The sequence below is a fragment of the Enterobacter sp. QK-SA4 genome, from assembly GCF_056856775.1.
In genome coordinates this window covers 4,669,790-4,779,485 of the sequence record NZ_JBXFXH010000007.1, presented here as the reverse complement: position 1 = coordinate 4,779,485, position 109,696 = coordinate 4,669,790, and the positions used below count along the sequence as shown (strand labels likewise).

106 protein-coding genes and 1 other annotated feature (1 of these 107 only partly in view) are annotated in these 109,696 nt (G+C 56.7%); of the genes, 62 read left to right on the top strand and 44 right to left on the bottom strand.

Translation table 11 applies throughout. From position 1 onward, the window contains the following. The first annotated feature begins 164 nt into the window (after positions 1-164). A complete protein-coding gene (locus AC1VYI_RS24585; protein WP_023309775.1) occupies positions 165-872 on the top strand; it encodes a FadR/GntR family transcriptional regulator in 708 nt (235 codons plus the stop codon). Then, complete coding sequence (mdtD, locus tag AC1VYI_RS24580) at positions 869-2,302, top strand: multidrug transporter subunit MdtD (protein ID WP_039263279.1); 1,434 nt, start codon at positions 869-871, stop codon at positions 2,300-2,302. Before AC1VYI_RS24585 ends, mdtD begins: the two co-directional genes overlap by 4 nt. Here mdtD and rbsR read toward each other — a convergent pair. The 7 genes from rbsR to kup form a co-directional block, all read right to left on the bottom strand. Next, positions 2,268-3,260: a ribose operon transcriptional repressor RbsR gene (gene rbsR, locus AC1VYI_RS24575; protein WP_072263119.1), complete on the bottom strand. Its 993-nt coding sequence runs from the start codon at positions 3,258-3,260 to the stop codon at positions 2,268-2,270. The two genes, mdtD and rbsR, sit on opposite strands and share 35 nt — an antisense overlap. Positions 3,261-3,263: 3 nt before the next feature. Further along, positions 3,264-4,193 (bottom strand): ribokinase, encoded by a 930-nt coding sequence (gene rbsK, locus AC1VYI_RS24570; protein ID WP_032662107.1) that lies wholly within the window; start codon positions 4,191-4,193, stop codon positions 3,264-3,266. A gap of 106 nt (positions 4,194-4,299) precedes the next feature. Then, positions 4,300-5,190 (bottom strand): ribose ABC transporter substrate-binding protein RbsB, encoded by an 891-nt coding sequence (gene rbsB, locus AC1VYI_RS24565; RefSeq protein WP_010426610.1) that lies wholly within the window; start codon positions 5,188-5,190, stop codon positions 4,300-4,302. 27 nt (positions 5,191-5,217) lie between these two features. After that, a complete protein-coding gene (rbsC, locus tag AC1VYI_RS24560; protein ID WP_006808742.1) occupies positions 5,218-6,183 on the bottom strand; it encodes a ribose ABC transporter permease in 966 nt (321 codons plus the stop codon). A gap of 4 nt (positions 6,184-6,187) precedes the next feature. Beyond that, positions 6,188-7,693, bottom strand: a complete 1,506-nt coding sequence (rbsA, locus tag AC1VYI_RS24555; RefSeq protein ID WP_023309779.1) for a ribose ABC transporter ATP-binding protein RbsA — start codon at positions 7,691-7,693, stop codon at positions 6,188-6,190. Positions 7,694-7,700: 7 nt separating this feature from the next. Beyond that, a complete protein-coding gene (rbsD, locus tag AC1VYI_RS24550) occupies positions 7,701-8,120 on the bottom strand; it encodes a D-ribose pyranase (protein WP_003862392.1) in 420 nt (139 codons plus the stop codon). Positions 8,121-8,317: 197 nt separating this feature from the next. Further along, positions 8,318-10,186, bottom strand: a complete 1,869-nt coding sequence (gene kup, locus AC1VYI_RS24545; protein ID WP_023309781.1) for a low affinity potassium transporter Kup — start codon at positions 10,184-10,186, stop codon at positions 8,318-8,320. Positions 10,187-10,408: 222 nt separating this feature from the next. On the opposite strand from kup, the gene ravA reads away from it, so the two are divergent. Together ravA and viaA are read left to right on the top strand one after the other, a co-directional pair. Next, positions 10,409-11,905, top strand: a complete 1,497-nt coding sequence (gene ravA, locus AC1VYI_RS24540; RefSeq protein WP_226484440.1) for an ATPase RavA — start codon at positions 10,409-10,411, stop codon at positions 11,903-11,905. Continuing rightward, complete coding sequence (gene viaA / locus AC1VYI_RS24535) at positions 11,899-13,350, top strand: ATPase RavA stimulator ViaA (RefSeq protein ID WP_045400472.1); 1,452 nt, start codon at positions 11,899-11,901, stop codon at positions 13,348-13,350. The genes ravA and viaA overlap by 7 nt, the downstream gene beginning before the upstream one ends. On the opposite strand, the gene asnA is transcribed toward viaA, so the two are convergent. Then, positions 13,351-14,343, bottom strand: coding sequence for an aspartate--ammonia ligase (asnA, locus tag AC1VYI_RS24530; protein ID WP_134866994.1), 993 nt, complete (start codon positions 14,341-14,343; stop codon positions 13,351-13,353). Positions 14,344-14,494: 151 nt separating this feature from the next. On the opposite strand from asnA, the gene asnC reads away from it, so the two are divergent. The 20 genes from asnC (at position 14,495) to phoU (ending at position 34,478) form a co-directional block, all read left to right on the top strand. Further along, on the top strand, positions 14,495-14,953 hold the full coding sequence (asnC, locus tag AC1VYI_RS24525; RefSeq protein WP_023333916.1) for a transcriptional regulator AsnC: 459 nt from the start codon (positions 14,495-14,497) through the stop codon (positions 14,951-14,953). Between the two features lie 90 nt (positions 14,954-15,043). Continuing rightward, a complete protein-coding gene (gene mioC / locus AC1VYI_RS24520) occupies positions 15,044-15,493 on the top strand; it encodes an FMN-binding protein MioC (RefSeq protein WP_023309786.1) in 450 nt (149 codons plus the stop codon). A 374-nt stretch (positions 15,494-15,867) separates the two neighbouring features. Then, a complete protein-coding gene (gene mnmG / locus AC1VYI_RS24515; RefSeq protein ID WP_014072433.1) occupies positions 15,868-17,757 on the top strand; it encodes a tRNA uridine-5-carboxymethylaminomethyl(34) synthesis enzyme MnmG in 1,890 nt (629 codons plus the stop codon). A 107-nt stretch (positions 17,758-17,864) separates the two neighbouring features. Beyond that, the gene (rsmG, locus tag AC1VYI_RS24510; RefSeq protein ID WP_023309787.1) at positions 17,865-18,488 is read left to right on the top strand and encodes a 16S rRNA (guanine(527)-N(7))-methyltransferase RsmG; all 624 of its coding nucleotides are present in this window, start codon (positions 17,865-17,867) and stop codon (positions 18,486-18,488) included. A 616-nt stretch (positions 18,489-19,104) separates the two neighbouring features. Beyond that, positions 19,105-19,485 (top strand): F0F1 ATP synthase subunit I, encoded by a 381-nt coding sequence (gene atpI / locus AC1VYI_RS24505; RefSeq protein ID WP_134866993.1) that lies wholly within the window; start codon positions 19,105-19,107, stop codon positions 19,483-19,485. A gap of 8 nt (positions 19,486-19,493) precedes the next feature. Then, a complete protein-coding gene (gene atpB, locus AC1VYI_RS24500) occupies positions 19,494-20,309 on the top strand; it encodes a F0F1 ATP synthase subunit A (RefSeq protein WP_023309789.1) in 816 nt (271 codons plus the stop codon). A 49-nt stretch (positions 20,310-20,358) separates the two neighbouring features. Beyond that, positions 20,359-20,598, top strand: a complete 240-nt coding sequence (gene atpE / locus AC1VYI_RS24495) for a F0F1 ATP synthase subunit C (RefSeq protein ID WP_000429386.1) — start codon at positions 20,359-20,361, stop codon at positions 20,596-20,598. A gap of 48 nt (positions 20,599-20,646) precedes the next feature. Next, positions 20,647-21,117 carry a F0F1 ATP synthase subunit B gene (gene atpF / locus AC1VYI_RS24490; RefSeq protein ID WP_014072436.1) on the top strand — a complete coding sequence of 157 codons (471 nt, stop codon included), beginning with the start codon at positions 20,647-20,649 and terminating at the stop codon, positions 21,115-21,117. Between the two features lie 14 nt (positions 21,118-21,131). After that, the gene (atpH, locus tag AC1VYI_RS24485) at positions 21,132-21,665 is read left to right on the top strand and encodes a F0F1 ATP synthase subunit delta (RefSeq protein WP_023309790.1); all 534 of its coding nucleotides are present in this window, start codon (positions 21,132-21,134) and stop codon (positions 21,663-21,665) included. 12 nt (positions 21,666-21,677) lie between these two features. Then, on the top strand, positions 21,678-23,219 hold the full coding sequence (gene atpA / locus AC1VYI_RS24480) for a F0F1 ATP synthase subunit alpha (RefSeq protein WP_006808751.1): 1,542 nt from the start codon (positions 21,678-21,680) through the stop codon (positions 23,217-23,219). A 51-nt stretch (positions 23,220-23,270) separates the two neighbouring features. Then, entirely contained in the window at positions 23,271-24,134 is an 864-nt protein-coding gene (atpG, locus tag AC1VYI_RS24475; protein WP_008500191.1) for a F0F1 ATP synthase subunit gamma, read from the top strand. A 31-nt stretch (positions 24,135-24,165) separates the two neighbouring features. Beyond that, positions 24,166-25,548 carry a F0F1 ATP synthase subunit beta gene (gene atpD / locus AC1VYI_RS24470; RefSeq protein ID WP_003862362.1) on the top strand — a complete coding sequence of 461 codons (1,383 nt, stop codon included), beginning with the start codon at positions 24,166-24,168 and terminating at the stop codon, positions 25,546-25,548. 20 nt (positions 25,549-25,568) lie between these two features. Continuing rightward, the gene (locus tag AC1VYI_RS24465) at positions 25,569-25,988 is read left to right on the top strand and encodes a F0F1 ATP synthase subunit epsilon (RefSeq protein WP_006177560.1); all 420 of its coding nucleotides are present in this window, start codon (positions 25,569-25,571) and stop codon (positions 25,986-25,988) included. Positions 25,989-26,126: 138 nt separating this feature from the next. Continuing rightward, the gene (glmU, locus tag AC1VYI_RS24460; protein ID WP_045400470.1) at positions 26,127-27,497 is read left to right on the top strand and encodes a bifunctional UDP-N-acetylglucosamine diphosphorylase/glucosamine-1-phosphate N-acetyltransferase GlmU; all 1,371 of its coding nucleotides are present in this window, start codon (positions 26,127-26,129) and stop codon (positions 27,495-27,497) included. A gap of 238 nt (positions 27,498-27,735) precedes the next feature. After that, positions 27,736-29,565, top strand: a complete 1,830-nt coding sequence (gene glmS, locus AC1VYI_RS24455) for a glutamine--fructose-6-phosphate transaminase (isomerizing) (RefSeq protein WP_134866992.1) — start codon at positions 27,736-27,738, stop codon at positions 29,563-29,565. A gap of 321 nt (positions 29,566-29,886) precedes the next feature. After that, positions 29,887-30,927, top strand: a complete 1,041-nt coding sequence (pstS, locus tag AC1VYI_RS24450) for a phosphate ABC transporter substrate-binding protein PstS (protein WP_008500186.1) — start codon at positions 29,887-29,889, stop codon at positions 30,925-30,927. A 128-nt stretch (positions 30,928-31,055) separates the two neighbouring features. After that, positions 31,056-32,015, top strand: a complete 960-nt coding sequence (gene pstC, locus AC1VYI_RS24445; RefSeq protein ID WP_023309793.1) for a phosphate ABC transporter permease PstC — start codon at positions 31,056-31,058, stop codon at positions 32,013-32,015. Then, on the top strand, positions 32,015-32,905 hold the full coding sequence (gene pstA / locus AC1VYI_RS24440) for a phosphate ABC transporter permease PstA (RefSeq protein WP_023309794.1): 891 nt from the start codon (positions 32,015-32,017) through the stop codon (positions 32,903-32,905). Before pstC ends, pstA begins: the two co-directional genes overlap by 1 nt. A 47-nt stretch (positions 32,906-32,952) precedes the next feature. Beyond that, entirely contained in the window at positions 32,953-33,726 is a 774-nt protein-coding gene (gene pstB / locus AC1VYI_RS24435; protein ID WP_010426574.1) for a phosphate ABC transporter ATP-binding protein PstB, read from the top strand. A gap of 26 nt (positions 33,727-33,752) precedes the next feature. Then, positions 33,753-34,478: a phosphate signaling complex protein PhoU gene (phoU, locus tag AC1VYI_RS24430; RefSeq protein ID WP_008500182.1), complete on the top strand. Its 726-nt coding sequence runs from the start codon at positions 33,753-33,755 to the stop codon at positions 34,476-34,478. Positions 34,479-34,522: 44 nt separating this feature from the next. Here the strand turns inward: phoU and yieH are convergent, their stop codons facing one another. Beyond that, positions 34,523-35,188: a 6-phosphogluconate phosphatase gene (gene yieH / locus AC1VYI_RS24425; RefSeq protein ID WP_226484444.1), complete on the bottom strand. Its 666-nt coding sequence runs from the start codon at positions 35,186-35,188 to the stop codon at positions 34,523-34,525. Between the two features lie 163 nt (positions 35,189-35,351). Between yieH and adeP the strand changes: the two genes are divergently transcribed. Further along, a complete protein-coding gene (adeP, locus tag AC1VYI_RS24420) occupies positions 35,352-36,689 on the top strand; it encodes an adenine permease AdeP (protein WP_148660542.1) in 1,338 nt (445 codons plus the stop codon). 91 nt (positions 36,690-36,780) lie between these two features. Here adeP and AC1VYI_RS24415 read toward each other — a convergent pair whose 3' ends face one another. The 9 genes from AC1VYI_RS24415 to rpmH form a co-directional block, all read right to left on the bottom strand. Next, the gene (locus AC1VYI_RS24415) at positions 36,781-37,347 is read right to left on the bottom strand and encodes an NADPH-dependent FMN reductase (RefSeq protein WP_134866990.1); all 567 of its coding nucleotides are present in this window, start codon (positions 37,345-37,347) and stop codon (positions 36,781-36,783) included. 36 nt (positions 37,348-37,383) lie between these two features. Next, positions 37,384-38,130, bottom strand: coding sequence for a 4'-phosphopantetheinyl transferase family protein (locus tag AC1VYI_RS24410; RefSeq protein ID WP_226484446.1), 747 nt, complete (start codon positions 38,128-38,130; stop codon positions 37,384-37,386). A gap of 122 nt (positions 38,131-38,252) precedes the next feature. After that, positions 38,253-39,224: an HTH-type transcriptional regulator YidZ gene (gene yidZ / locus AC1VYI_RS24405; protein ID WP_482883236.1), complete on the bottom strand. Its 972-nt coding sequence runs from the start codon at positions 39,222-39,224 to the stop codon at positions 38,253-38,255. Then, on the bottom strand, positions 39,193-40,368 hold the full coding sequence (locus AC1VYI_RS24400) for an MFS transporter (protein WP_134866989.1): 1,176 nt from the start codon (positions 40,366-40,368) through the stop codon (positions 39,193-39,195). Before AC1VYI_RS24400 ends, yidZ begins: the two co-directional genes overlap by 32 nt. A gap of 111 nt (positions 40,369-40,479) precedes the next feature. Beyond that, on the bottom strand, positions 40,480-41,844 hold the full coding sequence (mnmE, locus tag AC1VYI_RS24395; RefSeq protein ID WP_021242672.1) for a tRNA uridine-5-carboxymethylaminomethyl(34) synthesis GTPase MnmE: 1,365 nt from the start codon (positions 41,842-41,844) through the stop codon (positions 40,480-40,482). 72 nt (positions 41,845-41,916) lie between these two features. After that, the gene (gene yidC, locus AC1VYI_RS24390) at positions 41,917-43,560 is read right to left on the bottom strand and encodes a membrane protein insertase YidC (RefSeq protein WP_134866988.1); all 1,644 of its coding nucleotides are present in this window, start codon (positions 43,558-43,560) and stop codon (positions 41,917-41,919) included. 2 nt (positions 43,561-43,562) lie between these two features. Then, positions 43,563-43,820, bottom strand: a complete 258-nt coding sequence (gene yidD, locus AC1VYI_RS24385; protein WP_001307474.1) for a membrane protein insertion efficiency factor YidD — start codon at positions 43,818-43,820, stop codon at positions 43,563-43,565. Further along, positions 43,784-44,143 (bottom strand): ribonuclease P protein component, encoded by a 360-nt coding sequence (gene rnpA, locus AC1VYI_RS24380; protein ID WP_032640303.1) that lies wholly within the window; start codon positions 44,141-44,143, stop codon positions 43,784-43,786. The genes yidD and rnpA overlap by 37 nt, the downstream gene beginning before the upstream one ends. A gap of 16 nt (positions 44,144-44,159) precedes the next feature. After that, complete coding sequence (gene rpmH / locus AC1VYI_RS24375) at positions 44,160-44,300, bottom strand: 50S ribosomal protein L34 (RefSeq protein WP_000831330.1); 141 nt, start codon at positions 44,298-44,300, stop codon at positions 44,160-44,162. Between the two features lie 599 nt (positions 44,301-44,899). On the opposite strand from rpmH, the gene dnaA reads away from it, so the two are divergent. From dnaA to gyrB, 4 genes are read left to right on the top strand one after another with little or no spacing between them, the layout of a single operon-like run. Beyond that, a complete protein-coding gene (dnaA, locus tag AC1VYI_RS24370; RefSeq protein WP_127851067.1) occupies positions 44,900-46,294 on the top strand; it encodes a chromosomal replication initiator protein DnaA in 1,395 nt (464 codons plus the stop codon). Between the two features lie 4 nt (positions 46,295-46,298). Further along, positions 46,299-47,399, top strand: a complete 1,101-nt coding sequence (dnaN, locus tag AC1VYI_RS24365) for a DNA polymerase III subunit beta (RefSeq protein ID WP_023309804.1) — start codon at positions 46,299-46,301, stop codon at positions 47,397-47,399. Continuing rightward, a complete protein-coding gene (gene recF, locus AC1VYI_RS24360) occupies positions 47,399-48,472 on the top strand; it encodes a DNA replication/repair protein RecF (RefSeq protein WP_023309805.1) in 1,074 nt (357 codons plus the stop codon). Before dnaN ends, recF begins: the two co-directional genes overlap by 1 nt. 28 nt (positions 48,473-48,500) lie before the next feature. Next, on the top strand, positions 48,501-50,912 hold the full coding sequence (gyrB, locus tag AC1VYI_RS24355) for a DNA topoisomerase (ATP-hydrolyzing) subunit B (protein ID WP_134866987.1): 2,412 nt from the start codon (positions 48,501-48,503) through the stop codon (positions 50,910-50,912). A 34-nt stretch (positions 50,913-50,946) separates the two neighbouring features. Here the strand turns inward: gyrB and AC1VYI_RS24350 are convergent, their stop codons facing one another. Beyond that, entirely contained in the window at positions 50,947-51,882 is a 936-nt protein-coding gene (locus AC1VYI_RS24350) for a LysR family transcriptional regulator (RefSeq protein WP_134866986.1), read from the bottom strand. A 110-nt stretch (positions 51,883-51,992) separates the two neighbouring features. Between AC1VYI_RS24350 and AC1VYI_RS24345 the strand changes: the two genes are divergently transcribed. From AC1VYI_RS24345 to AC1VYI_RS24310, 8 genes are all read left to right on the top strand, one after another. Then, positions 51,993-53,018, top strand: a complete 1,026-nt coding sequence (locus tag AC1VYI_RS24345) for a zinc-dependent alcohol dehydrogenase family protein (protein WP_134866985.1) — start codon at positions 51,993-51,995, stop codon at positions 53,016-53,018. Positions 53,019-53,133: 115 nt separating this feature from the next. Next, entirely contained in the window at positions 53,134-53,946 is an 813-nt protein-coding gene (gene yidA / locus AC1VYI_RS24340; protein WP_023309809.1) for a sugar-phosphatase, read from the top strand. Positions 53,947-54,172: 226 nt separating this feature from the next. Beyond that, complete coding sequence (gene dgoR, locus AC1VYI_RS24335) at positions 54,173-54,862, top strand: D-galactonate utilization transcriptional regulator DgoR (RefSeq protein WP_134866984.1); 690 nt, start codon at positions 54,173-54,175, stop codon at positions 54,860-54,862. Then, positions 54,859-55,737, top strand: coding sequence for a 2-dehydro-3-deoxygalactonokinase (locus AC1VYI_RS24330; RefSeq protein WP_134866983.1), 879 nt, complete (start codon positions 54,859-54,861; stop codon positions 55,735-55,737). The genes dgoR and AC1VYI_RS24330 overlap by 4 nt, the downstream gene beginning before the upstream one ends. Further along, the gene (locus AC1VYI_RS24325; RefSeq protein ID WP_134866982.1) at positions 55,721-56,338 is read left to right on the top strand and encodes a 2-dehydro-3-deoxy-6-phosphogalactonate aldolase; all 618 of its coding nucleotides are present in this window, start codon (positions 55,721-55,723) and stop codon (positions 56,336-56,338) included. The genes AC1VYI_RS24330 and AC1VYI_RS24325 overlap by 17 nt, the downstream gene beginning before the upstream one ends. Beyond that, complete coding sequence (gene dgoD / locus AC1VYI_RS24320) at positions 56,335-57,483, top strand: galactonate dehydratase (RefSeq protein WP_134866981.1); 1,149 nt, start codon at positions 56,335-56,337, stop codon at positions 57,481-57,483. The genes AC1VYI_RS24325 and dgoD overlap by 4 nt, the downstream gene beginning before the upstream one ends. Positions 57,484-57,663: 180 nt before the next feature. Further along, positions 57,664-59,001 carry an MFS transporter gene (locus AC1VYI_RS24315; protein WP_080298643.1) on the top strand — a complete coding sequence of 446 codons (1,338 nt, stop codon included), beginning with the start codon at positions 57,664-57,666 and terminating at the stop codon, positions 58,999-59,001. A 51-nt stretch (positions 59,002-59,052) separates the two neighbouring features. Then, a complete protein-coding gene (locus AC1VYI_RS24310; RefSeq protein ID WP_226483378.1) occupies positions 59,053-60,282 on the top strand; it encodes a YidR family protein in 1,230 nt (409 codons plus the stop codon). On the opposite strand, the gene AC1VYI_RS24305 is transcribed toward AC1VYI_RS24310, so the two are convergent. After that, entirely contained in the window at positions 60,279-60,611 is a 333-nt protein-coding gene (locus tag AC1VYI_RS24305; RefSeq protein ID WP_024907391.1) for a YceK/YidQ family lipoprotein, read from the bottom strand. The two genes, AC1VYI_RS24310 and AC1VYI_RS24305, sit on opposite strands and share 4 nt — an antisense overlap. A 248-nt stretch (positions 60,612-60,859) precedes the next feature. Continuing rightward, positions 60,860-60,931: a sequence feature (ROSE (Repression Of Heat Shock gene Expression) occurs in the 5'-region of heat shock genes and acts as an RNA thermometer to modulate expression.), on the top strand. Here AC1VYI_RS24305 and ibpA point away from each other — a divergent pair. The 3 genes from ibpA (at position 60,925) to AC1VYI_RS24290 (ending at position 63,727) form a co-directional block, all read left to right on the top strand. Then, a complete protein-coding gene (ibpA, locus tag AC1VYI_RS24300) occupies positions 60,925-61,335 on the top strand; it encodes a small heat shock chaperone IbpA (RefSeq protein ID WP_008500162.1) in 411 nt (136 codons plus the stop codon). (Overlaps the previous feature by 7 nt.) 136 nt (positions 61,336-61,471) lie before the next feature. Next, entirely contained in the window at positions 61,472-61,900 is a 429-nt protein-coding gene (ibpB, locus tag AC1VYI_RS24295) for a small heat shock chaperone IbpB (protein ID WP_023309816.1), read from the top strand. Between the two features lie 165 nt (positions 61,901-62,065). Further along, positions 62,066-63,727, top strand: a complete 1,662-nt coding sequence (locus tag AC1VYI_RS24290) for a putative transporter (protein WP_023309817.1) — start codon at positions 62,066-62,068, stop codon at positions 63,725-63,727. Here AC1VYI_RS24290 and AC1VYI_RS24285 read toward each other — a convergent pair. Continuing rightward, positions 63,695-64,441, bottom strand: a complete 747-nt coding sequence (locus AC1VYI_RS24285) for a GntR family transcriptional regulator (RefSeq protein WP_023309818.1) — start codon at positions 64,439-64,441, stop codon at positions 63,695-63,697. The genes AC1VYI_RS24290 and AC1VYI_RS24285 overlap by 33 nt on opposite strands. 221 nt (positions 64,442-64,662) lie before the next feature. Between AC1VYI_RS24285 and AC1VYI_RS24280 the strand changes: the two genes are divergently transcribed. The 4 genes from AC1VYI_RS24280 (at position 64,663) to AC1VYI_RS24265 (ending at position 68,381) form a co-directional block, all read left to right on the top strand. Beyond that, positions 64,663-66,285: an alpha-glucoside-specific PTS transporter subunit IIBC gene (locus tag AC1VYI_RS24280; RefSeq protein WP_134866979.1), complete on the top strand. Its 1,623-nt coding sequence runs from the start codon at positions 64,663-64,665 to the stop codon at positions 66,283-66,285. Then, the gene (locus AC1VYI_RS24275) at positions 66,282-67,604 is read left to right on the top strand and encodes a 6-phospho-alpha-glucosidase (protein ID WP_226483379.1); all 1,323 of its coding nucleotides are present in this window, start codon (positions 66,282-66,284) and stop codon (positions 67,602-67,604) included. Before AC1VYI_RS24280 ends, AC1VYI_RS24275 begins: the two co-directional genes overlap by 4 nt. A 92-nt stretch (positions 67,605-67,696) precedes the next feature. After that, positions 67,697-68,044, top strand: coding sequence for a YidH family protein (locus AC1VYI_RS24270; RefSeq protein ID WP_023309821.1), 348 nt, complete (start codon positions 67,697-67,699; stop codon positions 68,042-68,044). Beyond that, positions 68,034-68,381: a DUF202 domain-containing protein gene (locus tag AC1VYI_RS24265; RefSeq protein ID WP_023309822.1), complete on the top strand. Its 348-nt coding sequence runs from the start codon at positions 68,034-68,036 to the stop codon at positions 68,379-68,381. The genes AC1VYI_RS24270 and AC1VYI_RS24265 overlap by 11 nt, the downstream gene beginning before the upstream one ends. A gap of 82 nt (positions 68,382-68,463) precedes the next feature. Here the strand turns inward: AC1VYI_RS24265 and dsdA are convergent, their stop codons facing one another. After that, positions 68,464-69,750 (bottom strand): D-serine ammonia-lyase, encoded by a 1,287-nt coding sequence (gene dsdA, locus AC1VYI_RS24260; RefSeq protein WP_045354657.1) that lies wholly within the window; start codon positions 69,748-69,750, stop codon positions 68,464-68,466. Between the two features lie 17 nt (positions 69,751-69,767). Beyond that, positions 69,768-71,105, bottom strand: coding sequence for a D-serine transporter DsdX (gene dsdX / locus AC1VYI_RS24255; protein WP_023309824.1), 1,338 nt, complete (start codon positions 71,103-71,105; stop codon positions 69,768-69,770). Positions 71,106-71,309: 204 nt separating this feature from the next. On the opposite strand from dsdX, the gene dsdC reads away from it, so the two are divergent. Both dsdC and AC1VYI_RS24245 read left to right on the top strand, forming a co-directional pair. After that, on the top strand, positions 71,310-72,236 hold the full coding sequence (dsdC, locus tag AC1VYI_RS24250) for a DNA-binding transcriptional regulator DsdC (RefSeq protein ID WP_134867407.1): 927 nt from the start codon (positions 71,310-71,312) through the stop codon (positions 72,234-72,236). 84 nt (positions 72,237-72,320) lie between these two features. Beyond that, the gene (locus tag AC1VYI_RS24245; protein ID WP_109845934.1) at positions 72,321-73,409 is read left to right on the top strand and encodes a cellulase family glycosylhydrolase; all 1,089 of its coding nucleotides are present in this window, start codon (positions 72,321-72,323) and stop codon (positions 73,407-73,409) included. Here the strand turns inward: AC1VYI_RS24245 and emrD are convergent. The 4 genes from emrD to tisB all read right to left on the bottom strand — a co-directional run bounded on the left by emrD (position 73,312) and on the right by tisB (position 76,168). Continuing rightward, positions 73,312-74,496, bottom strand: a complete 1,185-nt coding sequence (gene emrD / locus AC1VYI_RS24240; RefSeq protein WP_134866978.1) for a multidrug efflux MFS transporter EmrD — start codon at positions 74,494-74,496, stop codon at positions 73,312-73,314. The genes AC1VYI_RS24245 and emrD overlap by 98 nt on opposite strands. Before the next feature lie 175 nt (positions 74,497-74,671). Beyond that, a complete protein-coding gene (locus AC1VYI_RS24235) occupies positions 74,672-75,505 on the bottom strand; it encodes an EamA family transporter (protein WP_023309828.1) in 834 nt (277 codons plus the stop codon). A gap of 62 nt (positions 75,506-75,567) precedes the next feature. Next, a complete protein-coding gene (locus tag AC1VYI_RS24230; protein ID WP_045400431.1) occupies positions 75,568-76,014 on the bottom strand; it encodes a GNAT family N-acetyltransferase in 447 nt (148 codons plus the stop codon). Between the two features lie 64 nt (positions 76,015-76,078). Continuing rightward, positions 76,079-76,168 carry a type I toxin-antitoxin system toxin TisB gene (gene tisB, locus AC1VYI_RS24225; protein ID WP_023309830.1) on the bottom strand — a complete coding sequence of 30 codons (90 nt, stop codon included), beginning with the start codon at positions 76,166-76,168 and terminating at the stop codon, positions 76,079-76,081. Positions 76,169-76,689: 521 nt separating this feature from the next. Between tisB and ivbL the strand changes: the two genes are divergently transcribed. From ivbL to nepI, 9 genes are all read left to right on the top strand, one after another. Beyond that, entirely contained in the window at positions 76,690-76,788 is a 99-nt protein-coding gene (gene ivbL, locus AC1VYI_RS24220) for an ilvB operon leader peptide IvbL (RefSeq protein ID WP_057979964.1), read from the top strand. A gap of 106 nt (positions 76,789-76,894) precedes the next feature. Beyond that, entirely contained in the window at positions 76,895-78,583 is a 1,689-nt protein-coding gene (gene ilvB, locus AC1VYI_RS24215) for an acetolactate synthase large subunit (RefSeq protein WP_226483380.1), read from the top strand. Between the two features lie 3 nt (positions 78,584-78,586). Continuing rightward, a complete protein-coding gene (ilvN, locus tag AC1VYI_RS24210; protein ID WP_010426528.1) occupies positions 78,587-78,874 on the top strand; it encodes an acetolactate synthase small subunit in 288 nt (95 codons plus the stop codon). 77 nt (positions 78,875-78,951) lie between these two features. Continuing rightward, a complete protein-coding gene (gene uhpA, locus AC1VYI_RS24205; RefSeq protein ID WP_047173150.1) occupies positions 78,952-79,545 on the top strand; it encodes a response regulator transcription factor UhpA in 594 nt (197 codons plus the stop codon). After that, positions 79,542-81,047, top strand: coding sequence for a signal transduction histidine-protein kinase/phosphatase UhpB (uhpB, locus tag AC1VYI_RS24200; protein ID WP_226483381.1), 1,506 nt, complete (start codon positions 79,542-79,544; stop codon positions 81,045-81,047). The genes uhpA and uhpB overlap by 4 nt, the downstream gene beginning before the upstream one ends. Continuing rightward, positions 81,040-82,359 (top strand): MFS transporter, encoded by a 1,320-nt coding sequence (gene uhpC, locus AC1VYI_RS24195; protein WP_045354672.1) that lies wholly within the window; start codon positions 81,040-81,042, stop codon positions 82,357-82,359. The genes uhpB and uhpC overlap by 8 nt, the downstream gene beginning before the upstream one ends. A 132-nt stretch (positions 82,360-82,491) precedes the next feature. Further along, positions 82,492-83,883 carry a hexose-6-phosphate:phosphate antiporter gene (gene uhpT / locus AC1VYI_RS24190; protein WP_134866976.1) on the top strand — a complete coding sequence of 464 codons (1,392 nt, stop codon included), beginning with the start codon at positions 82,492-82,494 and terminating at the stop codon, positions 83,881-83,883. A gap of 178 nt (positions 83,884-84,061) precedes the next feature. Continuing rightward, positions 84,062-84,514, top strand: a complete 453-nt coding sequence (locus AC1VYI_RS24185; RefSeq protein ID WP_023309835.1) for a DUF1198 domain-containing protein — start codon at positions 84,062-84,064, stop codon at positions 84,512-84,514. Positions 84,515-84,616: 102 nt separating this feature from the next. Beyond that, entirely contained in the window at positions 84,617-85,807 is a 1,191-nt protein-coding gene (gene nepI / locus AC1VYI_RS24180) for a purine ribonucleoside efflux pump NepI (protein ID WP_134866975.1), read from the top strand. 99 nt (positions 85,808-85,906) lie between these two features. On the opposite strand, the gene AC1VYI_RS24175 is transcribed toward nepI, so the two are convergent. The 6 genes from AC1VYI_RS24175 to AC1VYI_RS24150 all read right to left on the bottom strand — a co-directional run bounded on the left by AC1VYI_RS24175 (position 85,907) and on the right by AC1VYI_RS24150 (position 91,830). Further along, a complete protein-coding gene (locus tag AC1VYI_RS24175; protein ID WP_134866974.1) occupies positions 85,907-86,812 on the bottom strand; it encodes a DMT family transporter in 906 nt (301 codons plus the stop codon). Positions 86,813-86,960: 148 nt separating this feature from the next. Next, a complete protein-coding gene (locus AC1VYI_RS24170; RefSeq protein WP_033144328.1) occupies positions 86,961-88,340 on the bottom strand; it encodes a carbohydrate porin in 1,380 nt (459 codons plus the stop codon). 136 nt (positions 88,341-88,476) lie between these two features. After that, on the bottom strand, positions 88,477-88,779 hold the full coding sequence (locus AC1VYI_RS24165; RefSeq protein WP_029741865.1) for a PTS lactose/cellobiose transporter subunit IIA: 303 nt from the start codon (positions 88,777-88,779) through the stop codon (positions 88,477-88,479). A 5-nt stretch (positions 88,780-88,784) separates the two neighbouring features. Beyond that, entirely contained in the window at positions 88,785-90,161 is a 1,377-nt protein-coding gene (locus AC1VYI_RS24160; RefSeq protein ID WP_045354673.1) for a glycoside hydrolase family 1 protein, read from the bottom strand. Between the two features lie 17 nt (positions 90,162-90,178). Then, complete coding sequence (locus tag AC1VYI_RS24155; RefSeq protein ID WP_023309840.1) at positions 90,179-91,504, bottom strand: PTS sugar transporter subunit IIC; 1,326 nt, start codon at positions 91,502-91,504, stop codon at positions 90,179-90,181. An 11-nt stretch (positions 91,505-91,515) separates the two neighbouring features. Beyond that, positions 91,516-91,830 carry a PTS sugar transporter subunit IIB gene (locus tag AC1VYI_RS24150; protein ID WP_126786519.1) on the bottom strand — a complete coding sequence of 105 codons (315 nt, stop codon included), beginning with the start codon at positions 91,828-91,830 and terminating at the stop codon, positions 91,516-91,518. Between the two features lie 293 nt (positions 91,831-92,123). Here AC1VYI_RS24150 and AC1VYI_RS24145 point away from each other — a divergent pair, with 293 nt between their 5' ends. After that, positions 92,124-93,074, top strand: a complete 951-nt coding sequence (locus tag AC1VYI_RS24145) for a LacI family DNA-binding transcriptional regulator (RefSeq protein WP_134866973.1) — start codon at positions 92,124-92,126, stop codon at positions 93,072-93,074. 26 nt (positions 93,075-93,100) lie between these two features. Here the strand turns inward: AC1VYI_RS24145 and AC1VYI_RS24140 are convergent, their stop codons facing one another. From AC1VYI_RS24140 to AC1VYI_RS24120, 5 genes are all read right to left on the bottom strand, one after another. Next, complete coding sequence (locus AC1VYI_RS24140) at positions 93,101-93,397, bottom strand: YicS family protein (RefSeq protein WP_023309843.1); 297 nt, start codon at positions 93,395-93,397, stop codon at positions 93,101-93,103. A gap of 122 nt (positions 93,398-93,519) precedes the next feature. Next, positions 93,520-94,884, bottom strand: a complete 1,365-nt coding sequence (locus AC1VYI_RS24135; protein WP_045354679.1) for an efflux transporter outer membrane subunit — start codon at positions 94,882-94,884, stop codon at positions 93,520-93,522. Continuing rightward, positions 94,884-97,994 carry an efflux RND transporter permease subunit gene (locus AC1VYI_RS24130; protein ID WP_226483383.1) on the bottom strand — a complete coding sequence of 1,037 codons (3,111 nt, stop codon included), beginning with the start codon at positions 97,992-97,994 and terminating at the stop codon, positions 94,884-94,886. Before AC1VYI_RS24130 ends, AC1VYI_RS24135 begins: the two co-directional genes overlap by 1 nt. Beyond that, positions 97,994-99,115, bottom strand: coding sequence for an efflux RND transporter periplasmic adaptor subunit (locus AC1VYI_RS24125; RefSeq protein WP_134866972.1), 1,122 nt, complete (start codon positions 99,113-99,115; stop codon positions 97,994-97,996). Before AC1VYI_RS24125 ends, AC1VYI_RS24130 begins: the two co-directional genes overlap by 1 nt. Before the next feature lie 148 nt (positions 99,116-99,263). Further along, positions 99,264-99,833, bottom strand: a complete 570-nt coding sequence (locus AC1VYI_RS24120) for a TetR/AcrR family transcriptional regulator (RefSeq protein WP_134866971.1) — start codon at positions 99,831-99,833, stop codon at positions 99,264-99,266. Between the two features lie 186 nt (positions 99,834-100,019). Between AC1VYI_RS24120 and AC1VYI_RS24115 the strand changes: the two genes are divergently transcribed. The 5 genes from AC1VYI_RS24115 (at position 100,020) to AC1VYI_RS24095 (ending at position 103,847) form a co-directional block, all read left to right on the top strand. Then, the gene (locus tag AC1VYI_RS24115) at positions 100,020-100,439 is read left to right on the top strand and encodes a GNAT family N-acetyltransferase (RefSeq protein WP_134866970.1); all 420 of its coding nucleotides are present in this window, start codon (positions 100,020-100,022) and stop codon (positions 100,437-100,439) included. A 147-nt stretch (positions 100,440-100,586) separates the two neighbouring features. Beyond that, complete coding sequence (gene nlpA / locus AC1VYI_RS24110) at positions 100,587-101,387, top strand: lipoprotein NlpA (protein ID WP_023309849.1); 801 nt, start codon at positions 100,587-100,589, stop codon at positions 101,385-101,387. A gap of 122 nt (positions 101,388-101,509) precedes the next feature. Beyond that, a complete protein-coding gene (locus AC1VYI_RS24105) occupies positions 101,510-102,289 on the top strand; it encodes an MBL fold metallo-hydrolase (RefSeq protein WP_047743238.1) in 780 nt (259 codons plus the stop codon). A 26-nt stretch (positions 102,290-102,315) separates the two neighbouring features. Beyond that, positions 102,316-103,302, top strand: coding sequence for a GlxA family transcriptional regulator (locus tag AC1VYI_RS24100; RefSeq protein WP_045354685.1), 987 nt, complete (start codon positions 102,316-102,318; stop codon positions 103,300-103,302). A 215-nt stretch (positions 103,303-103,517) separates the two neighbouring features. Continuing rightward, complete coding sequence (locus AC1VYI_RS24095; protein ID WP_023309852.1) at positions 103,518-103,847, top strand: hypothetical protein; 330 nt, start codon at positions 103,518-103,520, stop codon at positions 103,845-103,847. Here the strand turns inward: AC1VYI_RS24095 and AC1VYI_RS24090 are convergent. From AC1VYI_RS24090 to AC1VYI_RS24070, 5 genes are all read right to left on the bottom strand, one after another. Continuing rightward, entirely contained in the window at positions 103,825-104,628 is an 804-nt protein-coding gene (locus AC1VYI_RS24090; RefSeq protein ID WP_023309853.1) for a DUF4225 domain-containing protein, read from the bottom strand. The genes AC1VYI_RS24095 and AC1VYI_RS24090 overlap by 23 nt on opposite strands. Before the next feature lie 186 nt (positions 104,629-104,814). Continuing rightward, positions 104,815-105,903, bottom strand: a complete 1,089-nt coding sequence (locus tag AC1VYI_RS24085) for an AAA family ATPase (RefSeq protein ID WP_134866969.1) — start codon at positions 105,901-105,903, stop codon at positions 104,815-104,817. Between the two features lie 145 nt (positions 105,904-106,048). Further along, on the bottom strand, positions 106,049-107,008 hold the full coding sequence (locus tag AC1VYI_RS24080) for a YbgA family protein (RefSeq protein WP_023309855.1): 960 nt from the start codon (positions 107,006-107,008) through the stop codon (positions 106,049-106,051). A 102-nt stretch (positions 107,009-107,110) separates the two neighbouring features. Beyond that, entirely contained in the window at positions 107,111-107,521 is a 411-nt protein-coding gene (gene uraH, locus AC1VYI_RS24075; protein ID WP_023309856.1) for a hydroxyisourate hydrolase, read from the bottom strand. Between the two features lie 99 nt (positions 107,522-107,620). Then, on the bottom strand, positions 107,621-108,346 hold the full coding sequence (locus AC1VYI_RS24070) for a MerR family transcriptional regulator (protein WP_029740778.1): 726 nt from the start codon (positions 108,344-108,346) through the stop codon (positions 107,621-107,623). Positions 108,347-108,463: 117 nt separating this feature from the next. Here AC1VYI_RS24070 and AC1VYI_RS24065 point away from each other — a divergent pair, with 117 nt between their 5' ends. After that, the gene (locus AC1VYI_RS24065) at positions 108,464-108,988 is read left to right on the top strand and encodes a lipocalin family protein (RefSeq protein ID WP_134866968.1); all 525 of its coding nucleotides are present in this window, start codon (positions 108,464-108,466) and stop codon (positions 108,986-108,988) included. Between the two features lie 3 nt (positions 108,989-108,991). Here AC1VYI_RS24065 and AC1VYI_RS24060 read toward each other — a convergent pair whose 3' ends face one another. Further along, on the bottom strand, positions 108,992-109,696 hold the 3' portion of the coding sequence (locus AC1VYI_RS24060; protein ID WP_226484448.1) for a fimbrial protein. It continues 306 nt past the right edge of the window; the window shows 705 of its 1,011 coding nt (coding positions 307-1,011); the start codon falls outside the window, past its right edge; it ends in the stop codon at positions 108,992-108,994.

Below are 109,696 nucleotides of genomic sequence, written 5' to 3'. Positions count from 1 at the left end.
ATTCCGACGTGACAAGAGGAAATTAAAAAAAAGTTTCCATCCGCGTTTTTTTTCACCAACAGAGGTGAAAACGAGCTACAAATTGTTCTATTTGATGTATCTGCAACCACAATCACATTCGAGGTGGCATAATTATCAGCATGAATCTTTAAGGAATAAAAGCGATGCCATTAAGCGCACAACAGCTGGCCGCCCAAAAAAACCTGTCGTACGTGCTGGCAGAAAAGCTGGCTCAGCGGATTTTAGCGGGTAAATATGCCCCGGGCAGCATCCTGCCGGGTGAGATGGAGCTGGGTGAGCAGTTTGGGGTGAGCCGTACCGCCGTTCGCGAAGCGGTGAAAACCCTGACGGCAAAAGGCATGGTGCTTCCACGCCCTCGCATTGGCACACGCGTGATGCCACAGAGTAACTGGAATTTTCTCGATCAGGAGCTGCTCTCCTGGTGGATGACGGAAGATAACTTTCACCAGGTCGTCGATCACTTTCTGGTGATGCGCAGCAGCCTTGAACCTCAGGCATGTCTGCTTGCCGCCACGCTAGGAACTGCAGAGCAGAAAGCACAGCTTAACGCGCTGATGGAAGAGATGGTGTTCCTGAAAAAGCACTTCAACCGCGAACGCTGGGTTGAGGTTGATATGGCCTGGCATGAACACATCTATATGATGAGCGCCAATCCGTTTCTCACCTCTTTTGCCTCTTTATTTCATTCGGTGTATCACACCTACTTTACCTCTATTACACAAAACGAAGTGGTAAAACTGGATTTGCACCAGGCGATAGTAGATGCCATCCAGGAAAGCGACGGGCAGCGAGCCCTGAGTGCGTGCCAGGCACTGCTGGCCGCGCCAACCCACCAGCAGGTAAATAAATGACAACGAAAAAAGCGCGCAGCATGGCCGGATTGCCGTGGATTGCAGCCATGGCATTTTTTATGCAGGCACTGGATGCCACCATCCTCAACACAGCGCTTCCCGCTATTGCGCAAAGCCTTAACCGCTCCCCGCTGGCGATGCAGTCCGCCATCATCAGCTACACCCTGACGGTCGCAATGTTAATTCCGGTCAGCGGCTGGCTGGCCGACCGCTTTGGCACCCGCAGAGTTTTCATGCTGGCCGTAACGCTCTTTACGCTCGGTTCACTGGCCTGTGCGCTCTCCTCATCCTTAACGGAGCTGGTTATCTTCCGCGTATTGCAGGGCATTGGCGGCGCGATGATGATGCCGGTGGCGCGTCTTGCCTTGCTGCGAGCCTACCCCAGGAGCGAACTGCTTCCCGTGCTCAACTTCGTCACCATGCCGGGCCTGGTCGGCCCGATTCTTGGCCCGGTACTCGGTGGCGTGTTTGTCACCTGGGCAAGCTGGCACTGGATCTTCCTGATTAATATTCCAATTGGCGTTGCGGGGCTGCTGTATGCCCGCAAATATATGCCGAACTTCACCACGCCAAGGCGCAGCTTCGACATGGGAGGCTTTTTCCTGTTTGGCCTGAGCCTGGTGTTATTCTCCAGCGGAATGGAGCTGTTTGGCGAGAAAATCGTCGCGACGTGGTTAGCGCTCTCCGTTATCCTCTGCGGTATTCTGTTATTCCTTCTTTATATACGTCACGCGCGCCGTCACCCGACGCCGTTAATTTCCCTGGGGCTCTTTAACACCCGAACGTTTTCAGTTGGGATTGCAGGAAACATTGCGTCTCGTCTGGGGACGGGTTGCGTACCGTTCCTGATGCCATTGATGCTGCAGGTGGGTTTCGGCTACCCGGCCCTGATTGCTGGCTGCATGATGGCGCCCACGGCAATGGGCTCAATTCTGGCAAAATCAACCGTGACACAGGTGCTGCGCTGGTTTGGCTATCGTAAGACGCTGGTTGGCGTGACGGTCTTTATCGGTCTGATGATTGCGCAGTTCTCGCTGCAATCCGCCGCGTTACCCGTCTGGATGCTGATCCTGCCGCTGTTTGTGTTGGGCATGGCGATGTCGACGCAGTTCACGTCGATGAACACCATCACCCTCGCCGACCTGACTGACGAGAACGCCAGCAGCGGCAACAGCGTGCTGGCGGTAACGCAACAGCTGTCGATCAGTTTAGGGGTTGCCGTGAGTGCAGCGGTGCTGCGGTTTTATGAAGGTTTTGACAGCGCAAATACCGTTGAGCAGTTCCACTATACCTTTATCACCATGGGCGCACTTACTGTGGTATCGGCGCTGGTCTTTATGCTGTTAAAACCGAAAGATGGCCGAAACCTGATTAAAGAGCGTCACAAAGAGAAAGCTAAACCGAACCGCGTTCCATCAGAACAGGAGTAAGCTGCAGGCGTTGCTGTTGCAGCGTGGGCTGCGCCATACGGTGAATCAACACATCGATGGCCAGCTCGCCCAGTTCATCTTTTGGCTGATGGATCGTGGTCAACGGCGGCGTCATGTAGCTGGCCAGTTCGATATCGTCATAGCCAATGACCGCCATATCATCAGGCACGCGTAGCCCCGCCTGATACAACGCCTGGTAGGCACCAAACGCCATCGCGTCGTTACCAATAAACACCGCCTGCGGACGCGGCTTTAGCGCCAGCAGTTTCTGCATCGCCTCGAAACCGCCGTTAAATTCAAAATCACCGGTGATTCGATAGCCATCAGGAATGGCAAGCCCCGCTCGTTCCATGGCGGAGAGATACCCTTCCAGACGCAAACGCGCCGGAGTTTTATCCAGCGGCCCCGTAATACAGGCAATGCGAGTGTGTCCTTTATCAATCAGGTGCTGAGTCGCCATATCACCGCCCAGCAGGGAGTTATCCTGAATGAGATCGCTGGTTCCGTCGAACGGCGCCCAGTCCATCATCACGGTGGGAATCGAAGGATAGCGCTGGATGATCTCTTTCGAGGGCTGGTGCGTTTCGGTGCAGAGCAGCAATAGTCCGTCGACGCGTTTTTGCATCAGCGTTTCCAGGTTACGATTCATGCGCTGCTCGTCGCCCTCGGTATTGCACAGCACCAGGCTGTAGCCACGCTCGAAGCAGCTGCGCTCCACGCCGCGAACCAGTTCTGAATAAAAGGGGTTGGTACTGGCGGTGATCAGCATACCGATAGTGCGCGTCTGGTTGAGCTTAAGGCTGCGCGCCAGCGCAGACGGCGCATAGTTGAGTTCTTTTACCGCAGCTTCAACTTTCCCCCGAATCGCCTCGCTGACGAAGCGATCGTTGTTTATAACGTGGGAGACCGTCGAGGTAGAAACGCCCGCCATGCGGGCGACATCTTTCATTGTGGCCAAGCGTTACCCCTGCTGACTTAAGAATTCATCGATCTCTTTACGCCACGGAACGGAAGGCTGGGCGCCTTTGCGCGTCACCGCAATCGCGGCAGCAGCGTGTGCGAAGCGAATAGCGTCATCCATTCTCTTGCCTTCCAGCAGCGCGGTGACAAGTGCACCGTTAAAGGTATCTCCCGCTGCGATGGTATCAATCGCTTTGACCTTAAAGCCCGGCACGCGACGGCCTTCGCCATTGACGCTTGCCCACACTCCACGGCTACCAAGGGTGATAATCACGGTGCCGATGCCCTTATCATGCAGTGCACGCGCGGCTCGCGCGGCATCGTCATCATTTTCTACGCGAATACCCGTCAGCTTTTCGGCTTCGGTTTCGTTCGGCGTAATGATATCCACCAGTGCCAGCAGCTCGTCTGATAATACACGGGCTGGGGCCGGGTTAAGTACGACAGTGGTATGATTTTCATGCGCAATTTTCGCGGCGGCCAGCACGCTTTCAACCGGTGACTCCAGCTGCATGAGCAGGGCTTCCGCTCCGGCGATGATGGCACGTTGCGCTTCTACGCGCTCCGTCGTCAGCGCAGCGTTAGCACCCGCATGAATACCGATGACATTCTCACCTTCAGCATTGACGAAAATCAGCGCCACGCCGGTCGATTCCCCTGCAACCACGCTGACCGGTGCGATATCAATGTTGTCGCTCGCCAGCTGTTTGCGTACTCGCTCACCGGTATCGTCATCACCCGTGCAGGCGATAAACGCAATATTCGCCCCGCTGCGACCGGCAGCGACGGCCTGGTTGGCGCCTTTACCGCCAAATGCCACCTGATACTGGTTACCCGTGACGGTTTCGCCCGGTGCAGGGAACGATTCAAGGTTAAGAATGTGATCGGCATTGATACTGCCAAGGACGACGAGGTTGCCTGCGGTTTTCATGGTTGGGTTGTCCATCTGAGAGCGCCACCGGTGTTACCCGGTGGCGTATGCCACACTTTTCTTTATTGGTGTCCCTCAGGCAGCCAGCGACTGCCTGATTCGCCTTTTACTGCTTGATGACCAGCTTCAGGTCAACTGGGTATTTAGCCTGAACTTTTTCGCCCTTCAGCACTTTGTCGGCAGTTTCAACGCCAGTGGCGCCAATCTGCTCAGGCAACTGAGCGATGGTCGCAGCCAGTTTGCCATCGTTTACTGCTTTTTCACCATCCGGCGTGCCGTCAAATCCGACAACCATCACATCAGATTTACCTGCGGTCTGCAGGGCACGCAGCGCGCCGAGCGCCATTTCGTCGTTCTGTGCGAACACGGCCTGCACGTCAGGATGCGCGGTCAGCAGGTTCTGCATAACGTTCAGACCTTTAGTACGGTCGAAGTCTGCCGGCTGGCTGGCCAGCACGTTGAATTTGTGTGCAGCCACTGCCTGCTGGAAGCCTTCACCACGCTCGCGGGCTGCAGACGTACCGGCAATCCCCTGCAGTTCGATAACTTTCGCGCCTTCGCCGGCTTTCTTCGCGATGTAATCACCGGCGATTTTACCGCCCAGCACGTTATCAGACGCAATGTGGCTAACAACTTCGCCTTTCGTTGCCTGGCGGTCCAGAGTGATCACCGGAATTTTCGCCTGGTTTGCCATTTTAACGGCGTTACCGACGGCATCAGAATCGGTTGGGTTGATCAGCAGAATTTTGGTGCCGCGAACGGTTAAGTCCTGAACGTTAGCCAGCTCTTTCGCCGGGTTGTTCTGTGAATCCAGCACCACCAGGTTGTAGCCCAGTTTGTCCGCTTCTTTCTGCGCACCGTCCTTCAGGGAGACGAAGAACGGGTTGTTCAGGGTAGAGACAACCAGCGCGATGGTGTCTTTCGCCATGGCGTTAGCACTTACGGTTGCGCTCAGCGCGACAGCAGAAACCAGGGTAGCCAGTTTTTTCATGTTCATATCTAAGATGTCCTGTAGTGTCGTCAGTTACTGTTTTTTGTTGTCTACCAGTACCGCCAGCAAAATCACCACTGCCTTAACGATCATCTGGTAATAGGAGGAAACACCTAACAAATTCAAACCATTATTCAGGAAACCAAGAATCAGTGCGCCGATCAATGTCCCAACAATGCGACCTTTACCGCCCGCAAGACTCGTACCGCCCAGAACCACTGCCGCGATAGCATCCAGCTCATAACCCGTCCCTGCCGTTGGCTGCGCGGAGGAGAGGCGCGCCACTTCGATGATACCTGCCAGCGATGCCAGCAGACCGCACAGGGAGTAAACGATAATTTTGACTTTATTAACGCTGATACCGGACAGGCGCGTTGCCGCTTCGTTACCGCCCAGCGCGTAGATATAACGACCCAGACGGGTGTGGTGCAGCATGTACCACGCCGCCAGGAAGACGATAGCCATGATCCAGACCGGGGTCGGAACACCCAGCGGGCGACCAATACCGAACCAGCCAAACAGATCGGCGTTATCGGTAAAGCCGGTATTGACCGGGCTGCCGTTGGTGTACACCATGGTCACACCGCGCAGCAGCAGCATCATCACCAGCGTAGCGATAAACGCCTGAACGCGGCCTTTTGCTACAATCACGCCGGTTACGGCACCAATCGCCGCGCCTGCCGCCAGGGCCGCGGCCACGGCCACCAGCGCGTTGACTTCAATGCCGACAATCGAAGCGGCGATCGCGCCGGTGAGCGCCAGCAGGGAACCGACGGACAGATCGATCCCTGAGGTCAAAATCACCAGCGTCATGCCGACCGCCATAATGGCGTTCACCGATGTTTGCTGCAGAATGTTGAACAGGTTATTAACGGTGAAAAAGTTTGGGCTCATGGTCGATACAATCGCGATCAGCACCAGCAGGGCAATCAGCGATTTTTGTTCCATCAGCCATGCCTTTGTGAAATAGCGGCGACCAGAAACAGCCTGGGTAGTCATCTTCTTACTCCTGATTCACGCGATTAAGCTTGCCCACAGCGGCAGCCATCAGAACTTCCTGGGTGGCCTGCTCGCGAGTGAATTCACCGCCGAGATGCCCTTCATGCATGACGATAATGCGATCGCTCATGCCTAATACTTCTGGCATCTCGGAAGAGACCAGAATGATGCTCAGACCGTCGGCCTTGAACTGGTTAATCAGCTGATAGATCTCTTTCTTCGCGCCCACGTCCACGCCGCGGGTTGGCTCGTCGAGGATCAACACTTTCGGGCGCGTCATCAGCCCGCGCGCAATCGCCACTTTTTGCTGATTACCGCCGGACAACAGGCCAATCGCCTGCTCCATCGACGGGGTTTTAACGTTAAAGAGGCGGATAAAATCACTCACCGCCTGCTGCTCATCTTTATGCTTCAGGCTACCGCCGCTATGGCTGAAATAGCGCAGCGCGGTCAGGGACATGTTCTCTTTAACCGACATCCCCAGCACCAGGCCGTCGCGTTTGCGGTCTTCGGAGATATAAACGATGCCGTTCGCCAGGCCATCCTGCGGAGAGCGGGTGACCACTTCATGACCGTCGAGGGTGACATAACCGCTGGTGCGCGGCAGTGCGCCGTACAACACTTTCATCAGCTCGGTACGCCCGGCCCCCATCAGGCCCGCCACGCCCAGGATCTCGCCCTGGCGCAGGGTAAAGGTCACGTCGTTCACACCCGGACCGCAGAGGTTGTCCACCTTCAGGCGGATCTCACCCGGCGCTTTCTCCAGATGCGGATACTGATCTTCGAGCTTGCGTCCCACCATCATTTCGATGAGCGTATCTTCGGTCAGCGTGGCGACTTCGCGCTCGGCAATAAACTGCCCGTCGCGGAAGACGGTGACGTCATCGCAGATTTCGAAGATCTCTTTCATGCGGTGAGAGATATAGACAATCCCGCGCCCCTGCGATTTCAGCTCGCGGATCACGCGGAACAAGGATTCGGTTTCGGTGTCGGTCAGAGCGTCGGTGGGTTCATCCATAATGATGACCTTCGACTCAAAGCTCAGCACCTTCGCAATTTCCACCATCTGCTGATCGCCAATGGACAGATCGCCTACCAGTCGGTCGCTCTTAAAGCGCAGGTTCAGCTTCGCCAGCAGCTTGTCCGCTTCGGCATACATGGTTTTCCAGTCGATTTTGCCGAACCGGTTAACAAACTCGCGGCCGAGGAAGATGTTTTCCGCAATGGTGAGCTGCGGGATCAGGTTCAGCTCCTGGTGAATAATACCGATGCCCGCTTCCTGAGAGGATTTTGGGCCATTGAAGGTGGTCTCTTTCCCCAGCCAGACGAGTGAACCGGCATCGCGTTGATAGATACCGGTCAGCACTTTCATCATGGTGGATTTGCCGGCACCGTTTTCGCCCACCAGCGCCATCACGCGCCCGGGGTAGACGTTCAGCGCCGCGCCGGAGAGGGCTTTTACGCCCGGGAACGACTTATCGATCCCTTTGAGTTGCAGTAATGCGTCCATGATGGCCTCAGAAGGTGACGCCAGCACAGAGAATGATATTCGCATACGGGGAACACTCCCCGCTGCGAATCACCGCCTGACTGTCAGCGGTTTGTTGTTTGAACTGTTCGTGCGTCGTGTAACGAATTTCTATGGTGTTTCCCTGGTGTTGTTGCAGTTGCTCAATATGGCTGAGCAACGTTTCGTGGAGTTGCGGATTATGTTGTTTAATTTCCGCCGCGAGAATGGCTGCCTCAACCTGCATCTCCGCCGTCACAACTTCCAGTACCTGCATAAACGAGGGTACACCCTGCGTTAACGCCATATCGATACGGGTTGTGCTGCGCGGAACCGGTAAGCCTGCATCGCAAACCACCAGCGTATCGGTATGCCCAAGACGGGAAATAACCGATGAGATTTCTGAGTTGAGTACCGTGCCTTTCTTCATTTTCTTGCTCCACTAGCGAAACGTTTCGCTGACGTCAGTTTAATCTCAAGAATGTTCAGAAAACCATCATGACGTAACAGATTTGTGATCGCCGTCGAAACGTTTCGCTAAGTGAAATGCAGAGACAATTATTGTGGGTTGGCGAGGGGTTTGGTAGGCCGGGTAAGCGAAGCGCCACCCGGCATTTTCAGAAGGGATTAGATCTCGACCTGCGTTCCCAGCTCAATCACGCGGTTAGGCGGGATCTCAAACTGGTCAGGCGCGCGCAGGGCGTTACGCTGCAGGATGAGGTACAGCTTTCCGCGCAGACGCAGATACCACGGTCGCTTGCCGATGATCAGCGACTCGTGCGACATAAAGAACGACGTCTCCATCATCCGGCAGCTCAGCCCTTCCAGACCGCAGCGGTGGAACACCTCTTCCACGTTTGGCGTTTCGCGCCAGCCGTAGCTCGCAACAACGCGCCAGAATGTCGGCGAAAGCTGCTCGATCTGAACACGACGCACGTTGTGAACATAAGGCGCATCTTCGGTGCGCAGCGTCAGCAAGATCACGCGCTCGTGCAGCACTTTGTTGTGCTTGAGATTATGCATCAGCGCGAACGGGATGACGTTCAGCGCGCGAGACATATACACCGCCGTGCCCGGCACGCGGACCGGCGGGGATTTCTCCAGCGAAGCGATCATCGCCTCCAGGGAGTTACCGTGCTCATGCATGCGGCGCAGCAGGCGGAAACGCTCGCTTTTCCAGGTGGTCATGACAATGAACATCACCAGACCCAGCGTCAGCGGCAGCCAGCCACCGGAGACAATCTTGTCGAGGTTCGCGGAGAACAGAGGCACGTCAATGCACAGGAAGCCCACCAGAATCATCGCCACGAGGAATTTATTCCAGTGCCAGTTTCGGTACGCTACCGTGGTGGAGAGCAGTGATGTCAGCACCATCGTACCGGTTACGGCAATACCGTACGCCGCCGCCAGGTTACTGGAGTGCTCGAAGCTGACGATAACAATAACAACAGCGAAATAGAGGAGCCAGTTAACGAACGGGATGTAGATCTGGCCCGACTCCATCTCTGAGGTATGGATGATGCGCATTGGCGAGAGATACCCCAGACGCACGGCCTGGCGCGTCAGAGAAAACACGCCGGAAATCACCGCCTGGGAGGCAATGACGGTCGCCAGCGTCGCCAGGATAAGCATCGGCACCAGCGCCCAGTCGGGCGCCAGCAGGAAGAACGGGTTCTTGATCGCTTCCGGGTTTTTAAGCAACAGCGCGCCCTGACCGAAGTAGTTCAGCACCAGCGACGGCAGCACCACAATAAACCATGCCACGCGGATAGGCAGTTTCCCGAAGTGGCCCATGTCAGCATACAGCGCTTCCACACCGGTGATGGAGAGCACGACGGCCCCCAGCGCCACGAAGGAAACCACTTTGTATTCGAGGAAGAAATGCACCGCCCAGTAAGGGTTCAGCGCATGCAGCACTTCCGGGTTCGCGATAATGCTGCGTAAACCAAGCGCCGCCAGGATCAGGAACCAGGCCAGCATAATCGGCGCGAACAATTTACCCACCAGCCCTGTACCGTGCTTCTGGATCATGAACAGCAGCGTCAGGACAATAATGGCCAGCGGAACCACCCATGAATCAAGCTGCGGAGCGATAATCTCCAGCCCCTCAATCGCCGACAGCACCGAGATAGCCGGCGTTATCACCACTTCCCCGTAGAAGAAACTGCCGCCAATCAGGCCGATAATGACCAGCACAGAGGTCATCCTGGCCGAGGTATTACGCCCGGCAAGAGACATCAGGGTCAGGATCCCACCTTCACCTGCGTTATCAGCACGCATAACGAAGGAGAGATATTTAACGGAAACCACCAGGATCAGCAGCCAGAAAATGAGGGACAGGAAGCCAAACACGGCATCGCGTTCAACACCAAAACCAAACTGGCCGGACAGACATTCACGAAGCGTATAAAGCGGGCTGGTGCCGATATCACCGTAGACAACCCCGATCGCCGCAAGCGTTATTGCGGGTAATGATTGCTTATTATCAGTGCTCATAGACTAGTCTTTTCGTTTAAATAACAAATGTGTTCCCGGTCCCTTGGCCCACAAAAAGCGCACAGTATGCACGATTCATTGCAAAATCGTACCCCTAAATGCAACCGCATTAATGTAGCGCAAAGAAAATTGCGCCGCACTTCAGTCTATTACCAGCCCTGACTGAAACGTCTATACTCGCTTCAATTGGCCGCCACGACGGCGAAAGGATGCAAAACTATTATGGCTCACTCACATTTATTAGCAGAAAGAATTTCCCGCCTCAGCAGCGCGCTGGAGAAAGGCCTTTTCGAGCGTAGCCACGCCATTCGCCTCTGTTTACTGGCGGCGCTGAGCGGTGAGAGCGTATTTTTGCTGGGACCGCCGGGCATTGCCAAAAGCCTGATTGCCCGCAGGCTGAAATTTGCTTTTCAGAACGCCCGCGCCTTCGAATATCTCATGACCCGGTTTTCCACCCCAGAAGAAGTTTTTGGTCCGCTCTCCATTCAGGCATTGAAAGACGAGGGGCGCTATCAGCGTCTGACTGAAGGGTATCTTCCGGAGGCTGAGATTGTTTTTCTCGATGAGATCTGGAAAGCGGGGCCGGCTATTCTTAACACCCTCCTCACGGCGATAAACGAACGTCGATTCCGTAACGGCGCCAGTGAAGAGAAAATCCCGATGCGCCTGCTGGTGGCCGCCTCTAACGAACTGCCTGAAGCCGACAGCAGTCTGGAAGCGCTGTATGACCGTATGCTTATCCGTCTGTGGCTGGACAAAGTGCAGGATAAGTCCAACTTCCGCTCCATGCTGGTCAGCCAGCAGGATGAAAGTGAAAACCCGGTATCCGCTTCGCTGCAGGTGACGGATGAGGAGTATCACCAGTGGCAGCAGGATATCGGCAAAATCAAACTGCCAGACGCCGTCTTCGAGCTGATCTATCTGCTGCGCCAGCAGCTTGATCTCATCCCTTCAGCGCCCTATGTCTCCGATCGCCGGTGGAAAAAAGCGATCCACCTGCTGCAGGCGAGCGCCCTGTTCAGCGGGCGTGATGCCGTCGCGCCAATCGATCTGATCCTGCTGAAAGACTGCCTCTGGCACGACGCAGAAGGCATGAATCTGATGCAGCAGCAGCTTGACGTTTTGATGACCGGACACGCCTGGGGACAGCAGGCAATGCTCAACCAGCTGGGGGCGATTGCCCAGCGGCGCATCCAGCTCCAGCAGCAGCAAAGTGATAAAACCGCGCTGAAAGTGAATCGCCTTGGGGGCATGTTCGCCCGCAAACCGCACTACGAGCTTCCCGCGGATCTGACCGGCGCAACGCTAACGCTGCTGCTCCAGCAGCCGCTTAAACTGCATGATATGCAGGTGGTGCACATTACGATTGAGCGCGAGGCGCTGGCGCAGTGGCTGGATAAGGGCGGAGAGATCCGAGGAAAACTCAACGGCATTGGTTTCGCGCAGCCGCTGAATATGGAAGTGGACAGTAGCCAGCACCTGGTGATCCGTGACGTCAGCCTCCAGGGATCGCGTCTTGCGCTGCCGGGAACCGCTTCGGATAGCGTGCCGGAAGAGATCAAGCAGCAGCTGGAAGCGCTGGATACCGAATGGCATCAGCAGCACACCCGCTTTAGCGAGCAGCAAAAATGCCTCTTTATTCATAGCGACTGGTTAGGTCGCATCGAAGCCAGCCTGCAGGACGTCAGCGCGCAGATCAAACAGGCGCGTCAATGCTAACGCTCGATACGCTTAACGTCATGCTGGCCGTCAGCGAGGAGGGGTTGATCGAAGAAGTGGTCATTACCCTTCTGGCGTCGCCGCAGCTGGCGGCGTTTTTTGAAAAATTTCCGAAGCTAAAAAAGGCGATGACGGACGATCTGCCCCGCTGGCGGGAAAATTTGCGTCAGCGGTTCAGGGAGACCGAAGTTCCGCCTGAGTTAACGGAAGAGGTGGCCTGCTATCAGCAGTGCCAGCGGCTCTCCACGTCGCAGTTTATCGTCCAGCTCCCGCAAACCCTGACGTTGCTCGATAACGTCCACTCTCCGTTTGCCAGCCAGGCCCGGGCGCTGGTCACGGATAACGCCACCTTTACACCCGCACTGCATACCCTCTTCTTACAGCGCTGGCGCCTCAGCCTGGTGGTTCAGGCCACAACGCTGAACCAGCAGCTGCTGGATGAAGAGCGTGAACAGCTGCTCAGCGAAGTTCAGGAACGTATGACGCTGAGCGGCCAGCTTGAAGAGGTGCTGGTAGAAAATGAAAACGCCGCCGGACGTCTGTGGGACATGAGCGCCGGGCAGCTGAAGCGCGGTGACTACCAGCTGATCGTGAAGTACGGCGACTTTCTAACGCAGCAGCCCGAGCTGATGAAGCTTGCAGAACAGCTGGGGCGCTCAAGGGAGGCAAAGTCGGTCCCAAAGAAAGATGCCCCGATGGAAACCTTCCGCACCCTGGTGCGCGAACCGGCTACCGTGCCTGAGCAGGTCGACGGGCTCCAGCAGAGCGACGACATCTTACGCCTGCTGCCGACCGAGCTAAGCACGCTGGGGATGACCGAGCTGGAGTATGAGTTTTATCGTCGGCTGGTTGAAAAACAGCTTCTCACCTACCGACTGCACGGTGAAGCCTGGCGCGAGAAAGTCAGCCAACGGCCGGTCGTCCATCAGGATTTTGATGAACAGCCGCGCGGGCCATTCATTGTTTGCGTGGATACGTCCGGTTCGATGGGCGGGTTTAACGAGCAGTGCGCGAAGGCGTTCTGTCTGGCACTGATGCGCGTGGCGCTGGCCGATCGCCGTCGCTGCTTCATCATGCTCTTCTCCAGCGAGGTGGTGGGCTATGAGCTGACGAACCAGCAGGGGATCGAGCAGGCAATCCGCTTTCTGAGCCAGCGCTTTCGCGGCGGCACGGATCTGGCCAGCTGCTTCCGCAGTATTGTGGAGCGTATGCAGGGCGGCGACTGGTACGACGCTGACGCGGTGGTGATTTCCGATTTTATTGCCCAGCGGCTGCCGGATGACGTGGTGAATAAGGTGAAGGAATTACAGCGGGTGCACCAGCACCGTTTTCATGCGGTGGCGATGTCCGCTCATGGAAAACCCGGCATCATGCGCATCTTCGATCATATCTGGCGCTTTGATACCGGGCTGCGTAGCCGCCTGCTCAGACGCTGGCAGCGTTAATTACAGAAGAGAACCGACGCTTTCACGTACCTGCTGCGGCCAGACGCCACACTGAACCTGACCGATATGGGGTAATTGCAGCAGCAGCATGGTTAAACGGGACTGGCCGATACCGCCGCCGATCGTCTGAGGCATTTCACCGCGCAGCAGCGCCTGGTGCCACTCGAGTTTGAGACGATCTTCATCACCGGTGACCGCCAGCTGGCGCTTCAGCGCGTCGGCATCCACGCGGATCCCCATAGATGAAATCTCGAATGCGTCTTCCAGTACCGGGTTCCACACCAGAATATCGCCGTTCAGCCCGGCAAATTCGCCCTCACCTACAGTGCTCCAGTCATCATAATCCGGCGCGCGAACGTCGTGGCGTTTGCCATCAGACAGTTTGCCGCCGATACCGATCAGGAATACTGCACCTAATTCTTTAGCGATCGCTCGCTCGCGACCTTTAGCATCGAGATCCGGGAAGCGGCTCAGCAGCTCCTGGCTGTGGACAAAGTGGATCGTATCCGGCAGGAACGGTGCCAGACCAAACTCTTTGCTCACGGCCGCTTCGGTTGCTTTGATCCCGGCGTAGATCGCCTCAACGGTGGATTTCAGCGTACCGACGTGGCGTTCACCATCACCCATTACGCGCTCCCAGTCCCACTGGTCAACGTAAACGGAATGAATCGGAGAAAGGCGGTCTTCATCGGGACGAAGGGCTTTCATGTGCGTGTAGAGCCCTTCGCCCGCGCTGAAGTCGTGTTGTCCCAGAGTTTGACGCTTCCACTTCGCCAGGGAATGAACCACTTCGAACTGAGCGTCTGGCAGCGTTTTCACTTTTACCTGTACCGCTTTTTCGCATCCAGAGAGGTTATCCTGCGTCCCGTCACCCACGCGGCTCAGAATCGGCGCCTGAACTTCAATAAGGCCAAGCTTCTCTTCCAGCTGGCGGGAAAAATGGGATTTTACGAAACTGATCTGGCGATGTTTTGCGATGTAAGCGGTTTTCATTATTTATACTCCTGCGTCCTGTTGATATTGATTAAGCAACAGAAATGGCATCAGATTCAATAACTCATCAACAAAAAGCCACCTTCACTTTTGATTCGATAAAATTAAAAGCTAGAATAGGGTGATTCATTAATCCTCATAAGAAAAAACTATGGAAAATTATCAGATCGACAATCTCGACCGCGGCATTCTGGAGGCGTTAATGGCCAATGCCCGCACCGCCTACGCCGAGCTGGCAAAACAGTTTGGCGTCAGCCCGGGAACCATTCACGTCCGCGTAGAGAAGATGAAGCAGGCGGGGATCATTACCGGCGCACGCATTGACGTCAGTCCTAAACATCTGGGTTACGACGTCTGCTGCTTCATCGGCATCATTCTTAAAAGCGCCAAAGACTACCCTTCCGCCCTGGCGAAGCTGAACGCGCTGGATGAAGTCACCGAGGCGTATTACACCACCGGGCATTACAGCATCTTTATTAAAGTCATGTGTCGATCCATCGACGCCCTCCAGCAGGTACTTATCAACAAGATCCAAACAATCGATGAAATTCAGTCCACCGAGACGCTGATCTCCCTGCAAAACCCGATCATGCGTACCATCCGCCCGTGATCGGGCAAATTCATTCCCACATTTTCCACAGGTAGATCCCAGCTCGTTCACAGCGTACAATGACCGTCTCTTTATCTGGGCGAGCGATCAATGGCGGACATTACCCTTATCAGCGGCAGCACCCTTGGTGGTGCGGAATACGTAGCGGAACACCTGGCTGAAAAGCTGGAAGATGCGGGCTTTTCCACGGAAACCCTGCACGGTCCGTTGCTTGAAGATCTCCCGACTGACGGGGTCTGGCTGCTGATCACCTCCACGCACGGCGCGGGCGATCTGCCGGATAACCTGCAACCTTTATATGACGAACTGCTGGAACAGCAGCCCGACCTGTCAAACGTCCGTTTTGGCGCGGTGGGGATCGGCAGTCGTGAATATGACACCTTTTGCGGGGCAATAGAGAAAGTTGAAGCCGCTGTAACCTCTTGTGGAGCAAAACAGCTGGGTGAAACGCTCAAGATCAACATCCTCGATCATGACATTCCGGAGGATCCAGCCGAGATCTGGCTCGCGGAATGGAAAAATTTACTCAAAAACGATTAAAGATCGCGCGAACAGATGTGGATAACTCTGGTTAAAAGCTCGTATTAACCCGTAGTTATCCAAAGAACAACTGTTGTATCGTTTTTGACCTGTGTATAAAGTCGTGATCTGATCCCAGCTTATACTGTCCAGGATCACCGATCATTCACAGCAAACGATCCTTTCTAACTGCATGATCTTCTTTGTGAGATCGGACTTATCCACACAGGTTCGCGATCCTAATAAGAGATCACAATAGAACAGATCTCTAAATAAAAAGATCTTCTTTTTAATAGCCCAGGATCCCAATGCTTTCTCGAAAGACTAAAGTTGAGTAGAATCCACGGCCCGGGCTTCAATCCATTTTCATACCGCTTTACGCGAGGCAGACCACCATGTTTTATCAGGATCCTTTTGACGTCATCATCATTGGCGGGGGTCATGCAGGCACTGAGGCCGCAATGGCCGCAGCGCGTATGGGTCAGCAGACCCTGCTTTTGACACACAATATCGACACGCTGGGACAAATGTCCTGTAATCCGGCGATTGGCGGCATTGGGAAAGGACACCTGGTAAAAGAAGTGGATGCACTTGGCGGCCTGATGGCGAAAGCGATCGATCATGCTGGCATCCAGTTTAGGATACTAAACGCGAGTAAAGGTCCCGCCGTGCGTGCGACCCGAGCTCAGGCAGACCGCGTACTTTACCGTCAGGCTGTGCGTACCGCCCTGGAGAACCAGCCGAACCTGATGATCTTCCAGCAGGCGGTTGAAGATCTTATCGTTGAGAACGATCGCGTCGTAGGTGCCGTGACCCAGATGGGTCTCAAATTCCGTGCGAAAGCCGTGGTGCTGACCGTGGGCACATTCCTGGACGGTAAAATTCATATCGGTCTGGATAACTACAGCGGTGGCCGTGCCGGCGATCCGCCGTCTATTCCCCTGTCTCGCCGTCTGCGTGAACTGCCGCTGCGCGTCAGCCGCCTGAAAACCGGTACGCCGCCGCGTATTGATGCGCGCACCATTGATTTCAGCGTGCTGGCGCAACAGCACGGTGATAATCCGATGCCGGTGTTCTCGTTCATGGGCAATGCGGCTCAGCATCCGCAGCAGGTACCGTGCTACATCACGCATACCAACGAGAAAACCCATGACGTGATCCGCAATAACCTCGATCGTAGCCCCATGTATGCCGGCGTGATCGAAGGGATCGGCCCACGCTACTGTCCGTCGATCGAAGACAAAGTGATGCGCTTCGCCGATCGTAACCAGCACCAGATCTTCCTGGAGCCGGAAGGGCTGACCTCTAATGAAATTTATCCGAACGGCATCTCCACCAGCCTGCCGTTCGATGTACAGATGCAAATTGTTCGCTCAATGCAGGGGATGGAGAATGCGAAAATCGTTCGTCCCGGCTACGCTATTGAGTACGATTTCTTCGATCCGCGCGACCTGAAGCCAACCCTGGAAAGCAAATTCATCCACGGTCTGTTCTTCGCGGGGCAGATTAACGGCACTACCGGCTACGAAGAAGCGGCTGCGCAGGGCCTGCTTGCCGGTTTGAACGCCGCGCGCTTCTCCGCTGAGAAAGAGGGCTGGGCACCAGGCCGTTCTCAGGCGTATCTGGGCGTGCTGGTTGACGATCTCTGCACGCTGGGTACCAAAGAGCCGTATCGTATGTTTACCTCTCGCGCTGAATATCGCCTGATGCTGCGTGAAGATAACGCCGACCTGCGTCTGACCGAAATGGGCCGCGAGCTGGGTCTGGTCGATGACGAACGCTGGGCGCGGTTCAACGAAAAGCTGGAGCGCATTGAACAGGAACGTCAGCGCCTGAAAACCACCTGGGTGAATCCGCAGGCGGAAACCGCCGCCGAAGTAAACGCTCACTTAACCGCGCCGCTGTCGCGTGAAGCCAGCGGGGAAGATCTGCTGCGCCGTCCTGAAGTCACCTACGAGAACCTGGTCAAACTGACCGCCTTCGCGCCGGGGCTGGAAGACGCTGAAGCGGCAGAGCAGGTTGAGATCCAGGTGAAGTACGAAGGTTACATCGCGCGTCAGCAGGATGAGATCGAAAAACAGCAGCGTAACGAAAACACGCTGCTGCCGGAAATGCTGGACTACCGCCAGGTAACGGGCCTTTCCAACGAAGTGATCGCCAAGCTGAACGATCACAAACCGGTATCGATCGGCCAGGCATCCCGTATCTCCGGCGTCACGCCTGCAGCGATTTCGATCCTGCTGGTCTGGCTGAAAAAGCAGGGCATGCTGCGCCGCAGCGCGTAATGCCCAGAACATTGCCCGGTGGCGCTGCGCTTACCGGGCCTGATGAACCCGTAGGGCGGGTAAGCGAAGCGCCACCCGCCACCTAAGTTTTCCAACAGGTATTCACCGTGCTCAACAAACTCTCTCGTCTGCTGGATCAGGCAGGTATTTCGCTCACCGATCACCAGAAAAATCAGCTGGTGGCCTATGTCGATATGCTGAACAAATGGAACAAAGCGTACAACCTGACTTCAGTACGTGACCCCAACGAGATGCTGGTACGCCATATTCTCGATAGCATCGTGGTTGCCCCGTGGCTGAAAGGTGAGCGTTTTATCGACGTGGGTACGGGACCTGGTTTACCGGGCGTTCCGCTGTCGATTGTTCGCCCTGAGAGCCACTTCACGCTGCTGGACAGCCTTGGCAAGCGCGTGCGCTTTTTACGTCAGGTACAGCATGAGCTGAAGCTTGAAAACATCACGCCCGTGCAGAGCAGGGTAGAGGAGTTCCCGGCAGAGCCGCCGTTTGACGGTGTTATCAGCCGCGCGTTTGCTTCGCTCAATGATATGGTGAGCTGGTGTAAGCACTTGCCGGCAGAGAATGGCCGCTTTTATGCGCTGAAAGGGCAGTTGCCAGGCGATGAGATTGAACAGCTCCCGGACGGTTTTGCTGTTGAATCCATCGAGAAATTACACATTCCTCAGCTCGATGGGGAGCGTCATCTGGTGATAATTAAGCCAAACAATTTTTAAAAAATTAATAAAAAATGTGGAATTTGTGCTGTTCTTCGCATGTTAAAAAACAGCACAACTACCGGGGATTTACCGGTGAGCTTTTAACCTCTTTTTCACTAAGGTTTTTCTTCAGGTTAACCTGGCCACTTTTATTCACCGAGAAGATAGTCATCTGTGAAAATATAAGTCTGCTAAAAGTGGGGGGCAGTAACCAGAACGCAATGTTAATTGTTTATTAAGAATGTCAATAAAACGTTTTTATTGTGTACTGGGCTGTTTTGAAAATAGTTACGACGTTTTGCTTTTAATTTCATAAAGTTAAATTTATGCGATTTGCGCCTTTGATAAATACAACCTTATCGCAAATGTGTGTTTTGTGATCTCGTGCACGCTTTATCGCCAACGTTTTCGCGCTGTTTGCAGTTTTGGTCGAAGGTTGACGCTTTCAGCGAAAGTTAAAAAATAGCGGTGGGGAAAAATATTTAAACATTTATTCACCTTTTCGCTACTTAATGTTTGAAATCACGGGTGCGCACCGTATAATTTGTCCGCTTTTTGATGCTTGACTCTGAGCCTTAAAGGACGTTTTATACGACACGCGGCATACCTCGAAGGGAGCAGGAGTAAAAACGTGATGTCTATGTCGCTCTTGAGTAGAAACGTTGCTCGTAAGCTTCTGTTCATTCAGTTTCTGGCTGTGATAGCAAGTGGACTGCTGTTTAGCCTCAAAGACCCCTTCTGGGGCATCTCCGCCGTGTGCGGGGGTTTGGCGGTTGTGCTGCCAAACGTGTTGTTTATGATTTTTGCCTGGCGTCATCAGGCGCATACACCCGCCAAAGGCCGCGTGGCCTGGTCCTTCGCCCTCGGCGAAGTGTGTAAGGTGTTGCTGACCTTTGCTCTACTGGTGATGGCGCTGGCGGTTTTGAAAGTGGTCTTCATGCCGCTGATAGCAACGTGGGTTTTGGTGCTGGTGGTACAAGTTCTGGCTCCAGCTGTAATCAATAACAAAGGGTAAAAGGCATCATGGCTTCAGAAAATATGACGCCGCAGGATTACATAGGTCACCATCTGAATAACCTTCAGCTGGACCTGCGTACATTCTCGCTGGTGGATCCACATAACCCCCCGGCCACCTTCTGGACGATCAACATCGACTCCATGTTCTTCTCGGTGGTTTTGGGTCTTCTGTTCCTGGCCATGTTCCGCGGTGTTGCTAAACGAGCGACCAGCGGTGTACCAGGGAAATTCCAGACCTTCATCGAAATGATCATCGGCTTCGTCCATGGCAGCGTCAAAGACATGTACCATGGTAAGAGCAAGCTGATTGCTCCGCTGGCCCTGACCGTGTTCGTTTGGGTCTTCCTGATGAACCTGATGGACCTGCTGCCAATCGATCTGCTGCCGTTTATCGGCGAGCATATCTTCGGCCTGCCTGCGCTGCGTGTTGTACCGTCTGCGGACGTGAACATCACCCTGTCGATGGCGCTGGGCGTGTTTATCCTGATTCTTTTCTACAGCATCAAAATGAAAGGCGTAAGCGGCTTTGTGAAAGAGCTTACCTTGCAGCCGTTCAACCACTGGGCGTTTATTCCGGTCAACCTGATCCTGGAAGGCGTTAGCCTGCTGTCCAAACCTGTTTCACTGGGTCTGCGACTGTTTGGCAACATGTATGCGGGTGAGCTGATTTTCATTCTGATCGCGGGTCTTCTGCCGTGGTGGTCACAGTGGATTCTGAATGTGCCATGGGCCATTTTCCACATCCTGATCATTACGCTGCAAGCCTTTATCTTCATGGTTCTGACGATCGTCTATCTGTCGATGGCGTCTGAAGAGCACTGATTTTTTACCAACACTACTACGTTTTAATTGAAACAAACTGGAGACTGTCATGGAAAACCTGAATATGGATCTGCTGTACATGGCTGCCGCTGTGATGATGGGTCTGGCGGCTATCGGTGCTGCGATCGGTATCGGCATCCTCGGGGGCAAATTCCTGGAAGGCGCAGCGCGTCAACCTGATCTGATTCCTCTGCTGCGTACTCAGTTCTTTATCGTTATGGGTCTGGTGGATGCTATCCCAATGATCGCTGTAGGTCTGGGTCTGTACGTGATGTTTGCTGTCGCGTAGTAGTAGTTTTAAAACCCTAAGCCACAGAAATTAAAGAGGTATTGTGCTGTGAACATGAACGCAACAATCCTCGGCCAGGCCATCGCGTTTATTCTCTTTGTCTGGTTCTGCATGAAGTATGTATGGCCGCCTTTAATGGCTGCCATCGAAAAACGTCAGAAAGAAATTGCTGACGGTCTGGCTTCTGCAGAACGCGCTAAGAAAGATTTGGACCTTGCACAGGCCAACGCGACAGACCAGCTGAAAAAAGCGAAAGCTGAAGCTCAGGTAATCATTGAACAGGCTAACAAACGCCGTTCTCAGATCCTGGACGAAGCCAAAGCTGAAGCAGAACAGGAACGTACTAAGATCGTGACACAGGCTCAGGCAGAAATTGATGCTGAGCGTAAACGTGCTCGTGAAGAACTGCGTAAGCAGGTTGCGATTCTGGCTGTTGCTGGCGCCGAGAAGATCATCGAACGTTCCGTGGATGAAGCTGCTAACAGCGACATCGTGGACAAACTTGTCGCTGAACTGTAAGGAGGGAGGGGCTGATGTCTGAATTTGTTACGGTAGCTCGCCCCTACGCCAAAGCAGCTTTTGACTTTGCTGTCGAACACCAAAATGTCGATCGCTGGCAGGATATGCTGGCGTTTGCCGCTGAGGTGACGAAAAACGAACAAATGGCTGAGTTGCTTTCCGGTGCGTTAGCACCTGAAACTCTCGCCGCGTCGTTTATCGCCGTGTGCGGAGAGCAACTGGATGCCAACGGCCAGAACCTGATTAAGGTGATGGCAGAAAATGGTCGTCTCCGTGTGCTCCCGGATGTTCTCGAGCAGTTTGAGCACTTACGTGCCCTTAGTGAAGCAACCGCTGAAGTCGAAGTGACTTCTGCGACTGAACTGAGTAATGAACAGCTTGCGAAAATCACCGCCGCGATGGAAAAACGTCTGTCACGCAAAGTTAAGCTGAATTGCAAAATCGATAAGTCTGTAATGGCAGGCGTAATCATCCGTTCGGGTGATATGGTCATTGATGGCAGCGTACGCGGCCGTCTTGAACGCCTTGCAGACGTCTTGCAGTCTTAAGGGGACTGGAGCATGCAACTGAATTCCACCGAAATCAGCGAACTGATCAAGCAGCGCATTGCTCAGTTCAGTGTTGTGAGTGAAGCTCACAACGAAGGTACTATTGTTTCTGTAAGTGACGGTGTTATCCGCATCCACGGCCTGGCCGATTGTATGCAGGGTGAGATGATTTCCCTGCCGGGTAACCGTTACGCTATCGCACTGAACCTGGAGCGCGACTCCGTAGGTGCAGTTGTGATGGGTCCATACGCTGACCTCGCCGAAGGCATGAAGGTTAAGTGTACTGGCCGTATTCTGGAAGTGCCGGTTGGCCGTGGCCTGCTGGGTCGCGTTGTTAACACCCTGGGTGCGCCAATCGACGGTAAAGGTCCGGTTGAGCACGATGGCTTCTCCCCAATCGAAGTTATCGCACCAGGCGTTATCGACCGTCAGTCCGTAGATCAGCCTGTTCAGACAGGTTATAAGTCCGTTGATGCCATGATCCCAATCGGTCGTGGTCAGCGTGAACTGATCATCGGTGACCGTCAGACCGGTAAAACCGCGATGGCTATCGACGCCATCATCAACCAGCGTGACTCCGGCATCAAATGCGTGTACGTGGCCATCGGCCAGAAAGCGTCCACCATTTCTAACGTGGTTCGTAAACTGGAAGAGCACGGCGCACTGTCTAACACCATCGTTGTGGTAGCAACCGCGTCTGAATCTGCTGCACTGCAATACCTGGCACCATACGCCGGTTGCGCAATGGGCGAATACTTCCGTGACCGCGGTGAAGATGCGCTGATCGTATACGATGACCTGTCTAAACAGGCTGTTGCTTATCGTCAGGTTTCCCTGCTGCTCCGTCGTCCACCTGGACGTGAAGCGTTCCCTGGCGACGTATTCTACCTCCACTCTCGTCTGCTGGAGCGTGCTTCCCGCGTTAACGCGGAATACGTCGAGAACTTCACCAAAGGTGAAGTGAAGGGTAAAACGGGCTCTCTGACCGCTCTGCCGATCATTGAAACCCAGGCGGGTGACGTTTCTGCGTTCGTTCCGACCAACGTAATCTCCATTACCGATGGTCAGATCTTCCTGGAAACCAACCTGTTTAACTCCGGTATTCGTCCGGCGGTTAACCCGGGTATCTCCGTATCCCGTGTTGGTGGTGCTGCTCAGACCAAGATCATCAAGAAACTGTCCGGTGGTATCCGTACCGCGCTGGCACAGTATCGTGAACTGGCTGCGTTCTCTCAGTTCGCATCCGATCTGGACGAAGCAACCCGTAAACAGCTGAGCCACGGTCAGAAAGTGACCGAGCTGCTGAAGCAGAAACAGTACGCTCCAATGTCTGTTGCTCAGCAGGGCCTGGTACTGTTCGCGGCTGAACGCGGTTACCTCGAAGATGTGGAACTGGCGAAAATCGGTAGCTTCGAAGCCGCTCTGCTGGCTTACGTCGACCGTGATCACGCTCCGCTGATGCAAGAGATCAACCAGACCGGTGGCTATAACGACGAAATCGAAGGCAAGCTGAAAGCTATCCTCGATTCCTTCAAAGCAACCCAATCCTGGTAATCGTCCGGCGGCTGGTCTCAGGACAAGCCGCCTGGCATTGAGGAGAAGCTCATGGCCGGCGCAAAAGAGATACGTAGTAAGATCGCAAGCGTCCAGAACACGCAAAAGATCACTAAAGCGATGGAGATGGTCGCCGCTTCCAAAATGCGTAAATCGCAGGATCGCATGGCGGCCAGCCGTCCTTATGCAGAAACCATGCGCAAAGTGATTGGTCACCTTGCAAACGGTAATCTGGAATATAAGCACCCTTACCTGGAAGAACGCGACGTTAAGCGCGTGGGCTACCTGGTGGTGTCGACCGACCGTGGTCTGTGTGGCGGCTTGAACATTAACCTGTTCAAAAAACTGCTGGCGGATATGAAAGCATGGTCTGAAAAAGGCGTTCAGTGCGATATCGCAATGATCGGCTCTAAAGGCGTCTCTTTCTTTAACTCCGTTGGTGGCAACATTGTCGCTCAGGTGACCGGTATGGGTGATAACCCGTCCCTGTCCGAACTGATCGGCCCGGTTAAAGTGATGTTGCAGGCCTATGATGAAGGCCGTCTGGACAGACTGTACGTTGTCAGCAACAAATTCATTAACACCATGTCTCAGGTTCCAACGCTCACTCAGATGCTGCCGTTACCGGCATCAGAAGATGACGAGCTGAAGCAAAAAGCCTGGGATTACCTGTATGAACCCGATCCGAAACCGCTGCTGGATACCCTGCTGCGTCGTTACGTTGAATCTCAGGTTTATCAGGGCGTTGTAGAAAACCTGGCCAGCGAGCAGGCCGCACGAATGGTGGCGATGAAAGCCGCGACCGATAATGGCGGCAGCCTGATTAAAGAGCTGCAGTTGGTTTACAACAAAGCTCGTCAGGCCAGCATTACTCAGGAACTCACCGAGATCGTCTCGGGGGCCGCCGCGGTTTAACCAGGTTTACGAATTACGTAGAGGATTCAAGATGGCTACTGGAAAGATTGTCCAGGTAATCGGCGCCGTGGTGGACGTCGAGTTCCCTCAGGACGCCGTACCACGCGTGTACGACGCGCTTGAGGTACAGAATGGTAACGAGAGCCTGGTGCTGGAAGTTCAGCAGCAGCTCGGCGGCGGTATCGTGCGTACCATCGCGATGGGTTCTTCCGACGGTCTGCGTCGTGGTCTGGAAGTCAAAGACCTTGAGCACCCGATCGAAGTCCCGGTAGGTAAAGCAACACTGGGTCGTATCATGAACGTATTGGGTCAGCCAATCGACATGAAAGGCGACATCGGTGAAGAAGAGCGTTGGGCTATCCACCGCGCAGCACCTTCCTACGAAGAGCTGTCAAGCTCTCAGGAACTGCTGGAAACCGGTATCAAAGTTATCGACCTGATGTGTCCGTTCGCGAAGGGCGGTAAAGTCGGTCTGTTCGGTGGTGCAGGTGTTGGTAAAACCGTAAACATGATGGAGCTGATCCGTAACATCGCGATCGAGCACTCCGGTTACTCCGTGTTTGCGGGCGTAGGTGAACGTACTCGTGAGGGTAACGACTTCTACCACGAAATGACCGACTCCAACGTTCTGGACAAAGTATCCCTGGTTTACGGCCAGATGAACGAGCCACCAGGAAACCGTCTGCGCGTTGCGCTGACCGGTCTGACGATGGCTGAGAAGTTCCGTGATGAAGGCCGTGACGTTCTGCTGTTCGTTGATAACATCTATCGTTACACCCTGGCCGGTACGGAAGTATCTGCACTGCTGGGTCGTATGCCTTCAGCGGTAGGTTATCAGCCTACGCTGGCGGAAGAGATGGGTGTTCTTCAGGAACGTATCACCTCTACCAAAACCGGTTCTATCACCTCCGTTCAGGCGGTATACGTACCTGCGGATGACTTGACTGACCCATCTCCAGCAACCACCTTTGCTCACTTAGATGCAACCGTGGTACTGAGCCGTCAGATCGCGTCTCTGGGTATCTACCCGGCCGTTGACCCGCTGGACTCCACCAGCCGTCAGCTGGATCCACTGGTTGTGGGTCAGGAACACTACGACACCGCGCGTGGCGTACAGTCCCTGCTGCAGCGTTACCAGGAACTGAAAGACATCATCGCCATCCTGGGTATGGATGAACTGTCTGAAGAAGACAAACTGGTGGTAGCACGTGCGCGTAAGATCCAGCGCTTCCTGTCCCAGCCGTTCTTCGTTGCGGAAGTATTCACCGGTTCTCCGGGTAAATACGTTTCCCTGAAAGACACCATCCGTGGCTTTAAAGGCATTATGGAAGGCGAATACGACCACCTGCCAGAGCAGGCGTTCTACATGGTTGGTTCCATCGAAGAAGCCGTGGAAAAAGCCAAAAAACTTTAACGCCTTAATCGGAGGGTGATATGGCAATGACTTACCACCTGGACGTCGTCAGCGCAGAGCAACAAATGTTCTCTGGTCTGGTCGAGAAAATCCAGGTAACGGGTAGTGAAGGTGAACTGGGTATTTTCCCGGGTCACGCACCGCTGCTCACCGCCATTAAGCCTGGTATGATCCGCATCGTTAAACAGTTCGGTCACGAAGAGTTTATCTATCTGTCCGGCGGCATTCTTGAAGTGCAGCCTGGCAGTGTGACCGTTCTGGCCGATACCGCTATCCGTGGCCAGGATCTCGACGAAGCGCGAGCCCTGGAATCGAAGCGTAAGGCTGAAGAGCACATTAGCAGCTCTCATGGTGACGTGGATTACGCTCAGGCGTCTGCGGAGCTGGCCAAAGCGATCGCGAAACTGCGCGTTATCGAGTTGACCAAAAAAGCGATGTAACACCGGCTTGAAAAGCACAAAAGCCAGTCTGGATACCAGGCTGGCTTTTTTTTTCGGCCTTAATTCATGATGAAAAAGATGTAGAATTTTAAGCATCAAACGTTTTTACTTCACACTCAAACTACCGTCAGGATGCGTATGTCAAACAGTGCGATGAGCGTGGTGATCCTTGCCGCTGGCAAAGGGACCCGCATGTATTCCGATCTGCCTAAGGTGCTCCACACGCTTGCAGGAAAGCCAATGGTGCAGCATGTCATTGATGCAGCCAACGAACTGGGTGCCAGTCAGGTCCACCTGGTCTACGGCCACGGCGGCGATTTGCTTAAAAAGACGCTGAGCGATGACAAGCTCAACTGGGTGCTTCAGGCCGAACAGCTGGGCACAGGCCATGCGATGCAGCAGGCTGCGCCTTTCTTTGCGGATGACGAAGACATTTTGATGCTCTACGGCGATGTCCCGCTGATCTCCGTTGAAACCCTGACTCGCCTGCGTGAAGCCAAACCGCAGGGCGGCATCGGTTTGTTGACCGTCGTGCTGGACGATCCAAGCGGTTATGGTCGCATCACCCGTGAAAACGGCAACGTCACGGGTATTGTTGAGCACAAAGATGCCAGCGACGAACAGCGCCAGATTCAGGAGATCAACACCGGTATCCTGATTGCCAACGGCGCGGATATGAAGCGCTGGCTGTCCAGACTCGACAACAACAACGCGCAGGGTGAATACTACATCACCGACATCATTGCGATGGCGTACCACGAAGGGCGTGAAATTGCCGCCGTTCATCCGGCGCGCATCAGCGAAACGGACGGCGTGAACAACCGCCTGCAGCTCTCCCGTCTTGAGCGTATTTATCAGTCCGAGCAGGCCGAAAAACTGCTGCTGGCGGGCGTGATGCTGCGCGATCCGGCGCGTTTCGATCTGCGTGGTTCGTTATCTCACGGGCGTGACGTTGAAATTGATACGAACGTTATCCTCGAAGGTCACGTCACGCTGGGCAATCGCGTCAAAATTGGCGCCGGCTGCGTGATTAAAAACAGCGTCATCGGTGACGACTGCGAAATTAGCCCGTACAGCGTGGTGGAAGATGCCCGTCTGGACGCGGCATGCACCATCGGCCCGTTTGCGCGTCTGCGCCCGGGCGCTGAGCTGCTGGAAGGCGCTCACGTGGGTAACTTCGTGGAAATGAAAAAAGCGCGTCTGGGTAAAGGCTCGAAAGCCGGTCATCTGACCTATCTGGGCGACGCGGAAATTGGCAATAACGTGAATATTGGTGCAGGGACTATTACCTGTAACTATGACGGCGCGAATAAGTTTAAAACCATCATCGGTGACGACGTGTTTGTTGGCTCCGATACGCAGCTGGTGGCGCCTGTTACCGTGGGTAACGGGGTGACCATTGCCGCGGGAACAACCGTTACGCGCGATGTGGCCGAGAACGAGCTGGTGTTAAGCCGCGTTCCGCAGGTCAGCAAGCAGGGCTGGAAACGCCCGGTGAAGAAGAAGTAACGGATTTACCCCTCACCCTAACCCTCTCCCCACAGGGGAGAGGGGATCGTTCGGTGCGGTGTTTTTCTCCCTCGCCCCTTTGGGGAGAGGGCCGGGGTGAGGGGATAATATAATCCTCCCCCCACAAGCAGTACCCATAAAAATAACCCCACTCTCTACAAGGCTCGGGGCGCCCGGAAAGGGTAAATACAGGTCAGCGACAACGCAGGCATAATGCCTAAATTCGGAATCTAAAATTATGTGTGGAATTGTTGGCGCAGTTGCGCAGCGTGATATTGCTGAAATCCTTCTCGAAGGTTTACGTCGTCTGGAATACCGTGGTTACGACTCAGCCGGTCTGGCTGTCGTCGATGCAGAAGGTCATATGACCCGTCTGCGTCGTCTCGGTAAAGTGCAGATGCTGGCCCAGGCCGCGGAAGAACATCCGCTACACGGTGGGACCGGTATTGCTCACACCCGCTGGGCGACGCACGGCGAACCGTCTGAAGGTAACGCGCACCCGCATGTGTCTGAACACATTGTGGTCGTGCACAACGGCATTATCGAAAACCACGAACCGCTGCGCGAAGAACTGAAAGCGCGCGGCTACACCTTCGTCTCTGAAACTGACACCGAAGTGATTGCTCACCTGGTGCACTGGGAGCTGGAGCAGGGCGGCACGCTGCGTGATGCGGTGCTGCGTGCTATCCCTCAGCTGCGCGGTGCGTACGGTACGGTGATCATGGATTCCCGCGATCCGTCCACATTGCTGGCAGCGCGTTCCGGTAGCCCGATGGTTATCGGTCTGGGCATGGGCGAAAACTTCATCGCTTCTGACCAGCTGGCGCTCCTGCCGGTTACCCGTCGCTTTATCTTCCTCGAAGAGGGTGATATCGCGGAAGTGACCCGTCGCAGCGTGACCGTCTTTGATACCAAAGGCGAGCAGGTGAAACGTCAGGAGATTGAATCGAATCTGCAGTACGACGCGGGCGACAAAGGCGCTTACCGTCACTACATGCAGAAAGAGATTTACGAGCAGCCAAACGCCATCAAAAACACCCTGACCGGGCGCATCAGCCACGGTGAAGTGGATCTGAGCGAGCTGGGCGCAAACGCGAACGAACTGCTCGGCAAGGTCGAGCATATTCAGATCGTGGCCTGCGGCACCTCATACAACTCCGGTATGGTCTCTCGCTACTGGTTTGAATCCCTGGCAGGCGTGCCGTGCGATGTGGAAATCGCGTCTGAATTCCGCTATCGCAAATCCGCGGTGCGTCGTAACAGCCTGATGATCACCCTTTCCCAGTCTGGTGAAACGGCGGATACGCTGGCAGCGCTGCGTCTGTCTAAAGAGCTGGGTTACCTGGGCTCTTTGGCTATCTGTAACGTTCCTGGCTCATCGCTGGTGCGTGAGTCCGATCTGGCGCTGATGACCAAAGCGGGCACCGAAATCGGTGTGGCCTCTACCAAAGCGTTTACCACTCAGCTGACCGTTCTGCTGATGCTGGTGGCGAAGCTGGCGCGTCTGAAAGGTGAAGATGCGTCCGTTGAGCACGACATCGTTCACGGCCTGCAGGCGCTGCCGAGCCGTATTGAGCAGATGCTGTCTCAGGACAAACGCATTGAAGCGCTGGCGGAAGATTTCTCCGACAAACATCACGCCCTGTTCCTGGGTCGTGGCGATCAGTATCCGATTGCGCTGGAAGGCGCGCTGAAGCTGAAAGAGATCTCCTACATTCACGCTGAAGCCTATGCGGCTGGCGAGCTGAAGCACGGCCCGCTGGCGCTGATTGACGCGGATATGCCGGTCATCGTTGTGGCACCAAACAACGAACTGCTGGAAAAACTGAAGTCTAACATCGAAGAAGTGCGCGCCCGCGGCGGTGTTCTGTACGTCTTCGCCGACAAAGATGCCGGTTTTGTCAGCAACGACAACATGCATATCATCGAGATGCCGCATGTGGAAGAGGTGATTGCAGCAATCTTCTACACCGTTCCGCTGCAGCTGTTGGCCTATCACGTTGCGCTGATCAAAGGTACCGACGTTGACCAGCCGCGTAACCTGGCGAAATCGGTTACCGTAGAATAATCCCTTCAGGCTCCACCTTCGGGTGGAGCTTTTTTATCCTGCCCGGCTTGTTCTTCATCAATCCTTTCTCGTTTTTAATAATGACAATTTGTCATCTTCAGCTACTTTTTTCAGTGTCACATAAAGAAAATATTTCTGAAAACGCCTTGTCATAAAAGCGGCTAACGCGATGAAAAATAAGCTTTCTTTTGCTTATTTTTAAGTGAAATTTACGTTGTCATAAAACTGTCATAATTCGTACATTTATCTGTCACCTGTTTGTCCTATTTTGCTCATCGTAGCCACTAAACAACGATTTACGAAAATCTTGCAGGAGACATTATGAAAGTTATGCGTACCACTGTCGCAACTGTTGTCGCCGCGACCTTATCTCTGAGCGCGTTCTCTGTATTTGCAGAAGCAAGCCTGACTGGCGCTGGTGCAACCTTCCCTGCGCCGGTGTATGCCAAATGGGCGGATACCTACCAGAAAGAAACCGGTAACAAGGTTAACTATCAGGGTATCGGCTCCTCCGGTGGCGTTAAACAAATTACCGCGAACACGGTTGATTTCGGCGCATCAGACGCTCCGCTGTCTGATGACAAACTGGCTCAGGAAGGCCTGTTCCAGTTCCCTACCGTGATCGGTGGCGTGGTCCTGGCCATCAACCTGCCGGGCGTGAAGTCGGGTGAACTGGTGCTGGACGGCAAAACGCTGGGTGACATCTACCTGGGCAAAATCAAAAAATGGGATGACGAAGCGATCGCTAAACTCAACCCAGGTCTGAAGCTGCCTTCTCAGAACATCGCCGTGGTTCGCCGCGCGGATGGTTCCGGTACCTCTTTCGTGTTCACCAGCTACCTGGCAAAAGTGAACGAAGAGTGGAAATCTAAAGTCGGCTCCGGCTCTACCGTTAACTGGCCAACCGGTCTGGGCGGTAAAGGTAACGACGGTATCGCCGCGTTCGTACAGCGTCTGCCTGGCTCCATCGGCTACGTAGAGTATGCGTACGCGAAGCAGAACAACCTGTCCTACACCAAACTGGTTTCAGCCGACGGCAAACCGGTTAGCCCAACCGAAGAGAACTTTGCTAACGCCGCGAAAGGCGCTGACTGGAGCAAATCCTTCGCGCAGGATCTGACTAACCAGAAAGGCGAAGGTGCGTGGCCAATCACCTCTACCACCTTCATCCTGGTTCACAAAGAGCAGAAGAAACCTGAGCAGGGCGCCGAAGTGCTGAAGTTCTTCGACTGGGCGTACAAAAACGGCGGCAAACAGGCTAACGCCCTGGATTACGCTACCCTGCCGGACAACGTGGTTGAGCAGATTCGCGCTGCATGGAAAACCAACGTGAAAGACAGCAGCGGTAAAGCGCTGTACTAACAGGATATATTTAACGAAGATGGCGGGTGGCGCTGCGCTTACCCGCCCTACGGTTTAAGCTGTAGGCCCGGTAAGCGTCAGCGCCACCGGGCATATTCGTAAAAACGTCTCAAACAGAAGAGTAATTTATGGCTGCAACCAAGCCTGCATTTAACCCTCCGGGTAAAAAAGGTGACATGATTTTCAGCGCGCTGGTGAAACTGGCTGCGCTGATTGTGCTATTGCTGCTGGGCGGCATTATCGTGTCTCTGATTTTCTCCTCATGGCCGAGCATCCAGAAATTCGGTTTTTCCTTCCTGTGGACTAAAGAGTGGGACGCGCCGAACGATATCTACGGTGCCCTGGTGCCGATTTACGGCACGCTGGTGACCTCGTTCATCGCCCTGCTGATTGCGGTTCCGGTGAGCTTTGGTATTGCCCTGTTCCTGACGGAGCTGGCGCCGGGCTGGCTGCGACGCCCGCTGGGTATTGCCATCGAACTGCTTGCGGCTATTCCAAGTATCGTTTACGGCATGTGGGGCTTGTTCATCTTTGCTCCGCTGTTCGCCACGTATTTCCAGGAACCGGTCGGTAACGTGCTTTCCGCCATTCCGTTTGTGGGTGCACTGTTCTCTGGCCCGGCTTTCGGTATCGGTATTCTGGCGGCAGGTGTGATCCTCGCCATCATGATTATTCCGTACATTGCGGCGGTTATGCGAGATGTCTTCGAACAAACGCCGGTGATGATGAAAGAGTCGGCCTACGGCATCGGCTGCACCACCTGGGAAGTTATCTGGCGCATTGTCCTTCCGTTCACCAAAAATGGGGTGATCGGGGGCGTGATGCTGGGCCTGGGTCGTGCGCTGGGTGAAACCATGGCGGTCACCTTTATCATCGGTAACACCTACCAGCTCGACAGCGCGTCGCTCTACATGCCGGGTAACAGTATTACCTCGGCGCTGGCGAATGAATTTGCGGAAGCGGAATCGGGGCTGCACGTGGCGGCGCTGATGGAGCTGGGTCTGATTCTGTTCGTTATCACCTTCATTGTTCTGGCGATTTCCAAGCTGATGATTATGCGCCTCGCTAAAAATGAGGGAGCACGCTAATGGCAACTCTCGAAATGCAAGCTACCGCTGAACTGGCGGAATCCCGCCGCAAAATGCAGGCCAGACGCCGCATGAAAAACCGTATTGCCCTGTCGCTCTCTATGGCGACGATGGCATTCGGCCTGTTCTGGCTGGTCTGGATCCTCTTCTCGACGGTCGTTCGCGGGATTGACGGGATGTCACTGTCGTTGTTCACCGAAATGACGCCGCCGCCGAACACGGCGGGTGGTGGCCTGGCGAATGCCCTGGCGGGCAGCGGCTTGCTGATCCTCTGGGCGACGGTCTTCGGCACGCCGCTGGGCATTATGGCGGGCATCTACCTGGCAGAATACGGTCGTAAATCCTGGCTGGCCGAAGTCATTCGCTTCATCAACGACATTTTGCTGTCTGCACCTTCTATCGTCGTGGGTCTGTTTGTTTACACGGTGGTGGTGGCACAGATGGAACACTTCTCCGGTTGGGCGGGTGTGATTGCACTGGCGCTGCTGCAGGTGCCGATTGTTATTCGTACCACCGAGAACATGCTGAAACTGGTGCCGGACAGCCTGCGTGAAGCGGCTTATGCGCTGGGTACGCCGAAATGGAAGATGATTTCTGCGATTACGCTGAAGGCGTCCGTCTCCGGGATCATGACCGGTATCCTGCTGGCGGTAGCGCGTATTGCGGGTGAAACGGCGCCGCTGCTGTTTACGTCTCTCTCCAACCAGTTCTGGAGCACGGATATGATGCAGCCGATCGCCAACCTGCCGGTGACGATCTTTAAATTTGCGATGAGCCCATTCGCGGAATGGCAGCAGCTGGCCTGGGCCGGGGTGCTGATCATTACCCTTTGCGTACTGTTGCTGAACATTCTGGCGCGCGTCATTTTCGCGAAGAAGAAACACGGTTAATTTTTTACGGCGCGGCAGCTCGCGGCGCCGAATGAGGAAATGAGTCAATGAGTATGGTTGATACTGCCCCGGGTAAGATTCAGGTTCGTGATTTGAACTTCTACTACGGCAAATTCCATGCCCTGAAGAACATCAACCTGGATATCGCGAAGAACCAGGTCACGGCATTTATCGGTCCGTCAGGTTGTGGGAAGTCCACGCTGCTGCGTACCTTTAACAAAATGTATTCGCTCTATCCGGAGCAGCGCGCTGAAGGCGAAATTATCCTGGACGGCGAAAACATTCTGACCCAGGCGCAGGATATCGCCCTGCTGCGCGCCAAAGTGGGGATGGTGTTCCAGAAACCAACGCCTTTCCCGATGTCAATTTACGATAACATCGCGTTTGGAGTGCGTCTGTTTGAAAAACTCTCCCGTGCCGATATGGACGAGCGCGTGCAGTGGGCTTTGACCAAGGCCGCATTATGGAACGAAACCAAAGATAAGTTGCACCAGAGCGGTTACTCTCTCTCCGGTGGTCAGCAGCAGCGTCTGTGCATTGCGCGCGGTATTGCTATTCGCCCGGAAGTGTTGCTGCTGGATGAGCCGTGTTCAGCGCTGGACCCGATCTCAACCGGCCGTATTGAAGAGCTGATCACCGAGCTGAAGCAGGATTACACCGTGGTTATCGTGACCCATAACATGCAGCAGGCTGCACGTTGTTCCGATCACACGGCGTTTATGTACCTGGGCGAGTTGATTGAGTTCAGCGATACGGACGCGCTGTTCACCAGGCCCGCGAAGAAACAAACCGAAGATTATATTACTGGCCGCTACGGTTGATTTGCCTTAGTGCATGTGGAGAAACCATGGACAACCTCAATCTTAATAAACACATTTCCGGCCAGTTCAACGCAGAGCTGGAAAGCATTCGCACCCAGGTAATGACCATGGGCGGCATGGTCGAGCAGCAGCTTTCTGATGCGATTACGGCAATGCACAACCAGGACAGCGAGCTGGCGAAGCGCGTCATTGAAGGCGACAAAAACGTCAACATGATGGAAGTCGCTATCGACGAGGCCTGCGTGCGCATTATCGCGAAACGCCAGCCGACGGCGAGCGACCTGCGTCTGGTGATGGCAATCATCAAGACCATCGCCGAGCTGGAGCGTATTGGTGACGTTGCGGATAAAATCTGCCGCACCGCGCTGGAGAAATTCTCTCAGCAGCACCAGCCCCTGCTGGTGAGCCTGGAGTCGCTGGGCCGCCACACCGTGCAGATGCTGCACGACGTGCTGGATGCCTTTGCGCGTATGGATCTGGACGAAGCGGTGCGTATCTACCGTGAAGACAAGAAGGTCGACCAGGAGTATGAAGGCATCGTGCGTCAGCTGATGACCTACATGATGGAAGATTCACGTACCATCCCAAGCGTACTGACCGCCCTGTTCTGCGCGCGCTCTATTGAGCGTATCGGCGACCGCTGCCAGAATATTTGCGAATACATCTTCTACTTCGTGAAAGGTCAGGACTTCCGTCACGTGGGCGGCGACGAGCTGGACAAGCTGCTCGCGGGTAAAGACCCGAAAGAGTGATGTTTGTGGCGGGTAGCGCTCGCGCTTACCCGCCCTACGTTAGCTTAACGCGTAATATCCCACCCGCGCGCCTTCCACAGCGCTGGCAGCTGCGCCAGATCGGTAAAGGTCGTCACGTTCGGATGATCGATCGGCTTGTTGTGCGGGTCGGCGCAGAAGTAAAACACCTCCATCCCCGCATCAATCCCCGACTGCGCGCCCGCAGACGAGTCATCCACCAGAATGCAGTTCTCTACGTTGACGTTCATCGCTTTTGCCGCATGGAACATCAGCGCCGGATCCGGCTTCCAGCGCTGTATATCGTATCCGCTGAACAGTTTTTCCGGAAAATGGTGCAGCATCTCAAGCTTGCCCAGCGAATGCTGCATTTTGCTGACCGGGCCGTTAGAGACGACGCAGACAGGCACCGTCATCGCATCCAGCAGCGCGTTTGCGCCCGGAATGACCTCCAGCTCCGAATCAAACAGGCGTGCGACCTCGGCGCGGTACACCGGTTCCAGATCGGCTTTCGCCAGATCCACACCGTGTTCTTCGTTAATGATGTCGATGATCTCGTAGAGCTTCACGCCCTTAAAGCGTTTAAACACCTCTTCGAGCTCCAGCGTAATGCCAAATTCCTTGAACATAGTGACATACGCGCGGGAACAAATGACCTCACTGTCGACCAGCGTACCGTCGCAGTCGAAAAATACCGCTTCAATTCCGGACATGCCTTTCCCTTTTAACAAGTTTAACGTTTACGTACGGCAGTTCGCCGGGACGCAATCGTTGCCGTATAAGCAAATCAATGAAAAAAGTATCACGTAACCGCCACTATTGTCGCATTTTGGTATAGGATAGCGACGAATTTTCCCTCCTTGTTCGGAATTGATGATGAGTCAACAACACACTACCCAGACGTCTGGTCAGGGTCTGCTTGAGCGCGTTTTTAAACTGCGCGAGCACGGCACAACGGCACGCACCGAAGTGATCGCTGGTTTCACCACCTTCCTGACGATGGTCTATATCGTTTTTGTGAACCCTCAAATTCTGGGCGTTGCTGGCATGGATACCAGCGCCGTCTTTGTAACCACCTGCCTGATTGCGGCCCTTGGCAGCATTCTGATGGGTGTGTTCGCTAACCTGCCGGTTGCGCTGGCACCGGCGATGGGCCTGAATGCGTTCTTCGCGTTCGTGGTAGTTCAGGCGATGGGTCTCCCGTGGCAGGTTGGCATGGGCGCCATCTTCTGGGGCGCGGTTGGCCTGCTGCTGCTGACCATTTTCCGCGTGCGTTACTGGATGATTGCAAACATTCCCGTGAGTCTGCGCGTGGGCATCACCAGCGGTATCGGTCTGTTCATCGGTATGATGGGGCTGAAAAACGCTGGAGTTATCGTGGCTAACCCGGATACGCTGGTGAGCATCGGTCACCTGACCTCTCATAACGTGCTGCTGGGCGTGCTGGGCTTCTTTATCATCGCGATCCTGGCTTCCCGCAATATTCACGCGGCGGTGCTGGTCTCCATCGTGGTCACCACCCTGCTGGGCTGGATGCTGGGCGACGTTCACTATAACGGTATTGTCTCCGCGCCACCGAGCGTCTCTACCGTGATTGGTCACGTCGATCTGGCGGGTTCCCTGAACCTGGGCCTGGCGGGCGTGATTTTCTCCTTCATGCTGGTCAACCTGTTTGACTCCTCCGGCACGCTGATTGGCGTGACCGACAAAGCGGGCCTGGCGGATGAGAAAGGCAAATTCCCGCGCATGAAGCAGGCGCTGTTTGTGGACAGCGTCTCCTCTGTGACCGGCGCTTTTATCGGAACCTCGTCCGTTACCGCGTACATTGAATCGTCTTCCGGCGTGTCCGTGGGCGGCCGTACCGGCCTGACCGCGGTGATTGTGGGTATTCTGTTCCTGCTGGTGATCTTCCTCTCTCCGCTGGCGGGTATGGTTCCTCCGTATGCGGCAGCCGGCGCGCTAATCTATGTGGGGGTGCTGATGACCTCCAGCCTGTCACGCGTGAAGTGGGATGATTTAACCGAAGCGGTGCCGGCGTTTATTACCGCCGTGATGATGCCGTTCAGCTTCTCGATTACCGAAGGTATCGCGCTGGGCTTTATCTCTTACTGCGTAATGAAGATTGGTACCGGCCGCTTCCGCGACCTCAGCCCGTGCGTCATCGTTGTGGCGCTGCTGTTTGTGCTGAAGATTGTGTTTATTGATGCCAAATAAACAGCAAGCCCTTTTCGAAGAAAAGGGCTTTAGTGTTTGCACCCTCTCCCGTGGGAGAGGGCTGGGGTGAGGGCATCAGGCCGCAATAAGCTTACGCCTTCACCCGCTTAATATAATCCCCAAACGCCGTCAGCTGGCCAGACAGATGATCGCGCGTGCTCTGATCCACCACTTCACCCGTTTGTGGGTCGACCTTGTTCTGAATCACACCACCCATAAATTCCGGCTTGTTCATGACCATCGCATCCAGGAATACCAGGATCTGGCGTAGATGATACTGGCAGCGCGCGCCGCCAATCGCGCCCATTGAGCTGCTCTGGATCAGCACCGGCTTACCTGCCAGCGGCTGCTCAGGTAAACGGGACAGCCAGTCGATGGCATTCTTCAGGCCACCCGGAACCGAATAGTTGTACTCCGGCGTGACGATGACCACGCCGTCGGCTTGGCGGATCTGCTCCGCCAGCGCCTCAACGCTCTGCGGAAAACCCTCTTCCTGCTGTACGTCAGCGTCATACAGCGGAATATCGCCAATAGACGGCAGGGCGCTAATTTCCATTCCTGCCGGTGCCAGCTGTGGCAGCGTGCGGGCAACCATCCCGTTAAATGAACCTTTGCGCAGGCTTCCCAGTAACGTAACGACTTTCAACGTATCAGACATGATTACTCCTGTTTCATCATGATGACCCTGATCGGATCAGCTAAGGGTGAATGTTTTTTCTGCCGGTAAACTGGTTAAACGCATCAGGCGTGCGGCGGGCTCGTTGGCGCGCTCGGGCACATCAGGAAGGCTACGCCATCCCTGTTGGCTGTCAAATTCCCAGATTTTCATGCGTTCGATGGCGGGGGTAACCGCAATGGACCAAATGAGCACATCCTCTGCGTCGCTGAGCGCCTCTACCAGCGTGGCCTGAGTGGCGCGCAGACGTCCGGAGCCTGGAAGCAGTTGCAGCATGCTGGCGTCGTCTGAGGCGCATCCACAGAGCTTGCGAATGCTCTGGCGCAGGGTAATGAGCTGGGCTCGGGCTTCGACAGGATCGTTCTGATTGCGTACCCACAGCTTCTCATTGCTGGAGAGCGGATAGTCTTCATGCGCATTACCGCCATGGAAGCTGCGCGTCGCGCGCTGAAGTTCCATATCCAGCCCACAATACCCTTCGGTGGTCAGCGCGACGCCAATGATATTGCCCGCGTAGGCAATCGAAAAACGAGGGAGATCCGGGTCGGCAAAGACCGGGCGGCCTTCGGGTTGGGTAATGATATTAGGCAGCTCGCTAGTGCCGTACAGCATAAACAGCAGTTCTGCGAGAAGCGCTCTGGACGCTAAATACCGCGTTCTGCGGTGTTCCGGGAGAGTGAGTGCTTCACTGTGACAGGCTGAAGAAATTCTTGCCGATACGAGACGTCCTTCCGTAAGTATCCCTCTTGCAAAGTGCGTAGCCATTTTTCGCTCCTTGATAATGGTCGTAATCGGTTAAACGGTTACATGATTATCGCTTAACTTGACTCCTGTTTTAATCAGTAAATGGGAGTAAGAGAAGCCTCAGGACCGAACTTTACATTTTCTTAGGCAAAAATTGGATCGCTGGCACCGTACAGCGCCTTGATGGTTTCCCGCAGCCAGAGGATTTTCGGATTATGGCTGTTCCGTTTATGCCAGATCAGCGTGAAGGGAACGGTAAGCTTTTCAGCCTGCGCTTCGTCAATGGGAATGGGCAGCGCGATCAGCTTCCGCTGGTGGAGTTGATTGTAGTGATGACAGTAGTGCGGAGCCGTGGCGATATAGTTGTGACCGGGCTGCGCTGCCATAAACATCGACTGCTCAAAGCCCGGCACGCTCATGGCAATGTTTCTCTCCCGACCCATCTCCTTTAGCACTTCGTCCAGTGCCCAGGTGTCGCTGCGTTCCCAGAAGATGCTGATGTGCGGGTAGCGCAGGAAGGTCTCAAGATTCCATTCGTCCTGTAGCGCGGGGTGATCCTCACGCAGATACACGCACGGACGGTCGCTGAACAGGATCTCATAGTCGATGAACCACGGCATTAGCTTCAGCAATTCACGCGATCGCGGGTGCGTTTCGCGTCCGGTGAATCCCAGATCCACCTCTCCGCGCGTAATGGCGTCCAGCGAGTCATAATCCCAGTGACGCATCTTCACCGTAGCCTGCGGATAGCGCTGGTTCACCTGCTCCAGCAGGGCGTTAAAGCGGATCAGCATCAACGGCGTTTCGGCGGCCAGCACAAACGTTAGCCCGCCCGGGGAATCATGGTGGAATTTATCGAGGATCTGGTTGCCGATTTGCATCCAGTCAGCCAAATCCTGCTCGAGGCTTACCGTCAGCGGGGTCGGCAGCAGCCCCAGCGGCGTTTTGACAAACTGCGGGTCGTCAAACCAGTCACGCAGCTTGGCCAGCGATTTACTCACCGCAGACGGCGTCACGTTCATCCGCTTCGCCGCTTTGGTGACGCTGCGCTCCTGCAGCAAAAGCTGCAGGCACAGCAACAGGTTAAGATCGAGACTGCTGATGGGCTTCTTCATAATGCGCCGCGGGCTGGATGACCATAAGTAAGGTAATGCACAGTATGCTACAGCCAATCAGAACCCCGATCAGCATATTCAGCGCGTTAAGCCCGATGACCGCCGCCAGCCAAATCCACAGCGACGAGCCGCAGACCTGCGCAATTCCCAGCACCGAGCTTGCCACGCCTGCCCGCAGCGAGAAGGGGCCAAGCGCCTGGCTCATCGCCACGCCAAAGCCAACCGAGAACCCGGCACAAATAAGGGTAATACCCGCCAGCATCACCGCATGCGAGCTGATGGTTGCCAGGATCGCGCCAGCCGTGAGGAATAAAACCTGTGAGGTCAGCATCAGCGTGCGCTGGCTGAAAACATTTAGTGCAAACGGGGTGGAGAACGAGACTGCCATACTGACCATGGCGGTTAATGCCATCACCGTTGAATACTCACCCCGATCGAAGCCCATGGTTTCCATCAGTAAAACCGGGGAAACGTTTACATAGGTCAGGATCACCGCCACGCTTAACGTGGTCACGGTCAGACGACTGAGGAAAAAGCGGTTAAGCAGCTTCTCGGCTGGGTGAATGGTTGCGGTATGACCGGTATTCTGCGAGCCCGGGTGGGTCTCTTTCAGCACGGCGATAGACAGGATAAACACCAGCGCGCCCATCGCCGCCATGGTCCAGAACAGGCTCTGCCACGGGAATTTCAGCATGATCAGATATCCCACGACCGGGGCCAGCACCGGGATAATGCAGGTAATACCGTTCAGCATCGAAAGCACCTTAGCGCGACGCTGGGCGCTTAAGGTGTCGCGCAAAATGGCAAACGCGACGACGTAGCAGCCACCGGCGCCAATGCCCTGGATAAACCGTCCGGCCAGGAACAAGGTGCTGCTTTGGGCCTGTGAGCAGAGAAGAGAGGCCAGGGAAAAAATGATGGCGCCGCTTATCGCGACGGGTTGACGGCCTGCCTTATCCGCGATCTTCCCGGCAAAGACCATAGACGACGCCATCCCCGCGAGGTAGGCCGAAAACGCGATGTGCAGCTGCGCTTCGCTGGCGCCCAGATCGCGGGCGATGTGCGGCAATCCCACCAGATACATATCAATGCCGGACGGATAAAGCAGAACTAAAGCGAAGCTACAAAACAGAAAACGCGCCATAAACCCCCCATAGATGCAGGCATGCAGGATAGGGGGTGAAAAGGGATTAGGCGAGTTGCCATTTGGACAATGGTGATTTCCCTGGAGGAAATCACCATCAGCGATCGGGCCTTACTTACCGATACAGAAGCTCGAGAAAATCCGTCCCAGCAGATCGTCCGACGTAAACTCCCCGGTGATCTCGCTCAGATTCTGCTGCGCCAGACGCAGCTCTTCCGCCAGCAGTTCACCCGCCCACGCGCCGATCAGCTGCGCTTTACCCTGAACAAGGTGGTTTGCCGCCTCTTCCAGCGCCTGCAGGTGACGACGACGCGCCAGGAAGCCGCCTTCCATGCTGGTATCAAAGCCCATGCTCTGCTTGAGATGGTTACGCAGGTCGTCAACGCCTTCACCGGTACGCGCCGACAGGCGAATCAGTGAGTGACCATTCACATCGCTGATGCCCAGCGTTTCGCCGGTGACGTCCGCTTTGTTACGCACCACGGTGATCGGCAGTTTAGCCGGCAGACGGGCGATAAAGTCTGGCCAGATCTCAGCCGGGTCAACGGCGTCGGTCGTGGTGCCGTCCACCATAAACAGCACACGGTCAGCCTGTTCGATCTCCTGCCAGGCGCGTTCGATACCGATGCGCTCAACCTCGTCGCTGGCATCGCGCAGGCCGGCGGTGTCGATGATGTGCAGCGGCATGCCGTCGATGTGGATGTGCTCGCGCAGCACGTCGCGAGTGGTGCCGGCAATGTCGGTTACGATTGCCGCTTCACGGCCCGCCAGGGCGTTCAGCAGGCTTGATTTCCCGGCGTTAGGGCGTCCGGCAATCACCACCTTCATCCCTTCGCGCAGCAGGCTGCCCTGGCGCGCTTCGGCGCGAACGGCGTCGAGATCGGCCATCACCTGGTTGAGCTGCGCTTCGATTTTACCGTCAGAGAGGAAGTCAATCTCCTCGTCCGGGAAGTCGATAGCCGCTTCCACGTAGATCCGCAGGTGAGTGAGTGCTTCCACAAGGTGATTTACGCGGGCGGAGAATGCCCCCTGCAGCGAGTTCAGGGCGGAGCGGGCCGCCTGTTCAGAACTGGCGTCGATCAGGTCTGCAATCGCTTCTGCCTGCGCCAGGTCGAGCTTGTCGTTGAGGAAGGCACGCTCGGAGAACTCGCCCGGCTTCGCAATGCGCAGGCCCGGCAGGGTCAGGATACGTTTTAACAGCAGGTCGAGGATAACCGGGCCGCCGTGGCCCTGCAGCTCCAGCACGTCTTCGCCGGTGAAAGAGTTCGGGCCGGGGAACCACAGCGCAATGCCCTGGTCCAGCGGCGTGCCGTCGGTATCTTTAAACGGCAGGTAATCAGCGTAGCGCGGCTTTGGCAGTTTACCCAGCACCGCTTCGGCCACCTCGCGCGCCTTCAGGCCGGAGATACGCAGAATGCCTACACCACCGCGTCCCGGTGGGGTTGCCTGGGCGACGATAGTGTCGTTATGGCTCATGGTTGGTCTCGTTCAATACAAATAAAAAAGGCGGTCAATCGACCGCCCTTATTTTAGCGTTAACTTACCGAATCAGGACTTTTTCTTTTCGCGGCTATGCAGGCCACGTTTTTCCAGACCACGGTAAATCAGCTGCTGCTGGATGATGGTCACCAGGTTGCTGACGATATAGTACAGCACCAGACCTGACGGGAACCACAGGAAGAACACGGTGAAGATGACCGGCATAAAGGTCATGATCTTCTGCTGCATCGGGTCGGTCACGGTGGTCGGCGACATCTTCTGGATGAAGAACATCGTCACGCCCATCAGGATCGGCAGGATGTAGTACGGGTCCTGTGCGGACAGGTCATGGATCCACAGTGCGAACGGCGCGTGGCGCAGCTCAACGGAACCCATCAGCATGTAGTACAGCGCAAGGAAGATTGGCATCTGAATCAGCAGCGGGAAGCAACCACCCAGTGGGTTTACTTTCTCTGCTTTGTACAGGGCCATCATTTCCTGGCTCTGACGCTGTTTGTCATCCCCCAGACGCTCACGCATAGCCTGAATCTTCGGCTGCAGCATACGCATCTTCGCCATGGAGGTGTACTGCGCTTTAGTCAGCGGGTACATGATGCCACGAACGATGAAGGTAATAACGATGATGGAGAAGCCCCAGTTACCCAGGAAGCTGTGGATGAACTTCAGCAGCTTAAACAGCGGCTGAGAGATGAACCACAACCAACCGTAATCAACGGTCAGATCCAGGTGCGGCGCAACAGCGGCCATTTTGTCCTGAATTTCCGGGCCGACCCACAGGGTGCTTGCCATCTTACCGGTTTGACCCGGCTGAACCAGAACCGGCTGAGATTTGTAGCCGATGGCTGCAAGACCGTTGCCCAGGTTCGCGGTATAGAAGTTATTCGTACCGTCGTTGTTTGGGATCCAGGCCGTAGCGAAATACTGTTGCAGCATCGCAACCCAACCGCCTTTGGAACTAACGTTCAGGTTTTCGTTATCCGCAATGGTGTCGAATTTGTATTTCTCATACTTCGCGTCTGGCGTGGAGTACGCCGCGCCACGGAAGGTATGCAGCGCAAAGTTGCTGCTTCCGGTGTCACGGTGAGACGGCAGATTGATGGACTGCTTCAGCTGGCCAAAGGTAGACAGTTCCAGCGGTTTCGCACTGGCGTTCTGTACGCTGTAGCCCACGTTCACCGCATACTCACCGCGTTTCAGGGTGAAGGTTTTGGTGAAGGTGTTGCCTGCGGCGTCGGTATACGTCATCGGGATCGCGAGTTCGTTCTGACCATCAGCCAGCACAAAGGTGTCGCTCTCGACGTTATACAGTGGACGCGCACCGTTAGCCGGGTTATCCGGGCCATCACGACCGGTCAGGCCACTCTGCGCCTGGTAGATAAATTCAGGCGTGGTTTCCAGTAACTGGAACGGTTCGTTAGACTTCAGCTCTTTCGGGTAGGTCAACAGCAGCGCCTGCTCAACATCACCACCACGGGTGTTGATTGTCAGCTCAAGCACATCGGTCTTAACCGTAATCTGTTTCCCCTGGCCACTGGCCGGTACGCCCTGGTCGGCGGCGCTACCCGCTGCGGTGGTCGTAGTCTGCGTGGTCTGCTGCTGGGGTTGAGGATTTTTATCCTGCTCCCATGCCTGCCAGATCATGAAAGACACGAACAACAAAGCGATGATAAGAAGATTGCGTTGCGAATCCATCGTTAGTGTTCTCTGGTATCAAAGGGTCCTGGAGGGACGGGGTCGTCTCCACCGGGGTGTAAAGGGTGGCATTTTAATACGCGTTTCACCGTCAACCAACTGCCTTTTATCACTCCAAACCTGCGCAATGCCTCAATTCCGTAGCTTGAGCATGTTGGTGTGAAACGGCAGTGCGGCCCGAGTAGCGGACTAATCAGGCGTTGATAGACCCGAATGAGGGCTATCAGGACCCGTGAGCCAGGCGACAGTGGCGGCGCCATAATTTTTCCAACGCTTCCGAGAGAGCACGGTTATCGAGGTCGGCAACCCCTTTCTTCGCCACCACCACGAAATCCATTGAAGGCAGTTCGTGCTGACGTAAACGGAAGCTTTCACGCGTCAGACGTTTAATCCGATTGCGTTCATGCGCACGCTTAACATTTTTCTTGGCGACTGTGAGACCGATGCGGGGATGCCCCAGCGAATTTTGGCGGCCGAGGATGGTGATTTGCGGCGTGCCAGCCCGTAGTGGCTGCTGGAAGACGAAAGTGAAATGAGCGGGAGTTAACAAACGTAACTCCCTGGGAAATGCTAGCTTAACCACTCAGGGGTTAGCTTTATTACTTGGAAACGGTCAGACGAGCGCGGCCTTTAGCACGACGACGTGCCAGAACCTGACGACCATTTTTAGTAGCCATACGAGCACGGAAGCCGTGAGAACGGTTGCGCTTCAGTACAGACGGTTGAAAAGTGCGTTTCATGGCGATTTCTACCTAAACTTGAATAAATTCACTGACTTTTGCGTATACCCGAACGAGTTACGAACGACTAACGCCTCAGCGTGGGTGATTAAAGAGGCCGGATTGTAATAATTGTACACTCCGGAGTCAATTCTCTTTCCTTATTTCCCGCGTATTTCCGCACGTTTTCGCGTGGAAAATGAGCAACGGACGACGCAGGAAGATGAGCATCACGCGCCGGGTCGAGGATTATACGGCCTCGCCAACAAAGCGCAAGGATCGTCCCGGATCTTCGTTAGATCATTTAAGCAATAAATTGTCTGTGCTCATTAATTTTTCCAATATGCGGACTAAATCGTGGGGCACTGGCGCCAGGATCGTTTACACTTATCCGGTTCCGGATCTTCCTGTGGATAAATCGGGAAGAATCTGTGAGAAACAGAAGATCTCTGGCTCAGTTTAGGCTATGATCCGCGGTCCCGATCGGGATCCCAGGATCCTGGTCAGGATAAATTGCAGATAGCAATTCGCACGTCCCCCTTTACACAGGGTCATGTCGATGTGCGCCAACAATCATGAATATTCAATAGTTTTCTTTTATTGTTCGAGTGGAGTCCGCCGTGTCACTTTCGCTTTGGCAGCAGTGTCTTGCCCGATTGCAGGATGAGTTACCAGCCACAGAATTCAGTATGTGGATCCGCCCGTTGCAGGCGGAACTGAGCGATAACACGCTGGCTTTGTATGCGCCAAACCGTTTTGTGCTCGATTGGGTAAGGGACAAGTACCTTAATAACATCAATGGACTGCTGAACGATTTCTGCGGGTCTGATGCCCCGCAGCTGCGCTTTGAAGTGGGTACAAAGCCGGTCACCCAAACCGTTCGTGAAACCGTGAACGTAGCAGCACCTGCTCAGGCCGCGCCTGCTCCGGCCCCTCGCGTCGCACCCGCTCGTCAGGGCTGGGATAATGTCCCCGCACCGGCTGAGCCAACCTACCGCTCTAACGTTAACGTGAAACACACGTTCGATAACTTCGTTGAAGGTAAGTCGAACCAGCTGGCGCGCGCGGCGGCTCGTCAGGTTGCTGATAACCCTGGTGGGGCCTACAACCCGCTGTTCCTTTATGGCGGTACGGGTCTGGGTAAAACGCACCTGCTGCATGCGGTGGGTAACGGCATTATGGCGCGCAAGCCCAATGCCAAAGTGGTGTATATGCACTCCGAACGCTTCGTTCAGGACATGGTAAAAGCCCTGCAAAACAATGCGATCGAAGAGTTTAAACGCTACTATCGTTCTGTTGACGCGCTGCTCATCGATGACATCCAGTTCTTTGCCAATAAAGAACGATCGCAGGAAGAGTTTTTCCACACCTTTAATGCCCTGCTGGAAGGCAATCAGCAGATCATTTTGACCTCGGATCGTTACCCAAAAGAGATCAACGGCGTTGAAGATCGTCTGAAATCCCGCTTCGGCTGGGGCCTGACGGTGGCGATCGAGCCACCAGAGCTGGAAACCCGCGTCGCGATCCTGATGAAGAAAGCCGATGAAAACGACATTCGCCTGCCGGGCGAAGTGGCGTTCTTCATTGCCAAGCGTCTGCGCTCCAACGTGCGTGAGCTGGAAGGGGCGCTGAACCGCGTTATCGCCAATGCCAACTTCACCGGTCGTGCGATCACCATCGATTTTGTGCGTGAAGCGCTGCGAGATTTGCTGGCATTGCAGGAAAAACTGGTCACTATCGACAATATTCAAAAGACGGTGGCTGAGTACTACAAGATCAAAGTGGCAGATTTACTGTCTAAACGTCGTTCCCGCTCGGTGGCGCGTCCGCGTCAGATGGCGATGGCGCTGGCTAAGGAGTTAACCAACCACAGTCTGCCGGAAATCGGGGATGCGTTTGGTGGCCGTGACCATACGACCGTGCTGCACGCTTGTCGCAAGATTGAGCAGTTACGCGAAGAAAGCCACGACATAAAAGAAGATTTTTCCAATCTAATCAGAATATTATCATCGTGACGCTATGAAATTTACCGTTGAACGTGAACATTTATTAAAACCGCTGCAACAGGTGAGTGGCCCATTAGGTGGCCGCCCAACGCTGCCTATTCTCGGAAACCTGCTGCTTCAGGTCGCGGACGGTACGCTGTCGCTGACCGGTACAGATCTGGAAATGGAAATGATCGCGCGCGTTACGCTGACGCAGCCGCACGACGCGGGCGCGACCACGGTTCCGGCACGTAAATTCTTTGATATCTGCCGCGGGCTGCCGGAAGGCGCTGAAATCGCCGTGCAGCTGGAAGGCGACCGTATGCTGGTGCGCTCTGGCCGCAGCCGTTTCTCGCTCTCCACGCTGCCTGCTGCGGACTTCCCGAACCTGGACGACTGGCAGAGCGAAGTTGAATTCACCCTGCCGCAGGCGACGATGAAGCGTCTGATTGAAGCCACGCAGTTCTCCATGGCACATCAGGACGTCCGTTACTACTTAAACGGCATGCTGTTCGAAACCGAAGGTGAAGAGCTGCGTACCGTAGCCACCGACGGCCACCGTCTGGCGGTCTGTTCTATGCCGATTGGCGACGCGCTGCCAAACCATTCGGTGATCGTGCCGCGTAAAGGGGTGATTGAGCTGATGCGTATGCTCGACGGCGGCGACACGCCGCTGCGCGTGCAGATCGGCAGCAACAATATCCGCGCACACGTGGGCGATTTTGTCTTCACTTCGAAGCTGGTTGACGGTCGTTTCCCTGATTATCGCCGCGTATTGCCGAAGAATCCGGACAAAACGCTGGAAGCAGGCTGCGACAGCCTCAAGCAGGCCTTTGCCCGTGCGGCCATTCTCTCAAACGAGAAATTCCGCGGCGTGCGCCTGTACGTGAGTGAAAACCAGATCAAAATCACCGCTAACAACCCGGAGCAGGAAGAGGCAGAAGAAATTCTGGACGTCACCTACGCCGGAACCGAGATGGAAATCGGCTTTAACGTCAGCTACGTGCTGGATGTGCTGAATGCGCTGAAGTGCGAGAACGTGCGCATTCTGCTGACCGACTCCGTTTCAAGCGTACAGATTGAAGATGCCGCATCACAGTCGGCTGCTTATGTTGTCATGCCAATGAGACTGTAATGTCGCTCACCCGTCTGTTGATCCGCGACTTTCGCAATATCGAAAGCGCGGATCTCGCTTTATCCCCTGGCTTTAACTTCCTGGTTGGCGCAAACGGCAGCGGCAAAACCAGCGTGCTTGAGGCCATCTATACGCTCGGCCACGGTCGGGCGTTTCGCAGTTTGCAGATTGGTCGCGTCATTCGCCACGAGCAGGAATCCTTTGTCCTGCACGGGCGTTTGCAGGGGGCGGAGCGGGAAACCGCCATCGGCCTGACCAAAGACAAGCAGGGCGACAGTAAGGTGCGCATCGACGGCACCGACGGCCATAAAGTGGCGGAGCTGGCGCTGCTGATGCCAATGCAGCTGATTACGCCGGAGGGGTTTACTTTACTCAACGGCGGCCCCAAATACAGAAGAGCATTCCTCGACTGGGGATGCTTTCACAACGAAGCCGGTTTCTTTAACGCCTGGAGCAACCTGAAGCGTCTGCTCAAGCAGCGTAACGCTGCACTGCGCCAGGTTACCCGTTACGCCCAGCTGCGTCCGTGGGACATGGAGTTAATCCCTCTCGCGGAACAAATCAGCAACTGGCGTGCCGAATACAGCGCAGGTATCGCCGAAGACATGGCCGACACCTGCAAACAGTTTTTACCCGAGTTCTCTCTCACCTTCTCCTTCCAGCGCGGCTGGGAGAAAGAGACGGATTATGCTGAGGTGTTAGAGAGAAGCTTCGAGCGCGATCGCATGTTGACCTACACCGCGCACGGCCCGCACAAGGCGGATTTCCGCATTCGTGCCGACGGTGCACCGGTGGAAGACACGCTGTCGCGCGGGCAGCTCAAGCTCCTGATGTGTGCGCTGCGCCTGGCACAGGGAGAGTTTCTCACCCGTGAGAGCGGAAGACGCTGCCTGTACCTGATAGATGATTTTGCCTCGGAACTTGACGACGCGCGGCGCGGGCTGCTTGCCAGCCGCTTAAAAGCCACGCAGTCGCAGGTTTTCGTCAGCGCCATTAGCGCTGAACACGTTATAGACATGTCGGACGAAAATTCGAAGATGTTTACCGTGGAAAAGGGTAAAATAACGGATTAACCCAAGTTGAAATGAGCGAGAAACGTTGATGTCGAATTCTTATGACTCCTCCAGTATCAAAGTCCTGAAAGGGCTGGATGCGGTGCGTAAGCGCCCGGGTATGTATATCGGCGACACGGATGACGGCACCGGTCTGCACCACATGGTATTCGAGGTGGTAGATAACGCTATCGACGAAGCGCTCGCGGGTCACTGTAAAGACATCGTGGTCACCATCCATGCGGATAACTCCGTCTCCGTCACCGATGATGGTCGTGGCATCCCAACCGGTATTCACCCGGAAGAGGGCGTCTCTGCCGCGGAAGTGATCATGACCGTGCTGCACGCAGGCGGTAAGTTCGACGATAACTCCTATAAAGTTTCCGGCGGCCTGCACGGCGTAGGCGTCTCCGTGGTTAACGCCCTGTCGCAGAAGCTGGAGCTGGTTATCCAGCGCGAAGGCAAGATCCACCGTCAGCTCTATACGCACGGCGTGCCGCAGGCACCGCTGGCCGTTACTGGCGATACCGACAAAACCGGTACCATGGTGCGTTTCTGGCCGAGCCTCGAAACCTTCACCAACGTCACCGAATTCGAGTATGACATCCTGGCGAAACGCCTGCGTGAACTGTCGTTCCTGAACTCCGGCGTCTCTATTCGCCTGCGCGACAAGCGTGACGGCAAAGAAGACCACTTCCACTACGAAGGCGGTATCAAGGCGTTCGTTGAGTATCTGAACAAGAACAAAACGCCTATTCACCCGAATATCTTCTATTTCTCCACCGAAAAAGACGGTATCGGCGTGGAAGTGGCGCTGCAGTGGAACGACGGTTTCCAGGAAAACATTTACTGCTTCACCAACAACATTCCACAGCGTGACGGCGGTACGCACCTTGCAGGCTTCCGTGCGGCGATGACCCGTACCCTGAACGCCTACATGGACAAAGAAGGCTACAGCAAAAAAGCAAAAGTCAGTGCCACCGGTGATGACGCCCGTGAAGGCCTGATTGCCGTTGTCTCCGTGAAGGTGCCGGATCCGAAGTTCTCCTCACAGACCAAAGACAAGCTGGTCTCTTCCGAGGTGAAATCGGCGGTTGAACAGCAGATGAACGAACTGCTGAGCGAATACCTGCTGGAAAACCCGTCCGACGCGAAAATCGTGGTGGGTAAAATTATTGATGCGGCGCGTGCCCGTGAAGCGGCGCGTAAAGCCCGTGAAATGACCCGTCGTAAAGGCGCGCTGGACTTAGCAGGCCTGCCGGGCAAACTGGCTGACTGCCAGGAACGCGACCCGGCGCTGTCCGAACTGTACCTCGTGGAAGGGGACTCCGCGGGCGGTTCTGCGAAGCAGGGCCGTAACCGTAAGAACCAGGCTATCCTGCCGCTGAAGGGTAAAATCCTTAACGTTGAGAAGGCGCGCTTCGACAAGATGCTCTCTTCTCAGGAAGTGGCGACGCTCATTACCGCGCTGGGCTGCGGCATCGGCCGTGATGAGTACAACCCGGACAAACTGCGCTACCACAGCATCATCATCATGACCGATGCGGACGTCGACGGCTCGCACATTCGTACGCTGCTGTTGACCTTCTTCTATCGTCAGATGCCTGAAATCGTTGAGCGTGGCCACGTCTACATTGCACAGCCGCCGCTGTACAAGGTGAAGAAAGGCAAGCAGGAACAGTACATTAAAGACGACGAAGCGATGGATCAGTACCAAACCGCAATCGCCCTTGATGGCGCAACCCTGCACGCGAACTCGCACGCCCCTGCACTGGCCGGCGAGCCGCTGGAGCGTCTGGTGTCCGAGTTCAACGCGACGCAGAAAATGATCACGCGTATGGAACGCCGCTATCCGAAAACGCTGCTGAAGGAGCTGGTTTATCAGCCAACCCTGACCGAAGCCGATCTGAGCGACGAGCAGACCGTGACCCGCTGGGTGAACGCCCTGGTGACCGATCTCAACGAGAAAGAGCAGCACGGCAGCATGTGGAAATGCGATATCCAGCAGAACGCCGATAAGCAGTTCGAGCCTATTATTCGCGTGCGTACCCACGGCGTTGATACCGACTACCCGCTGGAACACGAGTTTGTGACCGGTCCGGAATACCGCCGTATCTGCACGCTCGGCGAGACGCTGCGTGGCCTGATCGAAGACGATGCGTTCATCGAACGTGGCGAACGTCGTCAGCCGGTAGCCAGCTTCGAGCAGGCGCTGGACTGGCTGGTGAAAGAGTCTCGTCGTGGTCTTGCGATCCAGCGCTATAAAGGTCTGGGTGAAATGAACCCGGAGCAGCTGTGGGAAACTACCATGGATCCGGAAAGCCGCCGCATGTTGCGCGTCACCGTTAAAGACGCGATTGCTGCGGACCAGCTGTTCACGACCCTGATGGGCGATGCGGTTGAACCACGTCGTGCCTTCATCGAAGAGAACGCCCTGAAAGCGGCAAATATCGATATTTAATCGTCGTTATACCGCACGATAACTGGCCGCGCTTTTAGCGCGGCTTTTTTGTGGGCGCAGGCATATCCAGCGACATCACGGACGGTAAACGGCTCGCCAGCGTATCTATCGCTATTCTTACCCTCAGCGGCAGATGCGGCGTCTGCTGCCACACGGCATGAACGTTGAAATGCACATCCGGTGCCTGCTTTAAGAGCGGGACGAGTTTACCCTGGTGAATATCTTTGACGACCATCCAGCAGGGCAGCCATGCAATGCCGTGTCCGGCCAGCGCAGCGTCGCAGATCGCCTGCAAATCATCCATATTGAGCGACGATCGGGGCGTAAAGGTGTGCGACGTTCCTTCGTTATCCATCAGCTGCCAGGACAACACTCTGCCTGCGCTCAAATAGTTAATGGCCGTATGCTGGGATAAATCATTAACGCTTTGTGGCTGGCCTTTCTTCAGCAGATACTCCGGCGCGGCGCACAGCACCATGCGGTGTTCTCCCAGCTTTCTGGCGACCAGCACGCTGCTGTCGTGAAGCGTGCCGTTACGCACCGCCATATCAAACCCTTCCTCGACCAGATCCACCACGCGGTCGCTGAATGACATTTCCAGCTCAAGCCCGGGGTGTTCCTGAGCCAGCGCTATCAGCAGCGGGGCGACACACTGGCGGCCAAACAGCACCGGCATGGAAATGCGCAGGCGACCGCTGACCTGCTGTTTCCCCGTCTCAAGCAGCGATTCCGCACTCCGAATCTCCTCCAGCGCGCGCAGGCAGCGTTCATAAAAAAGGGCGCCGTTATCGGTCAGACTCTGGCTGCGGGTGGTGCGCTGAAAAAGACGTACCCCCAGCCGTTGTTCAAGGCGAGCGATGCTTTTTCCGACCGCCGAGCGTGACAAATGCAGACGAATGGCGGCCTGCGCAAAACTTCCCGCCTCAACGGCGGCCACAAAAACAGGAATATCCTTCAGCGTATCGGTCATCGATTGTATCTGTTATGGCGTCAATAAAGAGAAAACTTATCGCCACTGGCGACCTTTAGTCAACGGTAGACTGTCAGGACTAAAGCTCATCTGATGGCAGGAGAAATTAAATGACAGAGACAATGCAACGCTGGTCCATGGATGCCCTCGGGCGCGAGAACCTCAAGCTGACTCAGGCGCCCGTCCCACAGCCGGGCCCGGGTGAAGTGCGCGTGCGGGTGAATGCCGTTGCGCTTAACTATCGCGATAAAATGGTTGTTGAAGGCACAATGCCGATTCCGCTTTCCTTCCCGTTTACCCCGGCATCTGACATGGCGGGCGTGGTGGACAGCATTGGTGAAGGCGTTACGCGCTTCCAGCCCGGCGCGCGCGTCATCTCAACCTTCTTCCCGGAGTGGATCGACGGTAAGCCGCAGGCGGACGCGCGCAATCTGCCCTATAAAACGTCCGGCGGATACTTTCAGGGCATGCTGTCCGAGTATGTGATTGTGAATGAAGGCGCGCTGGTGGCCTCCCCGGAGACTCTGGATGACGCCGAGGCCAGCACCTTACCCTGCGCAGGGCTTACCGCCTGGTTTGCGCTGGTGGAACGTGGCCAGCTGCGCGCCGGTCAATCGGTGCTGGTGCAGGGCACGGGCGGCGTGGCGATATTCGCCCTGCAAATCGCAAAAGCGCACGGGGCGGAGGTTTTTGTCACCTCGGGGAGTGATGAAAAACTGGCGCTGGCCAAAAAGCTGGGAGCCAGCCAGGGCATCAACCGTCTGAAAGGCGACTGGGCGGAAAATACGCTGGCGCTCACGCAGGATCGCGGCATCGACCATATTATTGAAACCGTAGGCGGAGAGAACCTGAAGCATTCCCTGAGCGCCGTTGCCGTTCACGGACGTATCTCCGTCATTGGCGTGCTGGCCGGGACGGAGATTACGCTCTCTGCTGGCGAACTGCTGCTGAAATCACCCGTCATTCAGGGGATTGGCGTGGGGCACCGCCGGGCGCTGGAAGATTTTGTCCGCGCAGTTGACGTCACGGGGCTGAAGCCGGTGATAGAGCATCGCTACCGTTTTAACGAGCTTGAACAGGCGTTTGAACACCTCGATCGCGGCGCGTTCGGTAAAATAGTTCTCACCCGCGAGTAAGCCTTCGTTCCCCGGAATCAGCGTAAAAGGGGCATTCCTGTTGCGCAATATAGCTCTATTTTTGTGTGCTTAATCGCGTTAGCATGAGGCAGCACTCATTTATTCCGGGGAACTCATGGCTATCAAACTCATTGCAATCGACATGGACGGCACGCTGCTGCTGCCAGACCACACCATTTCTCCAGCCGTTAAAAACGCGATCGCCGCGGCGCGCGCAAAGGGCGTGAATGTGGTCCTGACCACGGGGCGTCCGTATGCGGGCGTACACAGCTATCTGAAAGAGCTGCACATGAATCAGCCGGGCGACTACTGCATCACCTATAACGGCGCGCTGGTGCAGAAAGCCGCTGACGGCAGTACGGTTGCGCAAACCGCGCTGAGCTACGATGACTATCTGTTCCTGGAAAAACTGTCCCGTGAAGTGGGTTCCCACTTCCACGCGCTCGATCGCAATACGCTCTATACCGCCAACCGCGATATCAGCTACTACACGGTACATGAATCCTACGTTGCGACCATTCCGCTGGTGTTCTGTGAAGCGGAGAAAATGGACCCGGCGACGCAGTTCCTGAAAGTAATGATGATCGACGAGCCAGAGATCCTGGATAAAGCGATTGCGCGCATTCCGGCGGAGGTAAAAGAGAAGTACACCGTGCTGAAAAGTGCGCCGTACTTCCTCGAAATCCTCGATAAACGCGTCAATAAAGGCACCGGTGTCAAATCACTGGCCGATGCGCTGGGTATTAAACAGGAAGAGATCATGGCGCTGGGCGACCAGGAAAATGACATCGCGATGATCGAATTCGCCGGTATGGGCGTGGCGATGGATAACGCCATTCCATCCGTGAAAGAAGTGGCCAACTTCGTGACAAAATCCAACCTGGAAGACGGCGTTGCTTACGCGATCGAGAAGTTTGTGCTGCAGTAACGCTTATTTTTAATCATCAGCCTCGGTTATCAACCGGGGCTTTTTTTTGCGCTGAATTTATTGAATTGTTCTTTTTGTGATCTTGATTGTAGTACAACATTAAATGATTGTACTACATTAAAGCCATGGCAAAGACGAACTCCCTCACGTTTGTACTGCAAAAGTGAGGTGAAATTCAGCGGTCGCGGTAAAGTAGTGATGGACATACAGAGCACAAGGACTCTCCATGACACTCAATAAAACCGATCGCATCGTCATCACGCTGGGCACCCAGATTGTGGGTGGCAAATACGTTCCCGGTTCGCCGCTGCCGGCAGAGGCCGAACTGTGTGAGGAGTTTGAAACCTCGCGCAACATCATCCGGGAAGTATTCCGCTCGCTGATGGCGAAGCGGCTGATTGAAATGAAGCGCTATCGCGGCGCGTTTGTTGCCCCGCGTAACCATTGGAACTACCTCGATACCGACGTGCTGCAGTGGGTGCTGGAAAATGACTACGACCCGCGGCTTATCGGCGCGATGAGCGAAGTCCGAAACCTGGTTGAACCGGCCATCGCCCGCTGGGCGGCGGAACGCGCAACTTCCGGCGATTTGGCCCAGATCGAGTCGGCTTTAAACGACATGATCGCCAATAACCAGAACCGGGAGGCGTTTAACGAGGCAGATATTCGCTACCACGAGGCGGTGCTGCAGTCGGTGCATAACCCGGTATTACAGCAGCTTAGCGTAGCGATCAGCTCGCTACAGCGAGCAGTATTTGAACGTACCTGGATGGGCGATGAGGCCAACATGCCGAAAACGCTCCAGGAACATAAAGCGCTGTTCGATGCGATAAGGCATCAGGACGGCGATGCGGCAGAGCAGGCGGCACTTACCATGATTGCCAGCTCGACACGAAGGCTGAAGGAAATCACATGACATCTCGCTACATCGCAATTGACTGGGGATCGACCAATCTGCGCGCCTGGCTGTATCAGGGCGAGCAGTGCCTGGAAAGCAGGCAATCAGAAGCAGGCGTGACGCGCCTGAACGGTAAATCCCCCGAGGCGGTGTTAGCAGAGGTCACACAACGCTGGCGCGACAGCACCACGCCGGTAGTGATGGCGGGTATGGTAGGCAGCAACGTAGGGTGGAAAATCGCCCCTTATTTGCCGGTTCCCGCCCATTTCTCCGCGATTGGCGAGCAGTTAACGTCCGTTGGCGACAATATCTGGATTATTCCCGGCTTGTGCGTTTCTCGCGACGACAACCACAACGTGATGCGCGGCGAAGAGACGCAGCTGCTTGGCGCGCGCGCGCTTTCTCCTTCTTCTGTCTACGTCATGCCCGGAACGCACTGCAAGTGGGTCCAGGCTGACGCTGAGCAAATCCACGACTTTCGCACCGTGATGACCGGCGAGCTGCACTATTTGCTGCTCAACCATTCGCTGGTTGGGGCCGGTTTACCTGAGCAGGAAGCCTCGGCAGAGGCGTTTGCTGCCGGGCTTGAACGTGGGATCGCTTCTCCTGATGTCTTGCCGCACCTTTTTGAGGTTCGCGCCTCGCACGTGCTGGGAAATCTCCCGCGCGAGCAGGTCAGCGAGTTTCTTTCCGGCCTGCTGATTGGCGCTGAGGTTGCCAGCATGCGTGATTTCATCGCGCACGAGCAGGCCATCACCATTGTCGCAGGCGCATCGCTGACGTCGCGCTACGAGCAGGCGTTTCGCGCCGTGGGGCGCGATGTTTTAACGATATCCGGCGACACGGCATTTCAGGCAGGAATAAGGAGCATCGCTCATGCAGTGGCAAACTGATCTTCCCCTTATCGCGATTTTGCGCGGCATCACGCCCGATGAGGCGTTAGCCCACGTCGGCGCGGTTATTGACGCCGGGTTCGACGCGGTGGAAATCCCGCTTAACTCTCCGGAGTGGGAAAAAAGCATTCCGGCCGTGGTGAAGGCCTTCGGCGATAAGGCGCTGATTGGCGCAGGCACCGTGTTACAGCCTGAGCAGGTGGATCGGCTGGCGAAAATGGGCTGCAGGCTAATCGTCACGCCCAATATTCAGCCAGAGGTGATCCGCCGCGCGGTGGGGCACGGCATGACCGTCTGTCCGGGCTGCGCCACCGCCACGGAGGCCTTTACTGCTCTCGAAGCAGGCGCACAGTCGCTCAAAATTTTCCCGTCATCGGCTTTTGGTCCGGACTACATCAAAGCGCTGAAAGCGGTATTGCCCGCCAGCGTGCCGGTCTTTGCCGTGGGCGGCGTAACGCCAGAAAACCTGGGCCAGTGGATGAGCGCTGGCTGTGTGGGCGCGGGGCTGGGCAGCGATCTTTATCGTGCCGGACAGTCCGTGGAGCGTACCGCACAGCAGGCGGCAGCATTTGTGAAAGCGTATCGAGAGGCAGTGAAATGAAAATAACCAAACTCACCACGTACCGTTTACCCCCGCGCTGGATGTTCCTGAAAATCGAAACCGATGAAGGGGTTGTGGGCTGGGGCGAACCGGTGATTGAAGGGCGGGCGCGTACCGTAGAAGCGGCGGTGCACGAGCTGGGTGAATACCTGATTGGTCAGGATCCGGCGCGCATTAACGACCTTTGGCAGGTGATGTACCGCGCGGGCTTCTACCGCGGGGGGCCGATCCTGATGAGCGCCATCGCCGGCATCGACCAGGCGCTGTGGGATATCAAAGGCAAAGTGCTGAACGCGCCGGTCTGGCAATTGATGGGCGGGCTGGTGCGCGACAAAATCAAAGCCTACAGCTGGGTCGGCGGTGACCGTCCTGCGGAAGTGATTGATGGCATCACGCAGCTGCGCAACATCGGCTTCGACACTTTCAAGCTCAACGGCTGCGAAGAGATGGGCATTATCGACAACTCGCGCTCGGTAGACCGGGCGGTGAATACCGTGGCGCAAATCCGTGAAGCCTTCGGCAACGAGATTGAGTTTGGCCTGGATTTCCACGGCCGCGTCAGCGCGCCGATGGCCAAAGTGCTAATCAAAGAGCTGGAGCCGTATCGTCCGCTGTTTATCGAAGAGCCGGTGTTGGCCGAGCAGGCCGAGTACTACCCGAAACTGGCTGAACAGACCCACATCCCTATCGCGGCGGGTGAACGTATGTTCTCGCGCTTCGAGTTTAAACGCGTGCTCGAAGCGGGCGGCATTGCCATTCTGCAGCCGGACCTCTCTCACGCGGGCGGCATCACCGAATGCTACAAAATTGCCGGGATGGCCGAAGCTTACGATGTGGCGCTGGCACCGCACTGCCCGCTCGGGCCGATCGCGCTGGCTGCCTGTTTGCACGTCGACTTTGTCTCCCGCAATGCGGTGTTCCAGGAACAGAGCATGGGGATTCACTATAACAAGGGCGCGGAACTGCTCGATTTTGTGAAAAATAAAGAAGACTTCTGCATGGAAGGCGGTTTCTTTAAACCGTTAACGAAGCCGGGCCTTGGCGTGGAAATTGACGAAGCCAAAGTCATTGAGCTGAGTAAAAATGCGCCAGACTGGCGTAACCCGCTGTGGCGTCATGAGGATGGCAGCGTAGCCGAATGGTAAATGCGCGTCATACTTCGCGCTGGTGATGCGTTGGCTGCGTTTTCTTACCCCGGTCACATACTTTTGTATGCTCCCGGGGATGCGAAAACTTGCCGCCTTCCCCCAGCACGAATTATTTAGCGCATTCTGTTTACGTTTTTAATTAAAAAAACCAAATACACCCTCTGTAAATTACAGGGCATGGTGAGCGGCTTCGCTATGCCCAAAATCTGGAGACAGATTGCGATGGATATTCCAGTTACCGCTACAAAAACCGGGCGTCGCCGCTACCTGACGCTGATTATGATCTTTATTACCGTGGTCATTTGCTATGTAGACCGCGCCAACCTTGCCGTGGCATCGGCCCATATCCAGGAAGAGTTTGGCATCACCAAAGCGGAAATGGGCTACGTCTTTTCGGCGTTTGCCTGGCTGTATACTTTATGTCAGATTCCGGGCGGCTGGTTCCTTGACCGCGTGGGTTCACGTCTGACCTATTTCATTGCCATTTTCGGCTGGTCAGTGGCGACCCTGTTCCAGGGCTTCGCGACCGGGCTGATGTCGCTGATTGGCCTGCGCGCCATCACCGGGGTGTTCGAAGCGCCCGCGTTTCCGACCAACAACCGTATGGTGACCAGCTGGTTCCCGGAACACGAGCGCGCTTCCGCCGTTGGCTTTTACACCTCCGGGCAGTTTGTCGGCCTGGCGTTCCTGACGCCGCTGCTGATCTGGATCCAGGAGCTGCTGAGCTGGCACTGGGTATTCATCGTCACGGGTGGGATTGGCATTATCTGGTCGCTGATCTGGTTCAAGGTTTACCAGCCGCCGCGTCTGACCAAAAGCATCACCAAAGCCGAGCTGGACTACATCCGCGACGGCGGTGGCCTGGTGGACGGCGATGCGCCGGTGAAAAAAGAGGCGCGCCAGCCGCTGACCAAAGCGGACTGGAAGCTGGTCTTCCATCGTAAGCTGGTGGGTGTTTATCTGGGCCAGTTCGCGGTGACCTCCACGCTGTGGTTCTTCCTCACCTGGTTCCCGAACTACCTGACCCAGGAGAAGGGGATCGCGGCGCTGCAGGCGGGCTTTATGACCACCGTGCCGTTTCTCGCGGCATTCTTCGGCGTGCTGCTCTCCGGCTGGCTGGCCGATAAGCTGGTAAAAAAAGGCTACTCGCTGGGCGTGGCGCGTAAAACGCCGATCATCTGCGGCTTGCTGATCTCAACCTGCATCATGGGTGCCAACTACACCAACGATCCGGTGTGGATTATGACCCTGATGGCGGTGGCGTTCTTCGGTAACGGTTTCGCCTCTATCACCTGGTCGCTGGTGTCGTCCCTTGCGCCGATGCGGCTGATTGGCCTGACCGGCGGCGTGTTCAACTTTGTCGGCGGGCTGGGTGGGATCACCGTACCGCTGGTCATCGGCTACCTGGCGCAGGACTACGGCTTCGGCCCGGCGCTGGTCTATATTTCTGCCGTGGCGCTGATCGGGGCACTCTCCTACATCCTGCTGGTGGGCGACGTGAAACGAGTAGGCTAATCTTTGCGGATGTTTTACCCTGATGCATTCACCGTGCATCAGGGTATCCTCATGAAACAAATCACCTTCGCTTCCCGCAACCACCAACTGACCAACATCAATACCTGGACGCCGGACAGCCAGTGGCTGGTCTACGACGTGCGCCCGTCCGGTGCGTCGTTCACCGGTGAAACCATCGAGCGGGTCAATGTCGCTACGGGTGAGGTAGAGGTGGTATATCGCGCCACTGACGGCGCGCATGTCGGCGTGGTGACCGTTCATCCTGCAGAAGAGAAATATGTCTTTATCCACGGCCCGAAAAACCCCGATGCGGACTGGCATTACGATTTTCATCATCGTCAGGGAGTGGTTGCGCAAAACGGTCAGGTGAGCAACCTGGACGCGATGGATATCACAGCGCCTTACACCGCAGGCGCGCTGCGCGGCGGCAGCCACGTCCATGTCTTCAGCCCAAACGGGCAGCTCGTCAGCTTTACCTATAACGACCATGTTCTGCACGAACGCGATCCTAAACTTGATTTACGCAACGTCGGCGTGGCTGCGCCTTACGGCCCGGTGAACCCGCGCGGGAACCATCCGCGCGAATATTCAGGTACATTCTGGAGCGTGCTGGTCAGCCGCACGACGCCCAACCCGCAGCCGGGCAGCGACGAGATTAACCGCGCCTACGAAGAGGGCTGGGTGGGCAACGACAGGCTGGCGTTCATCGGCGACACCCTGTCTGAGCAGGGTGAAAAAGTCCCGGAACTGTTTATCGTAAATCTGCCGGAAGACGAGCAGGGCTGGAAGCATGCGGGCGATGCGCCGCTACAGGGCACGACGGAGACCCTTCCAGCGCCGCCTGCGGGTGTGAAGCAGCGTCGTTTGACCTTTACGCATCAGAGGGCGTACCCGGGCCTGGTGAACGTGCCGCGTCACTGGGTTCGCTGTAACCCGCAGGGGACACGGATTGCGTTTCTGATGCGGGATGATAACGGCATTGTGCAGCTGTGGCTGATCTCTCCTGAGGGCGGCGAGCCGCGCCAGTTGACGCGTACCGGGAGCGATATTCAGTCTGCATTTAACTGGCATCCTTCCGGCGATCGTCTGGGGTTTGTGCTCGAAAATCGGATCGCCTACTGCGACGCACAGACCGGAGAGGTGACGTTTTTGACGTCCGATCACGGCAACCCGCCGTCTGCTGATGCGGTCGTGTTTTCCCCGGACGGGCGCGTTATTGCGTGGATGGAGGAGACAGCCGGTTTCCGTCAGCTTTGGGTGACGGAAACCGCGCAGTACTAGCGTGGAGGCATTTCAGCGGGCGGGATGACGGCGTTTGTCGCCAGATTTTCCTGCTCGCTTTTCTCTACACGCGAGCGTACGGAGTTGTCCTTACGAAACATATCCCACGGCAGCAGAAGCGTATCCGCCACGGCCGTAAACGGCATATCCAGGATAACCAGGGATTTGGTGCCCCAGTTTGTATCGTCATCGGAGATCATCGCCGCGCTGGCGCGCGTCCCCGGATATGTTCCTTCTTTACCGCCGGTGTGAGACATCACGCTCGAACACCCGCAAAGTAAAACTACCCCGCTGAACGTCGTCAGCTTTATCAGAACATTTTTCATCATCACTCAGTCATCGTTAATGGCACTGCATAGACCTGCAACTCAGGGTTATAGCGAGCCTTATCCAAAATGGATAGCCCTATAACCCCGCACTGTGGCAGCCATCGCAATTTAACCCTTTGTGCTGTTGTCCCAGTCTAAGCGAGATGCAGGAAAGTGCAAAAAAAAGTGCAGCTGTCGTTCTTGAAAAGCCCGATTGCAGACCCATTTTAAGAATGTGGCCCGATAAAGAACTCGCCTGATGGGTGTTCGGGGGCGCAAAGGCCTGTCCATGGTGGAAGGCAACAATTTCTCGCTGATTTCAGGAGTTTTATTTATGCGTAACTTCGATCTTTCTCCGCTATACCGTTCTGCAATTGGTTTTGACCGCCTGTTTAACCATTTAGAAAATAACCAAAGCCAGAGCAACGGCTACCCTCCATACAATGTTGAGCTGGTTGACGAAAACCACTACCGCATCGCCATTGCCGTCGCCGGTTTTGCAGAAAACGAACTGGAGATCACCGCGCAGGACAACCTGCTGGTGGTGAAAGGTTCCCATACGGCCGAGCAGAAAGAACGTACCTACCTTTATCAGGGCATCGCCGAGCGCAACTTTGAACGCAAATTCCAGTTAGCCGAGAACATTCACGTTAAAGGCGCGAACCTGGTTAACGGTCTGCTGTTTATCGAACTGGAACGTGTGATTCCGGAAGAGAAAAAACCGCGCCGTATCGAAATTAACTAATTACGCGGGTCGCGTGAGCGGCCCACCCGAACTTGCTTGCCGTAACGGGAGCATATGCGAATCCATCAGGATTTGCAGGAATAACTGTGCACAAAATTACACTGTGCCGAACTCGCTTCTCAGAAGGAGATTTAGTATGCGTAACTATGATTTATCCCCCCTGCTGCGTCAGTGGATTGGTTTTGACAAACTGGCTAACGCCCTGCAAAGCACCACCGAGCAACAGACGTTTCCGCCGTACAACATCGAAAAAAGCGACGATAACCACTATCGCATTACCCTTGCGCTGGCCGGTTTCCGCCAGGACGATCTGGACATCCAGCTTGAAGGCACTCGCCTGACCGTGAAGGGGTCGCCGGAAAAACAAGAGACCGAGACCAAATGGCTGCATCAGGGGTTGGTTAATCAGCCGTTTAGCCTGAGCTTTACCCTGGCAGACCATATGGAAGTGTCCGGCGCAACGTTTACCAACGGTCTGCTGCATATCGACCTGATCCGCAACGTGCCGGAAGCCATCGCGCCGCAGCGTATCGCCATTAGCGAGCGGCCGGCGTTGAACAGTTAGCACTGTGCGGGCTGATGCCCTCACCCTGGCCCTCTCCCTGTGGGAGAGGGTGAAAAGATAAAGCCCTGCCCCGGCAGGGCTTTTTTGTGCGCCATCACCCATACAACCGCCCCCGGCTCTGAGAGAATCCTTAGCATAACTAAGGTTATGCTAAGGGAGTGGGTCATGAGTGATATCGCGTTAACCGTCAGCGTGTTGGCCCTGGTCGCTGTTGTTGGCCTGTGGATAGGTAATATCAAAATCCGCGGCGTCGGGTTTGGGATAGGCGGGGTACTGTTTGGCGGCATTTTTGTCGGGCACTTCGCCGACAAGCTCGGGCTGGTCCTCAGCGCCGAAATGCTCCACTTTACCCAGGAGTTCGGCCTGATCCTCTTCGTTTATACCATCGGTATTCAGGTGGGACCGGGCTTTTTCGCCTCACTTCGGGTCTCCGGATTACGGCTCAACCTGTTTGCCCTCGGCATTGTGGTAATGGGCGGGCTGGTCACCGCAATTCTGCACAAAATCTTCGATATCCCGCTCCCCGTGGTGCTGGGCATTTTCTCCGGGGCGGTTACCAACACGCCTGCGCTCGGTGCCGGGCAGCAAATCCTGCGCGATTTGGGTATTGAACCCGGCATTGTCGACCAGATGGGGATGAGCTACGCCATGGCCTATCCGTTTGGGATTTGCGGCATTCTGCTTTCCATGTGGCTGGTGCGCGTCCTGTTTCGCATTAACGTCGACAAAGAGGCGAAGGACCATGAAACCACGCTCACCAACGGCCATATGCCGATCAAAACCATCAACATTCGGGTCGATAACCCCAACCTGAACAATATGGCGATTCAGGACGTGCCGATTCTGAACAGCGCCAATATCATATGCTCCCGCCTCAAGCGTGACGATATGCTGATGGTGCCTGCCCCCGGCACCGTCATTCAGCAGGGCGATCTGCTGCACCTGGTCGGCCAGCCCGGAGATTTAAACAACGCGCGGCTGGTGATTGGCCAGGAAGTGGATACTTCGCTCTCAACCCGCGGCACCGATATGCGCGTGGAACGCGTTGTGGTGACTAACGAACACGTTCTTGGCAAGAAAATACGCGATCTGCAGGTAAAAGAGCGCTATGACGTGGTGATCTCTCGCCTTAACCGTGCGGGTGTTGAACTGGTCGCCAGCCCGGAGGCCAGCCTGCAGTTCGGGGATATCCTCAACCTGGTCGGGCGCCCGTCGTCCATCGACGCCGTGGCGGATATGGTGGGTAACGCCCAGCAAAAGCTGCAGCAGGTGCAGATGCTGCCGGTGTTTATCGGTATCGGGCTCGGCGTGCTGCTCGGTTCTATTCCTGTGTACGTGCCGGGCTTCCCGGTGGCGCTCAAGCTGGGCCTGGCGGGTGGACCGCTGATTATGGCGCTGATCCTCGGGCGTATCGGCTGTATCGGGAAGCTTTACTGGTTTATGCCACCGAGCGCCAACCTGGCGCTGCGCGAGCTGGGTATCGTGCTGTTCCTGGCGGTGGTCGGCCTGAAGTCCGGCGGGGATTTTGTCGATACCCTGGTCAAGGGCGAAGGGATGAGCTGGGTAGGCTACGGTATCTTTATCACGGCGATCCCGCTGCTGACGGTGGGAATACTGGCGCGGATGTTCGCCAAAATGAACTACCTGACGCTGTGCGGGATGCTGGCGGGCTCCATGACCGATCCGCCCGCGCTGGCTTTTGCCAACAACCTGCACGCCACCAGCGGTGCGGCTGCGCTCTCCTATGCCACCGTCTATCCGCTGGTGATGTTCCTGCGCATCATCACCCCGCAGCTACTGGCGGTGCTGTTCTGGGGAATGGGCTAGCAGGTCGTCCGGGTGGATGCGCCGCAGATGGTAGTCCACCTGGTAATCACTGGTATTTCGGAACATTACGGAATAATTGAGGAACTCGCCGCTGTCGCTGTAGGAGAGAGAAGTAATTCGCAGCAGCGGCGTCTGTTCCGGCAGGTTCATATAACCGGCCAGCGTTTTATCTGCCAGCACCGGCGTCAGGCTCTCGTAGTTGCCGCTGATGGTGATCCCGCACTCCTTCTCGATGTAATCAAACTTTGACCCCTCAAGATGCGCCAGCGACAGATTGCGGAACAGCTTCACCGGCATAAAGCTGTCCTCCAGCATCAGCGGCTTCCCGTCCACGTAGCGCACCCGCCGGGAAAAGTAGATCCGCTCATCCACCTGAATCCGCAGCTGGCTGGCGATAGCGGGCGGGGCGGGCATCACTTCAAACTGTAAGACCTTACTCTGCACCTCTTTTCCCTGCTGCCGCAGCACCTCCACCAGCCCGGTCAGGTTGGTGGTTTCGTGGTGAACGTCTTTGCGCGAGACAAAGGTTCCGCTGCCGTGCCGCCGCTCAACCAGCCCCCAGCTCACCAGCAGATCGAGCGCCTTGCGGATGGTCATTCGCGCCACGCCGAACTCCTGCGCCAGCGCCTTTTCGCCGGGCAGCGGGCTGCCGATGTTGTAGTCCGACGAATTCAGCCGCAGCCGCAATCTGTCGGCGATAGATTTGTAGATCACCAGTAGACCTCTCTGCCCTTATCAGGTCGTGGATTGTGTCCTGACATGTCCATATTTACGCCAAAAAGTAGACCTGATTGGTCAAAATAAAACCATGAATGCGATCACGAATCGCAGCGGCACGCCATGTTCGCGCATCAGTAAGTTCTTATGCTCACCTCAGGCCAGCAAAAAACCATAAAGGCCTCTACCCCTACAGGTTGTTTCATGAGGATTTAAAAATGCTCAGTCAAATACAACGTTTTGGCGGTGCCATGTTTACCCCGGTGTTGCTGTTTCCGTTCGCCGGGATCGTGGTGGGAATCGCCATCATGCTTCGCAACCCGCTGTTTGTCGGCGAAGCGCTAACGGCCCCCGATCATCTTTTCGCGCAGATTGTTCACATCATTGAAGAGGGCGGATGGGCGGTGTTTCGCAATATGCCGCTGATTTTTGCCGTTGGCTTACCGATTGGCCTGGCGAAGCAGGCGCAGGGCCGCGCCTGTCTGGCGGTGCTGATAAGCTTTCTGACCTGGAACTACTTCATCAACGCGATGGGGATGACCTGGGGCCACTTCTTCGGCGTCGACTTCTCCGCCGAGCCGACGGCGGGAAGCGGGCTGGCGATGATTGCCGGCATCAAAACGCTCGATACCAGCATCATCGGCGCCATTGTGATTTCAGGCATCGTCACCGCCATCCACAACCGCTACTTCGACAAGCCGCTGCCGGTCTTTCTGGGGATTTTCCAGGGCAGCTCGTTTGTCGTTATCCTCGCGTTCTTCGTCATGATCCCCTGCGCCTGGCTGACGCTGCTGGGCTGGCCGAAAGTGCAGATGGGCATTGAGTCCCTGCAGGCGTTCCTGCGCTCCGCCGGTGCGCTGGGCGTGTGGGTGTATACCTTCCTGGAACGCATTCTGATCCCAACCGGATTGCACCACTTCGTCTACGGTCCGTTCATCTTCGGTCCGGCGGCGGTGGAAGGCGGGATTCAGGTCTACTGGGCACAGCACCTGCAGGAGTTCAGCCAGAGCACCCTGCCGCTGAAAACCCTCTTCCCGGAAGGCGGGTTCGCGCTGCACGGCAACTCTAAAGTGTTTGGCTCGGTCGGGATTGCGTTCGCTATCTGGTACACCGCGTCGCCGGAAAACCGCGTCAAGGTGGCGGGGCTGCTGGTGCCGGCCACGCTCACCGCCGTGCTGGTGGGCATCACGGAACCTCTTGAGTTCACCTTCCTGTTTATCTCGCCGCTGCTGTTTGCCGTCCATGCGGTGCTGGCGGCGACTATGGCAACGGTGATGTACGCCTTTGGCGTGGTCGGGAACATGGGCGGCGGCCTGCTGGACCAGTTCCTGCCGCAAAACTGGATCCCAATGTTTCATAACCACGCCTCGACGGTATTCACCCAGATCGGCATCGGCGTCTGCTTCACCGGCATCTACTTCGCGGTCTTCAAAACGCTGATCGAACGTCTGAACCTGAAAACGCCGGGCCGGGAAGAGAGCGAAATCAAACTCTACAGCAAGGCCGACTATAAGGCGGCGCGCGGGCAAACCACCGTCCCGGCCGCGGCCAGCCAGCAGGTAGGGCAGGCCGCCGGATTCCTGCAGGCGCTCGGCGGCGCGGCCAACATCGAAAGCATCAACAACTGCGCCACCCGCTTGCGCATTGCGCTGGTGGATATGGCGAAAACCCAAAGCGATGACGTCTTCAAAGCCCTCGGCGCCCACGGCGTGGTGCGACGCGGCAACGGCATTCAGGTGATTGTCGGCCTGCACGTTCCTCAGGTGCGCGACCAGCTGGAATCGTTGATGAAAACTCCTTTAACAAATGAACAAACCACCCTGACAGAGGCTATATCATGAAAAAATTCTCAGTTGTCATTGCAGGCGGCGGCAGCACCTTTACGCCTGGTATCGTCCTGATGCTGTTAGCCAACCGTGACCGTTTCCCGCTGCGCGCGCTGAAGTTCTATGACAACGACGGCGCACGTCAGGAAACCATCGCCGAAGCGTGCAAAATCATCCTCAGGGAGCAGGCGCCGGAGATTGAATTCAGCTACACCACCGATCCTAAAGCGGCGTTTAGCGATGTGGATTTCGTGATGGCGCATATCCGCGTGGGCAAATACCCGATGCGCGAAAAAGATGAAAAAATCCCGCTGCGCCACGGCGTGCTGGGCCAGGAAACCTGCGGACCGGGCGGCATCTCCTACGGCATGCGCTCGATCGGCGGCGTGCTGGAGCTGGTGGATTATATGCAGCAGTACTCCCCGAACGCGTGGATGCTGAACTACTCCAACCCGGCGGCGATTGTCGCGGAAGCCACGCGTCGCCTGCGTCCGAACGCCAAAATCCTCAACATCTGCGATATGCCGATCGGCATTGAAGGGCGCATGGCGCAGATTGTCGGCCTGAAAAACCGCAAAGAGATGCGCGTGCGCTACTACGGTCTGAACCACTTCGGCTGGTGGACGTCGATTGAAGATCTCAACGGCAACGATCTGATGCCGAAACTGCGCGAATACGTGGCGAAAAACGGCTATGTGCCGCCTTCGGAAGATGCGCATACCGAAGCGAGCTGGAACGATACCTTTGCCAAAGCCAGAGACGTGCAGGCGCTGGATCCGGACACCATGCCGAACACCTACCTGAAGTATTACCTGTTCCCGGACTACGTGGTCGCGCACTCTAACCCGGAACGTACCCGCGCCAATGAGGTCATGGATCACCGTGAGAAGCACGTGTTCAGCGCCTGCCGGGCGATTATCGAAGCCGGTCACTCCGCCGCCGGTGATCTGGAAATCGACGAACATGCGTCGTACATCGTCGATCTGGCGACGGCGATTGCCTTCAACACCCAGGAGCGGATGCTGCTGATTGTGCCTAACAACGGGGCCATCCATAACTTTGATGCCGACGCGATGGTGGAGATCCCGTGCATGGTAGGCCATAACGGGCCGGAGCCGCTCACGGTGGGCGATATTCCGCACTTCCAGAAAGGGCTGATGAGCCAGCAGGTGGCGGTGGAAAAACTGGTGGTGGATGCCTGGGAGCAGCGCTCGTACCAGAAACTCTGGCAGGCGATCACCCTGTCGAAAACCGTGCCGAGCGCGTCCGTCGCGAAAGCGATTCTGGATGACCTGATCGCGGCCAATAAGGACTACTGGCCAGAGCTGCACTAATCGTCCTGACCGGCATCGCCCGATGCCGGTCTCCTTGTCCTTGTCGATTTACGCTATGCTGAAGCCTGCCTGGAGCACGACAAGGAACCCTCATGAAAATTTCCCGCCTCGGCGAAGCGCCGGACTACCGCTTCTCTCTGGCTAATGAACGCACTTTTTTAGCGTGGATCCGCACCGCGCTGGGCTTTCTTGCCGCAGGGGTGGGTCTCGATCAGCTCGCGCCCGATTTCGCCACGCCGCTGATTCGCGAAGTGCTGGCGCTACTGCTGTGCCTGTTTGCGGGCGTGCTGGCGATTTACGGCTACCTGCGCTGGCTGCGCAATGAGAAGGCGATGCGTCTGAAGCAGGATCTGCCCTATACGCGCGGGCTGCTGATTATCAGCACGATTCTGCTGACGGTGGCGGGCGTGGTGATGGTGCTGGTGTTCTATGGCGGATAGCCGCAAAGCGCGGCGCGAAGCGGACCCCGGCCTGCAGCCGGAGCGGACGTCGCTCGCCTGGCTGCGCACGCTGCTGGGGTATGGCGCGCTGATTGCCCTGGCGATCAAGCACAACTGGCACCGCACAGGGGTGCCATTCTGGATTTCCATTATTGTGCTGGCGCTGGTGGCCATTATTTTATGGCGCTATACCCGCAGCCGTAACCTGATGGACGTGGCGCAGAACGATTTTGTACAGCCGAAAGCGGTGCGGGATAAGTTCCTGATCGCGCTCGCTGTTCTCTCGCTGTCGCTGCTGTTTGCGGTAACCCATATTCAGCAAATTTTGAGCCTGTAAGCCCGGTGGCGGCTACGCCTTACCGGGCCTGCAACTGCCGCGAACCGTAGGCTGGGTAAGGCGCAGCCGCCACCCGGCATAATTACTTCCCTTTCGCCAGATACTTCGCCATCTCGTCTTCCGGCACCATCCCGCCGCCGGTCGCCCACACCAGGTGGGTAACGTTGGTATGCGAATGAACGCGCACTGGACCGGCCATCCCCGCCAGCGCCGACGGCTCCAGGCGAATGCCTTCCTCCTGCGCCAGCCAGCCGAGCATGTCGTACATGCTCTGATCGGAGAGCGTATAGAACCCGTCGAGCAGGCGCTCCATCGCGCGGCCCACGAAGCCAGAGGCGCGCCCTACCGCCAGACCGTCCGCCGCCGTCACGTTATCAATGCCCAGATCCTGCACCGCGATCTCATCGTGCAGGCCGGTGTAGACGCCGAGCAGCATGCACGGGGAGTGCGTTGGCTCCGCGAAGAAGCAGTGGACGTTATCGCCAAAGGCCAGCTTCAGGCCAAACGCCACGCCGCCGGGGCCGCCGCCGACGCCGCACGGCAGGTAGACGTACAGGGGATGATCGGCATCCACCACGCGGCCCTGTTCGGCAAACTGCGCCTTCAGCCGCTCGCCTGCAACGGCGTAGCCCAGGAAAAGGGTGCGGGAGTTTTCATCGTCAATGAAGAAACAGTTCGGATCGCTTTCCGCCGCTTTTCGTCCCTGCTCCACCGCCACGCCGTAATCCTGCTCATATTCCACGACGATGACGCCGTGGCTGCGCAGTTTGGCTTTCTTCCACTCGCGGGCGTCGGCAGACATATGCACCGTCACCTTAAAGCCGATGCGGGCGCTCATAATGCCGATGGACATCCCAAGGTTGCCGGTTGAGCCTACCGCAATGCTGTACTGGCTGAAAAAGTCCTTAAAGCGCGGTTCCAGCAGAACGCTGTAGTCGTCTTCAACGCTCAGCAACCCGGCTTCCAGCGCCAGTTTTTCCGCATGGGTCAGCACCTCATAGATGCCGCCGCGCGCTTTAATCGAGCCGGAAATCGGCAGATGGCTGTCTTTTTTCAGCAGCAGCGTGCCGGGAATAGACTTCGCAGATTCTTTCTCCAGCCGCTTTTGCATCGCCGGGATGGCAACCAGTTCGGATTCGATAATCCCGCCCGTTGCCGCCGTTTCCGGGAAGGCTTTCGCAAGGTACGGCGCGAAGCGGTTGAGGCGCGCGTGCGCGTCGTCCACGTCGGCTTTGGTCAGCCCGACGTACGGCAACCCTTCTGCAAGCGTCGTGGTGCGCGGGTTAAGCCAGGTGGTTTCTTTCAGAGCAATCAGATCCTCAACCAGAGGAAACTGTGCGGTTAAAGTAGTGATAGTTGCGTTTTCCATAATACGTCTCTTCGCGCTCAGATAATGAAGGAAAGCAGGAATGTGCCGCCAAGTGCAAGCACCGAGGCGATAAACGTCGCCGTCGTATAGTATTTGAAGGTCTCGTTCAGGGTAGCGCCGCAGTATTGCTTCACCAGCCAGAAGAGAGAATCGGTCACGATCGTGCAGCCAATGGCACCGGAACCGATGGCAATGGTGATGATCTCCGGGCTCACGTTCGGGTAGAGCGGCAGCATCGGCGCGACTATCGCCGTGGCGCCCATCATCGCCACCGTCGCGGAGCCGACGGCGGCATGCAGCACCAGCGCCACCAGCCAGGCGAGCAGGATAGGGTGCATGTGCAGGTTCGAGAGAATATGCGCCAGCGAGTCCGCCAGTCCGCTGGTTTTCAGGATGGCGTTAAACGCGCCGCCCGCGCCGATAATCAGCAAAATGTTGGCGATAGAGCCGAAGCCGTGCTCGGTATGCGTCAGCATCGTGCCCATGCCCATATGCTGGCGTATCCCCAGCAGGTAGTAGGCGACAAACACGGCGATAAACATCGCGGTGATCGGGTTGCCGATAAACTCCAGCAGCGTATACAGCGTGCCTTCTTTCGCCATATTCAGCTCGGCGATGGTTTTCACCAGCATCAGGGCAATCGGCAGCAGCACCGTGAACAGCGTGGCGCCCAGCGACGGTAGGGTGTGCTCTTCCCGCACCTTCAGGTCTGAAAATTCCGCCGGAACCGGTTTAAACGGCAGACGATTGCCGAGCAGTTTCAGGAACAGCGGGCCGCCGACCAGCGAGGCCATCAGGCCCACCATCAAACCGTAGACAATGACCGTTCCGACGTCCGCGCCTAATTTATTGGTCACAAACAGCGCGGCCGGATGCGGCGGCACTACGCAATGCACCGCCATCAGCGCGGTACAGAGCGGAATGGCCAGCTTGAGCAGCGACGTGTTGGTCTTTTTGGCGATGGAAAACGCCAGCGGGATCAGCAGTACCACGCCCACTTCCACAAACAGCGTAATGCCGCAGATAAGGCCTACCAGCACCATAATCACGTCCGCCGACAGCCAGCGGCAGCGCTGCAGTGCGATCCCGATGCGCTCTGCCGCGCCGGAGACTTCCATCATCTTGCCGAGAATGGTGCCCAGACCAATCACCGCCGCCAGGAAGCCCAGCGTACCGCCAATTCCGCTCTCGATGGCGTTCACCATATCCAGCGGGCTCATCCCCATCATCGCGCCGACGAAAAAGCTCGCCAGCAGCAGCGCAAGGAACGGGTGAAACTTCAGTTTTACGATGGTTAAAACAATCAACACAATGCTGACCAGCAGCGTTGCCACAACCCAGACCTGAGATCCCATATCTCACCTCACCCTTATGTCATCTGTGGGTATTGGACGAAAAAACGGCGTGGGCTGACAAACGATATAAATTGGCGTTCAGGTGAGCCAGATTGGATCAACTGAGTGACTGCGTTCTAAAAAGCGCACTTAAATCGTATTAGGTTCACATAAATTCACCCTTGAGCGGTATGCTGAGCGCAGAAAACCCGCGTGAGAATTGTGATGACCGATGCGAATGAAGCCAGAAACCGCCTGTTAAACGGCTGGCAGCTGTCGAAAATGTATACCTTTGAAGTGGCCGCCCGGCATGAGTCCTTCGCCCTGGCGGCGGAGGAGCTGTCGCTCAGCCCCAGCGCGGTGAGCCACCGCATCAACCTGCTGGAAGAGGAGCTGGGCATTCAGCTGTTCGTCCGCTCGCACCGTAAAGTTGAGCTGACGCAGGAGGGAAAGCGCGTTTACTGGACGCTGAAATCGTCCCTCGACACCCTGAATCAGGAGATCCTGGACATCAAAAACCAGGCGCTGTCCGGCACGCTGACGGTTTACTCCCGCCCGTCGATCGCCCAGTGCTGGCTGGTGCCCATGCTGGGAGACTTTACCCGCCGCTATCCGTCGATTTCACTCACCATCCTGACCGGCAATGATTACGTCAATATGCAGCGAACGGGCATCGATCTGGCGCTCTATTTCGACGATACGCCGCCAAACCATCTCTCTCATCACTTCCTGATGGACGAGGAGATTTTGCCCGTCTGCTCACCGCAGTATGCCCGCGAGCATGAACTGCTGAAAAACCCCGATAACCTCAGCCACTGCACGCTGCTGCACGACCGTCAGGCCTGGAGCAACGATTCCGGGACGGATGAGTGGCTGAGCTGGGCGCAACACTTTGCGGTGAATATGCCGCCATCGTCGGGCATTGGTTTCGATCGTTCCGATTTAGCGATTATTGCGGCCATCAACCACGTTGGCGTTGCGATGGGCAGAAAGCGGCTGGTGCAGAAGAGGCTCGAACGGGGCGAGCTGATCGCCCCGTTTGGTGACAAGACCCTGAAATGCCATCAGCACTACTATGTCTCGACGCTTTCCGGTCGTCAGTGGCCGAAAATAGACGCCTTTATCGGCTGGCTGAAAGAACTGGCAGGTTGAAGAATTATTACGCTTTCGCTCTACACCAAATGTGAAAAAGCGTGCTAAATACAGGTAATGCTTTCGATTTATCCAGGGTAAACCGTGTTAAAGCCTTTTATTGCCTCTGCATTACTGATCTCTTCCGGCTGGGCGATTGCCGCTGAGCCGCCGCTGACGGCTGCCCACTATGCGCAGCAGCTGGGCGTCGGGATGGATGTGGACTGGGCGCGCACCGAGCGCGGCATACGCGAATTCGACCCGCTGGTGGTACGCGATTTTCGTGCAAAAGGCATTACCCACGTGCGCATTCGCGTCGCCGATGAGCCGACGGAAGCGCGGCTAATTCACCTGCGCAAGCTGGTAGAAGCCTGCGAGCAGTATGGCGTGATCCCGATTATCGCTTATCAGGCTGATGAATATAAAAACGACCCGAAAGCCGATAACGAGAAAGAGACGATCAACTGGTGGATTGCCGTGGCGCACTATTTCGGTCAGAGCTATCCGCTGCTGGGTTTTGATCTCATCTATGAGCCGGCCGACAAGCTTAACCACAACCTCGCGTCGCTAAACCGCGTGTATGAAAAAACCATTAAAGCGATCCACGACATGGACCCGCAGCGCATGATCTTTGTTGCGCCACGCCTGCGCGCCGCCCCGGAGGATTTATCCAGCCTGAAGCTGCCCGCGCACAGTCAAAACTACCTGCTGGCGGAGTGGCATATTTTCCCGTGGGGGCCGCTGAAAAATAGCGGTAAATACCCGTGGACGTCCGGCACGGCGGCGGAGAAAGCGGCTATCCATAATCGCATCAATACCGCGCTGCGCTGGCAGCAAAAAACCGGGCACGTTAGCTGGGTCGGGGGCTGGGGCGTGGGAGAGTCAAACCACCTCACGCCAACCGCTTCGCAAATGGCGTTCTCCACCTTTATGGCCTGCGAGCTGCAAAAGGCGAAAATCCCGTATGCGCTGAACGCGGATTTCCAGTTTTACGACGGGGAAGAGGGGGCCTGGCGGCCCGCGCCGGAGCCGTTGTTGCAGGCGATGATTGCGCCCGTCTGTGAAAAGCCCGGCGAGAAGCCGGGCCATCATGCGGTTAAACCGGCTGCTCGTGATGCGGAACACGCGACGCCAGCGGCAGCCAGCACAGTAAAATCAGCAGCCCCATCAGCGTCATCAGCAGGCCCAAACTAGCCTGCCCGGTCTGCGGCATCATCGCCGAGAGCCAGGCCAGCGCGCCGGAGCCGATATTCTGCAAACCGCCCACCAGCGCGCCAGCCGTGCCTGCGAGGAACGGGAACGGCTCCATCGCGCCGCTGATCGCCAGCGGGAACAGCATCCCCGCGCCGAAGAAGAACAGCGCTGCCGGGATGAGCAGCGTCCAGACCGTCATCACGCCAAATAGCCCCGGTATCCACATCATCAGACCCGCCAGCAGACAGCTGATCACCGACTGCCACATCAGGGTGGAGAAGCGTTTGTTCGGGCGTCCGGCAAACCACGCGCCGAAGAACGCCGCCGGGATCGGCAGAATAAACAGAATACTCACGACCATGCTGCTCAGGCCCAGACCCGCGCCCAGCAGCACGCCGGAACAGGCTTCAAACACCGCAATGCCCGCCAGGCCGCCGATCAGCATCAGCAGGTAGCAGGTAAACGACCCGTTGCCAAACAGCGTTTTATAGCTGGTGATGAGCTTCGTGCGCGGCGCGTCCTGCGGGCGCGTTTCCGGCATCCAGCGCGCCATGCTGAAGGTGACAATCACGCACAGCACCAGCAGGAAGGCGTAGCAGGCGCGCCAGGACCACATCGTGTCCAGCAGGCCGCCAATCAGCGGGGCGAGAAGCGGGCTGACCAGAATTCCCATATTCAACAAGCTGTTGGCATGACGGAGCTGGGTGCCCTGATACATATCGCGCGGTAAGGTTCGCGCCATCACCCCACCGACGCCGGTCCCGACGCCCTGCAGGGCGCTGGCGGCAATCAGTACGGTCAGGCTGTGCGTGGTAATGGCAATCACCGTCGCCACCATGAAAATGCTCATGCCCACCAGGATCACCGGGCGACGCCCGACGCGGTCAGACAGCGGGCCGTAAAAGAGCTGCGAAACGCCATAGGTCAGCAGGTAGGCTGCCATCACGCTCTGCACCGCGCCCTCGCGGACGTTCAATTCCTTTGCCATGTCGGCAATCGCCGGAATGTAGATGGTTTGCGCCATCTGACCGACGGCCACCAGTAACACCAGCATCAACAATAAGTTAACGTTCCTTTGTTTTTTCATGTCGCTGAATACTTTTGCCAAAAGAGAAAAATGAAGAATAAGTGACTGCGCATTCCCATAAATGCGCGAGGAATCTACCACAGAGAGATGACAATTTAAGCATTGTCGTGGTGAATGAAAAAACCGGGAAAGGCAGGATTTGTAAACAAGATCGGCAACTAATGTTGCCAGTGATTTACGCCATGCGCAGCAGAATAGCGCCGCCGGCAATACCCAGCGCCGCCGCGATACGCAGGCCCGCAACCTTCTCTTTTAAAAGGACAAACGCGATCAGTGCCCCAAAGAGTATGGAGGTTTCACGCAGCGCCGCGACCACCGCCAGCGGCGCCTGCGTCATTGCCCAAAGCGCCAGACCGTAAGATCCCATGGTTCCCACCCCGCCGAGCAGCCCCTTTTTCCAGTGCAGGCGCAGGTAGCTGGACGCCTCGCGCCGGCGCGCCACCATTGCCCAACTCAACAGGCAGAAGCCGTTCATAAAGAAGGTCCACAGCGTATAGCCCAGCGCGGTGTTCGACAGACGCACGCCGGTGCCATCCACCAGCGTATACCCGGCAATAAAGCAGGCGTTCAGCAGCGCCAGCCCGATCCCTTTGCGTGACCGTATGCGGCCATGCATCGCCATCGCCAGAATCGACAGGCAAATTACTCCGATACCGGACCAGGCTAGCCACGAGAGACGATCGCCGAGCGCCAGCACGCCGATCAGCGCCACCAGCAGCGGGGCGGTGCCGCGCATCAGCGGATAGGTCTGGCTCATATCGGAGACCTGATAGGTTTTCGCTACCAGCACGGTGTACACAACCTGTAAGGCGCAGGAGACGATCAAAAACGGCCAGCTTGCAGCAGATGGCTGTGGGGAAAACGGCAGTAAGACCAGAGCGATAACCGTGGCGGATCCGCTGACGCTTATGGCGGAATAGAGCTTGTCCGTTCCGGCCTTAACGATGGCGTTCCAGCTGGCATGCAGCAGCGCGGCGAAGAGCAAAATGCAAAAAACGGTGATGGTCATAGCGTATCGGGTGGTGAATTGTCACTCAACTGTAACATTCACACCCTGATGCTGCCAGCCGGCTACACGGCACAAAAAAGGCGGTGCGTCACCCGCGGCTCGTCCGAGACCAGCGTAAAACCCGCCTGGCGATAGAAGCCGTACGCGCTCTCCGGCGCATGGGTATTCAGGAAATCAAACCAGATGCTGGCATCGGCCATCACCACAGTTAAAAGCTGTTTGCCAATGCCCAGCCCGCGGCACTTATCGCTGACGTAAAGATGGCGAATACGTCCGGCGCGCGGCTGCTGGCTGAACGGATCGCGGTTGAGGCCGCACACGCCGACCAACCTGCCGTTGAGAAACGCGCCCAGCAGCTTTTCACCCGGCGCGTTAAAGCGGTTCTCACCACGCTGCCAGTTATCTTCCAGCCTGCGCAGCATGTTGAAATTCAGTGCGATACTTTCAGCCTTCAGGGCGATATACCCCGGCTCATCTGGTGTGACGGGCTCAATTAACAGACGCGACATAGCATTCCCTCGTTATTAAAGAGGGGCGGTTGCCCGCCCCTCTCAGGTGCGACTTGAACCTGAATTACCGAAGGAATTTCAGGACAGCATCAAGTAGTTGCAGTACAGCAACAATGAGTTTGAGGATAAGTATCACCATATCCACTACGCTCATACGCGTCTCCTTTTGGTTAAAAGGAGCACGATGCTGGCGTACCTTTCCGCCGCCTGTTGCCAGCACCTGGATTGACGTAACACAGTGTGCTCACTTCAGGGGTTAAGGCACTGACGGCACCACCCGTTTCAGCCAGGACTTCTTTGCGCCGGTAAAACTGCGGCCCCCTCGCTCACTGCGAACACCCTCAGTATAGATAAACACTGTATGCATGAACAGTGTTTTTTGGACAAAATCAGGAAGGCGATCCATACTCAAAAGCGTCAAAATCCGTGCCGGAATTGCGCGTTCGTCTTCGATCGCGTATACTTTTTGCGTTGACGTAACACAGTGTGTTCTGCGGCGACCAACCGCAAAACCCTGATAAAAACCTCGCTCCGGCGGGGTTTTTTGTTTTCAACCCTCAACAAACGAAACGTGATCCCTGACGCATTTTTGCGCAGATGAAAATATTTCCATTGTCACGCCCGAAAACCTGTGTTTGTATAAATTCCATCAATGATTCCAAACACAGGTCCCCAATGACTTCATCCATCTTCACTTCGACCCTACTAAAAACTGCGCAACCAGCCGCAGTGGTCGTCGTGCGTGTGGTGGTGGTCGTCGGCAATGCGCCGTAGGGACTGGATCAACACACGAATCCAAAACCCCGCCGGCGCAAACCGGGCGGGGTTTTTCGTTTAGGACCCTCCCCGGAACGTCGGCCCAGAAGAAAAGGACTGGAGCATGGCAAGTTCGGGCACAACATCCACCAAGACGCGTTTTACTGGCGCGCAGCTGATCGTTCATCTGCTGGAACGGCAGGGCATCACCACGGTTGCGGGCATCCCGGGTGGCACGGTGCTGCCGCTGTACGATGCGTTAAGCCAAAGCACGCAGATCCGCCACGTGCTGGCGCGCCACGAGCAGGGGGCAGGCTTTATTGCTCAGGGCATGGCGCGTACGCAGGGCAAACCGGCGGTCTGTATGGCCTGCAGCGGCCCGGGCGCAACCAACCTGGTCACCGCCATCGCCGACGCGCGTCTCGACTCCATTCCGCTGATCTGCATTACCGGCCAGGTACCGTCCTCAATGATCGGCACCGATGCGTTCCAGGAAGTGGACACCTACGGCATCTCTATCCCCATCACCAAACATAACTATTTAGTTCGCGACATCAGCGAGCTTCCTCAGGTTATCAGCGATGCGTTCCGCATTGCGCAGTCCGGCCGCCCGGGCCCGGTGTGGATAGACATTCCTAAGGATGTCCAGACCGCAGAGATCGAGATAGACGTCCTGCCGGAGCCGGGCGAGCGTGCCCCCGCGCCGGAATTCAGCGCTGATAGCGTGCGCGATGCCGCCGCTATGATTAACGCCGCCAAACGCCCGGTGCTCTACCTGGGCGGTGGGGCCATCAACGCCGCGGATGAAATCCGCCAGTTTGCAGAGAAAGCCAACCTGCCCACTACCATGACCCTGATGGCGCTGGGCATGCTGCCTAAAGCGCACCCGCTCTCTCTCGGCATGCTGGGCATGCACGGCGCGCGCAGCACCAACTACATCCTGCAAGAGGCTGATTTGCTGATTGTTATGGGCGCGCGTTTTGATGACCGGGCAATCGGCAAAACCGAGCAGTTCTGCCCGAACGCCAAAATCATTCACGTGGATATCGACCGCGCCGAGCTGGGTAAAATCAAGCAGCCGCACGTGGCGATTCAGGGCGACGTGGCCGAGGTGCTGGCGCAGCTGATCCCGCAGACGGACGCAGCCGAGCGCGCCGACTGGCGTAAGCTGGTGGCCGATCTGCAGCGCGAATTCCCGGGCGCCATCCCAACCGAAGGCGATCCGCTGAGCCACTATGGCCTTATCAACGCCGTTGCCGCCTGCGTGGACGACAGCGCGATTATCACCACCGACGTGGGACAGCACCAGATGTGGACCGCGCAGGCCTATCCGCTGAACCGTCCTCGCCAGTGGCTGACCTCCGGCGGTCTGGGAACCATGGGCTTCGGTCTGCCTGCAGCAGTGGGTGCGGCGCTGGCGAATCCGGACCGCAAGGTCATCTGCTTCTCCGGCGACGGCAGCCTGATGATGAACATTCAGGAGATGGCGACCGCAGCCGAAAACCAGTTAGACGTAAAAATCATCCTGATGAACAACGAGGCGCTGGGGCTGGTGCACCAGCAGCAGAGCCTGTTCTACAAGCAGGGCGTGTTTGCCGCGACCTATCCGGGGATGATTAACTTTATGCAGATTGCCGCCGGTTTTGGTCTGCACACCTGCGATCTGAACGCCGAAGAGGATGCCCACGCGGCGCTGCAGGACGCGATTTCTCGCCCCGGCCCGGCGCTGATCCACGTGCGTATCGACCCTGAACAAAAAGTGTATCCGATGGTGCCGCCGGGAGCGGCAAATACTGAGATGGTGGGAGAATAAGCCATGCAGAAACAACATGATAACGTCATTCTGGAACTCACCGTCCGCAACCACCCTGGCGTCATGACCCACGTCTGCGGGCTTTTTGCCCGCCGTGCGTTTAACGTGGAAGGCATTCTCTGTCTGCCGATTCAGGGCAGCGAGCACAGCCGCATCTGGCTACTGGTCAACGACGACCAGCGTCTTGAGCAGATGATGGCGCAGATCGACAAGCTGGAAGACGTCACCAAAGTGGCTCGCAACCAGTCCGATCCCACCATGTTTAACAAAATTGCGGTGTTCTTCGAATAAATCGCTCATTGCTTGAACACCTGCGCGCTTATCGTTAAGGTAGGCGCGTTTTTTTATCCGCCCGCCAGGAATGCGCCATGACCACCATCGCCCTTATCGACGACCACCTTATCGTCCGCTCCGGATTTGCCCAGCTTCTGAACCTCGAACCGGATTTTCAGGTCGTGGCCGAGTTTGGCTCCGGTCGCGAGGCGCTGGCGGGCCTGCCGGGGCGCGGGGTGAAGGTTTGTATTTGCGACATCTCGATGCCGGATCTCTCCGGGCTGGAGCTGTTAAGCCAGCTGCCGAAAGGGATGGCGACCATTATGCTCTCGGTCCACGACAGCCCGGCGCTGGTCGAGCAGGCGCTCAACGCGGGCGCGCGCGGGTTCCTCTCCAAACGCTGTAGCCCGGACGAGCTGATTGCTGCCGTGCGCACCGTCTCCACCGGCGGCTGCTACCTGACGCCGGATATCGCCATCAAGCTGGCGGCCGGACGCCAGGATCCGCTCACCAGACGCGAGCGCCAGGTTGCGGAAAAACTCGCGCAGGGCATGTCGGTAAAAGAGATTGCCGCCGAGCTGGATCTGTCCCCGAAAACCGTACACGTTCACCGCGCCAACCTGATGGAAAAACTCAACGTCAGCAACGACGTCGAGCTGGCGCGCCGCATGTTTGACAGCTGGCAATGAGTTCCGCTTTTTCACGGCTGATCGCCGTCGTCGCCAGCTTTTTTATCTTCTCCGCCGCCTGGTTTTGCCTGTGGAGCATCAGCCTGCACCTGGTGGAACGCCCCGAGCTGGCGGTGCTGCTGTTTCCCTTCGGGCTGCGTCTGGGCTTAATGCTCCAGTGTCCGCGCGCCTACTGGCCGGTTTTGCTCGGCGCTGAGTGGCTGATGCTGGTCTGGCTGGCGCAGGAAGTTGCCCTCGCGCACCTGCCCTTATTGATGACCGGAAGCCTGCTCACGCTTCTCCCGGTTGCCCTCATCTCCCGCTACCGCCACCAGCGCGACTGGCGCACGCTGCTGCGTCAGGGGGCGGCGCTGATTGCCGCCGCGCTGCTGCAGTCGCTTCCGTGGGTCGGCGAGAAGGAGAAGCTCAATGCCCTGCTGCTGACCCTCACCGGCGGCCTGACGCTGGCGCCAACCTGCCTCGTGATCTGGCACTATCTCACCAGCACCGTCTGGCAGCCGCTCGGCCCGGCGCTGGTTTCCCAGCCGGTGAACTGGCGCGCCCGGCACCTCATCTGGTATCTGCTGCTGTTTGTGGTGAGCCTGTGGCTCCAGCTTGGCCTGCCCGCCGAGCTTTCACGCTTCACGCCGTTCTGCCTGGCGCTGCCGATTATCGCCCTGGCCTGGCACTACGGCTGGCAGGGGGCGCTGATCGCCACGCTGATGAACGCCATCGCACTGATCGCCAGCCAGACCTGGCACGATCATCCTGTTGACTTACTGCTTTCCCTGCTGGCTCAAAGCCTGACCGGGCTGCTGCTGGGAGCGGGCATTCAGCGCCTGCGCGAGCTGAACCAGTCCCTGCAAACCGAGCTGGCGCGCAACCGCCGTCTGGCGGAGCGCCTGCTGGAGACGGAAGAGAGCGTGCGGCAGGAGGTCGCCCGCGAGCTGCACGACGATATCGGCCAGACCATCACCGCCATTCGCACTCAGGCGGGCATTGTCCAGCGCCTGGCAGCGGAAAATGCGGGCGTGAAGCAGGGCGGGGCGCATATCGAACAGCTTTCGCTGGGAGTCTATGACTCCGTTCGCCGCCTGTTAGGACGACTGCGCCCGCGCCAGCTTGACGACCTGTCACTGGAGCAGGCGGTGCGTTCCCTGATGCGCGAGATGGAGCTGGAAAGCCGCGGAATAGTGAGCCATCTCGACTGGCGCATTAACGAATCTACGCTCAGCGAAGGCCAGCGCGTGACGCTGTTCCGCGTCTGTCAGGAAGGGCTGAACAATATCGTCAAGCACGCCAGCGCCAGCGCGGTCACGATCCAGGGCTGGCAGCAGGACGACAGCCTGAAGCTGATAATTGAAGACGACGGCTGCGGCCTGCCGCCGGGCTCCGGCCAGCAGGGTTTTGGCCTGGCGGGCATGCGGGAGCGCGTCAAGGCGCTGGGCGGCACGCTGAACCTCTCCTGCACCCACGGGACGCGCGTCAGCGTCAGCCTGCCGCTACGGAGTTACCATGTTTAAAACCCCTGCCAGCGCCGCGCCGATTGGCGATAAATCGGAAATCGACGCCCGCTACCGCTACTGGCGTCGCCATATCCTGATGGCCATCTGGCTCGGCTACGCGCTGTTCTACTTCACCCGCAAAAGCTTCAACGCCGCCGCACCGGAGATCCTCGCCAGCGGCGTGATGACGCGCACCGATATCGGCCTGCTGGCGACGCTGTTTTACATCACCTACGGCCTGTCGAAGTTCTTCTCCGGCATCGTCAGCGACCGCTCCAACGCGCGCTATTTTATGGGCGTTGGGCTGATCGCCACCGGCGTGGTCAACATTCTGTTTGGATTCTCCACCTCGCTGTGGGCCTTCGCCCTGCTGTGGGCGCTGAACGCCTTTTTCCAGGGCTGGGGCGCGCCGGTCTGCGCCCGCCTGCTCACCGCCTGGTATTCGCGCAACGAGCGTGGCGGCTGGTGGGCAATCTGGAACACCGCGCATAACGTCGGCGGGGCGCTGATCCCGATGGTGGTAGGTGCGGCGGCGCTGCACTACGGCTGGCGCGCGGGGATGATGATTGCCGGTGGCCTCGCGATTGTCGCCGGGCTGTTTCTCTGCTGGCGCCTGCGCGACCGGCCGCAAACCGTCGGCCTGCCTGCGGTGGGCGACTGGCGGCACGACGAAATGGAGATTGCCCAGCAGCAGGAAGGCGCGGGGCTGACCCGCAGGGAGATCCTCACCAAATACGTGCTAAAAAACCCGTACATCTGGCTACTCTCGCTCTGCTACGTGCTGGTCTACGTGGTGCGCGCGGCGATCAACGACTGGGGCAACCTGTACATGTCCGAGACGCTCGGCGTGGATCTGGTGACCGCCAACTCGGCGGTGACGATGTTCGAGCTGGGCGGGTTTATCGGCGCGCTGGTGGCGGGCTGGGGCTCGGACAAGCTGTTCAACGGCAACCGTGGCCCGATGAACCTGATTTTCGCCGCCGGGATTTTGCTCTCCGTCGGCTCGCTGTGGCTGATGCCGTTCGCCAGCTACGTGATGCAGGCGGCGTGCTTCTTCACCACCGGCTTCTTCGTGTTTGGCCCGCAGATGCTGATCGGCATGGCGGCGGCGGAGTGTTCCCACAAAGAGGCGGCAGGCGCGGCGACGGGCTTTGTCGGGCTGTTTGCCTACCTCGGCGCATCGCTCTCCGGCTGGCCGCTGGCGCGGGTGATCGACGTCTGGCACTGGAGCGGTTTCTTCGCGGTGATCGCCATCGCGGCGGGGATCTCCGCCCTGCTGCTGCTTCCCTTCCTGCATGCGCAGGCGCCGCGCGAGGTGAGCGAAGCGTGATGCGTCTCACCTTTTCACCCCGAATGGCGTAAAACTAAGAAATTTTCCCGGTTTTACCTGGACGCTGTCTCAGGCATCTCTCCCGGCTGATTTTTACAATGCTGCAAAAATCAGCTCAGGAGTAACTCAGTCATGCTGGCCTTCTTAAATCAGGTGCGCAAGCCGACCCTGGATCTGCCGCTCGACGTGCGGCGCAAGATGTGGTTCAAACCGTTCATGCAGTCCTATCTGGTGGTCTTCATCGGCTACCTGACCATGTACCTGATCCGCAAAAACTTTAACATCGCGCAGAACGACATGATCTCAACCTACGGGCTGAGCATGACGCAGCTGGGGATGATTGGCCTGGGCTTCTCCATCACCTACGGCGTGGGTAAAACCGTCGTTTCCTACTACGCGGACGGCAAAAACACCAAGCAGTTCCTGCCGTTTATGCTGATCCTCTCCGCCATCTGTATGCTCGGCTTCAGCGCCAGCATGGGCGCGGGCTCAGTCAGCCTGTTCCTTATGATCGCCTTCTACGCCCTGAGCGGTTTCTTCCAGAGTACCGGCGGGTCGTGCAGCTACTCCACCATCACCAAATGGACGCCGCGCCGCAAGCGTGGTTCCTACCTCGGCATGTGGAACATCTCCCACAACCTCGGCGGGGCGGGTGCGGCTGGCGTGGCGCTGTTTGGCGCAAACTACCTGTTCGACGGCCACGTGATCGGCATGTTTATCTTCCCGTCGATTATCGCCCTGATTGTCGGCTTTATCGGCCTGCGCTACGGCAGCGACTCCCCGGAATCTTACGGCCTCGGCAAAGCCGAAGAGCTGTTCGGCGAGGAGATTAGCGAAGAGGACAAAGAGACCGAAGAAAACGAGATGTCCAAATGGCAGATCTTTGTTGAGTACGTGCTGAAAAACAAAGTGATCTGGCTGCTCTGCTTCTCAAACATCTTCCTGTACGTGGTGCGTATCGGCATCGACCAGTGGTCGACCGTGTATGCCTTCCAGGAGCTGAAGCTTTCTAAAGAAGTGGCGATTCAGGGCTTCACCCTGTTCGAAGTGGGCGCGCTGGTCGGCACGCTGCTGTGGGGCTGGCTCTCTGACCTCGCCAACGGTCGTCGCGCGCTGGTGGCCTGCATCGCGCTGGCGTTGATTATCGTCACGCTCGGCGTCTACCAGCACGCCAGCAACCAGTACGTTTACCTGGCGTCCCTGTTCGCGCTCGGCTTCCTGGTGTTTGGTCCTCAGCTGCTGATCGGCGTAGCGGCAGTGGGCTTCGTCCCGAAAAAAGCGATCGGCGCCGCCGATGGGATTAAAGGCACCTTCGCCTACCTGATCGGCGACAGCTTCGCCAAGCTGGGCCTGGGAATGATCGCCGACGGCACGCCGATTTTCGGCCTCACCGGCTGGGCGGGCACCTTCGCGGCGCTGGATGCGGCGGCCATCGGCTGTATCGTCCTGATGGCGATGGTCGCGGTGCTGGAAGAACGTAAGATCCGCCGTGAGAATCGTGCGCAGAAATTAAAAACAGCCTGAGTGTGCAGGTAACTTCTTTGCCCGGTGTGTGATGCCGGGCTTTTTTATATTGACCCCGACGGGGTTAACTCCTCCTCTCCCAATTCTTCAACATCTTTTCCGTTCACTATTATGGCGCCACCCGCTGTCGAGGCGCTGCGTTTCCCGCTATGATGAGCGGCTATTCATAGGAGAACGCATGGTCTGGATAATGCTGGCAACGCTTGCCGTGGTGTTTGTGGTGGGATTTCGCGTCCTGACCTCAGATTCCCGCCGCGCCATCAAACGTTTAAGCGAGCGTCTGGGGATCACCCCGATGCCTGTTGAGTCGATGATCGATCAGTTCGGCAAAATGCCGGGCAATGAGTTTATCCGCTACCTTGAGCGCCCGGACGAAGCGCATCTGCAAAACGCGGCGCAGGTGCTGCTGATATGGCAGGTCTGCATTGTCGACGGCAGTGAAGAGAATCTGCACACGTGGCACCGCCTGCTGCGTAAAGCCCGCCTGGCCGCGCCGATCACCGATGCGCAAATTCGTCTGGCGCTCGGTTTTATGCGCGAGATGGAGCCCGATCCGCAGGAGCTTAACGCCTTCCAGCTGCGCTATAACCAGCTCTTCCTGCCGGAAGAGGGCGTGTTTTACCTGCACTGATCCCCTCTAAAAATCACAAAAGTTGTCTAAACGTTAAATTCGTCACACTTTTGATGATAAACTGCGCGACTTTTCCGCACGTTTTTATCTTCAGGTGACGCCATGACAGAACATATCAAGCCCACGACCAGACCGCAGACCAAAGAGGTTTCACGCCCCAACTGGTCGGCCGTTTTCGCCGTGGCATTCTGCGTCGCCTGCCTGATTACCGTTGAGTTTCTGCCGGTGAGCCTGCTGACGCCGATGGCGCAGGATCTGGGCATTTCCGAAGGCGTGGCGGGGCAGTCCGTTACCGTCACCGCGTTTGTGGCGATGTTCGCCAGCCTGTTTATTACCCAGGTGATTGGCACCATCGACCGCCGCAAGGTGGTCATCCTGTTCAGCGTGCTGCTGACGCTCTCTTGCCTGCTGGTCTCCTTTGCTGAAAGCTTCACCCTGCTGCTGCTGGGGCGCGCCTGCTTGGGGCTGGGGTTAGGCGGTTTCTGGGCGATGTCGGCCTCGCTCACCATGCGCCTGGTGCCCGCGCGGACGGTGCCAAAAGCGCTTGCCGTTATCTTCGGTGCGGTCTCTATCGCGCTGGTGATTGCCGCGCCGCTCGGCAGCTTCCTCGGCGGGATTATCGGCTGGCGTAACGTCTTCAACGCGGCGGCGGTGATGGGCCTGCTCTGCATCATTTGGGTGTGGAAAGCGCTACCGTCGCTGCCGGGCGAAGCGGCGCACCACAAACAGAACATGTTCGCGCTGCTGAAGCGCCCCGGCGTGCTGGCGGGGATGACCGCCATCTTTATGTCCTTTGCCGGGCAGTTTGCCTTCTTTACCTACATCCGCCCGGTGTTTATGACCATGGCGGGCTTTGACGTGGACGGCCTGACGCTGGTGCTGCTGAGCTTCGGTATCGCCAGCTTTGTCGGCACCTCGCTGTCGTCTCAGTTCCTGAAAAGCTCCCTGAAGGTGGCGCTGGCGGGTGCGCCGCTGGTGCTGGCGGCGAGCGCGGCGGTGCTGGTGCTGTGGGGCAGCGATAAGTGGGTGGCGTCTGCCATCGCGATTATCTGGGGCTTTGCCTTTGCGCTGGTGCCGGTGGGCTGGTCGACGTGGATCACCCGCTCGCTTGCCGATCAGGCTGAAAAAGCCGGGTCGATTCAGGTGGCGGTGATCCAGCTGGCGAATACCTGCGGCGCGGCCATTGGCGGCGTGGCGCTCGACCATCTGGGGCTGACCTCACCGCTGGTGATTTCCGGTACGCTGATGCTGCTGACCGCGCTGCTGGTGGCGGGGAAGGTTAAGGCGAAGTAGTGCTTTTCTCCCTCTCCCCATCAGGGAGAGGGGACTGCTCGGTGCTGTCTTTTCACCCTCGCCCCTTTGGGGAGAGGGCTGGGGTGAGGGGACATCAGGCTACGCCGATGTCTGAACCCGTCTTCTCGAATCCATTGAAATCAACACCACCGACGACACGATCAATAGCGTCCCCAGCCAGTCCGGCAGGGTGAACGCCACGCCCAGTAAAATCACCGACAGCAACGCGCTGCTCAGCGGCTCGGCACAGCTCAGAATGCTTGCCTTCGGCCCGCCGATCGTCTGTGCGCCTTTCAGATACAGGCTGAACGTCAGCGCCGTACCAATCACCACCAGATAGAAAAACGCCAGCAGCAGGCTGCCGTCAATCACAAAGGTCGTCCCGCGCCCGGCGTAGAACGGCGTCAATATCAATCCGGCAATCAACATACTCCAGCCGACAATTGGCAATGTGCCGTAGCGGGCGATCAGCGTTGACGGATAGGTGGTGTAAAACGCCGCGGCAAACGCCGAGGCGATACCGAAGAACAACGCGGCAGGCGAGATGGAGAGCGAGGTCGGTTCGCCGTGGGTGACCAGCAGGAACGTCCCGACAAGCGAGGTCACAATCGCGGATAAAACAAACACGCCAGGGCGCTTTTTCCGCGCCAGCGCGAACCACGCCACGATAATGGTTGGTGACAGAAACTGCAGAACGGTAGCGGTCGCGGCGTTGGATTTTTCAATCGTCAGCAGGAAGGTGAGCTGCACGGTGAGCGCGCCGACCAGCGAGAAAAACAGCAGGCTGAGGGCGTCTTTGCGATGTTTGATCACCGAGAAAATCTTGTCGCCGTGAACGAAAGAAAGCGTCAGGAGGATCACGCCGGTAAACAGCAGGCGAACCATGGTCAGGTATGGCGAAGAAATGTGGCTTTTCTCCATGATGTACTGCGCGCAAACGCCGGAACTGCCCCATAAAACGGCGGCGATCAGGACGTTTAGCATCCCTTTACGTGTGGAACCCATGTTCTCCCCTGCGATGTTGTCGTTAATTCGGTCAACAGCATAGCATGGTTGTGTGTGGCCTGATGCCCTCACCCCGGCCCTCTCCCACGGGGAGAGGGAGCAAACACTAAAAACGGCAACTCTCGTTGCCGTTTTGCTTCTACCTTGCTTAGAACCACGCCTCCCACATCGCGCCGACGTTGAAGTCGTCGAGCGTTTCGTCTTTGGTGTTGTTCACGCGCGCGGTGCGTTCGTTATCCACTTTGCCGCCGGTCACGTAGAAGCGCAGCATCGGGCGGAACTCCGGCCCCATGGCGATAGACATATTCTGCGACAGGGTCAGCTTCCAGCCCTTGTTGTCGCCGCCGTTGTCGTAGTCAACGTGCTGCCAGCCTGCTTCCAGCCAGGTGGAGTGAACGTCGTTCCACCAGTGCATCGGACGCACGATGGCGTTGTAGTTCTTGCGGTTGTCGGTCTTATCGCGGCTGTTGTCGTAGTCGTGGAAGGCGAGGATGTACTCCACCTGCGTGGCCTGGGTGAATTTGTACAGCCCTTCGAAGCTGGCGTAGACCGTGGTCAGATCCTCGGTTTTGTTGAACACGCTGTTGTCCGCGTTATCGGAGTAGCGGGCGATCACCTTATTCACGCCGCTGTCGTTGGTGTGGCTAAGCACCACGCCGCCCTGCCACGCGTTCAGACGCTCGTCGCTCTCCACCGCTTTGGAGTCAAAGCCGTAGTTAGCGTACAGCTCCATGTCGATCGGGCCGAGCTTCATGCCGTGGATTTTTGAGGTCGCGGCGTAGTTGCCTTTGTCGCCCGTGCCGGAACCGCCGGTACAGGTGATGCGCGACGGGTTGGCTTCATCTTCCATCACTTCCGGGCTACAGGATTCCACCGCCGCGACGGCGGCCACGTCGAACTGCACGCCGCCGATGTCGAAGTTCTTCACCCCGGCGCCCTGGCCGTCGTGGTTCATCCAGAAGTAATCGTTGATGCCCTGCTGTGGACGCTGGTGGAAGTCACGACCGGCCCAGAAATAGGCGTTCGGGTTGGAGGCCATAATGTTGGTCACCCCCGCGTAGGCTTTTTTCAGGTTAACTTCGTCGCCCCAGTGGTCGATCATCACGTTAACGTCCCAGATGGCGCCGTTTTCACCCTTAAAGGCCTTGGAGAGCTGGAATTCCCCGCCGTTGCCTTCGTTGCCCAGACGACCAATGGCGGACGCGCCGTTGTACGAGCCGTCCACCGCCACGTATTTTTGATCGGCGGCCTGGAAGTGCGCCCCGTAGCGGGCGTAGCCGGTAAATTTAATCCCGAACGGGATCGCCATATCCGGAGATTGCGCCGCGCTTTGCGGCTCGGTCACCACGTCCGCTTTTTTCGCGACCGCCGCATCCATTTTAGCCTGACGTTCGGCGAGGGCTTTATCCACCGCTTTTGCCACAATGGCGTCGATTTGCTCCTGGGTGAATTCCTGCGCGAGCACGGAAATTGGGCAAAGCGCGGCGATAACCGCCATGGTTAATGGAAGTTTTTTAATCGTATTCATGGTTATCTCAATATAGTTTAATTTTATTCAGACAATAACCATCCCGCTCCGATCTGACAGAGTATGTCGCTATCATCAGAACAAGTGGATCTCTATTTAGGGTACAGAGGTATTACAGTAATTATTTCGCCATAGACTATCTCTGATATAAATGAATAATTTCTTCGGATAATTCACGCGCTAATAAGGAATTCATTAAATGATCCTGCGCGTGCACCATAATTAACGTCATCGGCTGGCGGCCTTCGCCCGCATCCTGCTCGATCAGTTTGGTCTGCATCTTGTGCGCCTGGCGCGCGTAGCCGTCGGCTTCGCGCAGCAGGCTTTTGGCCTCGTCAATGTTGCCCTGGCGCGCCGCGTGCAGTGCTTCAAAGCACAGGCTGCGGGACTGTCCGGCATTGACGATAATTTCCATTACGGCTTCTTCTAATGCGATCATCATCATTACTCTTTATCAAAACTATTATTTAACGCGGTGGCGGCAAACCACTCTCCGCTTTTCTTAATGGTGCGTTTCTGCGTCTCTAAATCGAGCTGGATAAATCCGTAGCGATTTTTATACGCGTTGCACCACGACCAGTTATCAATAAACGTCCACATATGATAGCCAAGACAATTGCACCCTTCGCTAATACCCTTATGCAGCCAGGCTAAATGTTCGGAAATAAACTCGATGCGGTATTGATCGTTAATCTGGCCGTTTTCAATAAAGCGCTGCTCGTTTTCGACGCCCATGCCGTTTTCAGAAATAAAGCAGCGAGGGTTGCCGTAATTGTCGCGCAGGTTGACCAGAATATCGTAAATACCCGGCTCGTAGATTTCCCAGCCGCGGTACGGGTTCATCTTGCGGCCCGGCATCTCGTAGCTATCAAAGAACCACTCCGGCATAAACGGCGCCTGCGGGTTCACCGCGGTGTCGCGACACTTCACGCGACGCGGCTGATAGTAGTTCACGCCGAGCAGGTCGATTTTCCCTTCCGCAATCAGGAAACCGTCTTCCGGTTTACAGGCGGGTAATTGATCGCAGGATTTCAGCAGCGCCACCAGGTCCGCCGGGTATTCGCCGCGCAGGACCGGGTCGAGGAAGCTGCGGTTAAACATCAGGTCCGCGATGTGCGCCGCCTTCACGTCCGCCGGGTTCTGCGAGCGCGGGTACGACGGCGTCAGGTTCAGCACGATGCCAATCTCCCCCGCGTAATGCCCGGCGCGGTAGGCCTGCACCGCTTTCGCATGGGCCAGCACGGTGTGATACGCCACGGTGGCCGCCCGACGAAAATCCACCACGTTGGGGTAGTGGAAGTCGTACAGATAACCGCCTTCCACCGGCACGATCGGCTCGTTGAAGGTAAACCAGTGCAGCACGCGATCGCCGAACAGCTCAAAGCAAATCTGCGCATAGCGGGCGTAGGCGTCCACCACGTCGCGGTTTTCCCAGCCGCCGATCTCCTGCATCGCCATCGGCATGTCGAAATGGAACAGGGTCATAAACGGCGTGATGCCCTGTTCATTCAGCTCATCAATGACCTGATTGTAAAAATCGACCGCTTCCGGGTTCACTTCACCGATACCGTCGGGGATCAGGCGCGCCCAGCTAATCGAGGTGCGAAAGCTGTTGTGGTTCAGCTGCTTTAACAGCTGAATGTCCGTTTTCCAGTGCTGATAGAACGTGGAGGTCTGCTGCGGCCCCACGCCGTTGTGAAAACGGTTCGGCTCGCGGGCAAACCAGTAATCCCATGTGGTTTCGCCCTCTCTTGCCCCTTCGGTCTGGAGAGCGGAGCTTGCGCTGCCCCACCAGAAGTTATCGGGAAATGCGTATTTCATGACTCTTCCTCTTTGACTTAATTGCTGGCGGTCTCGGCGGCGCCGACGGTTGCCTGGGCCTTCTGCTCTTCGTTTTTGATGAGCGTACGCTCATAGGCGCGCAGGAACGGCAGGTACATCAGCGCGGACATCACCATACAGACCAGGCACATCACCACCGGGCTCAGCGCCCAGTTTGCTGCCCACGAAGCGCCAATCGGTGCAGGGGTGGTCCACGGGGTTAACGACACAACCTGCGCCAGCCAGCCGAGTTTGGTTGCCGCGTACGCCAGGCAGGCGTTAACCAGCGGAACGAACACGAACGGGATAAACAGCATCGGGTTCATGATGATCGGCGCGCCGAACAGGATCGGTTCGTTGATGTTAAAGAAGCTCGGCACCACGCCCATTTTGCCGATGGTACGCAGGTGGGTAACGCGGCTGCGCAGCAGCAGGAACGCCAGCGGCAGGGTGGAGCCTACGCCGCCAATCAGCAGGTAGTGATCCCAGAAGCCCTGAAGATAAACGTGCGGCAGCGCCGCGCCGGCCGCCAGCGCCGCCTGGTTTGCGGAGAGGTTCGCCATCCAGAACGGGTTCATGATGCCGGTGACAATCAGCGAGCCGTGAATACCGGCGAACCAGAAGATCTGGCACAGCAGTACGGAGAGCAGAATCGCGGGCAGGGAGTCAGACGCGGACACCAGCGGCTCCAGCAGATGCATGATCGCCTGCGGGATGATCATTCCGGTCTGCGCTTCAATGAACAGGTTCAGCGGATGCAGCGTGCCGATCACCACCATCACCGGGATCAGAATCTCAAACGAACGCGCCACGCCGGTCGGGACTTCCTTCGGCAGGCGAATGGTGACGTTGTTCTGCTTCAACCACGCGTAGACGCGGGTGGCGTAAATGGCGGTGATCAGCGCGGTGAAGATGCCCTGGCCGGAGAGATACTGGGTCGAGATCTTGCCGTCGGCATACGGCGCGGCGACCAGCAGGAAGGCCATAAAGGCCAGCAGGCCGGACATCACCGGGTCGAGGTTGAACTGACGCCCCAGGCTTGCCCCAATCCCCACCGAAATGAAGAAGGTCATCACGCCCATGCTGAGGTTAAACGGCAGCATCAGCTGCTCGCGATAGGTCTGGGAGAAATCCAGCCAGCCGCGGGCAAAGCTGTTGGTGGTATCCGCCGAGAACGGCGGGAAGATGAACACCAGCATAAACGAGCCGATGATCATAAACGGCAGCGCGGCGGTAAAGCCGTCGCGGATGGCAATCACATACTTTTGCTGACCCAGCTTCGCGGCCAGCGGGGTAATTGACTGCTCAATCACCGCGACCATGGATTGATATAACGAACTCATGTGAACACCTTTTAGTGTGCCGCTTCGATGAGCGACAGAGCATAGTCCAGTACTTTATCGCCACGCTGCATGCCGTAGTCCATCATATCGATGGGCTGCACCGGAATGCCTTTCGTAGCCGCCTTGTCTGAGAGTGTCTGTAACATGTATTTCACTTGCGGTCCGAGAAGGACAACCTGGTATTGCGGAAACTGCGTATCAAATTCGGAAACACCGTACGCATCAATCTTCACCGGCAAACCACGTTCTTTCGCGACATCGATCATTTTGCTGACCAGCAGGCTGGTGGACATCCCGGCAGAGCAGCACAGCATAATTCTGAACATCGACAACCATCCTCTAAATGTAAAAAGTTATTGCGAGGATGATTGGACATGATACGGAAACCGGTTTCCATTCATAAAAGACAGAAGTGTGATAACCATCAAGATCCCTTACTTATGAGGCTAATTAACCGGATGTGCATCACATAATTTGGCTGTTTTGACATCATTTTGAGTGGAAACGGAAAATCGGTTTCCATGGAAAACGGAAACGGATATACTCCGTTCTGGCTATAATGTGAGCCGAAGCGGTCATGGAATTTGCAGGCGCGAGGTAAGCCTGCCAGGGGAAAGAGATGTCGACAATCAATGATGTATCACGTCTTGCCGGGGTGTCTAAAGCCACGGTATCGCGAGTGTTGAGCGGGTCGCGTGGCGTTAAGGAAGCCAGCCGTCAGGCCGTATTAAAAGCGGTGGATGAGCTGAATTACCGGCCTAACGTGATTGCCCAGTCGCTGCTGAGCCAGTCGACGGGCTGTATCGGGGTGATTTGCGCGCAGGAAAACATTAACCAGACCACCGGTTATCTCTACGCGCTGGAAAAACAGCTCAGCCAGCATCAAAAACATCTCCTGCTGCGCTTCGCGCACAGCAAAGCGGAAGTGATGCACGCCCTTGAAGAACTCTCCTGCGGGCTGTGCGATGACATCCTGGTGATTGGCGCCCGTTTCCCGCTGGACGTGGATATGGACAACGTCATTCTGGTGGACTGCATGGAGACTGATAATTCCAACAGCATCCAGTTCGATCACGCCTTTGCCGCCGAGACCGCCTGTAACTACCTCACCAGCAAGGGGCGTCGCCAGATTGCGCTGATCCACCCCCACGGCAGCGGTTTTGCCGACCAGGTGCTGCTCGGCTACAAGCACGCGCTGGAGAAAAATTTCCTGCCCTTTAATCGCAGCCTGGTCTTTATGGACGCGACCTCCTCGTCCGTTGCGCTACAGGAGCTGCTTAACAACGCCAGCACGCTGAACTTCAACGCGCTGCTGGTGGCGGACGAGCAGGAAGCCCAGCGGGTGATCCCGCAGCTGCAGGCGTTTAATAAATCGGTGCCGGACGACATCATGGTCTTTAGCCTGGCCGGATCGCTGCACCTGCCGGGTATTCCGGTGATCCCGGCGATTGAATATTCCATGGACGCGATGGCGGCGCGGATTGTGAGCTGGCTGACGGAGAAAACGCAGATGCTCGGGTCCTATGTTCTGCGCGGGGATTTGATTATTCCGGACATGCGGAAGCGCTGAAAAAAGCGTGAAGCTCGGCTTCACGCTTAATAATCCTCCATACAATCCACTTGACCAATCGCCCCCCAGTAGGCATCCAGGTTGTCGCGCTTAACGGCGGTGATGGCATTTTTGATCAGCAGCTGATTGGCCTCGGACGACAAAATCATCTCCTGCCAGGCTTTATCGCTCTGTTTTTTCTGTGGCGTACAGGTTTTCTTAATATCTTTAAGGACCTGCTGCTTTATTTGCGCCTCTTTCGCGGGGTCATCCTTTTCCTGAGCATGGACAAACGCGGCGAAGAGCAAACAAACCAGCAGGCAGACCAGGTGCGCAGCTTTCATCAACAACCCCCTTTTAAAAGTCACATGCTTCCCATGAAATATATCGTTACATTCAGTGTAGCGACGCCAGCCGAAAGTATGAATTTTCTCTTCACCGCCTGTCATGAACTTCCCGGCAAGCGCTACTGAATACCGCCCCCCAGCGACTGCCACAGCGTGATGCGGTTTTCCAGGTCGGTTTGCTGCAGCGCAATCAGCGATTCCTGCGCCGACCACAGCGACCGCTGCGCGGTCAGAACCGTCAGATAATCCCCCGCGCCCGCCCTGTAGCTGCGCGTCGCCACGTCCAGCGTTTTTTGCTCCGCCGCCACGTATTCGCGCTGGGCGTCGAGCTGCTCGCCCAGCGTTTCACGTCGCGCCAGCGCGTCGGCCACGTCCTTAAACGCGCTCTGGATGGCTTTCTCATAGGTGGCGATCAGCCCCTTCTTCTCCGCTTCCGCGTAGCGCAGCTGCGCCAGATTGTTTCCGCCGCTGAACAGCGGCAGGGTGATGGACGGCGCAAACGACCAGACCTTCATCCCGTGGCTGAACAGGGAGGAGAGCGAATCGCTGCCGACGCCCGCGCTGGCGGTGAGTGAAATGGTCGGAAAGAAGTTGGCGCGCGCCGCACCGATATTGGCGTTGGCGCTCAGCAGGTTATGCTCGGCCTCCTGAATGTCCGGACGACGCAGCAGCGCGCTGGAGCTGACGCCCGCCGGGATCAGCGTGATGGCGTTATCGCTCAGGCTCTCCAGCGTGCCGGGCAGCAGGTTGTCCGGCACCGTATCGCCCGCCAGCAGATTAAGGGCATTTTTGTCCTGCATCACCTGCGTCCGGTAGCTCGCCACGCTGGCGCGCGCCTGCTGATACACCGCCATCGCTTCGCTGACGTCCGTGGCGGCCGCCACGCCAACGTCCTGCTGGCGCTTCACAATCTTCAGCGAGTTTGCCGCGCTCTCCATCGTGGATTTCGCCAGCGCCAGGTTGCTGTTATCCGCCGCCAGCGTCACCCAGGCCGTGGTCAGCTCGCTGACCATCGTCAGGCGCGTGTTCTGCGCGGTGAACTCGCTGGCAAGCCAGGTTTCACGCGCGGCGCGGGAAAGGCTCTGGTTGCGGCCAAACAGATCCAGCTCGAAGCTGGAGACCGCGCCGTTGGCTTCGTCGCTTGTCGCGACGCCGCTTGCCAGCGTGCGGCTGCGGGTGTGGCTCAGCTCGGCGTCCACCGTCGGGAACAGGGACGAGCGCGTTTCACCGTACTGGGCGCGGGCGGCGTCGATATCCGCAATCGCTTTTTGCACGTCGCGGTTGCCGTTAAGCGCCATCGTCACCACGCTTTTCAGCCGCGCGTCGTTCATTACCTGCTGCCACTGGCTCACCACGGCGGTGGCTTCGCCGTGCGCGCCGGGCAAGGTTGCCGGGATGGGGGCGTCCGGGCGTTGATACGTTGGGTCTAACGACACACAGCCTGCGCTCAGCAGGGCTAACGCTAAAACAGATACACGAAACATTATGACCTCCGGTTCGCGTGTTTACCGGAGAACAGACGTTTCACCAGTACAAAGAATAAGGGAACGAAGAAGATCGCCAGCAGCGTCGCGGCCAGCGTCCCGCCGATAATGCCGGTACCGATCGCCACGCGGCTGTTGGCCCCTGCGCCGGTTGCCACGGCCAGCGGCGTAACCCCTGCGATAAACGCCAGCGAGGTCATGATGATCGGACGCAGGCGCGTCTGGGCGGCACGCAGTGCGGCGCGCGTCAGAGAGTACCCTTCAGCGACTTTGGCTTCGGCGAATTCCACAATCAGAATGGCGTTCTTCGACGACAGGCCGATAGTGGTGAGCAGCGCCACCTGGAAATAGACGTCGTTGTTCAGGCCGCGCAGGGAGGCGGCGACGGCCGCGCCCAGCACGCCAAGCGGGATCACCAGGATGACCGAAATCGGCACCGACCAGCTCTCATACAGCGCCGCCAGGCACAGGAACACGACCAGGATCGAGAGGGCATAGAGGCTCATCGCCTGACCGCTCGCCAGTTTTTCCTGCAACGACAAACCGCTCCACGCCCAGGTGCTGCCGGACGGCAGGCTGTTTGCCAGCTGCTCCATTTTGCTCATCGCCGTGCCGGAGCTCGCGCCGCTGGCGTTTTCACCCTGTATTTCATACGCCGCCGAGCCGTTGTAGCGCACCAGGCTTTCCGGGCCATACTCCCAGCGGGTGGTGGCGAAGGCGGAGAACGGCGTCATGTTGCTGTCGCTGCCGCGCACAAACCATTTGTTGAGATCCGACGGTACGGCGCGGGTGTCGCTGTCGCCCTGGATGTAGACCTTTTTCACGCGGCCGCGGTCGATAAAATCGTTCACGTAGGTCCCGCCCCAGGCGCTGGAGAGGGTGTTGGTAACGTCGCTCAGGGACAGCCCCAGCGAAACGGCCTTGTTGTTGTCGATATCGACCTGAAGCTGCGGCATCTGCGGCAGATCGTTGGCGCGCACGGCGTGCAGCGAGCTGTCCTGGTTGGCTTCACCAATCAGCTGGTTACGCAGCTTCAGCAGCGCGTCGCGGTCGGTGCCGCCGCTGGCCATCAGCTCAAAGGTAAAGCCGTTGCTCTGGCCCAGGCCGTCCACCGCGGGCGGCGTCATGGCAAAGATGGTCGCATCGCGGATGGTGCTCAGCTCCTGCGTGGCGCGCAGGGCGATGGCCTGCGCGGTGTTTGCATCACCTTTACGTTCGGACCAGTTTTTCAGGGAGACAAACGCCATCCCGGCGTTCTGGCCGCTGCCGCTGAAGCTGAAGCCTTCAATGGTGAAGATCACGTTGGTATTGGCTTTTTCTTTCGTGAGGAACCACTCGCGCACCTGGCGGCTGACTTCGGCGGTACGTACCGTCGTCGCGCCGGCGGGCAGGGTGTACTGCACCATGATTTCGCCCTGATCTTCCGTGGGCAAGAAGCTGCCCGGCAGCTTAAGCATGGCGAAGCCCATCGCGCCGCAGAGCAGGGCATAGATAACCAGCATGCCGCCGGAGCGGCGCAGGGCGCGCAGGACCTTGTTCTGATAGCCGCGCTCGGTCCTGCTGTAGAAGCGGTTAAACGCACCGAAGAAGCCCTTTTTGTGCGGCGCCGTGTGGCTCAGAATCGAGCCGCAGAGCGCGGGCGTCAGGGTCAACGCCACCACCACGGAGAGGAACATCGCTGAAATGATGGTGACCGAGAACTGACGGTAAATCACCCCGGTGGAGCCGCCGAAGAAGGCCATCGGCAGGAATACCGCAGAGAGCACCAGCGCAATGGCGACCAGCGCGCCGGAGATTTCGCCCATCGATTTCTCCGTAGCTTCCCGGGCGGGCAGGCCTTCGTCACGCATAATACGCTCGACGTTTTCCACCACCACGATCGCGTCATCCACCAAAAGCCCTATCGCCAGCACCATCGCAAACAGCGTCAGAGTGTTGATGGAGTAGCCGAACAGCGCCAGCACGCCGAAGGTGCCCAGCAGAACGACAGGCACCGCCAGCGCCGGGATCAGCGTCGCGCGGATGTTTTGCAGGAACAGGTACATCACCACCACCACGAGGATAATGGCTTCGAACAGGGTCTGAATCACGTCCTCAACGGAGATCTTGATGAACTCGGTGCTGTCTTTCGGGTAGGCCACGTCGTAGCCTTCCGGCATCGACTTTTTGAACTCGGCGATCTTGTCTTTTACCGCCGTCGCAGTGTTGAGCGCGTTCGCACCCGGTGAGAGCATGACCGCCATACCCGCCGCCGGGTGGCCGTTGAGCTTCGCGGTGGCGGTATAATCTTCGCTGCCCATCTCCACGCGGGCGACGTCGCTGATGCGCACCACCGCGCCGCTGGACTGGCTCTTCACGATGATGTTTTTAAACTGATCGACCGTTTGCAGACGCGACTGGGCGCGGACGGTGGCGGTCAGCTGCTGGGCGTTCGATGAGGGCAGCGCGCCGATTTTACCGGCGGAGACCTGCACGTTCTGGGCTTCAATCGCGCTCTGCACGTCGGACGGCATCAGCGAGTAGGACGCCAGCTTCGCCGGGTCGAGCCAGATGCGCATGGCGTATTCCGCCCCGAACACCTGCAGACTGCCGACGCCCTCCACGCGCGCCAGCGGGTCCTGCATATTGCTCACCAGCCAGTCGGCGATATCCGAGCTGCTGGCGGCGTCGGTTTTGTCGTACACGCCCATGATCAGCAGGAAGTTGCTCTGCGATTTCTCGACGGTAATACCGGACTGCTGCACCTCGGTCGGCAGGCGCGATTCCGCCTGCTGAACCTTGTTCTGCACCTGTACCTGCGCGGTGTCCGGGTCGGTTCCCTGCTCGAAGGTGACGGTAATGCTTACCGACCCGTCCGAGCTGCTGGTGGAGGTGAAGTAGAGCAGGTTATCCAGCCCGGTGAGCTGCTGCTCGATCACCTGCGTCACGCTGTTTTCCAGCGTCTGCGCGGAGGCGCCGGTGTAGGTGGCCGAGATTTTGATCGACGGCGGAGCAACGTCCGGATATTGCGCGACCGGCAGCGTGCGGATCGCCAGCATCCCGGCGAGCATGATGAGAATGGCGATAACCCAGGCAAAGACCGGGCGACGCACGAAGAAGCGGGAAAACATCAGGCGTTTCCTCCGCTGGCTTTCATCTCTTCCGCTTTCACTTCCTGCCCGGCGGCCACTTTGTCGGTGCCTTCCACAATCAGCTTATCGCCCGCCTTGAGGCCACTCAGCACCAGCCATTTGTCGCCGTAGGTGTCGCCCGTCTCCAGCTGACGCTGCTCAACCTTGTTGCTGGCATTGACCACCAGCGCGGTGGCGGTGCCTTTGGCGTCGCGGGTGATGCCCTGCTGCGGTGCCAGGATCGCGTCGTTCATGATGCCTTCATCCACCCTGGCGCGGACGAACATCCCCGGCAGGAGCTGATGCTGCGGGTTCGGGAAGACGGCGCGCAGCGTGACCGAGCCGGTTGATTCATCCACCGCCACTTCGGTTAACGCCAGACGGCCTTTCTCGCTGTAGGTGCTGCCGTCTTCGAGGATTAAGGACACGCTAAGCGTATCGCTATTGGTGGCGAGGGTTTGCCTGCGTAAACGCAGCAGATCGGCGCTGGAACGCGTGAGATCGACGTACATGCTGTCCAGTCCGCGAACGGTGGCGAGCGCGGTATCCTGCTGGGCGGTCACCAGCGCGCCGGGCGTGACGGAGGAGATGCCGATGCGTCCGGCAATCGGCGCGGTCACGGTGGTCCAGTTAAAGTTAATGCGCGCGCTCTCCTGCGCGGCCTTCTTTGACTCGACGCTGGCCTTGTCCTGCGCGCAGGTGGACTTCGCGTCCTCTGCGTCCTGACGCGACACGCCGTCGTCTTTCACCAGCTGCGCATAGCGCTGGGCCTTCTGGCAGTCGGCTGCTACCAGCGCCTGCGCCTGCTTCAGCGCCGCGGCGGCTTCATCAAACGCCGCGCGGTAGCTGGAAGGGTCAATTTGATACAGCGGCTGCCCGGCCTTGACCGTATCGCCTTCGGTGAACAGGCGCTTCTGGATAATGCCGCCCACCTGCGGGCGCACTTCGGCGCTCATGGCTGCGGCGGTGCGGCCGGTCAGTTCGCTGACGACGGAAACAGGCTGGCTCATGAGAGTGACAATCCCCACTTCCGGAAGAGGACGCTGGGGAGCAGATGTTTGCGCATTATCGCACCCGGTCAGGAGAAATAATGCCGCGATGGAGGTTGTTATGTTTTTCATAATCTTTTTCCAGGGTGAACGACGCCTGCCCCGTTAATGGCTTAACAGGGAGGAGGGCTATTTAAAGGCACAGCGATACCGCATCTCTGGCAGAGCCAGAAATGTAAAAAAGGGGAATTACTTATTCCCGCTAATTATTCATATGCGATTACTTCGTAGAGAAAAGCATATTTAAAATATCCTGATAAAGGGGTTCTAATTGTTCTGACGGGACTTTTAACGGCGTGAGTCGTCGATAAATCGTCCCCTCAATCATCACGGCGGTAATCTCCACGCAGCAGCGAATATGCTCGTCGCTCAGGTGGGGAAACTGCTTTTTCAGGTGCTCGCAGGCGTTGGCGAACATGCGCGATTCGGCTTCGATCAGCATCGTCGCCACCTGCGGATTACGCGTGGCCTCCGCGGACATTTCCAGCATCAGCGCATCGTCATCTTCGTTGAGGGTCTGTCGCCAGGCGAGTGCCTGCGGCATCCCTTCTACCAGGGTTTTACCCTGCATCTCCTCGATGCGCGAGTCGATGATGCGGCGGATCATCTCTTCGATAATCGCGTCTTTGTTGCTGAAATAACGGTAAATTTGCCCGACGCTGAGCTTCGCTTCGCTGGCTATCTGCGACATGCTGGCGGCGTGAAATCCGCTGGCGCGAAAGCAGCGGCGAGCGGCGGTGATGATCTCGTCCTGGCGTTGTTTTTGTCGTTCTTCCAGTTTCGTACTCATCGTCGGCTACCGTGTAAAAGTGAGAATGATCGTTCTCAGTATACGTTTTGGGTGCGTATTGGAAAGGCCTTTTTTATTTAGATATTGAGGGAATGTTTCCGTATTTAAAAAATGGAGGGAATGAGGAGTTTTTGTGGAGGTTAAGCTGTGAGATATTCAGATTGCATAGAAAATAAGGAGAGAAAAATGCACCTGAGCATAACAAATAATGTAACGCCCGCTGAAAAAGAAGAGTTATTTGTGGGGTTAAGAGCCTATAACGGGCAATTTTTGGATATGGCGACCTTTAGCGGCGACATTGGCGTTTACGTACGAGACGATAAAGGCGTCATGCTCGGCGGGCTAATTGGGGTGCGTAAAGGCGACTGGCTGAATATCGACTATCTCTGGGTCAGCGAGACCGTGCGCGGATCCGGCGTTGGCAGCAAGCTCATCAAAACGGCCGAAGAGGAAGCCAGACGCAAAGGCTGCAAGCACGCGCTGGTCGATACCGCCAGCTTCCAGGCGCGTCCGTTCTATGAAAAACAGGGGTACCAGCTGCAGATGTCTTTGCAGGATTATCCGTACCCGGGCATGCAGCGGCATTACCTGGCGAAAGCCCTTTAAGCTCGGAATCTGTCGGCCGGGTAAGCGCTACGCCACCCGGCAATACCCGCATATAACTTATCCTTCTTATTGATTCTTTTTCGGTTTTTATTTCACCGCCTCGTTGTCGATATAGTCACTACAACATTTAGCAAAAGGAACTGTCTTGTGAAACGTCGATTGGGTGCTCTGGTACTTGCTGGCCTGCTGCTGGCAGGGTGCGATCAAAGTGGCAGCGATGCCAAACACATTAAAGTGGGCGTCATCAACGGCGCTGAACAGGACGTAGCGGAAGTTGCCAAAAAGGTGGCAAAAGAGAAATATGGCCTGGACGTGGAGCTGGTGGGCTTCAGCGGCTCGCTGTTGCCTAACGATGCCACCAACCAGGGGGAACTGGATGCTAACGTCTTCCAGCATCGCCCGTTCCTCGCTGAGGATAACAAGGCGCATAACTACAAGCTGGTGGCCGTGGCGAACACCTTTGTTTTTCCGATGGCCGGCTATTCCCGCAAAATCAAATCCGTCTCTGACCTGAAGGACGGGGCGACCATTGCCATTCCAAACGACCCGACCAACCTTGGCCGCGCGCTGTTGCTGCTGCAAAAGGAGAAGCTCATTACCCTGAAGCCGGACACCGGGCTGCTGCCGACGGCGCTGGATATTACCGCCAACCCTAAACAGCTGAAAATTATGGAGCTGGAAGGGGCACAGCTGCCGCGCGTGCTGGACGACCCGAAAGTGGATGTCGCCATCATCAGCACTACCTATATTCAGCAAACAGGGCTGTCGCCGGTGCATGACAGCGTCTTTATTGAGGATAAAAACTCGCCGTACGTGAACATTGTGGTGACGCGCGAAGACAACAAAGACGCGGAGAACGTGAAGGAATTTATCCAGTCGTATCAATCGCCTGAGGTAGCGAAAGCGGCGGAGACGATCTTTAACGGCGGGGCGGTGCCGGGCTGGTAAACGATCTGACGGAAAACGGGTTGCTTAACTTGGCCCGATTCCATCGGTAATCGCCCTTTAACCCACAGTGTCAATTGTGACGGCTGGCTATCCTCCTTATCACACCAACCGGAGGATAGCCCATGAACATTACCCACATTCGCAACGCCACCCAGCTGATTACCTACGCCGGTAAACGTCTTTTAATCGACCCGATGCTGGCCCCGAAGGGGGCTTATCCGGGCTTTCCCGGTACGGCGTATGCCGAACGCCGTAACCCGACTGTCGAACTCCCCGTTGACGTTAACACGCTGCTGGATGCTGACGCGGTGATCGTCACCCATACCCATGACGATCACTGGGATCGCGCCGCGGCGGAGCTGATCGCCAAAGACAAACCGATCTACGTGCAAAACGATCGTGACGCCGCGCTGCTGCGAAGCCAGGGATTCAGCAACCTGACGGTCATGACCGACGCGACCTTCTTCGGCGATATTCAGATTACGAAAACCCACGGCGGGCAGCACGGCACCGATCGCGCTTACGCCGTGCCGGAGCTGGCGGAGCGGCTGGGCGAGGCCTGCGGCGTGGTGCTGCGTCATCCCGATGAGAAGACGCTTTATCTTGCCGGGGATACCATCTGGCGTGACGAAGTGGCGGCCGACCTGCAAAAGCACCAGCCGGACGTGGTGGTGCTGAACGCGGGCTATGCCCACGTCATTGGTTTTGGGCCCATTATTATGGGGCAGGAGGATGTGCTCAACGTTCATTTCCTGCTGCCGCAGGCAAACATTGTGGCGATCCATATGGAGGCGATTAACCACTGCCTGTTGACCCGCAGCGCGCTGCGTGAGTACGTTGAAGCCAATCAGGTGAGTGACGCGGTGAGCATTCCCCAGGATGGCGAAACCGTTATATTCTGAGTGCGTTAAAGGGAAAGGAGAGACAGATGTCGCTAATCAACGTCGCGATTGTCGCGGTAGACGGGTTCAGCCCGTTCCACTACTCCGTTCCCTGCATTCTGTTTGGCGATTCGGTCTCCGGCGAAAAGCGCTTTAACGTGACGATCTGCGCCGAAACGCCGGGTTTTCTCACCTCAAAAGACGGATTTGCCCTCAACGCCACGCAGGATTACACCGCCATTGGCCAGGCCGATATTGTTGTCGTTCCCTACTGGCAGCACGTCCTTGAACGACCGCCCCAGACGCTGCTCGACAGCCTGGTGCAGGCGAGAGACAACGGCGCGGAAATCGTCGGGCTGTGTCTGGGGTCGTTTGTGCTGGCCTGGGCGGGGCTCCTCGACGGCAAACGTGCAGCCACCCACTGGGAGTTCGAGCATCAGTTCCAGTCGCTTTTCCCGTACGTTCAGCTGGATATTAATGCCCTTTACGTGGATGACGGCAATATCATCACCTCTGCTGGAACGGCGGCTGCGCTGGACTGCTGCCTGTATATCATTCGCCAGCGCTTTGGCAGCGTGGTTGCCAACCAGATTGCCCGTCGGATGATTGTTCCGCCCTACCGCGAAGGCGGGCAGGCGCAGTTCATCGCCCAGCCGGTACCCAAAGATACCCGCGACGGACGTATTAACTGTCTGATCGATTATCTTCAGCAGCACATCACCGAACCGCATAGCCTGGACTCGCTGGCAGAGGTGGTTTCGATGAGCCGCCGCACCCTGACCCGCCATTTTATTAAAGCCACGGGAATGAGCGTCTCCGACTGGCTGACCGCCGAACGCCTGCGGCGCAGCCAGATCCTGCTTGAAGCCGGAAATATGCCGATTGAGCGCGTGGCCGAGCTGGTAGGGTTTAATTCCGCCGTCACCTGGCGACAGCAGTTTAAGGCGCGTTTTGGGGTCAGTCCGGCGGAGTGGCGAAAGACGTTTCGCATTCAGCCGTCTTCAGAAAATGATAATTCTGTTGCGCTGGAGTGAAAAGCCGTGGGCGGCATCTATTTGTTGAGGTTACGAACGTCCCTGACGAGCGCGTCTTAAATCCCGTAATCTTTTGTTTTTTTACTTTAGCCGCCAGTGTCTTTTTAGCGTGATCCTGATTTTTGCTGTTTAATGCTGATGCATCAGAATGGTTACAAGACGCCTCTCTTCCGGTTAAGATATTCCACGTTACTTTCCAGAGAAAAGGTAGTGGCATGAACAATATTGAAACGCAGTTACTAGAATCAGGTTTCACCGTAAAAGAATTAGCGTATCTGAACCGGAACATTAGCCGTTATGGTTCATCCTTGCTCGAGGTAGTACTTGAGTTAGGTAAGCGATTTATCATGGTTCTGTTTCTTACTGCGGTTGTGGCTTTGATTTTTCTGGCGCTTCTTTTTTTCGCTGAGCATTACAATATTGTTTCCGGGGGCATTTCTCTTTTCATCGTGTTGGTGATTGTCTGGTTTTTTCAACCCCCGGTCATTACCTACAAAGCCTGGCGCTACAGAAAGAAATACATTAGTTCTGGCCAGACGCATTAGAAATTAAATCAAACGAGACTTTTGCAGACACACCCCAGCCGACAATTTTCATAGTGAGCGCTGCGCGATTCATTCCGTCGACCTTGCGGTAGAAATCCAGCGGGAGATAGCGAAACAGACGCCATGATTCGGGTTTTCGGATGGCGCCAAATACCGTATAGACGCTTGCGGCCAGGCTTACGCTGTTAAATACTCCCAGTGCTGATTCACGTTTAAATCCCATAAACTGAGCGATATCCATGACGCCATCTGCCAGCATTCCTTCGGAATTTGGTTGATGTTGAAGCGTTCTGTTAATTTCTTTTGAAATGGCATTTGCACCATCCATAACCAGAATCGCTCCTGCAAGCGCACCCACTGGGTTCATTGTCATCATTGCGCCTACACCTGCAACAATCTGTAATCCTGAAAGCACCACCTTAATCGACGAGATAACATAACCGACGACTTTGTTATTTTCTTTAACTAGTTCAATTTGAGCAAAAAGCTGAGCTGTACGTGAGCGAAGCATTCTGCTTTGATCAAGAAGACTTTCGTTCTCTGTCCGGATGTTTTTCAGGCATTCCATGCACTCCTCATGACTTCTGGCCGCCCGGGTAGCGCTAAATTGTTGCATCACAAACTGCCGAATATCATCCATAAACTTAATCCGTGCGAGTCCGTCGCTGAGATGTTGCCCTCCGACAATATTCGCAGTATTGATAAGCTTCCGGGCTTCAAGATTTATCATTGTTTCAGCCCATGCTCGGGCGTTTTGACCAGGGAAAAGTGCAATATCCATTTAAATTTTCTCATCTGATAACCAATATTTACAGATTATCCTTCCAGCAGAAACTGGCAACAATAAATTGGGGCATGTATCGCGAGCCAGCAAGCGCCAAAGGCATATCCCGGCGAAAATCATTTTCGTCGTTGGTGGCTACCGAAAGAATAGTCATTGAAGGCAGGGAAAGTGAGATATAAAGAACTACCCCAGCCTCTCCACCTTCGTCTCCCCCTCCACCATCGACAGCTGATACAGCGAAAACGATCGCTGCTTCTCAATCAACGTCGCCAGCTCCGGCGAGTGGCTGGTGAGCCAGATCTGCGAGTAGCGGCTGGCCTCGGCGATTAAGCTCGCCAGCGCGGGCAGCATCTGCGGGTGCAGGCTGTTTTCCGGTTCGTTCAACGCGATAAACGCCAGTGGGCGCGGGCTTAACAGCGCTACCGCCAGGCACAGAAAGCGCAGAGTGCCGTCGGAGAACTCCGCCGGTTCCAGCGGCCTGCTCAGCCCCTCGCGCTGCATCATCATGCGAAAACGTCCGCCGGTGTTGTCGCTGTAAAACACGCAGCCGGGAAAGGCCTGGTCAAGAATGCGCATCAGCAGCAGCTCGTCGCCGATCTCGACGATGGTCTGAAACGCGGCCGCCAGGTTGGCGCCGTCGCTGGCCAGCACCGGGGAGCGGAAGCCGACCTGCGGGGCGCGCATCGCCGAGCCAGACGAGACGGAAAACTCATGATAAAAGCGCCAGTTACGCAGGGACTCACGCATCTGCGACACTTCCGGATAAAGATGCGGTTCGCCGAGCTGTCCGAACACCGATTCGTTCTCGTACAGCGTGCCGCTGTGGGTCACTTTCTCGTGATGCACGTTGTTGAGAAACACCGCCTGGTTCTTACGCTTCATCAGCTGTGATGAAGGCCGACGGTGCTGGCCGCTCAGCCAGATGGACTCCTCTTTGATCACCGGATCGAGCTGAAACTGCGAGGGATAGGGCAGCTTCTCCACAAACCCGACCTGCAGCTCGTATTCGTAGGACTCTGTTTCCACGGCCAGATTCATCCGTCGTAGCTGGTCGCTGCGGGTTTTGCCTGCCCAGAACACCTTCAGAATGCCGCCCTCGTTTGCCAGCGCCTGGGAAAACTGCCCCTGGGCGGCGCTGTGCATCAGGTGTATCGCCTTGTAAATATTGGATTTCCCGGTGCCGTTCGGCCCGAAGACGATGTTGAGCTGCTCCAGCTCCAGCGACATCTCGCGGATGGAGCGGTAGTTTTGAATGTGCAGGGTGTTGATCACAGGCAGGCCCCTTTCGCAGAATAAGCCTGTATATAATCACAGTCTTTGAGGTTAAATGCAAAAAAGAGACGACAGTGAGGATGTCGTCTAAACGGGGTACTGCTTTGGGCCTCTACGGGTCAATGGGGCCTTCGCATTTTTATGATCACTTGACTGCCAGACGCAGACCCAAATCATCAGGATAGGGATCAAAGTAGTTTTGCGTCATCAGATACCGGTCGGGGTATTCGGCCAGGTAGTGCTTCAGCAGCGTGATCGGGGCGAGAATAGGCAACTGTCCGTTGCGATAGTGCAGGATCACGTCGCGCAGCTCGCCGCGCTGGCGGGTGTTCAGCTGGTTACGGAAATACCCCTGGATATGCATCAGCACGTTGGTGTGATTCTTCCGCGAGGCGGGTTTTTTCAGGATGGTCATTAGTTTTTCCCGGTACGCCACGAAGAAGGCGTCCAGGTCTTCCCACTCGTGCAGCGAGGCAACGAACGGGCCGATTTCACGGTAGCCCGCCTGATGGTGCGCCAGCAGCTGCAATTTATAGCGGCTGTGGAAATCCAGCAGCCCACGTCGCGTGAGACCTTTATCGCGCAGCGTGTTTAGCTCGTGCAGGGCAAATACCCGCTCGATAAAGTTTTCCCGCAGCACCGGGTCGTGCAGCCGACCGTCTTCCTCGACGGGCAGCCACGGGTAGGTTTCAAGAAGGGCGGCGGTGAACAGCCCGACGCCCTCCTTGCGGCCCCGGTTGCCGTTTTCATCGTACAGCCGCACGCGTTCCAGGCCGCAGCTTGGGGATTTTGCACAGACGATAAATCCCGACAGATCGCCGATTTTTGGCAGATAGTCCGCCGTGAACTCGGCCATTTTCTGCGTGAGGTCATCATGAGGCGGTTTGCTGAAACGGAGCTGCGTTTCGCCGCTGTCCGTCAGCGTCAGGCGTATGGCCGGGCGAGGCGTCGGCAGACCGATAGCCATTTCCGGGCAGACGGGCCTGAAATTCACCCACTGGGCCAGCTCATCCATGACGAAGCCCATACGCTTGTGTCCGCCGTCAAAGCGAACGGCGGATCCGGTCAAACATCCGCTAATACCGAGCACAGGTTTCGTTGTCATGGTGTAGTCCTCCCGTTCATATAATTAAAACTTACACAACATTACTAATTTGTCCAAGTATTAGCGGAACTATTTTTTTTATTCCTTTAAAATCAACGCGTCTTAACTACCCTTGTAGGTCGAGTAACCGTACTGGCTCAGCAGAAGCGGGATGTGCAGCTTCTCGTTGGTGCGGGTCACGGTAAACAGCACCGGGATCTCCGGGAAGAAGGAGTCCAGCTTTTTGCCGTGGAAGTACTCTGCGGTTTTGAAGGTCACTTTATACACGCCAGGCTGCATGTCCTGATCCTGCGGATAGAGCGATTTGATGCGGCCGTCGTGGTCGGTTTTGCCGTTGGCAATCGGGGTCCATTTGTCCTGCTGCTGTTTCTCCAGCGTAACGGTCACGTCCGATGGCGGCATCCCGGTTTGCTGGTCGAGAATGTGGACGCTCAGCGTGCCGGCAGGGGCGCTAAAGGCAGCAGGGGCAAAGGCCATCGAGGCCAGGATCAGCAGAGGGGCAGTTTTTTTCATGGTGTTTTCCTGTGGAGTTATTCGTTACAGGAAAACGTTAGCATCTGCGGCGAGGGAAAATATTCAACTTTTCGTGAAGATTCCCGCAGGAGAAAATTATCAGAGGATAATCACTTCAAGCGATACCTGCTGCTGCCACTGCTCCACCTGTTTTTTCCGCCCGGCGGTGAGTTTGCCGCTGGTGACCAGAAGCCATTTGCGCTCCGGGAAAATTTCCGGTGCCAGCGCGTCAGGCGGAACCGGCAGGATGTCGATTCGGTGGCCCTGCCCGGTGCGCGTTAAGGCTTCGAGCCAGATCTCGCACGGGTCGTTCAGGTGCCAGCCGCTGAGCAGAATGTTATCGCCCGGCGCTTTTTTATCGCCTTCGAGGCAAAACGAGGTGTAGGCGATGATGATGCCGTCGAGGATCGCACGCAGGGTCATGGCGGCGGCGACGTTGGCCGAGACCTGGCTGCGCAGCGGGCGTAGCACGTTCGCGACCAGCTCCGGCCTTGGGTATTCGCGTCCGGCGTCGTAAATCATCTGGCGCAGGGACTCGACCTTGCCGTCCTGCAGGCGTTGCAGCATGTTCTGCTGCAGGGTTTGCCAGTTGTTGGTCCGACCCGGCGTCGGGCGTTCCAGCAGAGGTTTGACCTGGCCGATCGGGACGCCTTTTTTGACCCAGTCGAGAATTTTTAGCGCCTGCTGGACGTCCTCGTCGCTGTACTGGCGATGGCCGCCTTCCGTGCGCTGTGGCTTGAGTAAACCATAGCGACGCTGCCACGCCCGCAGGGTGGTGGCGGTGATGCCGCTGAGTCTGGCGAATTCGCCGATGGAGTAAGCCATGTCCGTGTCCAGAGTGGAGGAATACTCTCAATATACTACGAATTTTCCCGAACGGGATGAAGCGCCGAAACGGTGCACTACACTTAACGTCCAACCGTGCAAATGAAAGGAATTCTCATGAAGCTATGGCCTGTTGTGACCGGTGTTGCGATTGCTTTGACGCTGGTCGCCTGTAAATCCCCCACGCCGCCGAAAGGCGTGCAGCCTATTACCAACTTCGAAGCCAGCCGCTATCTCGGCAAATGGTACGAAGTCGCCCGTCTGGAAAACCGCTTCGAACGCGGGCTGGTGCAGGTAACCGCTACCTACGGCAAGCGTAGCGACGGCGGCATCAGCGTGCTCAACCGGGGCTACGATCCGGTGAAGAACAAGTGGAACGAGAGCGAAGGCAAAGCGTACTTTACCGGCGAGCCAACCACCGCCGCGCTTAAGGTGTCCTTCTTCGGCCCGTTCTACGGCGGCTATAACGTGATCAGGCTGGACGATAAGTACCAGTACGCCCTGGTCAGCGGCCCGAACCGCGATTACCTGTGGATCCTGTCGCGCACTCCAACCATTCCGGATGCGGTGAAGCAGGATTACCTGAACACCGCGCGCAGTCTGGGCTTCCGGGTTGACCAGCTGGTGTGGGTGAAGCAGTAGCCCCTACTGGTAGGAAAACGTAATGCTGGCCAGCGCGTTGGCCGAGCCGGGGACCAGTTCACCGGTTCTGATGTACTGCGCCTGGAACGGTAACGTGAGCGTCTGCGCCGCCGTGGTGCTCTGGATAAAGAACTGGCCGGTCGTGCCCGCGGCCGAGCTGTCCGGCCCCATCGTCAGCGGCCCGCTGCCGTTGTAGAAAAACTGCACCCCAACGCCGGACGCCGTTGAGTCTCCGGTCAGGGTCACCACCGACGAGGTGTTCGACGGCGTGGTCTGATCGGTCATCACCGCGTGAACCGCCACGTTCGCGTCGCAGGTCAGGCCGACGGTAAACGTTCCCGATGGCGACGTGCTTCCCACCGTGGGCAGAGTGCGAATATCAATGGTGCCCAGCGCCACGCTGGCGTTTTTGCTGCCGACCGTACACCCGCTGGCGGTCACCGTGATGGTGGTAGGGCTGATGATGACCTGCGCCGTTTTCGTTTCGTTGTTATAGGCGGTGAGCACCGCGGCGTTGATGGTCGGGATGTTATAGACGCCGGATTTCAGGGCGGCACCGGTTTTAATAAAGGTGACCTTTGCCGACCAGCCCAGATCCTGGGCAAACCCACTGGTGCCTTCTGCCGGGTAGCTTTGCGTGATACCGGTTTGCAGGGGAATGTATTTTGTTCCCTTAAAATCCTTCAGCCCGATGATATACCCCACGCC

Excerpts from the sequence above, each read along its gene's own strand:
- AC1VYI_RS24585 (WP_023309775.1), top strand. The coding sequence starts at position 165 with ATGCCATTAAGCGCACAACAGCTGGCCGCCCAAAAAAACCTGTCGTAC.
- mdtD (WP_039263279.1), top strand. The coding sequence starts at position 869 with ATGACAACGAAAAAAGCGCGCAGCATGGCCGGATTGCCGTGGATTGCA.
- rbsK (WP_032662107.1), bottom strand. The coding sequence starts at position 4,193 with ATGAAAACCGCAGGCAACCTCGTCGTCCTTGGCAGTATCAATGCCGAT.
- rbsB (WP_010426610.1), bottom strand. The coding sequence starts at position 5,190 with ATGAACATGAAAAAACTGGCTACCCTGGTTTCTGCTGTCGCGCTGAGC.
- rbsC (WP_006808742.1), bottom strand. The coding sequence starts at position 6,183 with ATGACTACCCAGGCTGTTTCTGGTCGCCGCTATTTCACAAAGGCATGG.
- rbsA (WP_023309779.1), bottom strand. The coding sequence starts at position 7,693 with ATGGACGCATTACTGCAACTCAAAGGGATCGATAAGTCGTTCCCGGGC.
- rbsD (WP_003862392.1), bottom strand. The coding sequence starts at position 8,120 with ATGAAGAAAGGCACGGTACTCAACTCAGAAATCTCATCGGTTATTTCC.
- kup (WP_023309781.1), bottom strand. The coding sequence starts at position 10,186 with ATGAGCACTGATAATAAGCAATCATTACCCGCAATAACGCTTGCGGCG.
- ravA (WP_226484440.1), top strand. The coding sequence starts at position 10,409 with ATGGCTCACTCACATTTATTAGCAGAAAGAATTTCCCGCCTCAGCAGC.
- viaA (WP_045400472.1), top strand. The coding sequence starts at position 11,899 with ATGCTAACGCTCGATACGCTTAACGTCATGCTGGCCGTCAGCGAGGAG.
- asnA (WP_134866994.1), bottom strand. The coding sequence starts at position 14,343 with ATGAAAACCGCTTACATCGCAAAACATCGCCAGATCAGTTTCGTAAAA.
- asnC (WP_023333916.1), top strand. The coding sequence starts at position 14,495 with ATGGAAAATTATCAGATCGACAATCTCGACCGCGGCATTCTGGAGGCG.
- mioC (WP_023309786.1), top strand. The coding sequence starts at position 15,044 with ATGGCGGACATTACCCTTATCAGCGGCAGCACCCTTGGTGGTGCGGAA.
- mnmG (WP_014072433.1), top strand. The coding sequence starts at position 15,868 with ATGTTTTATCAGGATCCTTTTGACGTCATCATCATTGGCGGGGGTCAT.
- atpI (WP_134866993.1), top strand. The coding sequence starts at position 19,105 with ATGTCTATGTCGCTCTTGAGTAGAAACGTTGCTCGTAAGCTTCTGTTC.
- atpB (WP_023309789.1), top strand. The coding sequence starts at position 19,494 with ATGGCTTCAGAAAATATGACGCCGCAGGATTACATAGGTCACCATCTG.
- atpE (WP_000429386.1), top strand. The coding sequence starts at position 20,359 with ATGGAAAACCTGAATATGGATCTGCTGTACATGGCTGCCGCTGTGATG.
- atpH (WP_023309790.1), top strand. The coding sequence starts at position 21,132 with ATGTCTGAATTTGTTACGGTAGCTCGCCCCTACGCCAAAGCAGCTTTT.
- atpA (WP_006808751.1), top strand. The coding sequence starts at position 21,678 with ATGCAACTGAATTCCACCGAAATCAGCGAACTGATCAAGCAGCGCATT.
- atpG (WP_008500191.1), top strand. The coding sequence starts at position 23,271 with ATGGCCGGCGCAAAAGAGATACGTAGTAAGATCGCAAGCGTCCAGAAC.
- atpD (WP_003862362.1), top strand. The coding sequence starts at position 24,166 with ATGGCTACTGGAAAGATTGTCCAGGTAATCGGCGCCGTGGTGGACGTC.
- AC1VYI_RS24465 (WP_006177560.1), top strand. The coding sequence starts at position 25,569 with ATGGCAATGACTTACCACCTGGACGTCGTCAGCGCAGAGCAACAAATG.
- glmU (WP_045400470.1), top strand. The coding sequence starts at position 26,127 with ATGTCAAACAGTGCGATGAGCGTGGTGATCCTTGCCGCTGGCAAAGGG.
- glmS (WP_134866992.1), top strand. The coding sequence starts at position 27,736 with ATGTGTGGAATTGTTGGCGCAGTTGCGCAGCGTGATATTGCTGAAATC.
- pstS (WP_008500186.1), top strand. The coding sequence starts at position 29,887 with ATGAAAGTTATGCGTACCACTGTCGCAACTGTTGTCGCCGCGACCTTA.
- pstC (WP_023309793.1), top strand. The coding sequence starts at position 31,056 with ATGGCTGCAACCAAGCCTGCATTTAACCCTCCGGGTAAAAAAGGTGAC.
- pstA (WP_023309794.1), top strand. The coding sequence starts at position 32,015 with ATGGCAACTCTCGAAATGCAAGCTACCGCTGAACTGGCGGAATCCCGC.
- pstB (WP_010426574.1), top strand. The coding sequence starts at position 32,953 with ATGAGTATGGTTGATACTGCCCCGGGTAAGATTCAGGTTCGTGATTTG.
- phoU (WP_008500182.1), top strand. The coding sequence starts at position 33,753 with ATGGACAACCTCAATCTTAATAAACACATTTCCGGCCAGTTCAACGCA.
- yieH (WP_226484444.1), bottom strand. The coding sequence starts at position 35,188 with ATGTCCGGAATTGAAGCGGTATTTTTCGACTGCGACGGTACGCTGGTC.
- adeP (WP_148660542.1), top strand. The coding sequence starts at position 35,352 with ATGAGTCAACAACACACTACCCAGACGTCTGGTCAGGGTCTGCTTGAG.
- AC1VYI_RS24415 (WP_134866990.1), bottom strand. The coding sequence starts at position 37,347 with ATGTCTGATACGTTGAAAGTCGTTACGTTACTGGGAAGCCTGCGCAAA.
- AC1VYI_RS24410 (WP_226484446.1), bottom strand. The coding sequence starts at position 38,130 with ATGGCTACGCACTTTGCAAGAGGGATACTTACGGAAGGACGTCTCGTA.
- yidZ (WP_482883236.1), bottom strand. The coding sequence starts at position 39,224 with ATGAAGAAGCCCATCAGCAGTCTCGATCTTAACCTGTTGCTGTGCCTG.
- AC1VYI_RS24400 (WP_134866989.1), bottom strand. The coding sequence starts at position 40,368 with ATGGCGCGTTTTCTGTTTTGTAGCTTCGCTTTAGTTCTGCTTTATCCG.
- mnmE (WP_021242672.1), bottom strand. The coding sequence starts at position 41,844 with ATGAGCCATAACGACACTATCGTCGCCCAGGCAACCCCACCGGGACGC.
- yidC (WP_134866988.1), bottom strand. The coding sequence starts at position 43,560 with ATGGATTCGCAACGCAATCTTCTTATCATCGCTTTGTTGTTCGTGTCT.
- yidD (WP_001307474.1), bottom strand. The coding sequence starts at position 43,820 with ATGGCGCCGCCACTGTCGCCTGGCTCACGGGTCCTGATAGCCCTCATT.
- rpmH (WP_000831330.1), bottom strand. The coding sequence starts at position 44,300 with ATGAAACGCACTTTTCAACCGTCTGTACTGAAGCGCAACCGTTCTCAC.
- dnaN (WP_023309804.1), top strand. The coding sequence starts at position 46,299 with ATGAAATTTACCGTTGAACGTGAACATTTATTAAAACCGCTGCAACAG.
- recF (WP_023309805.1), top strand. The coding sequence starts at position 47,399 with ATGTCGCTCACCCGTCTGTTGATCCGCGACTTTCGCAATATCGAAAGC.
- gyrB (WP_134866987.1), top strand. The coding sequence starts at position 48,501 with ATGTCGAATTCTTATGACTCCTCCAGTATCAAAGTCCTGAAAGGGCTG.
- AC1VYI_RS24350 (WP_134866986.1), bottom strand. The coding sequence starts at position 51,882 with ATGACCGATACGCTGAAGGATATTCCTGTTTTTGTGGCCGCCGTTGAG.
- AC1VYI_RS24345 (WP_134866985.1), top strand. The coding sequence starts at position 51,993 with ATGACAGAGACAATGCAACGCTGGTCCATGGATGCCCTCGGGCGCGAG.
- yidA (WP_023309809.1), top strand. The coding sequence starts at position 53,134 with ATGGCTATCAAACTCATTGCAATCGACATGGACGGCACGCTGCTGCTG.
- dgoR (WP_134866984.1), top strand. The coding sequence starts at position 54,173 with ATGACACTCAATAAAACCGATCGCATCGTCATCACGCTGGGCACCCAG.
- AC1VYI_RS24330 (WP_134866983.1), top strand. The coding sequence starts at position 54,859 with ATGACATCTCGCTACATCGCAATTGACTGGGGATCGACCAATCTGCGC.
- AC1VYI_RS24325 (WP_134866982.1), top strand. The coding sequence starts at position 55,721 with ATGCAGTGGCAAACTGATCTTCCCCTTATCGCGATTTTGCGCGGCATC.
- dgoD (WP_134866981.1), top strand. The coding sequence starts at position 56,335 with ATGAAAATAACCAAACTCACCACGTACCGTTTACCCCCGCGCTGGATG.
- AC1VYI_RS24315 (WP_080298643.1), top strand. The coding sequence starts at position 57,664 with ATGGTGAGCGGCTTCGCTATGCCCAAAATCTGGAGACAGATTGCGATG.
- AC1VYI_RS24310 (WP_226483378.1), top strand. The coding sequence starts at position 59,053 with ATGAAACAAATCACCTTCGCTTCCCGCAACCACCAACTGACCAACATC.
- AC1VYI_RS24305 (WP_024907391.1), bottom strand. The coding sequence starts at position 60,611 with ATGATGAAAAATGTTCTGATAAAGCTGACGACGTTCAGCGGGGTAGTT.
- ibpA (WP_008500162.1), top strand. The coding sequence starts at position 60,925 with ATGCGTAACTTCGATCTTTCTCCGCTATACCGTTCTGCAATTGGTTTT.
- ibpB (WP_023309816.1), top strand. The coding sequence starts at position 61,472 with ATGCGTAACTATGATTTATCCCCCCTGCTGCGTCAGTGGATTGGTTTT.
- AC1VYI_RS24290 (WP_023309817.1), top strand. The coding sequence starts at position 62,066 with ATGAGTGATATCGCGTTAACCGTCAGCGTGTTGGCCCTGGTCGCTGTT.
- AC1VYI_RS24280 (WP_134866979.1), top strand. The coding sequence starts at position 64,663 with ATGCTCAGTCAAATACAACGTTTTGGCGGTGCCATGTTTACCCCGGTG.
- AC1VYI_RS24275 (WP_226483379.1), top strand. The coding sequence starts at position 66,282 with ATGAAAAAATTCTCAGTTGTCATTGCAGGCGGCGGCAGCACCTTTACG.
- AC1VYI_RS24270 (WP_023309821.1), top strand. The coding sequence starts at position 67,697 with ATGAAAATTTCCCGCCTCGGCGAAGCGCCGGACTACCGCTTCTCTCTG.
- AC1VYI_RS24265 (WP_023309822.1), top strand. The coding sequence starts at position 68,034 with ATGGCGGATAGCCGCAAAGCGCGGCGCGAAGCGGACCCCGGCCTGCAG.
- dsdA (WP_045354657.1), bottom strand. The coding sequence starts at position 69,750 with ATGGAAAACGCAACTATCACTACTTTAACCGCACAGTTTCCTCTGGTT.
- dsdX (WP_023309824.1), bottom strand. The coding sequence starts at position 71,105 with ATGGGATCTCAGGTCTGGGTTGTGGCAACGCTGCTGGTCAGCATTGTG.
- dsdC (WP_134867407.1), top strand. The coding sequence starts at position 71,310 with ATGACCGATGCGAATGAAGCCAGAAACCGCCTGTTAAACGGCTGGCAG.
- emrD (WP_134866978.1), bottom strand. The coding sequence starts at position 74,496 with ATGAAAAAACAAAGGAACGTTAACTTATTGTTGATGCTGGTGTTACTG.
- AC1VYI_RS24235 (WP_023309828.1), bottom strand. The coding sequence starts at position 75,505 with ATGACCATCACCGTTTTTTGCATTTTGCTCTTCGCCGCGCTGCTGCAT.
- AC1VYI_RS24230 (WP_045400431.1), bottom strand. The coding sequence starts at position 76,014 with ATGTCGCGTCTGTTAATTGAGCCCGTCACACCAGATGAGCCGGGGTAT.
- tisB (WP_023309830.1), bottom strand. The coding sequence starts at position 76,168 with ATGAGCGTAGTGGATATGGTGATACTTATCCTCAAACTCATTGTTGCT.
- ivbL (WP_057979964.1), top strand. The coding sequence starts at position 76,690 with ATGACTTCATCCATCTTCACTTCGACCCTACTAAAAACTGCGCAACCA.
- ilvB (WP_226483380.1), top strand. The coding sequence starts at position 76,895 with ATGGCAAGTTCGGGCACAACATCCACCAAGACGCGTTTTACTGGCGCG.
- ilvN (WP_010426528.1), top strand. The coding sequence starts at position 78,587 with ATGCAGAAACAACATGATAACGTCATTCTGGAACTCACCGTCCGCAAC.
- uhpA (WP_047173150.1), top strand. The coding sequence starts at position 78,952 with ATGACCACCATCGCCCTTATCGACGACCACCTTATCGTCCGCTCCGGA.
- uhpB (WP_226483381.1), top strand. The coding sequence starts at position 79,542 with ATGAGTTCCGCTTTTTCACGGCTGATCGCCGTCGTCGCCAGCTTTTTT.
- uhpC (WP_045354672.1), top strand. The coding sequence starts at position 81,040 with ATGTTTAAAACCCCTGCCAGCGCCGCGCCGATTGGCGATAAATCGGAA.
- uhpT (WP_134866976.1), top strand. The coding sequence starts at position 82,492 with ATGCTGGCCTTCTTAAATCAGGTGCGCAAGCCGACCCTGGATCTGCCG.
- AC1VYI_RS24185 (WP_023309835.1), top strand. The coding sequence starts at position 84,062 with ATGGTCTGGATAATGCTGGCAACGCTTGCCGTGGTGTTTGTGGTGGGA.
- nepI (WP_134866975.1), top strand. The coding sequence starts at position 84,617 with ATGACAGAACATATCAAGCCCACGACCAGACCGCAGACCAAAGAGGTT.
- AC1VYI_RS24175 (WP_134866974.1), bottom strand. The coding sequence starts at position 86,812 with ATGGGTTCCACACGTAAAGGGATGCTAAACGTCCTGATCGCCGCCGTT.
- AC1VYI_RS24170 (WP_033144328.1), bottom strand. The coding sequence starts at position 88,340 with ATGAATACGATTAAAAAACTTCCATTAACCATGGCGGTTATCGCCGCG.
- AC1VYI_RS24165 (WP_029741865.1), bottom strand. The coding sequence starts at position 88,779 with ATGATCGCATTAGAAGAAGCCGTAATGGAAATTATCGTCAATGCCGGA.
- AC1VYI_RS24160 (WP_045354673.1), bottom strand. The coding sequence starts at position 90,161 with ATGAAATACGCATTTCCCGATAACTTCTGGTGGGGCAGCGCAAGCTCC.
- AC1VYI_RS24155 (WP_023309840.1), bottom strand. The coding sequence starts at position 91,504 with ATGAGTTCGTTATATCAATCCATGGTCGCGGTGATTGAGCAGTCAATT.
- AC1VYI_RS24150 (WP_126786519.1), bottom strand. The coding sequence starts at position 91,830 with ATGTTCAGAATTATGCTGTGCTGCTCTGCCGGGATGTCCACCAGCCTG.
- AC1VYI_RS24145 (WP_134866973.1), top strand. The coding sequence starts at position 92,124 with ATGTCGACAATCAATGATGTATCACGTCTTGCCGGGGTGTCTAAAGCC.
- AC1VYI_RS24140 (WP_023309843.1), bottom strand. The coding sequence starts at position 93,397 with ATGAAAGCTGCGCACCTGGTCTGCCTGCTGGTTTGTTTGCTCTTCGCC.
- AC1VYI_RS24135 (WP_045354679.1), bottom strand. The coding sequence starts at position 94,884 with ATGTTTCGTGTATCTGTTTTAGCGTTAGCCCTGCTGAGCGCAGGCTGT.
- AC1VYI_RS24130 (WP_226483383.1), bottom strand. The coding sequence starts at position 97,994 with ATGTTTTCCCGCTTCTTCGTGCGTCGCCCGGTCTTTGCCTGGGTTATC.
- AC1VYI_RS24125 (WP_134866972.1), bottom strand. The coding sequence starts at position 99,115 with ATGAAAAACATAACAACCTCCATCGCGGCATTATTTCTCCTGACCGGG.
- AC1VYI_RS24120 (WP_134866971.1), bottom strand. The coding sequence starts at position 99,833 with ATGAGTACGAAACTGGAAGAACGACAAAAACAACGCCAGGACGAGATC.
- AC1VYI_RS24115 (WP_134866970.1), top strand. The coding sequence starts at position 100,020 with ATGCACCTGAGCATAACAAATAATGTAACGCCCGCTGAAAAAGAAGAG.
- AC1VYI_RS24105 (WP_047743238.1), top strand. The coding sequence starts at position 101,510 with ATGAACATTACCCACATTCGCAACGCCACCCAGCTGATTACCTACGCC.
- AC1VYI_RS24100 (WP_045354685.1), top strand. The coding sequence starts at position 102,316 with ATGTCGCTAATCAACGTCGCGATTGTCGCGGTAGACGGGTTCAGCCCG.
- AC1VYI_RS24095 (WP_023309852.1), top strand. The coding sequence starts at position 103,518 with ATGAACAATATTGAAACGCAGTTACTAGAATCAGGTTTCACCGTAAAA.
- AC1VYI_RS24090 (WP_023309853.1), bottom strand. The coding sequence starts at position 104,628 with ATGGATATTGCACTTTTCCCTGGTCAAAACGCCCGAGCATGGGCTGAA.
- AC1VYI_RS24080 (WP_023309855.1), bottom strand. The coding sequence starts at position 107,008 with ATGACAACGAAACCTGTGCTCGGTATTAGCGGATGTTTGACCGGATCC.
- uraH (WP_023309856.1), bottom strand. The coding sequence starts at position 107,521 with ATGAAAAAAACTGCCCCTCTGCTGATCCTGGCCTCGATGGCCTTTGCC.
- AC1VYI_RS24070 (WP_029740778.1), bottom strand. The coding sequence starts at position 108,346 with ATGGCTTACTCCATCGGCGAATTCGCCAGACTCAGCGGCATCACCGCC.
- AC1VYI_RS24065 (WP_134866968.1), top strand. The coding sequence starts at position 108,464 with ATGAAGCTATGGCCTGTTGTGACCGGTGTTGCGATTGCTTTGACGCTG.